A 115,343-nucleotide genomic window follows, 5' to 3' on the forward strand; every position below is an offset into this window, starting at 1 on the left:
CGTCCGACGGAGGGGAGGTCGACGAGCGACTCAGGCCAGTATTCCGTTTCGCCGATCGCAACGATCTGATCGGTCAATTCCAGCAGTTCGAGCATCTCTGCCGCCGCGGGGGAGACGACCGCCAGACGCCGTGTATCGCTGACCGCACCGGACCGGCGATCAGGCTGACATCCGGTCGCGGCGAGAAGCGCCAGGAAGGCCAGCAGGCACAAGACGATCCGCTTCAGGATGGCGGCCTCTTCTTGCCGGGATTCTCGCGGATCGATCGGGTCGAAGGGCTGGGACCCAGCAGCACACCGACCCACCTCAGGTCTGACGTGTTCTCCAGCATGATCTTGACGATCATCGTTAGCGGCACAGACAACAACATCCCGACGGGACCCCAGACCCAACCCCAGAAAACCAGGGAGATAAACACGACCAGCGTCGAGAGGCCGAGTCGACGGCCCATGAAGTACGGCTCGACGAAATTACCGAACGTGACGTTGACGCCGACGAACACCAATGCCACCGCAAGCGCGTAGCCCGGCCCGAGCTGCACGACGGCGAGCAGCGTGGGAGGAAGACCGGCGATGATCGATCCCAGGTTGGGGATGTAATTCAAGAGAAATGCCAGGGTGCCCCACAGCAGTGGGTAGTCGAGGCCGATGATGCTCATGCCTGCCGCGATGGTGATTCCGGTCGCAAGACTGACGAGGGTCTTGATCGCCAGATACTTCTTGATCTCATCGCGGATCTTCTCGAACCGTTCGGAGCCTTCCCGCTTTCCGAGCGCCGCTTCCAGCTTCGCCGGAAATCCACCGGCCTCGAAGAGGATGAAGATGATCGTCAGGAACCCCAGGAACAGCCTTGAGAGAACGGCCGCCGCTCCTCGAAGCGTGCCGGCTGCGATGTCCAGAATCGCGCCGGGATTGATGATGTCGGAGGTGACGGAGTCGGAGACATTGATGCCTCGATCTGCAAGCTCTTCAAGCAGGTCGTCCGACATCGCTTCCAGACGTTCCTTGTAAACCGGCACCTCGTCACTGAACGTCTTGACGGAGCCTCCAATCATGAAGGCCACCCCGAACAGGATTCCCAACGCCACCAGAATCGTCAGGGTGACGGCGATCAAGTTGGGAACGCGTCGCGCCTGCAGGGCATGTAAGAGTGGGAGACAGATCAACGCAAGAAACGTTGACGACAACAGTGGGAGGATCAACGGCCCTGCGGCTCTCAGACCGGCGATGACGATGATCGCGCTGGCGACCATCAGCAGAAAGTCCGCCCCGGTCTTGCCTCGTCTTTCGGAACCCATCCGGCCTCCAGTCCGACGACACTATATCAGGGCTGCGGGGCTCAGTGATGTCGGCGGCGGGCCAGTTCAATGGCGCGGACAAGTCCTCGGGCTTTGCTGTGCGTCTCCTCATACTCGGTCACGGGATCGGAATCTGCGACGATGCCGGCGCCGGCCTGAAGATACCCCTTGCCACGATGCGCGAAGATCGTTCGAATGCCGATGCAGAGATCCATATCGCCGAGGTAACTGAAGTAACCAATCGCGCCGGCGTACGGGCCGCGGCGAACGGTTTCAAGTTCGTCAATGATCTGCATGGCGCGAATCTTCGGAGCCCCGGAGACCGTTCCCGCGGGAAACGTGCTACGGAAGAGATCGAAGGCATCGCGATCGTCGCGAATTCGGCCGGATACGTTAGACACGATATGCATCACCTTGGCATAGCGTTCGACATCGAAGAACTCATCGATGTTGATGCTGCCGGGGATACAAACCCGTCCAAGGTCGTTTCTGGCCAGATCCACCAGCATGACATGTTCGGCGCGTTCCTTCGGATCTGCCAGCAGTTCTTCTGCCAGCGCCTCGTCCTGCGCCGCGTCCCGTCCTCGGGGCCGTGTGCCGGCGAGGGGTCGGGTTACGACTCGTCGACCTGTCAGTCGGGCCAACATCTCCGGGGAGGAGCCCGCAATCTCCAGATCGTCGAAGTGGAGGTAGTACATGTATGGCGAGGGGTTGGTGGTTCTGAGGGCGGCGTACAGGTCGATGGGCGGAACGGGCAGGTCGAACTCGAACCGTTGTGAGAGCACCACCTGAAAGATCTCACCCGAGCGGATGTACTGTTTGGCCCGATCCACGCCGGCGCAGAACTCCTCGCGGCTGATGTTGGCCGTCAACGGGACGTCATCGGAGGCGTCCGCGACATCGTTCGACGCCGCAGGCGCCGGGGTGGGGCAACTGTCGATTGCCGCCGCGAGCTCCGCTGCGCGCTCGACGTGCCCCCCATCGTCATAGAGGAGGACATGCACGACTTCATCGAGATGATCGATCACGATGATCTCGTTCGGGAAGATGAACTGAGATTCCGGTAGTTCAAGCGGATCCGGATTGCGGTCCGGGATCTTCGCGAGGAACCGGATCATGTCGTAACCCAGGTAGCCAACGGCACCACCCGGAAAAGTCGAGATCGGGAGTGCCGTCGAACCAACCTGCACCAAGCGTCGAAGAAGCGTCAGTGGATCGTGGCGCAGGTGATGGGTGATCCCGTCAAACTCGATGTCGCAGACATCGCCCTTGCTGCGAAACAACACACGAGGCTTCCCTCCCAGAAAGGAGTAACGATCGCGACCGCCTCGCTCCTCGAGAGATTCGTACAGGAAGCCAAATCGCTCTTCACCGTAAACCCGGCGATACAACGTCAGAGGGCACGGCGAGCCCCGGAAGCGCCGGTAATGCGGTCGCGGGACCGGGAAGAGCGAAGAACTCACACAACCGTCCGGACCGAGCGTCCGACGGCCGGCGCCAGGCGCTGGATCTCGTCAACCAACTGTTCGAACATGTCGGGTGTCAACGCTTGCGGGCCATCCGAAAGGGCCTCCTCGGGGTGTGGATGGACCTCGACGATGATCCCGTCTGCTCCGGCGGCCACGGCGGTGCGGGCCAGAGGAATCACAAGATCCCGTTTCCCGCCGGCATGGGATGGATCGACGATCACGGGTAGATGGGATCGTTGCTTCAGCTCCGGAACCACGGCGATGTCCAGCGTGAATCGCGAGAAGTCACTGAACGCCCTAACGCCACGCTCGCAGAGGATCACATTATGGTTGCCCTCTGACATGATGTACTCCGCACACATCAGAAATTCTTGCATCGTTCCGGACATCCAGCGTTTGAGTAGAACCGGTTTCCGTGAACGACCGGCTCGCTTCAGCAGCGAGTAGTTTTGCATGTTTCGCGAGCCGATTTGAAACATGTCGACCTTGGACTCGACCAGATCGAAGGTCTCGGTGTCGACGACCTCGGAGACAATCGGGAGTCCCGTCGCAGCCTTGGCTTCGAGAAGAATATCGAGTCCGCGCTCTCCAAGCCCCTGAAACGAGTAGGGTGACGTCCGTGGTTTGAACGCGCCACCACGCAGAATATGGGCACCGGAACCCTTAACGCAACGCGCGGTTTCCATCGTCTGTTCCGGGGTCTCGACGGAACACGGACCGGCAATGATGACAAACTCTTTCCCGCCGAATTGGACGCCATCGACATCGACGATCGAATTGTCCGGTTTCATTTCCCGGCCGGCAAGTTTGTAGGGGCTTGTGACACGGATCAACTCTGCGACACCTGGTAGCGCCGAGATTCGCTGGGCTTCGACAGGACCCTTATTGCCCGTGATGCCGATCGCCGTGCGAAGTTTTCCCGGAATCGGGTGAGGAGTTAGCCCGAGCTCCTTGACGAACGAACAGACTCGCTCGACCTGCTCAGTGCTGGAGTCCGATTTCATTACGATTAACATGTCATTCCCCCGGTTGCGTGCTTGAGTGTTGTTACGACGGCCCCGACATCTTCGTTGTTCCTGATCGCTTCGACAATTCGGCTACCGACGACGATTCCGTCTGCGTGACCGTAAAGTGCAGTAACGTGATCGGCCGTGGAAATGCCAAAACCCGCTGCCACCGGTAGAGGGGTCTCCGACCGGAGTCGATCGAGTGCGGGGGCCAACATAGGGCTAAGTGTGCGACGAGTCCCGGTCGTTCCGGCCACGCTCACATAGTAGACGAAACCTCGGGCGTCACGGAGGATGCGTTTGCGTCGATCCGCGCGAGTGGTCGGAGCGACGAGCGGTACGAGCGATAGGCCTGCTCTGTCCGTCGCGCTCCTCCACGCATCGCACTCCTCGAGCGGAAGATCGGGAACGATCAAACCCGCAAACCCTATCCCGCTGAGTCGGTCGAGAAGAGGCGCGCGGCCGACTGCCAGCAGAGGGTTCAGGTAGGACATCAGGACGACCGGGATCTCCGGGAAATGTCGTTCCACGGTATCGAGGACCTTGCGGAGCGTTACGCCCGATCGCAATGCCTCGTGGGCGGCGTGCTGGATGGCGGGTCCATCCGCGACGGGATCGCTGAACGGAATACCCAGTTCGATCATGTCGGCACCCGCATCCACGATGGCCCGCAGGTGTTCCATGCTGCGTGTCAGATTCGGATACCCGGCCATGACGTAAGGCATCAGAGCCATTCGCTCCTGGGTGCGAGCCGTTTTGAAAATCGTCTCGATCACGACCGCTCCTTCTCGACGATCCCGAGATCCTTGTCTCCTCGTCCCGACAGATTGACGAGCACGGCATCCTCGGGACGATGCTTCGCGGCCAGCGACATGGCGTACGAAACGGCATGGGCACTCTCGAGCGCGGGTATGATTCCCTCGGTCTCCGACAGCAGTTTAAAGGCGGCAAGCGCGTCATCGTCTCCGCAACTGTCGTAGGTGACTCGGTCGGAGTCATGGAGCCAGGCATGCTCCGGTCCCACCCCCGGATAGTCGAGTCCCGCAGATATCGAATGCGTTTCCAGAACCTGTCCTTCGGGGGACTGCAGCAGATAACTGTTTGCGCCGTGCAAGACGCCCGGGGAGCCTCCGGATATTGATGCCGAGCCTTCCGCCTCGACTCCGAAGAGTCTCACCGAGTCATCATCGAGAAACCCGTGAAACATCCCGATGGCGTTGGAGCCTCCGCCGACGCAGGCGACCACGGCGACAGGAAGCGATGAAGTGGCTTCAAGAATCTGTTGACGACTCTCGCGGCCAATGACGGCCTGGAACTCACGCACCATCGTCGGATAAGGGTGAGGACCCACCACCGAACCAATCACATAGTGTGTTGTTTCGATGTGTGTCACCCAGTCCCGGATGGCCTCGTTGATCGCGTCCTTCAACGTTCGACTGCCGTGCTGAACCGCGATTACCTCAGCACCCAGGAGTTGCATTCGTTGGACGTTGGGTCTCTGTCGATCTACATCTTCCGCGCCCATGTAAACGTGGCATTCCAGGCCAAATAGTGCGCAAGCTGTTGCCGTCGCGACCCCATGCTGCCCAGCACCGGTTTCGGCAATAATCCGTTGTTTCCCCATCCGCGTCGCAAGCAACACCTGTCCGAGTGCGTTGTTAATCTTGTGAGCGCCGGTGTGATTGAGGTCTTCGCGCTTCAACCAGATCGTCGCGCCGCCAGCTCTCGCCGACAGTCTTCGTGCCGGAAAGAGCGGTGTCGGTCGCCCAACGTAGTTGCGGGCCAACGCATCAAGTTCATCTACGAACGTCGATTCTCCACGAGATCGATTGAACGCCGTGTCCAGTTCGTGGAGTGCCTCCATCAGGGTCTCGGGGACGTACCGCCCTCCGAACGACCCAAAGTAGCCGGCACGATCAGCCATAGAGTTCTCCATCGGCCCGTCGTACGCGATCAACGAACGCGGACATCTTTGTGAGATCTTTCAGGCCGGCACTCGACTCGACCCCACCCGACACATCGACGCCGAAGGGCTGTGCCGCTCTGATTGCGTCACCGACATTCAATGGCGTAAGACCGCCGGCGATGAACGTTGGCGATGGCATATCTCTTGCGATGCTCCAGTCAAACGAAACTCCATCGCCGGCCCCGGGGTCGATCAGGTGCGCGCGGGCTCGACTCCGCCCGATCGACGCGCGGAGAAGTTCCGCGTCGCCGGAGTCTGGGACGGCATGACGCTGTATCCATGGGTAGGGCACGGCGCATCCCTCTTCGACAGGCGTCTCGTCGTGAAACTGGATCATCGAAACCGCACTCTCTTTCGCCAGCTCGAGTGCCCGGTCGGTTCCAATTCCTCGGACCACGGCGACGGTTGTAACGAACGGAGGAAGCGACTCCACGATTCGCCGCACCGCGGTCGGGGAGACCTGACGCGGCGACTCCGCAAAAACGAATCCCAACGCGTCGACGCCCAACGCGACCGCATCATGCGCGTCCGATTGCCGGGTCAAGCCGCAGATCTTGATTCGAGTTCTCATCGCGCACCCGTGAGGAGGTCGCGGAGGCCCGTGCCGGGGTCGTCGCTGCACATCAGGGCCTCTCCACAGAGAGCCGCGTCGAAGCCGGCATCGCAAACCCGTCTCAAGTCATCCTCGTTTCGGATTCCACTCTCTGCCACGCTGACGACGTCCGAGGGAATGCTGGGCCTGACGGACAACGCTGTGTTCAGATCGACCTCGAACGTTGCGAGGTCACGGCTGTTCACTCCAACAATCCTCGCGCCGGCGTGCAGGGCCGTGTGCACCTCATCGACGTCGTGCACCTCGACGAGGGTTTCCAGGCCCGACTCCGTAGCCTGCTGAAGAAGATCGCGAAGAAGGGTGATGTCCAGCATCCTGACGATCAGCAGGACCGCGTCGGCGCCCATCGATACGGTCTCTTCGATCTGGGCAGGGTCTAGGATAAAGTCCTTGCGTAGGACCGGCGTCTTAATTGCCGCCCGAGCTGCAGCGAGATCGTCGGGTCGTGCACCAAAAAATGAAGCGTCGGTCAGAACCGAAACGGCGGCGGCCCCTGCCCCTTGATACGAACGGGCAACGGTGGCGGGATCGAGCTCGGGACGTAGCGTGCCTCGTGACGGAGATGCCCGTTTGATCTCGGCAATCATCGAGAGTCCCGCTCCCTGGAGTGCGTTGCGCAGAGAGCGTCGTGCCCCCGCGGGAACCCGCTGTGTGGCAACGGTCCTACGCCGCAGCGAGTCGATCTCCGCCTGCTTGTGGCGACGGATCCGATCGAGAAAACTCTCCGTCATGAGGGATCCCGCCGCAGCGAGTCGAGAGCGGCCATCGCCTTGCCGTCGTCGATCGAACGGCGAGCAAGTTCGATACCCTCGCCAATTGTGGCCGCTCGCCCGCCAACGTAGATTGCTGCGGCAGAGTTGATCAGAACGATATCTCGCTCGGGACCGGTGATGCCTCGAAGCACATCGAGGGCCACGGTCGCGTTCACGTCCGGGGAGCCGCCTCGCAGGACCTCGGCGTCTGCCAGATCAAAACCAAATTCCTGGGGCTGTAGATCGAAAGTGCGAATCCGACCGCTGCGCAACTCGCTCACACGGGTCGGCCCGGCAAGCGTAATTTCGTCCATTCCATCGCACCCGTGGACGACCAGACAATGGGTGGAGCCGAGCTCCTTCAACACGCCGGCCAGACGCTTGGTGAGGTTGGGGTCAAACACCCCCATCAGTTGTCGGCTCGCACCCGCAGGGTTGGTCAGGGGGCCGACGATATTGAATATGCTTCGAATCCCGATCTCACGTCGGGCGTTCGCGGCGTGACGAGCCGCCTGATGGTAGAGCGGCGCAAAAAGGAACGTCAGTCCCGAAGAACGTAGCTGGAGCGCGGCTGTCTCGGGACTTGTCCGTGTGGGGATTCCCAGTTGGTCCAGTAGGTCCGAGCTGCCACACGAACTCGACACAGATCGATTTCCGTGTTTCGCGATACGACACCCGGCACCGGCTGCGACGAAGGCCGTCACCGTGGAAATGTTGAAGGTGCCCTTGCCATCCCCGCCGGTCCCGCACGTATCGACGAGATCATCCCCGTCGACAGCAACACCATCCGCGTGACGACGCATCACGTCCGCGAATCCCGCGATCTCCTCGACCGTTTCGCCCTTCATCCGCAACGCGACCAGAAGTGCCGCAATTCGCGCATCGCCTACCTCACCCGTCATGATGGCGGAGGCGACCTGTCGTGCTTCGTCACGGGTCAGGTCTTGCCCTGCGACAACGGCGCGGATCGTATCGGTCAAGTCTCGTGTCTCAGTCTGATTCATCATTGTCTCTAGTTACTTTCGTGGACACACACGTAAACGAAAAACCCCGGCTTTCGCCGGGGTCTGATTGCGACTCGCAAGATCCTGTTGGGAGATATCAGGAAGCAGGCAGCGACAGATCACCGGCATCGCGAGAAACCCGCCACCACCAGTCAACGTGCTGCCACATTGGTAAGTACATATCTTAGTAACATTAAGTCCGTCGAGCCGGACTGTCAAGAGACGGTTACGCCGATGCGCGAAGCGCCTCCATGACGCCTCGCGTGCTCCGGGCCACGTCGTTGTCGTCGTGTAGGCTTCCGCCGACCAGATAGATCGTGTCGGGGCCGTTTGCGTCTATCCGATCCTGAACGCCATTGATTCGTAGACCTCCCCCCGGCACGGGCATGCTGGGCTTCACATCTTGCTTCTCCTCGCGAAGAGAATCTCGGAGGCGTGAGCAGTCCTCTTCGGTGAGGGGGAAGCGCCCTCCGGCTTCGGGATAGATGACGCCGTCCGCGCCACAGCGGCGCACGATGTCTCCGAGCAACACTTCCGGCGCGATTCCGTGATCCGCAGAGAAGTACGCACCCGACAAAGCAGGGTGCGCGAGAATCGCGACGCGACCCGTGCGGGCGACATCGATGAGTGTGTCGATCCCGCAGAGAAGTGGGGAGACCATCACCGCTCGGCATCCATGGTCCACCGCGAATTCAAGTCGACGAAGCGTCTCGGCGGGGGATGCCGTGATATTCGGTACGTAGCGGGTCCGAAATCCGGAAACGGCATTTTGGCAGCGGCGAACCCGCTCTCGAAACGGAGCGCTAGACTGGTCGGTCAGGCCATGGTCATCCTTGACCAAATCCGCATCTCCCTCCGCCATCTTGCGGCAGAGGTCGGCCAACTCCTGAGCCTTGAGGCCAACGGGCTTCAGTGCCGTGCAGAGGAGCGGACGTCGTCGTCGAACCTGACAGAGATCACGCCAACCTGAAACGCCGTAGGCCGGTCCCGGGAACATCTTCGCGAAGATAGAACTGGGCTCAACACGCTGGATACGAATGCCTCGTTTCAACGAGATATTCCCGAACAACAGATTGAGCAGCTGCGTGGGCTCGCCGGCGATGAGTGCCTCGTCGAACGCCAGGTCCAGTTCGAATCCGTCACCGACAGGCTCGAGTCGTCGACGACAGGGAACGACGTTGGCCTCGATCGCCGCCGAAAACGCGCCTTCGGGCAGTTCCACGGTCTGCTCTAGGGCGATCTCGCGAGAGACCCGCGCCGCATCGTCGGCCGATGCGGCGATCAGGCGATAGGTGACGATGAATTCTCTCTCGGCCATTGCGTGCTCCGGCGGTACGGACCCGGCTTGCGGTCCAACGATGTTATGGCACAATTCCGGTCGTTCGAGGGGCCACGATCGATCCGAAAAGAGGATACGTTGCAGTTCGAGGGGACCGAGAAGAAATTCGAGCTCACCATCGGTGAGGGAGGTCCCGGACTGCGTTCACTTGGCCGGCCGTTCTGGGGTCGCCTCGTAGAGCTTGCGGACGCGACGATTCTGTCCAGTATCTCCTCCGGCTCCTGTGACGCCTATCTCCTCTCCGAGTCGAGCCTGTTCGTCTGGGACCGAAAGATCCTCATGATCACGTGCGGAACCACACGACTTCCACGTGCGGCGGTAGCCCTTCTGGAAGAACTGGATCTGGCGGCCGTCACAGGGTTCTTCTACGAACGCAAGAACGAGATGTTCCCGCACATGCAACCCACGAGTTTTCTCGATGATGCCGAGACCTTTGCCCGCAAGCTTCCGGGTCGGGCCTACCAATTCGGCCACAAGGACCTGCACCATCTGAACCTGTTCTCTCTTGAGCGAGATGGGGGAGCGGCCGCGGACGACGGAACGATCGAGATGCTGATGTATGGCCTGGACGAAGAAGTACGAGAGCGCTTCTCCCGGGGTCGTCAGGGCGCGGAGTGGTTGCACGCGGATAGTTCACTTGCGGGCCACGTCACCGACGCGATCGTCGACGAGCATCAGTTCGAGCCCAGCGGTTATTCGTTGAATGCGCTGGCAGGTGACCGCTATTCGACGCTCCACGTCTCTCCAAATACCGTCGGCTCGTACGCGAGTTTTGAGACCAATCTCGTCCATCCGAAGGAAATGGGGCCGCTCGTCGAAGACGTCGCGAAGCTATTTCGACCGCGGGCGTTCGATCTTGTGGTGTTCGATGTGGAGTCAACGGGCGTTCCGATCATGCCGGGCTATCAGATCCTGGCGCATCAAGCCTGTCGACTGAGGTCGGGGTACGAAGTCCACTTCATGAGCTTTCATCGTCCGGCGCCGGGAATTCACCCGCCCGACGAACTGCCCTTGGTGCAGGGGGAGAAGGTCCGATGACCGATACCGCGAAGAACCAACTGGAACTGTGGGCCGAGGAACATCACCAGGACATCCTGCAGCTGAGGTATCGGATCCGTCGGACGCTCTTTTCGGAGGAGAGCGAGTTCCAGAGGATCGATATCGTCGAGACGGCGGGATACGGTCGCATGCTCTTCAACGACAGCATCGCGATGATCAGCGAACGAGACGAATTCATCTATCACGAGATGATCGCCCATCCGGCGATGTTCGTGCATCCGGGTGTGCGGCGGGCATTGGTGATCGGTGGGGGAGACGGTGGAACGGTCCGCGAGCTACTTCGCCATCCCACCGTCGAGCATGTCCGTCTTGTCGAGATCGACCCGATGGTACTCCGCGGCTGTCGGGAGCACATTCCTCAGACTGCGGCGGCGCTCGACGACCCCAGAGTCGAGGTGACGGTCGGTGATGGGGTGGCGTTCGTTGCGGAAACGGAAGAGCGGTACGACCTGGTGATTGTCGATTCGACGGATCCTATCGGGCCGGCGACACCCCTGTTCGGCAAGACGTTCTATGCGAACGTCGCGAATGTCCTGAATGACGACGGCATCGTCGTGTCTCAGGCGGAGTCGTGTTTCTACGAACTGGATCGTCAGCGATCAATGATGGAGATACTGTCGACGACGTTCGGCCGGGCCAGGATCTACAATTACGTGAACCTGACCTACCCGGGAGGGCTGTGGTCGTTCACGTTTGCGTCTCGTGCCGCGCTCTGCCCACTGGGCGATCTGAGTCCATCTCGGATCGCCGACTCGGGGCTCGAGTTCCGCTACTACTCACCCGAGATCCACCGGGCCGCATTCGTGTTGCCTCAGTTCCAGAACGACGCACTGCAACGGTGGATCGGGCCCGACTGAGTTCCGGTTACTCTTCTGCAGTCTTGTTGTAGAAGCCCTCGAACCAGACGTACCAAGTCTTCCCGACGTCCTTCGATTGCTCAAAGAACTGTCGCACGCGTCCATCGCTTAGCTCTCGCCAACTTCCACGGATGAGTTCGGACTTCCCGTCCGGCGTAACGTGGGCTCCCTGAAGCGCCATCGTCCCTTCATGGTACGAGCCCACCAGACGGATATTTCCGCCTCGGCTATCGACCCAGATCTGATTCCATTTCGAGGTCTTGGGGTCGAAGTAGTTAACGCTGGTCCCCGAACCTCCGGAAGCGCTGGTCCAGGTCTCGATCAGGGCGCAGCCGTTCTCGGTCAGCTGAATCGTGTTGCGGCCCTGGGGGGAGCCATCGACCCCAAGGACGTTCCAGTTCCCAAGCCAGAAGTCCCATTGCCGATAGCGATCGTCATAGAGACACGGCATCGCCTGGGCCTTCTGTCGCTCCGCGATATCGAGAAACTGCCGCGAGGTTCTGAACCCGTCGAACGCAGGATCTTCCAGACCCTCGACCTGCAAGAAGCCGGCCTTCACCGCAGCGTCGAGTGCCTCCAGCGCCTCGGCGGTCCGCTTTCGATGTGCGGCGGCAACCGCAAGATGGAACCGCGAGTACGCCGGTCGAAACGACTGCTCGACTGCGTGGGCCAGGGCCTCCTGGGCTTTCTTGTACTTGCCGGTCTGAAGCAACGCGCGTCCGAGGAAGAACCAGGCCTCCCCATCGCCGCCATCCTGCCCCGTTGCGATCTGCCCCCGTTCGATCACCTCGTCAAAACGCTCGGCCTGAAATAGATCCTGGAGGGATTCGCCGGCGGCCAACGCTGCCGACGAAGCCAGCAGCAAGCCCGCCAGGATAAGAGGTCCGAGGAAACGGAAGGGTTGGGCACGTACGGAATGCATGACGTCTTCTCCTGGCCGCGATCCACGATGGGTGATCGGCACGATGCTAGAATCGTACACGATGCGCGTTCTTCACGTCGTCCCATACTATATTCCGGCCTGGCGATACGGAGGGCCCATTCGCTCGGTCCACGGACTGAGCCGCGAACTGGTCCGTGGGGGCGCGCAGGTCGACGTGGTCACGACCAGCGTCGATGGAGCCGCAGATTCGGACGTCCCCCATGACCGGCCGGTCGATATCGACGGCGTCCGGGTCTTCTATTTCCGCAGTCGTAACCTACGCCGGCTGTACTACTCGAGAGAGCTGTCACGTCATCTCGACGAGACGATGGCGGGCTACGACATCGTTCATCTCCACGGTGTCTTTCTCTGGCCGGGATGGCGAGCGGCTCGAATTGCCCGAAGAAATCGCGTGCCGTTCGTCACGTCACCACGTGGCATGCTGGTGCGAGACTTGATCCGGATGCGTAGTCGGTGGGTCAAGACGGCATGGATTCACGGTATCGAACGCAAGACGCTTGCCGACGCCGGGGCGGTGATCGCCTCGACGCGGCACGAGCGCGACGAGATCCAGAAACTGGGGCTTCGGATGCGTCAAATCCTGATCCACCCCAACGGCATCGAAGTCGGGGCCGATCCGGGCCCGCGGGCCATCGACCCCGCCGAGCGTCGGGTCCTTTATCTGGGTCGGCTCAGTCGCGAGAAGGGTCTGGACCGGCTCCTGCCCGCTCTGGCGTTGCTTCCCGATGTGACTCTCGATCTCGCCGGTAACGACGAGACCGGATACCGCGACGAGCTGGAATCGCAGATCGCCCGTCTGGGTCTTGGCGGCCGCGTCCGCTTTCTGGGTCACCTCAACGAAGAGCAAAAATGGAAAGCGCTGAGGGCGGCACCGCTGCTGGTGCTGCCGTCCTATTCTGAAAACTTCGGCGTCGTCGTTCTCGAGGCCATGTCGATGCGGACACCCGTTGTCCTGACCTCGGGGGTTGGCGTCGCGGATGCCGTTGCCCGATATGGCGGTGGCGTCGTGGTGTCCGGTGAGGCGGAAGCGCTTGCAGCCGGTATTCGTGAGCTACTGGAGGATCCCGTCAAACGCGAAGCGATGGAAGTTCGCGCGCGCCAGGTTATCGAGGAGCACTTTACGTGGGACGGTATCGCGAAGGCGATGCGTGAAACCTATGATCAGGTTATCCGATCTAATGACGCGAGTACTCGCCTGAGCTGATACCAGAGCGCGATCGGTCGGACAAGATGAAATGCCGCCAGCGACATCCATAGAAGGTGGATGCTGCGCAGGCTCCACGCCGAATAGGCCAACGGCACGAATAGCGCCGCGCTGCCGAGCATGGCATTCCGGAGGCGTCGAACCTCCGTCATGCCGAGGAAGATCCCGTCGTACATATAGGCCAGGGAACCTGCCAGGAGCGTCGGCACCAGCCAGGGTAGAAACCGCATGGACTGGTCGATGACATCCCGATGCGAGGTCAGCAACCCGAGGAGGGCGTTGGGAGCAATCGCCACTAGCAAGAGCAACAGCATCGAGAAACCGAGGCCGACACGCAGAGACATCCGCACGACATGCCGCAGCCCTGCCATGTCGCGTTTTCCGAGCGTGTAACCCGCGAGACTCTCCGACGCGAACGCCGCACCGTCCACCGCGTAGGCCGACAGTGTGAGGATTCGCAGGATCAACGTGTTGGCGGCCAGGGCCACGGTTCCGAGGATCGACGAGAGGTTTGTAAATGCCGCGAAAACCGAGACCAGGCACAGCGTTCGTACGACAATATCGAAATTGATGCGCAGTAGCTCGACCCAGCGCCCCCACCGAAACGCATCGGTCTCGGGTTGTCCAGGCCTTCCCGATCGCAAGATCAAGACGATCGCGACCGCCAACATCGCGTATTGACTGACCATCGTCGCCAGCCCGGCGCCGCGTGCCGCAAGCCCCAGTCGGACAATGAACAGCCAGTTGAATCCGATGTTCGTGACGTTGGCGACGACCGTCATCAACAGGACGCTTCGGGCGCGCTCCCGACCCAGAAGCCAGCCGATACAGGCAAAGTTGAGAAGCGCTGCGGGTGCGGCCCAGATCCGGGCCGAAAAGTAATCGCGAGCGGCGTTCATGACGTCCGGCGTGCCATGCAGGAGGCCGAGACCCGCGTCTCGAATGGGAATCTGGAAAATGAGGAGTAGGAGGCCGATCCCCAGTGCCGTCAGCGCCGCGCGATAGAGAGTGCCGTAGACCTCGCTCTCGGCACCGCGTCCGACGGCCTGCGCGGTGAGACCCGTGGTTCCCATCCGGAGGAACCCGAATGTCCAGTAGACGTAATCGAACAGAATCGAGGCCAGGGCGACACCGGCCAGATAGCGAATGCTCGGCAGATGTCCGAGCATCGCGGTGTCCACCAGCCCCGCCAGCGGAACAGTGATATTGGCCAGGATATTCGTCCAGGTCAGTCGGACGAATCGGCGGCGAAGATCCGCGGGACTAGCCAAGTAACTCGCAGACGGCATCGGCGAACTGTCGTGTGCCGCCGCGGCCACCGATATCCGGTGTCAGGACGGAGGGATCGCCCTTGGTCAGCACCTGGTTGTACGCGTCTTTGATTCGCGTCGCCTTATCTCGTTGGCCTATGTGGTTCAGCATCATCACACCACTCATCACGAGTGCCAGCGGGTTCGCCAAGTTCTGCCCCGCGATGTCGGGCGCGCTGCCGTGGACCGCCTCGAAGATGGCACAGTCATCGCCGATGTTGGCGCCTGGAACCACGCCGAGCCCACCGACGAGACCCGCGCAGAGATCGCTGACCACATCGCCGTTGTAGTTCTCGAGCAGCAAGACATCAAAGCGTGACGGGTCCCGGACAATCTGCATGCAGCCGTTATCGATGATCAATTCTTCATACTCGATCTCGGGGGCGACCGCCTCGTGGACCTCATTTGCAACCTGCATGAACAGTCCATCGGACAGTTTCATGATGTTGGCCTTGTGGAACAGGGTCACCTTCTTGCGAGAGCGTTCCTTCGCGTAGTTGAACGCGAATCGCGCGATCCGCTCACAACCCTTTCGGGTTGTTATCTTGAGGCTCTCGACAACGCCCTCGATGACCTGATGCTCGAGTCCGGAGTACAGACCCTCGGTATTCTCACGAACCACGACGATCTCCACGTCATCGAATCGGGTCTTCACTCCCGGCATCGATCGGACCGGCCGGAGGGCGGCGTAGAGATCGAACGTCTTGCGGAGCGTGACGTTCAGGCTCGAGAAGCCCTTGCCGATCGGCGTGGTCAGGGGTCCCTTCAGGGCGAGCCGATGCTCTCCGATGGCATCCAGTGTCTCCCGCGGAAGAACCTCGCCATACGTCTCGAAAGCTGCGGATCCCGCCGGCAGTTCCAACCAGTTGAGGTCCGCACCGGCCCGTTCCAGGATGCGCTTGGTCGCATCCATCACCTCGGGGCCGATTCCGTCGCCGGGAATCAAACATGCGGTCCTTGCCATCTTCGCCCTCGTGAGGTTTTGTCGTGGAACCGACTTACCTTAGCGAACCACCCATCGAACCGCCAACCAGTGGTAGGATTCCGACGCCGTGCCGGGCGACATGCGCCCCGGCTTCGATCTGACGGGGCGTCGCGACGGTTCGCATCGCTCCGGGGGGTGACTGCAGATGACTTGGCTCGAACGAGTATCCGGGACGATCTCCGGGATGGTAAACGGTGTCCTGGGACCGATCGCGGAGTTCCTCGAGGAGTACGTCTGGGAGTGGCCGTCGTTGTTTCCGCTGCTCATCGCTCTGCTGCTGGGGGCGGGTCTCTACGTCACGCTTCGGCTCGCCTTCATCCAGGTTCGCGGGTTCCGGCATGCGCTCGATATCACTCGTGGCGCCTACGACAACCCCGATGACACCGGCGACCTCAACCACTTCCGGGCCCTGACGACCGCGTTGTCGGCGACGGTCGGCATCGGGAACATCGCCGGAGTGGCAATCGCCATTCGGCTGGGAGGTCCCGGCGCGCTGCTTTGGATGTGGGTCACCGCGTTCTTCGGAATGGCCCTCAAGTATGCCGAGTGCACGCTGGCGCTCAAGCATCGAAAGGTTCATGCGGATGGTTCGATCTCCGGCGGACCGATGTATTACATCGAAAAGGGGATGGGAAAGAACTGGAAGTGGATGGCCATGTTCTTCGCAGCCTGCGCGGCAATCAGTTCGTTCGGCGGCGGCTGCATGAATCAGTCCAACACCCTCGCGACTCAGATCGAGTCCGATTTTGGGCTTCCTACCATCTGGTCCGCGATCATCTTCTCGGCACTGTTGGGTGCGGTCATTATCGGTGGAATCAAGAGGATTGGCCGAGTTACGGCGATTCTGGCGCCTGGGATGGCAAGTCTCTACGTTGCCGGCGCGCTGGTGATTCTGGCGATGAACGCCGCTGCGATTCCGGACGGTCTGACCCGAATCGTCCGCGAGGCGTTCGCTCCCGAGCCTCTGGCCGGTGGAGCGGTTGGTTCCTTCATGTTGACGTTGATGTGGGGCATTCGTCGCGGGCTGTTTAGCAATGAGGCCGGGCAGGGAAGCGCGCCGATCGCCCACGCGACCGCAAAAACCGATGAACCGGTCCGGGAGGGGCTGGTGGCATCCCTCGGACCATTCATCGACACGTTGGTCATCTGTACGATGACCGGTCTCGTCATCGTGATGACCGGCGTCTACAAGGATCGGGTCGAACAGACGCTGCCGCTCTCGTCGGTCGAGGCGATACTCATCGAGGATGCCGGCGACAACCGAATCCTGAACCTGCGCGAGGAGCGTGAGACGGCTGGTGGAGGCACGTTACGAGTGGTCGACGGGGAGCTCGGTGACGGCTCGCTGGTCGTGCTGGACTCGATCGTAGAGGTGCCACGCTTCACGGCAGCTTCAAACCAACCATGGAGCGGAACCCTGCTTGTCGCGGCGGACGGGTCGGTCAGTGTCGCGGGCGCAGACGCAGAGCCGACTCTGGTCGGCGAGGCGCTCCTGACCGGTGCCGCGTTAACGGCGCACGGGTTCAAGACGGGGCTGCCCGGGGGCTGGGGTAACTACCTTGTCACCATCGCGGTGATCCTGTTCGCCGTGTCCACCGGGATCAGTTGGTCTTACTACGGCGACCGAGCCGTCGAGTACCTCTTCGGCAGCGGGGCGATACGTATCTATCGTTGGATTTTCATATTCATGTTTTTCCTCGGCTCGATCCTGCCACTCAAGGCCGTCTGGACGTTCGGCGACGTGGCGCTGGGGTTGATGTCGTTCCCCAACCTGATCGCGCTGATCTTCCTCTCCGGGAGCGTTGTCACCATGACACGCGTCTACTTCAGTAAAGAGCAAAAGCGATACAAGTAGGCTCGTTGGCGGGTCAACAATCGGGAGGCGTCGATGCAAGGTTGCAATCGGGGATCTGTGTTTCTGGTGGTTGTTCTGGTCTCCGTGCTGGGCGGCATGGCGATGGCTTCAGAGGATCACCCGTTCGGCATAAGCGACATGCTTGCGATGGACCGCCTGGGTGGCCCTCAGGTATCCCCCGACGGATCGACGGTCGTGTTCACTCGACGCACGACGGACCTCGAGGCGGACCGCGGTCGGACCGATCTGTGGCGGGTTGGTACGGATGGTAGCGGTCTGGCGCGCTGGACCGCCGACCCGGCCAGCGACTACCAGGCCCGCTGGTCTGCCGGTGGAGACCTCTATTTCCTGTCGTCCCGTGGTGGTTCGTCACAGGTGTGGAAGATGCCAGCTGTGGGCGGTGAAGCGCAGGCGGTTACGGACCTGCCGCTCGATGTCGGCAGTTTTGCGATCGTTCCGGGTGCAACCCGGCTCATCGTCTCCATGGATGTTTTCGTCGATTGCGACACGCTGGCCTGCACGGTCAACCGTCTCGCCGCTCGCGAATCGAATCCTGCCAGCGGGCAATCCTATGACCAGCTGTTTGTACGGCACTGGGACGGGTGGAAGGACGGGCGCCGGTCGCACTTGTTCTCCGTTCGACTGGACGATGACGGGGCATCGGTGCCGGCGGATCTCATGCGTGGCATGGACGCGGACACCCCGACCCGTCCCTTCGGGGGGCCGGAGGATTACACGGTCTCACCCGACGGCAAGGCGGTGGTCTTCTCGGCGCGGGACGTCGGCGTGGAAGAATCCTGGTCCACCGATTTCGATCTTTACCAGGTGGCCATCGACGGCTCACATGAGCCGACAAACCTCACGGAGAGTAATCCCGCCTGGGATGCGGCTCCGGTATTCTCGCCCGATGGCAGTTCGTTGGCCTATCTCGCCATGGCGCGGCCCGGATTCGAAGCGGACCGTTTCCGTGTGATCCTGAGGGATTCGAAGACCGGAAACACTCGGGTCCTCGCCGAGGACTGGGATCGTTCCCCGGGGTCGATGGCGTGGAGTCGCGACGGTAAACGACTGCTGATCTCCGCGGCGAACGTCGGGCAGCGTTCGCTGTTTGCGCTGAACCCCGCGGGGGGAGACCCCGTCATCCTCATCGAACAGGGCTCCGTACACGGGTTCGGGGATGCGGGAGACAGCGGTATCGTCTATTCGATGAGCCATCTGAGCGGCCCCGCCGAGATCTACCGGCGGGACAGCGAAGGTAAGTCCAGTCGCCTGACAACGATCAACGATGCCCGTCTCGCGCTCGCCCGCATGGGTTCGGCCGAGCAGTTCGCGTTCCGTGGCTGGAACGACGAGAAGGTCTACGCCTATGCGTTGACTCCCGCAGACTTCGATCCCGCCAAGAAGTATCCCATCGCGTTCCTGGTTCACGGCGGCCCACAGGGATCCTTCGGTAACTCCTTCCACTACCGCTGGAATCCGCAGGCGTACGCGGGCGCCGGATACGCGGTGGTCATGGTCGATTTCCACGGATCCACTGGGTATGGGCAGGCGTTCACCGATTCGATCACGGGTGATTGGGGCGGCAAGCCGCTCGTAGATCTTCAAAAGGGTCTGGCGGCGGCGCTGACCCGCTTCCCCTGGATGGACGGCGATAATGTCTGCGCGTTGGGAGCCTCCTACGGCGGATACATGATGAACTGGATCGCCGGGAAGTGGTCCGATCGGTTCAAATGCCTCGTCAATCATGACGGCGTCTTCGACACGCGAGCGATGTACTACGAGACGGAAGAGTTGTGGTTCCCGGAGTGGGAGAACGGTGGAACCCCGTGGGAAGTGCCGCAGAACTTCGAGGAGTTCAACCCGGCCAGGTTCGTCGATAACTGGCGAACACCGATGCTGGTCATTCACGGCGCGCTTGATTATCGCGTGCCGGAGTCGCAGGGGTTGGGGGCGTTCACGGCACTCCAGCGCCGAGGCGTACCCAGCAAGTTGTTGTTCTATCCTGACGAGAATCACTGGGTCCTCCGACCGAGCAATTCCGAGCAATGGCACGAGACCGTTCTTGATTGGTTGCAGCGATGGACACGAAACGCCGAGACGCCATGAGACCCGTCGATCGTGGCCGCTGGCGCCACGGTCTGTTCGCGGTCTATCTGATCGTCTGTCTCGGTGCCGTCACGTGGCCGGGCTACCCGTGGTATGGCGCTCGCATCCGGCCGCTGGTCCTCGGTCTCCCGTGGTCGTTGGCGTGGCTGGTCGGCTGGATCGTCCTCACATTCTTCGTCGTCGCGACCTACGAGTGGACACGTCCGCGCCTCGACGGCGACGGGGATCGATAGATGAGCGATACATGGGGTGTCGCGACGGTGTGCGTGGTCTACCTGGCGTTGTCACTCGGAGTCGGCCTCTGGCCTGCCCGTCGCTCCAGTCCGACCGCCGCGGGTTTCGTCGCGGGGGACCGAACCCTCGGCCTCGTCTTGCTGTACTTCATCACCGGAGCCACGATCTTCAGCTCGTTCGCGTTCCTCGGTGCGCCGGGCTGGGCCTACTCCAGGGGGGCCGCCGCGTTCTACATCCTTGCCTATGGCGCCCTGGGGATGATTCCTTTCTATTTCTGCGGCCCCGGTGCGGCACGCGTCGGTCGAGCTTTCGGTTACGTGACCCAGGCGGAGATGGTTGCCGATCGGTTCAAGAAGCCATCCATCGCGTTTGTGATGGCGGTGGTCAGTGTCGTCGCATTCGTCCCCTATCTGGCGCTGCAGATCCAGGGCGCCGGCAAGGTGCTCGAGGTTGTCACCGACGGCTTTCTTCCACAGCGAGTCGGAGGCGCGCTGGTCTACTCAGTTGTTCTGATCTACGTGCTGCGAAGTGGGGTTCTTGGCGTCGGTTGGACCAACACGTTTCAGGGGATCCTGATGATCGGTCTGGCGTGGGGCCTCGGTCTCTATCTGCCCTATAAGCTGTACGGTGGCGTCGGCCCGATGTTCGAGCAGATCGCGGCTCAGCGCCCCGAGCTGCTCGTGCCACCGGGACTGACCTCAAGCGGGGAACCATGGAACTGGGGCGGGTTTACCACGGCCGTTCTTGTTTCGATTCTTGGATTCTCGTTCTGGCCCCATGCGTTCATGAAGGCGTTCACTGCACGTGACGAGAAGACCATTCGACGAACGGTTGTTCTTTATCCGACGTTTCAGATCTTTCTCGTGCCGGTCTTCCTGATGGGATTCTGTGGAGTCCTCTTCGCAACGGCTCCCGCAGAGCCGGACCAGATACTGCCCCATCTGTTGACCAACCTCGACCTCCCGGCCATCGTCGTTGGGTTGTTCTGTGCAGGAGCCCTGGCAGCCTCGATGTCGTCAGGCGATGCGATGGCACACGCCGCCGGCTCGATCGCGGTCCGCGACGGACTGGTGACCGGGCTCGGTGTTCGGTTGGACGAGGAACAACAGAGAAGTTGGATACGAGTCGCGATCGTTCTGACGTTGGTCGCGGCGTATGTTCTGGCGTTTCTCTATCGCGGAAGTCTCGTGGCCCTGCTGCTGTTCGCCTACGGTCCGATCGTCCAGTTCGCACCGATCGTTCTTGCGACACTGTTCTGGCGCAAAGCGTCGGCGAACGGTGTTCTGTGGGGCTTGATCGCAGGAACCGTGACGACCACGTTTTTTGCGATCTACGGTGACCTCCGACCGTTCAACCTGCACGCCGGAATCCTGGGCTTGGGTCCCAATATCTTGCTGCTCATCGGGCTCTCCCTCGTCTCCGGTCGAGCCCCCGATCCTCACGAAGCGCGGTTTGTCGCCCATGCCCGCGGCGGATGGCGACCCAATTCCTAGCGCATCGCAGCAACATTTCTGTGTCCGTTGAAATTGCCGCGTGTCGGGCTACGATGCTCCCGACCGGGAAACCGGTTGTGTCGGGACCTCCGCCAAGGATGGCGATCACGCGTCGAACGCCAGACATGTCCTGGAGGTTTCGCTCCTCCCCACTGAACGCCCGGTGGTTGAAGCCGCCGGGCCTTTTTTTTGACGTGTCACGTTCATGACCATCCGGGCACGATAGAATTCCGCCGAATGGGAGACTCACGATCCACGGTGCTTGCGGCGACATCAACCTGTCACGGTTGGATCCACGTCTGCGAGTTGAGCGTTCCGGCCGTGCTTCTGGCGATCCAGGCCGACTTCGGTGTCGGGGACCTGGAGATGGGTCGCGTCGTTGCGCTGTACACGATGCTGTTTGGGGTCGGTTCGTTGCCGGCGGGACTTCTGGTCGATCGCTTCGGCTCGCGGTTCATGCTTCTGGCCTGCATGTTCGGCGCGGGTCTCTCGCTGGCAGCGATGGCACTCAGTCACGACCTGATAACGTTCACCGCATCTGCGGCGGTCATGGGTGCCGCCCTCAGTATTTACCATCCGGCGGGGACCACCTGGATCTCTCACGCACTCCCTCAGAGCGGACGCATCTTCGCCTGGCATGGCATGGCCGGCAATACGGGGGTCGCACTGGCATCTTTGATCGTCGGTGGGCTGGGTTGGAAGTTCGGCTGGAGAACGGCCTTCGGTGTGCTCGCCATCGTCTCCATCCTGATCGGTTTCTGGCTGACGACTATCGGAACGACCGGCCGGACGCACTCGCGAATCGGCTCTCTCCGCGCGCCACGCTATGCCGCGATCATCGCGTTGCTGGTCGGAATCGGTTTTACCGGCATGGTCTATCGCGGAATGACGACGTTTCTGCCGAAGCTGTTCGCGCAGCGGATGACCGACGTGGCAGATCGCGGCGTTCTCGTTGGCGGAATCTGGACAACCGTGGCTCTGTGCGTGGGTCTTCTGGGGATGTACGTCGCAGGTCGACTCTCGGATCACGGTATCCACCCGGCGATGGTGTTCCTCATCGGGGCGCTGATGCAGATACCGTTCTTGATCATGATTCCTCATGTGCACGGCATGACGACAGTCCCGCTCGTGATGGCAGTCTCTTTCTTTCACTTCTTTACCCAGCCCGTGGGAAATCAGCTCGTGGCACGATTGACACCCCCCGAGTTACGCGGAGTAGGCTTCGGCCTCTATTTCATGTTGAGCTTCGGGCTCGGCGCCAGTGGCGCGTACGTGGGGGGCTGGGTCAGCGATCGCTACGGACTCGCCGCGACGTTTACGGCGCTGGCGATTCTGGCGGTCCCCGCAGTCCTGTCGATGTTGTTGATCCGACGTTGGGCACCCGGTAGCAAAGTGTCCGCTTCCGTGTAGGTTAGCGCTCGGCTTCGTTCCACCGCGTCTTGCGTATCGACTCTCCGAAGAACAGCGCGTTCAGAAACAACCGGTTGGCGCCGAACCAATAGCCCCGGAAAGTTACGTTGTCCGCAAACAGGATCGTACGGCCGCGTCCACGATGTTCGACGCGGATTGCGATGGACTCGGCAAACCGTTCCTGATTCTTCTCGGACGCATAGCCGCTGAGTAGGGGATTAGCCGAGTAGAACGCCACGTTCTCGTATGGGTTGTCGCTGGCCGCAAAGGGTTGACGGGCACCGGATTTGAAAACGGCGACCCGTGAGTCGTCGTAACCGAAGCCCAGCGGGTGGGTCGTGTCGACATCGATCTCGAAGATCGAGCCGCCAATCTGTTCGATCGCCCGTCGTCGATCGTAATCGGAGTACGACACCCGAGCGGGTCTGGGTACGTCGGACGTCTTGTCTTCGGCTTCTTCCGTTTCAATCGCTTCGTCGGCCTTGAAGAGTTGCTTCGAGATCCAGCCTGCGGCGTTGTTTCCGGCGATCACCGTCCCGCCATCGGAGACAAACCGTCGCAACGCCGCGTGAGGCTCGTCCCCCCAACCTTCAGGCGAGCCGTCCGCGATGATCACGTGGCTGTACTCCCGCAAGCCTGCGTCGCTAAGGTCGCGACCGTCGATCATCGGCAGTTCGATCCCGAATCGAAAGTCCAGAAGGTGCCAGATCTCTCCGGCGTCGTTGGCGGAGACTCCACGCCCGGTGACCAGGAGGGGTCTTGGCAGTCGCACCGGGAAGAGTGTCGGGCTGCCGAGATCGACACCGGCCGGCGTGAGACCGCTGCGTACGCCGAAAACATCCAGCCCGTCCTCCGTGGCGATGGTTGACAGCAATTCCTGGAGGTCGTCGGTCGAGATGCTCTGTTCCCCCCGACGCACGAGCAGACTTCCGCGATCGAAAGCTCGGACCCCATCGGGCGTATCGACCGTCATCGTTCGGCTGGCGACGACGACGGCTACGTCGGCTTCCAGAAGGCGCACGAGCGCACGGGGCGCGTAGTAGCCGTTCCAGGGGACCACCCAGGCGACGTCGTCCGAACCGGTGTGGAGGGTCCCGTTTGGAAGGGTGCTTCTCTCGATGACATCACCCAGGAGTGTCTCGGGGCGCGACTTTCGGTCGAGCTCGACGAACTGGGCACCCATCGCCATCTGTAGAGTCCATGCAGATACGTCGTAAAACGTAGAGTCTGCGAAGTCCTTGCGGACCTCGAACAGGGCCCGCGCCAGCAGATACTGAGGTTGATCGACGGGGACGACCCAGGCCTCGCCGACGCGAAAACGAACACCATCGATGGTCGTCTCACGGGCGAGTTCATGAGAGCGAATGTCGTGAGTCTGCAGGAGTTCCAGCATGTGGTGTCGGCGGGCAGGGTCGCCGGGAAAAGCCAGCAGCCAACCACGTACGTTGTCGGCCTTAGCCAGCGACGCCACATCGCGGTGGAACTTGTAGCGGTAGTCGATGAGCTCCTTACGCAGTTCGAGGCCGGCATCCAGCATCGAGAGAGACGTACGGAACTGATTGCGGATCGCGTCTGCGAAGTGGACGACTCCGCTAGCCTTGCGCATTGCGTGGCCGCGGACACTCGATTGCTCGAACAGGACACCGACGCTGCCGTTGATATCCGGATACGTCGAGCCCTTCCCGTAGTAGAAGTCGTCGAACGTCTCCTCGGTGTAGTAGGGAGTCCCATCGGCATCCAGCGTCGCCGCATGAAACTCGGCGATGGACCGTGTCAGCTCCTGGTTTCGTTCAGGGGTCAACGGATGGGTGCGAGTCGGAACTCCAGGCTGGAAGAAGTAGGTCGAGCCGGAACCCATCTCGTGGTAATCGCCCGAAAGATGGGGTTGCCATCGGCGATAGGTGGCCACCCGCGCACGGGACTCGGGGTGTTGCACCAGCAACCAGTCGCGATTCAGGTCAAACCAGTAGTGGTTGGTTCGACCGCCGGGCCACGCTTGACGATGCTCCCGAGTGTTGGGGTCCGTCACGGGACGTGTCCCACGATGGCTGTTGGCCCAGCTCGCGAATCGCCCCATTCCGTCTGGGTTCAGACTTGGATCGATCAGAATGATCGCGTTCTCGAGTAGCCGGTCGATGGCCTCTCCACGGGCGGCAGCCAGGTGGTACGCCGTAAGCGGTGCGGCGTTGGATCCACTGGCTTCGTCCCCGTGGATGCTGTATCCGAGCCAGATCACGACCGGTAGAGAATCCTCGGCGGGAAGCTCGCCACGAGAGACCGCCAGATGCGCCTCCCGGATCTGCTCCAGGCGCGCATGGTTCCGGGGTGACGTGATGGTCAGGAGAGCCAGCGGGCGGCCTTCGTGGGTCTTGCCTTGAACCTCCATAGAGATTCGATCGGAGTGAGCCGCCAGCGTCCTCAGATAGGCCAGCAGCGCGTCGTGACGCACATGCCAGTCGCCCACCTCGTGGCCGAGGGTTGCCGCCGGTTGTGGAACGTCTTCGGCGTAACGAACTTCCTCAGGCAGGTAATGGGTCAGCGGCGCGGCCGTCACCGAAAGTGGCAGCAGCAGACAGGCCCACGCCAGAAACCCGGCCCGGCTCACGGATGAGACCGAACGCAACTACAGCCGATGCTCTCCGCGTGGACGTCCTCGCCGTGGACCTTGAAGAACAGGGGAGGGCGAGAATCCGGGTGATTCCCGATCTGGTTCATCGTGGCGGCGTCGAAGAGTCGGCCATTGATCATCGTGAAGACCACGGAGTCGGTATGACGGATCTCCTCGAGTGGATTCTTTGCCAGGATTGCCAGGTCCGCCAGCTTGCCTACCTCGATGGAGCCGATGTCCTTATCGAGGCCGACGTATGCGGCACCGTTCAATGTGCCGGCGCGCAACGTCTCGAGAGGCGTCATCCCACCCTGGGCGAACATCCAGAGTTCCCAGTGGGCGGCGAGTCCTTCCCGTTGCCCATGAGCACCGAGTTGGACCGACACACCCACGTCGGTCAACGCCTTGCAGCCCTTGGCGATCGAGATGTGGTTGTACTCCTCTTCGGGTGCGATGAAGGGTCTCCGCGCGACGGAGTCGACGAAGGGGCGCGGGACGAACTCCATGAGACGCTCGTTGGCGTAGACGTCCGTATGGGCATACCAGTAGTTCTCGCCCCAGATGCCGCCATACCCCACCCCGAGCGTCGGGGTGTAGCCCGTTCGACTCTGAGACCAGAGCTGAAGGACATCGTCGTAGATGTTGGCCACGGGCAGGGCATGCTCGACCCCGGTGTGACCGTCGACCACCATCGTCATGTTGTGCTGGAATAGCGACCCGCCCTCCGGTACGACCATCATTTCAAGGTCTCGCGCGGCGGAAATAACCTGCTGACGCTGTTCGCGGCGTGGCTGGTTGTAACTTTTGACGCTGAACGCACCGGCGGCCTTCATGCGTCGAAGATGCCCGGCGGCGTCCTCTTCGCTGTCGACGATCGCCTTGAACGAGCCGCTCGCACCATAGAGGATCATGCCCGTGGAGTAGAGCCGCGGACCGACGATCGAACCCGCCTTAGCCAACTCGCTGGCAGCGAAGAACGTGCTGGTGTCGTTGGAGGGATCGTGGGCGGTGGTGACGCCGAAGGCCAGCGCCGCATCGTTGAACCAGTTTCGTTGGGGTGTGATCTCCGAGGTTCCCTGACTTCCGTGCCAGTGAACATCGACCAGTCCGGGGATGATCGTGTGGCCGCCGACATCGATCACTTTCGCGCCCGACGGTACGTCGATTTCGTCTGTGGGGCCGACCGTCTGAATGCGATTACCTTCGACCACGATCGTTCCGCGCTCGAGAACCTCGTCGCCGCGCATCGTAATGATGCGGGCGCCGACGAGTGCGACTACCCCTGTCGGTACGTCCGTCTCGAATCTGAATCCGATGGCGACGCCCTCGGCCTGCGGTTCGGGGAGTTCTTCGGGGGCCCCGTCGTAAAAGGCGAAGGCGTCCTTCAGATCTCTCGAGAACAGCTCAGGACCCATGGACCAGTGGAGCGTCTTCGAGTCCCCGGACCAGTGAAGGTAATCGCCGGAATCTCGGCTGACCTGCCGAACGGGGATGGACGTGCTACCGGGACCGAGACTCATCGGTTTTCCGGTCGCGACGAACGGTGCGATGTAGGTCTTGAATCGTTCGCTGAATGCCAGCCACTGCCCGTCAGGCGAAAGCGAGAACTCCACCGCGGCCTCACTGTTGACGTGCTCGTGTTCGTCCGTCCCGTCGAGGTCGATGCTGCGGAGAGCTCGACGATCTTCCGCCTCGGAGGTCGTGAAAAACAATCGGCTGCCGTCGGCCGCGAACTGTGGGGATCGGCCGTTGCGGGTTACGCGAACCGGTTTACCCCCGTTCAGTCCGATGCTGTAGATCCCGGTCTCCTGGCTGTAGAGACCGCTCCGAATGAACCCTCCACCGATCTTCCGATAGACCACCGTCTTACCGTCCGGCGAAAAGACCGGCTCGATGTAGTGTCCAGGGCCGACGTCGAGCGTCTTGACGGACGTGCCATCCGACGCGGCAATCTGAATCGTGCTGAGCTCTTCGTCATGCCACGTCGTGTAGACAACCCAGCGACCGTCGCGACTGAAGGACGGATAGAACTCGAAGTGGTCGTCCTGGAGTGTCAGCCGAGTCGGTTCTCCGTCGGGAAGGTCGCGAACCCATAATTTGCCGAGGGCCTGAAAGAGGACGCGATCCCCAGCGGGGGAGACCTGAACCCAACGCAACATCTTGACATCGAATTGATCCGGCGCGACCGCGACGGGGAAACGAAGAGCCTCCACCATCTCCCGCTTGTCTTTCACTCGGAACGGGATCGGTGTGATTTCACGGGAATCGATCTCGATCCGGTGGAGTGTTCCTGTCGCCCAGTAGACCAGCGAGTCGCTGTCCGGCGTCCAGGCCATATTGGGGTAGACGCCGTGGACGGCCCAGGTCTCTTGCATGTCCCGTTCCAGGTCGCACGTCAGCTTGGTGTTGCGACCGCTGTCGGTGTCGTGAAGAAAGAGACAGGTGTCGAAGCGCACCCGACGGACAAACGCCACCCACTTGCCGTCGGGCGAGGGAGTCGGACGGGCGGCGCCACCGGCACCGCTGATGACGGTCTCGATACGGCCCTCTTCTCGATCGATCCGTTGGATCGTATAGATCTGTGTGTTGGAGTCCTTGTTGTACTGAAACACGCTGCCACTGGTCGTGTCCTGACTGAAGTAGATGTAGCGACCATCCGGCGAGAACGCGGGCTCGCCCAGGTCCTTCTGCTCGTTCGGTTTCTCGTTGAGCTGGATCCCCGCCCCACCACTACGGTGGAAGAGCCAGATCTCTCCCGAACCGAGGGAGCGCCGAGACGTGAAGTGCTTGCGTGCGGCAAGGAACTCTCCGTCAGGGCTCCAGACCGGGTTATTCAACAGTCGGTAGGACTCCTCCGAGACGGCCTGTGGATCCGATCCGTCCCGATCCATGATCCAGATGTTATCGCCACCACCGCGATCCGACGTGAACGCAATCGAACTCCCGTCGGGGCTGTAACGTGGATGCATATCCCAGGCGAACCCGTCGGTCAGCGAAACCGCGTCGCCGCCGGCAATCGGTATCTCGTAGAGATCGCCGAGTAGATCGAACATGACGTGTTCGCCGTCGGGGCTGACATCGAGGTTCATCCAGGTTCCGGTGTCGGTATCCAGCTTGGCCTCGTAGACCGGCCCACCGGGCGCCTGAACGTCCCAGGGTTCCTCGGCCTCGGTGGTCTCTTCGGGCTTGTCCTTCTTCTTCTTGGCCAACACCGATCCTGGAGCCAGCACGGCCCACAGCAGGATCGTCGTCAGCCCAAGAACCGACCACCGAGTCAGACGTATCGAATCACGCATCACGAAACTCTCCAGATCATTTCAGTCTTACGAGACCGTTCAGGGATAGACATAGGACGACTGCAACCCGAGCGGGAACCCCAGGGCCCAGTACGCAAGCAGGAACAAGGTCCAGGTCACAAGGAGTACGACGGAGTACGGCAACATCAGCGATGTCACGGTGCCGATCCCGGTCTTCTTCACATACCGTTGACAGAAGACGACGACGAGCGGGAAATAGGGCATCAGTGGCGTGATGATGTTGGTCGTGGAATCGCCGACGCGGTAGGCCGCCTGGGTCAACTCGGGGGACAGGTTGAGCTGCATCAGCATCGGGACGAAGATCGGGCTGAGCAGCGCCCATTTGGCCGACGCGGAGCCAACCAGAAGGTTGACCAACGCACTCAGGAAGATCATCCCGACGATCGTCGCCGCGGCCGGCATCCCCATGGACTGGATCAGGTTGGCTCCCTTCAACGCGATAAGGACACCCACATTCGACTGACCGAATGCGGCGATGAACTGGGCGGCGAAGAACGCCATCACGAGGTAATAGCCCATCGTGCTCATCGTCGTGCTCATGCCCTTGACGATGTCTCGATGGTTCTTTACCGATCCGGAGACGTAGCCATGGACGACGCCGGGGATCAGGAAGAACAGGAAGATCAGGGGAACGATCGATCCCATGATCGGCGCCGTGAAGGCGGTCAGCGAGCCCTCGGGGCTTCTGAAGACCGAGGTCGGACTCCACATGGCCCAGATCAGCAAACCGGCGGCGAGGGCGATCGAGAACAACCCCGCGAACATTCCGCGTCGCTCTTTGTCGGTCAGCTCATCCATCTTCGGCATCTGATCGGGGTCGCCGTCGACTTCCGTGTCCTTCAGACGCGGCTCGATGATGCGGTCGGTGATGTACCAGCCGACGAAGATGACGAGAAGACTCGAGGCGCCGGTAAAGAAGATGTTGCAGAGCGGGTTGACCAATCGCTCGGGGGCGATGATCTGTGCTCCGACCTGGGTGATCCCCTGGAGCAGGGGATCGATCCCTGACGGGATGAAGTTGGCGGAGAATCCACCGGAGACCCCGGCGAAGGCCGCCGCGATGCCCGCCAGTGGATGGCGCCCCGCGGCATAGAAGATGACACCTCCAATCGGTATCACCAGCACATACCCCGCGTCGGCCGCCGTGTGGCTGACGATGGCGACAAGGATCAACATCGGCGTCAGAAGCATCTTGGGGGTGAAGCCCAACATGTACTTCAGAACCGCGTTGATGAATCCGGTGCTCTCTGCGACACCGACACCGAGAAGTGCGACGAGGACCACGCCTAACGGATGAAACCCGGTGAAAGTCTTCACCATGCCGGTGAGGAAACCCACCATCGACGTTCCGCTTAGCTGATTGGTGACCCGAATCGGATCTCCAGTCGCGGGATGGACCTCGTTAAACTGAATGGGCGCCAGGATTGCCGAGGCGATCCAGGTCAGCACCAGCAAGATCACGAAGAGAATGGCGGGATCCGGCAACTTGTTGCCGGCGACCTCGACGCCGTTCAGAAAGCGGGCGACGAAGCCCTTGTTGTTCGATCCCATCGTTCCTCCTCGAAACTTCGGTCGTCTACGACGACTTGCGGGTCAACAGACTTACGGTCCAGACAAGTAGAGCGCTGATCAGCACTGCGGCAGCCTTGATATCCAGCAGATCCTGGAGGCTGGCCATATTCTTCCATGCGACGGTCGAGATCATGCCACCGATCATGCCCACCAGGGCTCCCTGGCGTGTGGTGCCCTTCCACCAGAGTGCGAATACCAGCGGTGGACCAAAGGACGCCCCCAGGCCGGTCCACGCATAGGAGACGGTCGAGTCGATCAGACTCGATTGGGTGCGCATCGCGTGATAGGCAAGCCCAAGAGCTACGGCCCCGACCGCGATGGTTGCCAGTCGCGAGTAGAAGACGAGCCGACCGGGTCGTTTCCCGCCGCCCAGCAGTTTCACGTAGATATCCTCGATCAGGGTCGAGGACGCGACGAGCAGCTGGCTATCGGCTGATGACATCATGGCGGCGGTCGCGCCTGCGATCATGACGCCTGCGATCCACCCCGGCATCAGGGCGACGGCCAGCAACGGCATGACCTGCTCTGGATCGGCCAGGTTCGGGCCGAGCACGACGACGCCGACGAGTCCGATGAGCGGGGCACCCCAGTACGAGACCAGCGTCCAACACATCGCGATTAGACCGCCCTTGGGTAGCTCCGAGGTCTTGCGAATCGCCATGTAACGCATGAGGAGATGGGGTTGTCCCAGGTATCCAAGACCCCATGCCATCCCACCGACCACGACGCCAAGAAAGAACCCTGAGCCCACCTGTCCACCACTCATGGAGAGATAGTCCGGACCCCGCACGGCGAGTTTTTCGATCAGCGCACTCGGTCCACCGACGGCGATGATTCCGGCGATCGGTAACACGACGGCGACCGCCGTCATCAGGAGACCCTGGATCAGATCGGTCCAGGCAACCGCCAGGAACCCACCGAGCAACGTGTAACCGACGACCACGAGGGCACCGATCAGGAGTCCGTATCCGGGTTCGATCCCGAAGGTCGCGTTGAGAATCTTGCTGCCGCCGGCAAGCTGCGCAGAGACATAGGCCGTGTAGAAAAGCAGGATCGCCACCATCGAGACGATACGGAGAATCCGACTCCGGTCGTTGAAGCGGGCCTCGAGATAGTCGGGAAGCGTCAGGGCACCCATGCGGGCGGTCTCTCTTCGAAGCGGCACGGCGATGAACGTCCAGCTGGCGAGGATGCCGCCGGCGATGCCGATCACGGACCAGTACTCCGTCAGCCCCAGACCGTAGGCCGCACCGGGGAGACCGAGAAGGAACCATGCCGACTCTCCGGATGCCCGTTCCGAGATGGCCGAGACCCAGGGGCCAAGCCGACGCCCCCCCAGGACATAGTCGTCGAGGGATCGCATGTGACGGGCGCAGAGGAGGCCGATCGTCAACATCACCACGAGGTAGACGATCAGGCCGGCCAGGATGGAGCCGTCGCCGCTCAATCGTCATCTCGCTCGGTTCGACGACAGTTGAACCGATAGGCGAGGACGGCAAGGCCCGCCAGAACGAGCCAGGATCCGAGAATAATGAAGAGTGAGGCGCTGAGCATGAAGGCCGGATTATAGGCGACCGGCCGCCAGGATTCGCCTCAGGTTCGTCTACACGCTGAAAACACCGTTTTCGGGCCGTAGGGTCTCGCCCTCATGTCGGTGGAGGTACTCCGCGATCGAGGTGCGATCCACCGGCCCGCCGAAGCGCTCAAACTCGACACCCATACCGGGAATTCGAACCTCGCTGCTGTCATTCGACGTGTCGGTCGGGACCGACCGAACGACACGGCCGATGACATGGACCTTGCGATCGCTTCCCGGCAGCGGGAACGCAAACGCGCAACGCATGCCGATCTCGATCGGCATCGACGTCTGTACGAAGATACCGCTGGGCGAGAGGTCGCGTGTATAGCCCACCAGCTGGGACTCGGCGCCATCGAAGTAGACCGGCACCTCGAGGGGCACACGCGGGCGACGAAGGTAACACCAGACGCGATTGCGTCCCATGCTGCGTGCCTCGTCCAGCGCCTCCCGTGCTCGGGTCATTAACATCGAATCGGACTCGGCATCTGCCGGGAACGAAGCCGCCCCGAGTGAGACCGTGATCTTGGCCTGTTCGTTTTCGATGAATCGGTAGCCCGCTACGGTCGTCCGGATTCCCGACGCGGCACGACGAGCCTCACCCCGTCCGGCACCCGGAAGGAGGACGACGAAATCGTCGTCACCCAGTCGGCAGACATGATCTTCGTTTCCGATCGCAACTCGGAGGATTCCCGTCATCCGACGGAGGACGTCGTCGCCGGCAGCCCTCCCGTGCCTGTCGTTGAACTCCCGCAGGTGATCGATGTCGAGATGGATCAGCGCGAACGGTTTTCCGGTGCGCGCCGCGATGTCGAAATGAGTCGCGAGCTGTCGCTTGAAGCGGTCGGTGTCGGGTAGGAGGGTTAACGGGTCTCGACCGTCACCGGCCTGGCCCGAGGATTCGGCCGTCGTCGACAGCACGCGAAGGGTGCGGATGATCGTTCGTCGGCCGGGCCCACTCAGGGGTTCGGCGACGATCTCGATTTCCATGCGCCCGCCATCACGGCAATTGAAGACCAGGCTTCGCTGCTCGCGACTGCCGCCGGTGCGGAGATCGCCGTCAAAGAGCGACACGCTGGTCAGGCCGGGGCCTCGTGCGCCACCGGGATCGAGACGGATCTCCTTGCTCTGTCCCACGACATCCATGGCCGGCCAGCCGGTCAGATTCTCCATCATCTGGTCGAATCCCAGGATGGTGCCCTTGTCGTCGATGATGAACGAGCCTCCCATGGAGTCCCGTCGTCGAGTCGCTTCGCTCATTTTTTCTCCCTCTCTCGCCATCGAACTTAGGTTCCGGCCATGAGAGGGGCAAGCCGGCTGACGGAATCGTCATCCGGTGTCGGATTTTCGGACTTTTGGCCAATATTAGAGCGGGATCAGCTCGTGCTGGGCGATCCGGCGACGGGTCTCGCCCATCGGGTCGCCGCGCAATTCACGAAGCGCGTAGCGGACGAACTCCGCCGTCACACGCTTGCGCCAGTGCAGCACGAAGTCGGTGTTGTCCATCGGCTTGGACTGGGTGGCCACCCGGGACGCCGCGGCGTCGATTGACTCATCGGTGAGCGCGTTGCCGATCAGGCAGGCCGCACCGTCTTCCGAGATTCTCGGTGCCGACGCGACGGCGCCGAGGACGATGCGGGCGTCCTCGATGGTTCCGTCGCCCGCCTGCTTGACCGCAGCCGCCACCGAGAGGACCGGGAAGTCGAAGGAACCACGACGACGAAGCTTCCAGTAGGTGCTGGCCCAACCCGACGATTCCGGAAGCGACACCGAGACGAGGATCTCGTCCGGTCGGCGAGAGAGGTACTGGATGCCGTCATCTTTATAGAGGTCGAGCAGTGCCAATTCTCGCGAACCCTCCTTCGACACCAGTCGAACCCTGGCGTCGAGCGAGGCCAGGGCTGGGGCCGTATCGGTCGACGACACCGCCAAGCAGCGCTTGCTGGCCGGTGCGACCCAGCAGGTCTCGCCGTCCTTCTTCATGCAAAACGAAATCGCCTTCCGCCACTCGTAGTTCTGGTCGTAGTAGTTGCAGCGTGTGTCGAGGCAGAGGTTGCCACCGAGGGTCCCCATGTTTCGTAGATGGGGGGTCGCGACCTGCACCGCCGCCTGCCAGAGTCCGGCGTAGCGCTCGCGGAGGTCATCGTTGCGAACGACATCCGTCAAGGTGAGTCCCGCGCCCAGGGTCGCACCGGCCGTCTCGACGTCGTGTTGCCGCAGTTCGTCGATTCCGCGAAGCGCCACGAGCGTACCGGGTGTCTGTTGGCGTCGCTTCATGTTCGGCAGAAGGTCCGTGCCGCCTGCGATGAGCATGGCGGCGGGCCCCTCGCCGGCAAGGATCTCCGCCGCCTCGGCGATCGTAGAGGGCGCGTGATAATCGAATCTCGGCAGACGCATCATCGACGGGCTTCCTCCGTCAACTTCGCCGCACGCTTGCGATCCGGATCGTTGATGGCCTTGCCGTCGCCGCCTTCCCACGGGGGTGGGACTTGCAACGCCTCGGGCCACTCGATTTCCGGGAACGTCTTGGGGCCGACCCGGGGTTCCTTCCCTTGTCGTTTCAACTCAAGGGCTTTCGCAATCTTGTCCGGTGTGATTGGGACCTCGTCGATCCGTACGCCGACCGCATCGAAGACGGCGTTGGCGACGGCCGGCATGATCGGGAGGAGAGGACCCTGCCCCACTTCCTTCGCGCCCATCGGTCCGTTGGGATCCGGTTCTTCCACGAGGATCGTGTGCAGCCTCGGCATGTCGTGACTGGTCGGGCTCTTGTATTCAAGTAGCGAGGGGATCTTGTGTACAAGCGCCCCCGATAATTTCTTTGGCAGCCGTCGAAAGATCTGCTCCTCCATGAGTGCCTCACCGAGACCCATGTAGACGCTCCCCTCGACTTGCCCGCGGGCGAGGACGGGGTTGAGCGCACGCCCGATGTCGTGAGCGCACCACACGTCGTCCACATTCAGCCAACCCGTCGCGGGGTCGACGGTCACGCCGACGATCGCGGCGCTGTAGGAGTAGGCCGCCGACGGGCCCACGCCACCGCCCTTGTAGCGGGCCGGCGAGCGGGGAGGCGTGTAGGAACCAACGCTCCCGAGTGTGCCGAACCGTTCCTCGGCGGCAATGATCGCATCGCGAAAGGACATCCCGCGGTCAGGGTCTTCCGTGTCGAACACCCGTCGATCGGCGAACACGAGACGCTCCGCCGGTACGTCGAGCTTGTCCGCGGCCGCCGTTCGCAACGATTCTCTCGCGCGTTCCGCCGCCTGGATCGCTGCATTCCCCATCATCAACGTGACTCGGCTGGAGTAGGACCCGAGGTCGACCGGGGTCAAGTCCGTGTCGCCGGTCACACAGCAAATGTCATCCGGGTGCGTCCCGAGGACTTCGGCCACGAGACCTACCAGGACGTCGTCCGAGCCCTGGCCAATCTCAGTGCAGCCACAGAACACCGTCACGCCACCACCGCGGTCGAGCTTTATCTGGACTCCGGAGTGCGGCATCTTGTTCCAGTAGATCGGGAGCCCCGCGCCGGAGAGATACGAGCCGCATGCCAACCCGACGCCCTTGCCTTCCGGAAGCTTGCCGTGCTTGTTGGACCAGTCGGACGCCGCCGTCACCCGGCGAATGCACTCACCGAGCGCGATGGTGCTGATCTTCATGTGGTTCGCGGTCACCGATTGCGCCGGCGCGATCATCTGCAGTCGCATCTCGGCAGGGTCCAGCTTGAGCGAGGCAGCGATCTTGTCCAGTTGAACTTCCTGGCCGAAGCGAGGTTGCGGCGTTCCATGTCCACGCTTGGGTCCGCAGGCGGGCTTGTTGGTGAAGACGCGACAGCCGTCGAACCGGTATCGCGGTAGCTCGTACGTCACCGTCGCGAGCGCGCCGGTGTAGAACGTGCTGGCCACACCGTACGATCCGTATGCCCCGCCGTCGAGAAGCGTCTGGAGGTGCATGCCGGTCAGCTTGCCCTCGCTGGTCACGCCCGTTCGAAACTTCATCAGGACCGGGTGCCGGCCACGATGACAGTAAAAAACTTCTTCGCGGTTGAGTGCGATCTTGACCGGCCGCCCCAGATCCAGGGCCGCCTTGCAGACCACGATCTCATGGCCGAAGATGTCGCTCTTTCCGCCGAACCCACCCCCGTTGGGACACGCGATCACACGGATTCTCGCCGGGGGAAGTTCCAGGACTCTCGCCAGGGCGCGATGGACGTAGTGCGGCGTCTGGGTGCTGGACCAGAGGGTCAGTTTTCCATCTCGGTCGACGGCTGCAAGCGAGGCGTGTTGCTCGATCGGGAGGTGGGTATTGCCCTCGAAGTAGAACGTGTCCTCGAAGACGTGATCCGACGCGTCGAGCGCCTCTTCGACGTCGCCGAACTCCAGCGCGACACGTTTATGAATGTTCCCTTCCTCGCCATACTCGTGATGCGGGGTGCCGGCGTCCGCAGGGCCGACTCCGGACTGTCGATGGTCTCGAGGGGTTCAAACTCCACATCGATGTGCTCGATCGCTTCCATGGCGACGAGCTCGTCGTCTGCAATCACCGCAGCGACGGGATCTCCGACGAATCGGACCTTCTCACCGCAGAGCGCCTCCTCGTCCTGACTGACTGGCAAGATCCCGAATTCGATGGGTAGATCCTTACCGGTGAGAACATGATGGACGCCCGGATAGTCCAGGGCAGCGCTTACATCGAGTCGCTTGATGAGAGCGTGCGCCACCGGCGAGCGGAGCAGCTTGCAGTGCAGCATCCGAGGAAGCACCAGGTCGTCGGCGAACAGCGTCTGACCCGTAACCTTGGCGCGACCATCAACACGGCGCCGAGGCTTGCCGACCACCGAAAGCGAATCGCGGTCGCTCATCGACTTGCCTCCGACCGGGCGGTCATCTTCAGAATGGCGGCTTCCACCGATTCGAAGATCTGCTCATATCCGGTGCAGCGGCAGAGGTTGCCCGATAGGGCCTCGCGTATCTGCTCTCTGTTCGGCTGCGGGTGCCGTTCCAGCAATGCCTTGGCGGTGAGCAGGATTCCCGGGGTGCAGTAGCCACACTGCGACCCACCGAGGTCGGCGAACGCCGCCTGCAACGGATGAAGTTCGTTTCCGTCGGCCAGGCCTTCGATCGTGGTGATCTCCCGGCCGGAACACTCCAGTGCCAACATCAGACACGACAGAAGCGGCTCGCCGTCCACCAGAACGGCACAGGCTCCACACTCGCCGAGCTCGCAGCCATGTTTGGTTCCGGTCAGACCAAGATCCTCACGCAGAACTTCGAGCAGCGTCTTGTAGCCGTCGAACAGAACGTCGTGCGTTTCGCCGTTGACCGTCAGAGTCTGACGAACCTTGCGAGGTCGATGCATCGGTAGAGATCGATCACTCATCGGAGGTCTGGTCCTTGTCGTCGGTGTTGCCACCGCCGTCGCGAGGACGTCGCCGACGTCGCCGTCTGCGCGGGGGGCGTCGCTCCGATTCCTGGGGCTCCTGGCGCTCCTCAGACTCTCGAGGTTCCTGGCGCTCCTCAGGCTCGTGATGGCCGAACTGATCGCCACCGTAGCGGTCACTGTCCGGTTCGGTCGAGGCCCCATCGGAAGGTGCCGAAGGGAGTGCGGCAAAGAAGTCCAATGGCACCTGCTTTACGGTCGCCTCCGGTTCCGGCTTGCTACGCGATTCACCGCCACGCTTTCCACGTCGTCCACGTCGCCGTGGGGCGGGGGAGTCGGTCTCCTTGCGAGTCGGCGGCGCCGAGCGCCGTCCCTCCGGAACCGACTGGCGACCCCAGAATTCGACGGCGCGGGTCAGGTCTCCCCCCAGGTGCCGGGCCATCGATTCAAGCAGCCCGAGTGCCGCCGGGAAGCAACTGCGTCTCACGATCGCCTGTTTAGTTCGAGGCCGCAATCGCCGCGGCTGGGCCATTCGCACGAGGCTCAGGAGGAGCAGTCGACAGATCTCCTGGTCCCGGCGTGCGAGTCGTAACCGGCGACCCAGGGGATCCAGCCAACTATTGGCAAGATCGCGGGCGTCTACTCGACGACCCTCGTCGACCGTACCGTCGCCACCCCAACCGAAGGGACGGACGAGGAGCGGAAGGAGAAGAACCGTGAGGCTCTCGCCGCCGTCGATTCGCGGAGCCGGTCGTTGATCGATCTCTCTCAGCAGATGACGCAGGGTCTTCCAGGCCGCCTCGTCGTCGCGATAGGCAGACGCCAACTCGGGGAGGATGACATCGAGGACGCGGGTCCCGCGCAGGAACACGAACGAGCGCTCCGCCGCCCCTTCGCGGCAGAACCGATAGATCTCTTCCAGGACCCGCGGCGGCGCGGACTTGTCGATCTCTGTGCCATACGACTTGATGGCAGTAAGCGTCTCCGTCTCGATCTCGAGGTTGAGACGGGCGGCGAACTTGATCGCGCGAAGAATCCGGATCGGGTCCTCGCGGAGTCGGACCGCAGGATCGCCGATCGTCCGCACCACACGCCTGCGAAGATCCTCGAGACCATCGGTGTGGTCGATGACCGTCTGCTTGTCGATGTCGTAGAACAGGCCGTTGATGGTGAAGTCTCGACGGATCGCGTCCTCGGCCGGTGTACCGAAGACGTTGTCGTCGCGAATCAGCAGATCGGCGTCCTTACCGGGCTCGGACGGTGCCTCCTCGAGACTCCGAAACGTCGCGACCTCGATGACCTTGCGGTCTTGAAAGTAGATATGGGCCAGCCGGAACCGTCGGCCGATGATCCGCGAGTTGCGAAACAGGCGTTTGATCTGACCCGGCGTGGCGGACGTCCCGATATCGAAGTCCTTGGGATGTCCGCCGAGAAGGAGATCCCGGACACAGCCGCCGACGAGGTACGCCTCGTGACCGTGCCGAACCAGCCGTCGGACGATCTTCACGGCATCCGAATCGAGGTCGCGATCAGGGATCGGCTGTCGAACTCGTATGGGGTTATCGGCCGTCGCGCGACGATGGCCGGACCGCGAGGCGGACGGTTGTTGTCGCCGACCCCGGATCAGGGAGAGGATCTTCTTGAGCATCTACATCCTATCGAGGGCGGCCATGGAAGCAATATACCAACTTTCCCAAAAAAATGGACCCGCCGGTGCAGGATCTTGCGACCCCCAGGGGAGCGGGTTATCCTCCGTTTCCTGATGAATTCCTCGCAGCTCATTGCTTATCTCAACGCGATCCAGGTCGGTGACCTGGATGTCATCCGCACCCGGATCCTGGAGGCGAAGCAGGCCTGTGTCGATCTGTCGCAGCCGGATCTGGCAGAGAAGCTCGCGGAGGCTCTTGCGGCCCTGGATGGCCTCGACACCAAGACCTATCGCCGTCGGATCGAAACGGTGATCTCGCGACTGGGTCATATCCGCTGATTTCCCATGAGTGAGATCCTACCCATCATCTGGCAGCTCTCCATGGGCGTGAGTCTGGCGGCCTGCGCCGGCTTGCGGGCCTTTCTCCCGCTGTTCGTCACCGGGCTCGCGGCGCGTCTCGACTGGATTCCACTCCTGGATCGATTCGAGTGGTTGGGGTCCGACGCTACTCTGGTGGTCTTCGGGGTGGCGGTTCTTCTCGAGGTCGTCGGCGACAAATTTCCCGTCATCGATAATTTCCTCGACTCGGTGGCGTTGTTCGTGAAGCCCATCGCGGGGACGATCCTGGCCGTTGCTGTCGTCACCGAGTTGGACCCGCTGCTGTCGGTGGTGCTGGGGATCGTCCTCGGTGGCGGCGTCGCAGGGGTGGTTCACGTCGGGAAATCCAAGGCACGCCTCGCTTCGACCGTCTTTACCGCTGGACTCGGGAACCCCGTCTTGTCGGTTGCAGAGGACGGTGTCGCTCTGGCCGGTGTCTCCGTGGCGCTCTGGTTTCCCGTGCTGGCGATCGTCCTGATCACGTTGATTGGGCTCGTCATCACCCGTTGGACCCTGAGGCGGGGTTCATCCGGCCCGGATCACGATGCGGGCTGACGGCGGAAGCAGTCGTTGGTGGCAGGGGTGTATCGGTTGTGCCGTGGTGGTCCTCATTGGCGGTGTCATCGGCCTGGTTTCATTGTTCATGCTCAGTCGTGCGACCACGCGGCAACTGACCGAGCCGGAGCACGGTCTCGAGCGGGCTCTCGAGACGCTGGGCCTCGTCGAGCCGCCGGAGGGCTTCAACTACGGCTTCGCCGTTCAGGTGCCGTGGGCCTCGCGTGTCACGATGCTCTCGAGCGAGCCTATCGGCTCCACCCACTGGGACAGTGACGGCAGGCCCGGACAGTATCTGCTTGTGACGGAAGTCCGGTCGTCCAAGCTGTGGGAGAGTTGGCTCTCCGATCCCGATGAGTTGTTCGTCGCCGTCGACGAGCAGTTCCGCGACTTCCTCGAATTCGACATCGGTCCGGGGCAGCTCCTGCGTCAGTCGGGGCCGTCACCGAAGGAGCTACCGGAGCGGATCTACAGGATAAGCGAAGGTGGAGTCCATCCGACATCGACCGGATGGGGGAGCGTCGCCATCGTTGCGCTGCGATGCACACCGGTCGACCGACCGATAATCCTCGTCTGGGCCCGTGCCATGGTCGATGCACCCGACCCGGTCGTGGTAGACGAACTTCTGGTCGGCCCACCGGCGCCGATCGTCGGCTCGGAAGCGGCGGAACTCATCGATCGCGAACTGGACCGCGAGACGGTGTCGAGGCTGCTGGCATCCTTGCGGCTCTGTCCCTGAAGCCGATCAATCCTGGGCGTAAGAGATTTCCATGCGCCGAATCCGTCGCCCGGCGATCAGGAGGATCACTGCCGTAAGCAGGAGCAGTCCAGGAACGGTCATCCAGATCGGTGGGGGGTCGACGAGGATGGCGAACGGGCCTTCGGTCATCACGACCGGATAGAGACCTTGGAGGTAGAAGACGATACTGATCTTCTTGAGCGCGGCGGGCAGGAATACGTTGATGCCCTCCCAGAAAAAGATCACGAGCGCCGGGATGATGGGATTCCTGAGGAACATGCCGGCCACGACGAAGACGGCTCCGTACCCCAATGTGGCGAGCATGATGATGCCTATATACGCAAACAGATGATCGAGATGGAGCGGCGAGTTGCCCATGAACATGTACAGGGCGACGTAGCAGTAGATCGCGCTGATGGAAAACAACACGACCGCCGAAAGCCAGCCGGCGATGAACTTGCCGGCCATCAAGACTTCCCGTCGAATCGGGCACAAGAAATAGTAATGCAGGCTGCAATCGAGGATCTCTCCCCGAAAGAGATTCATGAACAGCCAGACGCAACCGAAGAAGACGACGAAATGGAGGTGGAACTGAAACAGTCCGGCGAACCACTCGGAGAAACTGTCGACGCCGTCGAAGTCGCCGCCCGTCGCAGCGGCCACCGCGATCGCTAGCGTAACGATGGCAACCGGCAGCAGGGACAACGCGTAGATCGGAATCGCCCGAGCGCTGAGGAGATTCTTCTTCAACTCGAAGCTGAGCATTCCGTTAATCTGTCTTAGCCAGAGGCCGTTCATCCTTGCCCCTTATCCTGACCGATCAGGTACTGGTAGACCGCCTGAACGTCATCGTCTGCGGGCGCGACGCGCTCGACTTTAATCTCATGGTCGAGGACGAGATGATTGAGCCGACTGAAGAAGTTGTCGGCGTCCTTCGTCTTGAGGAGCAATCCCTGCTGATCGGGGTCGATCTTGACCTCGACAACACTGTCCATCTCGAAGACCTTCGAGGCGAGCAGGCTGGGTTTGTCGCAACGGATCAGGATCTGCAGCGGGTGCTTGTCCATCTCTCCGCGAACGTCTTGAATGCCACCCTCCGCTACGACGTAGCCCTCGTTCAGCAGAATGACCTGATTCGAGATCAGATCGACCTCGTGGAGGATGTGGCTCGAGATGATGACGTTCTTGCCGGCCTCGGCCAGCTCCTGAAACAGCGAGATCATCTCGGCGCGCGCCATGGGGTCGAGGCCGTTGAGCGGCTCATCCAGGATCAGGACCGATGGATCGTGGGCGATGGACTGCGCCAGCTTGACGCGCTGACGCATGCCCTTGCTGTACCCGGCGACGCGGCGGTCCGCGGCGTCCATCAGATTCACGCGAGTGATCGCGGCTTCGGCCCGTCGTTGGGATTCTGCCGCATCGTATCCGTGCACTCTGAGATAGCTGCGAATGAACTGGAGTCCACGCATGCCCTTGGGGAATGAGTCGTACTGAGTGCAGTAGCCGAGTTCTCTGAACAGCCGCTCGGGGTCGTCGGTGTCGATGCCTCGTACTGTGATCTTTCCCTGGCTCGGCTGCAGCAGTCCACTCACGAGATTCATCAAGGTCGTCTTGCCGGAACCGTTGGGGCCGACCAGACTGGTAATTCCCGGTGGAATATCCAGCTCGACGCGATTGACGCCAAGCACCTCGCCATAGAACTTCGATACATCCTCGAAGCGGATGGTCAGATCACTCATCCCACCACCTCGTAGGGGCGCAATTTGCGGGACAGGACTGCCAACGCGAGGCCGACGGCGGCAAGCAAGGCGAACCCAGCCAACCCTACCGGGAAACCGCGAGGGGTCGCGAGACCCATGATCCCGTCGCTCAGCGTCAACATCATGTTCATCATGTTGATCACGTTGCCAAGCTTCGTGTCTAGCAACTGGTTGATGATCGGTGCGGCCCCCATCGGGATGATCAGTACGGCGAGGATCGCCATTCGTGCGACGGGCTTCCACTTCACGTAGGCCGAGATCGCCAGACTAATCAGCGAGAGGAACAGGACCCAGAGCCCCTGGCCGACAAGAATGGCCAGCCCGATCCGCCAATTGACCTTGAACCAATCCATCCCTGCCAGGTAGCTCTGAAAGACGAACAACCACATCGAGGGCACCCAACCCACCGCTGCGAGCAGGGGCACGAGGACGGCCAGCTTACCGAGGATGTACTCCCAGCGGCTGAACGGACGGGCCATGTAGAGCGCCAGTCCGTTGTTCCTCAGATCCGCCGACACGAGCGGGGGGCCGACGATGAACACCATGATGAATGCCAACATCATCGACGGATAGATGGTCCAGCCTCGGAAGAACCCCGTGCCGTAGTTGAAGAACTCCTGGGCCATTCCGCCGGAAGTCTCCTGAAACAACTTCAGGACCGCGGCGTTGTGGGGCAGGTAGATCAGGATCGAGACGAGAAGCGTGCCGATCACGGGGAGCGCGAAGAAGATCAACACCAGCTTCGACTTGAAGACCTCTTCGATGGCGAAGCGGGGAATGACCAGGAAACGCGACCGCTCGTCGGTCAGCTCGCCGTCGTAGCCCGTGTAGTTGCGCTCATAGACCGCCACTAGACGCCCCCATTGCCTTCAGGAAAATGTCTTGTAGGGAGTTTCTCTTGAAGTCCAGTCGTCGGATCTGAATCTCTCGTTGGGCGGCGATCTCATAGAGATCTCGGATCTCGACACCGGTCGGAAGGACCGTCTTGATCCGATTGCGCGAAAGGACTGCAATCTCGCAACCCATCTCTTCGAGAGCAGCGCCGAACGACTCGTCATTGCCGGATGTCTCGATCTCGATGAACTTGCGATTGGCTCGACGCTCTTCTTCAAGATCGCACGTCGAGGCGATGCGTCCGTCCTTGAGGATCATGACCTCGTCACAGACCTCCTCGACATCACGCAGGAGGTGCGACGAGAGGATCACGCGCACGTCCCCATCCTTCTTGATCTCCTTGATCAGTCGGAGCATGCGCTCTCGATGGGGCGGATCGAGTCCGTTGGTCGGCTCGTCGAGGATGATCAGGCTGGGGCTGGCAACGATCGCCTGCGCCAGTTTCGCCATCTGCTTCATGCCCAGCGAATAGGACTCGAGCTTGCGGTAGCGGGCCTCGCCCAGCCCGACGTAGTAGAGCGCCTCGTGGGCCCGTTCCAGCGCCGCCCGTGGTCCGAGACCGCTCAACTCCGCCATCAATCGAACGAGCCGCACCGCGGTCATGCCCGCGACAAACGCGTCCCGCTCGGGCATGTAGCCGATGCGGGACTTCAGGCGACGATTCTCGGTCCGGATATCCAAGCCGAGCACACGAGCCGTCCCGTTGGTCGGCGGGTGAAAGCCCATGATGGTATGGATCAGGGTCGTCTTGCCGGCCCCGTTAGGGCCAAGCAATCCGATCGCACGACCGGCCAGCTTCCCGTGCAGGTCACGGAGAATCTCGTGTCGACCGAAGCGAACTCCGAGTCCGTCAAACTCAATTATGTTTTGCGTCAAGTCCGGTTCTGCTGATCCACGCTTTCGTCACTCGATGGGTCCAGGGCGGGCTGAGCGTGTTGATCGCCCGCCCTGGCCGCATGATCGAGTAATTCTTGCACATTCATGAGGTGTTCCAGGCTGAGAAGCGACATTAGTCCGGAACTGAACATGCCGCCCTCAGTGGTATGAACGAATCGGATCCGAGAAGGTTCCCCATAAGCGACCGTCAGGCTAGGTTTCATCACACCGCTGAACGCCGCGACGATATCCTGCTGAGGACCGTTGAACTCGTCGGCCATCCCCTGGAGCTGCCGGGCGACCGGTCCGACGACCGAACCCAGGTCCTGGAAGAGCACGGCCGAAAAATGGGCCTCGCTGTCCTCCGGAAGCAACGAGACAAATCGCTGGGAACTGGACAGCGTCACACCGGACCTCCGTGTCTGGAGTGCACGATTGACCAGGCCGCGAGAGGCCGCCACAACCATGTAGCCGTCATGGTAGGTGTAGTGGGCCGATAGGCCGGTATCCAGGGACTTGAACTCGTAAGCGTTTCCGTGACGGACGATACGGAAACCGTCCATGTCATTCTCGGCAGCGATACTGTTCAACTGGCCCACACCCCACTCAAGGGTCATCTGGAGGGTCATCGGGTCATAGACTTCCATGACCAGTTTCCAGGAGGGAACCGGAAGGAGAGGACCGTCGATGGCGAACGCGAACTCGCCACCGATCGAGGCCGCCACATCGTCGACGATACTGGATCGGCCGGTGCCTTCAAACTCGTCCAGCCATTCTCCGACCGGCGAGCCCTTGCCGGCGAGCTTCTCGAGCAGTTGCTCGACGGCCGAACTGGAGTCTTCCATGGCAAACGCGGCTACGAGTGTCGCGCTAGGGGAGATGAAGTCCAGAGTACCCATCGGGGCCGGATCGGCCAGCCACGAGGCCAGACCACGATCGGGTTCGCCGTAGGTCAGGACCATGCTGGTCTCTGCGTTGTCACCCTTCTTCTGGCGCTGGGCGATGACGTGCTGCATGTCGTGGATGCCGAGGGTCTTGGCCATCGAATCGCTATTGTCGATTACATCGTTAGCGTCGACGAGGGTCGCCACGTCGACACCGATCACCCATTCAACACCCTCACGATAGAGCTCATCGAGGCGCGTGTGGAACGGCTGACCGACAAATGTCGAAGGTGCCGTACCCCGCAAGTTGCGAGTGAACGCGTCGATCTGTGCACGCTCGGGAGTGAACGCCACCAGGTCGCCACGAACCGCGACAAACATGTCGGCCTCGGTCGGTGCCATGCTGCCATCTTCAACGACGGCGATAATCGGACTGTCACCGCCCACCTCGTCACTGATCCCCTGGATGCGGTCTTGCACGAAGCGACCGAATCCGGCCGGTCGATGAACGGTGGACAGAATCACCGGCTCGACGACACCACCCGATGCGTCCATCTGGACGGTGAGTGCAATCTCGTCACCGAGTTCGTCACCCCAGGCCTGAAGCTCATCCATCATCCGCTCGAGGTCCTCTTCGAAGTCGCCCTCGGCGACGGCTTCATCCCACCATTCCGAGAGAAGGGTGTTTTCCTGGACCTTCTCCTGCAGCAGTTGGTAGCTGTCGGCCAGGGTCTCGGCGAGATTCGGAATGCCGACGTAGATCACCGTATCCGCGGGGGCACGATCGAGCAGCGTCGTGGAGTAGCGGGTCGACGGTCCCTGGATCTCTTGCTCGATCTCCTGGGTGATGCGGGTCAACTCCGCGAGGACCTGTATGTGACGCTCTCGGTTCTGACTCCAGCTGATCTCGTCGGCGACCGGAACGGCATCAAGTCGCTCATTCGTGGTGGTCTGGTTACCGGCAAGGAGGATGTCGGTCTGACCGGAGTGCCCGACGTGGACCTCACCCTCGATGACCGAAACGCGGGACCCCTTCATGCCGTGGTTGACGGCGAAGGTGGTTCCGGTGACCGCGACGTTGGCCTCGTCGGTGTTGACGTAAAGCCGGCCGTTCTCTTGCTTGGCCGCCTCGACGATGATGCTTCCTCGTTCAAGATCGATGATCCGGTCACGCTCGTTGAGCGCCCATAGCTTGCGTTGGTTCTTGACGGCGAGTTCCGCGCGCTCGTCCATCTCAACCAGCGAACCGTCTTCGAGTCGGAGCATTGCGCGAGAGCCCTTGCCGGTTCGCAGGGCGGTGCCGCCGGATGTCTGGATGGTGTCTCCGGCCTTGAGCGCCGTCGTGCCGTCCTCGGTGACCTGCAAGACCTCACCGTCGAGGTTCTCGATCGTGATCATCCCGCCGGTCTGAATCGAGAAGACCGAGCTGTTGTAGCCGACTCCCACCAGGGCGACGAAGATCGTCGCGGCGACGGCAATCCGCCAGCCCCACGCGGCGAGGCGACTGTTGCCGGGCTGCTTGACCGGTGCCGTCGAGCCTCCGTGACGCGATCGTGACTCGTTGAGCGCTTTCCTGCAGGGGAGGCACTCGCCGACATGATCTTCCAGGAGCAGGGCCTTCGCTTCCGACAGGCTGTTCCGAAGGTACGCAGGAATCACGGCCTGAAAGTCAGCGCAGTCGCGGATACGCGCACCGAGTTCCTCTTGTTCCGTGCCGGCGATCGATTCGGCGTGGGCCTTCTCGACCTCGCGCCACACATCGTCGGTGATGCGCTGCTCGTCCTTCGCCGAGAGGTTGTCCTCGCGGACCGAGTCGATTGCGTTATCGAGAATCTTTTCGAGGTCGTTGCTGTTCATTGCTCTGCTCCTACATACGAACCGATGGCATCGCGCAACTTCTGACGTGTGCGATGCAGGATCACGTTCACCGTGCTTCGGGAAGTTCCCATCATTTTTGCTATTTCGTGGTTGCCATATCCCTCGAAGTAACGAAGGACGAATATTTCCGCAGACTTGGGGCTCATCGTTGCCAGCGCCAGCCGGATCTGTTCGCGGATCTCGCTGGATCCTTGAAGCCGATCCGGGGACTCGTCTTCCCGACCTGCCAGAGTCGGCTCGATATCCTCGAGGGGAGCCGATCGGGCTGCGGTGCGGGAGCGCACGATGTCCAACGAGGCGTTGATCGCGGCTCGATGAAGGTAGTTGCCGGGACTGTCCGACAACGGGGACCCGCCTTCCCGACGAACGAGCCGAAGAAAGACGGTCTGCAGGACATCCTGGGCGTCGTCCATGCTTCCCGTGACCCGATAAGCGGCGCGCACGACTCTCTGGCTGTGGTCGCGGTAGACCTGCTCCAGTTCGCCGCCGGCGGCCGATCCGGTTTTCTGTGCCTGAGCTGCACTCACTATGGGGTCCCTCCTGAGGTGAGCCTCAATTTAATAACGCCTGGGGCTGCAGATGATTAACGCCCCTCTGTGTCGTTGGAGAAAATAGTTGACGAAATATAGCATAAGTCTATTAAATTCAACGAGTTATGGGATTGATGCGCCACGCACGATTCCCCCGTCCGGACGGTATGCCATCATGCCACGGTCGACCCGGTCGGTGAAGGGTGGGGGTACGGGGCGTGGCAAAGAAGGGCCGGAAGAGGTGGAGCGTCGCGGCCCTCCAGATGACCTCGACCCCCGATGTCGCCCGCAATCTTCATGACAGTCGAAACGCCATCCGACGGGCGGCTCGCCGTGGCGCAGATCTGATCGCGCTTCCCGAGAATTTCGCCTACCTCCGAAAGGAGGGGCTGCCGGTTCCCATCCGCGAGGGCCTGGACGGCCCGATCGTCACCGAACTGCGAGAGTTGGCCGCCGGCCTGAACTGCTATCTACTCCTCGGTTCCTTCCCGGAGCGACGTAAGGGGCGGCGCCGGATCTCCAACACCTCCATTCTGATCGACCCGGCGGGGGCGATCGCCGCCACCTATCGAAAGCTCCATCTGTTCGACATCGCGATTCGAGGCGGTGTGACGCTCAAGGAATCGAAGACCGTCGAGCCCGGAGCCGAGGTGGTCGTGGCCGACACACCTCTGGGGAAGCTCGGGATGTCGATCTGCTACGACCTGCGGTTCCCGGAGTTGTATCGTCGACAGATGCAATTGGGCGCTCAGGTGCTGTTTGTTCCGGCGGCGTTCACGGCCTACACCGGGCCCGCGCACTGGTTGCCACTTCTTCGTGCCAGGGCCATCGAGAATCAGTGCTGGGTCGTGGCTCCGGCGCAGACCGGAAGCCATCATGCGGACCGTAGGTCCCACGGCGAGACGGTCGTGATCGATCCGTGGGGGGCCGTGGTCGCGAGGCGGGTCAGCGCACCGGGGGCCGTGACGGCCACGATCGACCTGACGGCCATCGATCGGGTGCGTCGTGGGCTACCCTGCGCGGACCATGTGCGTCATGATCTTTTCGATTTGTAGATCTGTTCATTCAGGGAGCGAGAACCAACGATGTACTGTCCCCAGTGTAGAGACGAATTCCGGGAAGGATTCACACGATGCGCAACGTGTGATGTCGACCTGATCGCCGACCTGGAGTCGGCTCCGCCCCCGGAACGGGTGCCGGAGAAGAAGGACGCCGCCCGTCATGCAGCGGTCGCGCCGCAGATGTTGGAGTACTGCGGTTTCCTCGATCTTAATGAGGCGCGCACGTCGCGGGACCAGTTACGGGCGGAGAGTATTCGCGCCGATATCCTCGTGCGGGAAGCTCCCGACGCAGCGTTGGATGCGCCGACCGACGAAGAGTACTGGCTACGCATCGAATCCCAGCTCTTTCGTCGCGCCAGCGAGATTCTTCGCCCCGACGCCCCGGTGGACGGCGGAGAGGGGACCGTCGCGTGTCGCGATTGTGGACTGACGGTCAGTCGCGGGGAGAGTTTCTGCCCCGCGTGCGGGACGCGACTGTGACCGAATGCGTCCTCCTCGACGCCGGTGGCGTCCTGCTGGACCTGGACTACGCCTACCTGCGACGCCTGATCGACGCACGGGGTGTCGAGGTGAGCGAGGGTGATCTCTCTCGCTTCGAGGCCATGGCCCGCAAGGAGGTGAATGACCACGTCGCCACCGGGGGGAGTACCGCCGAGCGTTGGCGGGACTACTTCCAGTCGATCATTTTTGCGGCGGGTCTGCGTGAGGTCGATGTGCAGGAAGCGATGATTGACTCGCTGTGGGAGGCCCACCGACGGTTTGGCCTCTGGACGGTTGCGATTCCGGGAGCGATCGACGCGGTCCGGCGTCTTCACGAGGCCGGCATACCGGTCGGCGTCGTCAGCAACGCGGAGGGTCGGGTCGAGCAAGATCTCAACGACGCGGGGTTCGACGGTCTCCTGAAGACCGTCGTCGATTCCCACGTGGTGGGTGTGGCCAAGCCGGACCCGGAGATTTTCCGGATCGCGTTGCAGCAGATGGGTGCGAACGCGGACTCGACCGTGTTTGTAGGCGACGTCCCCGCGGTCGACGTCGCAGGCGCCCGGGCCGCGGGGCTCCGGGCGTTCCTGCTTGATCGTCACGATCTCTACCCGGGAAGCGATGCTCCCCGACTTGGTGCCATCGAGCAGCTTCCCGATCGGGTGCTCGAGGATCGGTCCTAGAAGACCGCCGCGTAACCTCCGATGATCGTTGCGTCCGGCGCGCCGTCAGTCAGCCCAAGACTCACCGCGCCACGGATCGAACCGCGATTGGTCACACGCCAGTTGACGCCGCCGAGGACGCGAGAATCGGAATCCGCCCCTTCGAAACGCTCTCCGTTGTAATCAAACTCGCCGATCACCGAGAGTGTGTCGGAGACAGGAAACAGGAGCCCGATGCCGGCCTGCAGCGCGATCTCGCCATCGATATCCGGCGAGCCGAAGATGCGACCGTCGCCGTTGATCTGAAGGCCGACGTGTCCGCTGACGATCCCGCGGTCCAATCGCCAGCGACCGGCACCAAACGCGCTGGCGGCAAACGCGTCGAATCCGAGTCCGGCGGTGTCGTCGCCGGTGGGAACCACGAGCGTTCCGCCGACGGCGAATTCGCCGTTACCTCGATTGGAGCCGAGGTGGTACTTGAACCACAGGTCGAGGTCCGTGGCGCCGGAGCCGTCGGGTGTCCCAATCCCGGCGATGTCGGTGTCGCCGAAGCCGACCCGTCCACCCACCTCGATATCCTCGTACGGTTGGAAGGCGGCGACGAGGCGCACGATGGTCGCGTCAAAGCCGTCGCCATCGACCAACTCCAGTTGGCCTTCCCACCATTGGGAATCGACGACGGCCGCGTCCTCGATGAACGAGAGGAACATCCGATCGTTGCCCGAGGTCGGCTTCGGCTTAGGGTCTTCCTGGGCCAGCGCGAGCGCCGGCACGAGGATCAGGAGGATGGCGATCGATAGACGTCGGGCAAGGGACATGGTCAGCATTCTCAGGATCTCCTCTCCGGGCCTCGTGGCCCGGTTTCATTGGATTCTGGAAGGGTTTCGGGTCTGGGTCTCCAGCCGTTGGACGGGCTACCATTGTAGCTCCGTGCGGAGAACCGGCAAGGTGCAACTTTTCCCCGTGTGGACCGTTCCTTGGGTGAAGGAATGACTGAAGAAACTTACGAGAGCGCCGCACGCATGCACAAGGACCGAGTCTACCAGTATGCCCGCATGATGCTTCGTAGCGAGGCCGAAGCCCAGGACGTGGCTCAGGAGGCGCTGATCCGTCTCTGGGGTCATCGGGAGACCGTGGATTTTTCCCGCGTCAGGGCGTGGCTATTACGAACGGCGAAGAATCTCTGCATCGATCTGATTCGGAAACGTCAGGTCCGTGCCGAGGTTGACGACGGTGACGCCGTCGTCAACGAACAGCGGGCGATGGGCCACGGAGCATGGCAGCAGGTCCACGCCGGTGAGCTCGGTCAGATGATGAGCGATGCACTGTCGAGCCTCAAACCTCAGGATCGCGCGGTCGTGGTCTTGCGGGAGATCCAGGGCATGCCCTACGACGAGATTGCAGAAACCCTCGAGATTCCGATCGGAACGCTCAAGGCCCGACTCCATCGGGCCCGTGAGCGGCTGCGGACACGACTTGTCCGCACGGGAGTAACGTTATGAAGAGAACTCGACAAGAGGACGGGGGGATGTGCGAGCAGGTTCGCGCCTGGACCCACAGACTCCTCGACGCCGACCCGAGGGATCCGCTCTCCGCGAGCGATCTCGCAGCACGGGATCGTCATTTCGCAGGTTGTAAGCCGTGCCGCCTGGAAGCCGAAGAGATGCAGCAGGTGCAGTACCAGTTGCAGTCGCTGTCGATGGACGCGTTACCCGACAGCATCCTGGATTCGGTTCTTGAGCAGACGGTTCGTCGTCGATCGCACAATCCGTTCTTCGGATTCATGGTCGATTGGCGTCTGGCGGCCGCCGCGGTCGTCACGGTGGCGCTCATCGGCTTCACGGGGCTCTATCGGACGGAGCCTGCCGGGCCACCGGCGGCGCCGATCGACCGCGCCCAGGTCGACACCATCCCCCAGGAAGATCTCGAGCGGGCCGCCCAGGAAGCTCGAGTGGCTCTGGCCGTCACCTCTCGCGCCTTGCGACGGGGCGGGGCGGCGGCCCATCGGGCCCGGGAAGTGATCCGTGACGAGGTTTCGACGGCGTTGCGTGAAATTCCGATCCAGTGGCCGACAGCGTCGGAGCCGGGTCGGCAAGGAGGCGGAGATGTTTAAGCGCTTATTCATCGGCAGTTGCACGTTGCTGATGGCGTTCGCCTGTATGGCGGCCGACCCCCCTCCTGGACAGATCGATCCGGAACAATTTCTGCGGCTGGCCGACGACGAGGATGTGCGCATCGAAGTCTCGCTCCGCGGTGCACTCCTGAAAGCGATCACCAAGATCGATCCCGAGCTTCACGCCCTGGCCGGCGGACTCGAGTCGATCAACGTGGTGGTCCTGTCGCTCAAGGAGGCCGAGCTGGATCGCACCCGTCGGCAGGTTCGCCAGATCGACGAGGACCTCCAGAGTCGCGGGTGGCAGCGCCTGGCGCGGGTTCGAGAGGAAGATGCGGAGATCAAGGTCCTGGTGCTCAATAACGAAGAGCAGATCCAGGGGCTTGTGGTCATGGTCATCGAGATGTCCGAGGGTCAGCTGATCTTCGCCAATGTGGCCGGGGAGATCGATCTCGAATCGCTCAGCCAGATCGGCGAGCAACTCGACATTCCAGGACTGGAGTCGATCGATGTGGACTAACAGAGGCTCGAGGCTGACGCGCCACTCTCTGTTCTTGCTGTCACTGGTGGTCGGGATCGTTTCCACCGGTTGCATTCGTATGACCGGTCCCGAGTCCCTCCGACGCGACGTTCGCCGAAGCTCCGGCGTGGAGCTCGAGAAAGAGGCTGGGATCACCGTGACGCGATCCGGGGTCTGGCTGGCCCGGATGGGGCTGAGTTTCGCAAACGAGCCCGACATCCCCAGGCTCAGGGGACTCCGCCGAGTCGAGGTCGGCGTCTACAACTTAAGTGGCTATCGCGATGGCCGCTCCGCGGCCGACAGCGGAGCATTCGATGAGGTTTTCGAGGATTGGAACGCGCTCGTACGGATGAACGATGGCGACGAGCAGGTTCGCGTCCTGACTCGCGAAGACGACGGAAAGATTCGTCAGTTGCTGGTCGTCGTCGCGGCGGAAGACGAGTGGGTGCTTGTCCGGCTCCGGGGTCGTCTTGATCGTCTCATCGAGGAGGCGATCCGCTTCGGTTTCGATAGTGCCGAACGTCCGGATCTATACCAGCGTTCGCGGGAGGAGCGGGGACTCGAGGAGCCTAGTCAAAGTCCAGCGGATTGATTCGGCGTTCGTCCTTGTCTTTCTTGGCCTTCTCTTTCGCTTCCGCAAATTTCTTGTCCAGCAGGTCGTCCCTATTTTTCTGTTGCTGGAACGCTCGGTCGAACGCTTCCTGACGGCGTCCGGCCCCCGCACGAACGTTCTGCACGGCCTCGTCGAAGGTCTGGTCCGTTTTCTTCTTCGGACGCTCTTCGGAGACGATCGCCTCGGTGGCGACATCGACCCGAAGTCGGGTCTCGCAGCACGGGCAGTGAACTGTGACGATCTCTTTCATGGTTCGGTCCTCTTCGTCCCATTCTGGTCATCCGTCGTGGGGGCGTCAATCTCAGGCCGACGTAGCCGGACGATCGTTGCGCCCCACCCCCCCCGTTCCGAAGGCGCGTCTCGATAATCTTCCACCTCAGGGTGGGCCTCAAGCACATCGCGAACCCGTTGGCGCTGAAAGCCAATGCCCCTGCCGTGGATGACACGCACCTCGCTGAAGCCCGCCTCGACGGCGGCCTCGAGGTAGGACGCGACTACGTCGGGGATGTCCCGTGGGCGAAAGGGGTGGAGGTCGATGAAGTCCTCCACGGGCATCACGTGCTCGTGATCACTCATCGCGAGGGTCTACAAGTCGAATCGGTCGTTCATCGAGCGGTAAGGGGATCGAGCAACCGTCGGCCACGAGAACATCAGCGCCGGCCATCGGAATCGCCCGGACGACTATCTCGTCACCCTCGACGGTCCAGGTGAACGATCCGCAGCCATGCCTGAGGTGATTGCGTCCGATCAGGAGGGAGCGTGAGTCCTCCTGCTGGACAACCCGTATCTCGTCGGGCCCGATCATCGATGCTTCGATGATGACGCCGTTCACCTGCGGCGCGGCGACGTCCATCATCTCGGCGACGCCGACGTCCGCATCCCGTGAATCGACCGAACGCTTCTTGGCGAGATCCTTCTGTTGTCTCTTCGCTTCGGGAGCCCGCTGCTCGAGTCGCATCATGCCCTCCGCGTCTCCCTCCGCGTCTTCCTCCGCGAGTTTCTCCTTGGCCGATTCCGTCGCGACGGTGGTGGACGGCTGAGGCGACTCGGGCGGCTGAACAAGTTGCGGGCCGAACAGCACGAGCACGAGGCCTGCGGCAACCGCCAGGCCGACATACGGCCACGGGCTCGATCTTCGACTTGTGGGGGACTCGAATTCCTCTCGCGCGCGGGCGTAGAATGCGTCGCCCAGAGGTTCCGCCGTAGGATCCGCTCGCAGCGCGTCGCGTAACGTTCGATGGCGAGAGACCTCGGACGCCAACGACTCGTTGTTCGCCATCTCTCGTTCGAAGGACACGCGGTCGTCGGCCGACATCCGCTCGTCCAGATAGTCGTGAACCCGGGACATCTTATCGTCGTGTGAGCTCATGCCGACGACTCCAGTAGGTGACGCATCTCGGCCCGCGCTCGGGCGATCCGCGATCGCACGGTTCCCACCGGGACGTCGGTGACCGAGGCGATCTCTTCGTAGGAGAGGTCCTCGACCTCACGGAGGAGCAACGTCCAACGCCGGGTAGGTTCGAGGTGTCTCAGGGCTCGTTGCACCGCGACCGCCTCTTCCCGGCGTTCAAGATGTTGCTGTGGGTCGGGAAGATCCGCGGCCGGCTCGATAAGATCGGTCTCATCTTCGGCCGCCGAGCCACCGAGGCCACGAAACCAATCGACCATGCGGGATCGGCTGCGCGACCTGAGCCGATTCTTCCACAGGTTGCCCATCGCGCGGGTCAGGTAGGTCGCAAGGCTGGAGCGACCTTCGAACCGTTTCAGTGCCGGGAGCCCCTTCAGCAGCGTCTCTTGCACGAGGTCCTCCGCATCGGCGCGTTGGCTGCACAGACGAAGCGCCAGTCGAAACAGTCGTGGTCCCTGTTCGCGCGCCACCTGCTCGAAAGCGTCCCCGTCCCCTCGACGGATCCGTTCCAGAAGATCGGCGAGTTCGGCATCGGGTCCCACCTCCTGGTGGTCATGGACACCGCTAACGACTCTGGGTTCCCGGGAATCTTTCATCGGTCAGAATTCAGGGACTCTTGGGTGTTCCGATCTGTTCATCCGTGTCGATCTTGATGAACTGGTAATTCGCGTAGATCCGTGACGAGGCCCGTGTGGGAACCACCTTTCCGGTCGCGACGGCGCGAAACGTGTTGTAGCGCAGGCGGGTGGGAAAGCGGAGTTCCTTGTCTTGATAACGAAAGTCGATGTCGGCGCGGTAGCCCAGCGGCTTCGGTGCGGTGCGTAACCCCAGCACGTTGAACGAACTCTGATAGCGCCTGAACATCGCCTCCAGGCGAGGCGTCTGCCCCGAAGGCTCGGCGATGACATGCAGCGGGGTGTTCGTGACGACGTCGACGAGCACTTTCCCTTCCCACTGTCGGATATCGCGACCGTCGGTGTAGGGCAGGCCACCCTTGAACTGGATCTCGTAGACCCAGTCGAATCCGTCGAAGCGCTCTTCCAGCATGCGGAAAGAAAAGTAGGACTTATTGAAGCGGCTGAAGAGGTAGACCCACGCGTAGGCCGGCGGGAATGGGTCGGCGTCGCTGATCTCCCCATCCTTCAAGTTCTTCCCGTCCTTGCGATACTCGCGTCGACTCTCTCGTAGGGATTCGCCGTCGGAGCCCTGCAGGAGAAGATAGCTGTACTCCCGCTTGGTTTCGTTGCTGACCCCGCCATCGCCGTCGTAACTTGCCTGCAGCGACGTCTCTTGACAGAAGAACTTCTCTGCGTGGGCCGCATACCGCTCGGCGCTGAGATAGAGCGGCTCGAGAAACTCCTCACTCAGTCCCCACTCCTTGCCGTTGTCCTCGACGATCGGCTTCAGACCACCGCTGGCTTTCGGCGGCTTCTGACGGGGGAGCGGCGGCGGGATCGGGTCGACCAGATTGGGGACTCCGTGGGTCGGGACGATCGGGACCAGGAGGAGAGCGACGGCGAGCAGGCCGACCGATAGAGTGGCGGTCCCGGAACGGTGTGTCATTCGAATCCTCCCGGCCGATCTTCAGGGCCGTTGTGAACCCTTGACAGCCGCCGATGCCAATCCTAACCCGTCCGCCTGCGAACTGCCCGTTATCCTGGGATCGACCTAGACTGCGACCGGAAGAAACCGATGCCGACAAAGAGCAAGAAAGACTATTACGCGGTTCTTGGCGTGGCACGCGGTGCCAACGACAAGGAGATCAAGAGCGCCTACCGCAAGCTGGCGCGGAAATTCCATCCCGATGCCAATGCCGGGGATCCGGCCGCCGAGGAGCGCTTCAAGGAGATCTCCGAGGCGTTCGCCGTCCTGTCCGATCAAGAAAAGCGGCAGCAGTACGACCAGGGCGGGCACGACGCGTTCGGGGCGGGATTCGACCCCTTTGCCGGTTTCGATGTGCGAACCAGCGGCATGGGCGACCTCTCGGACCTGTTCGAGATGTTCATGGGCGGTGGGGCCGGCCGACGTGGCCGACGGGGCGCCGTGGGGCGAAGGGGTCGGGACCTGACCCACGCCATCCGACTTCCGTTCAAAGAGGCCATCCAGGGATCGACCGTCGATATCCAGGTGCCGCGGGTCGGTGTCTGTGGCACCTGTGGTGGCCGAGGGTCTCAAGGAGCGAGCGGTTGCGCGAGTTGCCACGGCTCGGGGACTCGTCGGGAAAGTCAGCGAGTGAAGATTCGCATTCCTGCGGGAATCGAAGACGGTGGGAAGCTTCGACTTCGCGGAAAGGGCGATGCCGGGAGCGGCGGGGCGCCGTCGGGCGACCTGTTCCTGGAGGTTCGCATCGATCCCCACCCGTCTCTCAATCGAGACGGAAGAAACCTGCAGACCGACGTGACGATCGGGATCGGGACGGCGACCCTCGGCGGTCGTGTTCGTGTGCCGACGCTCTCGGGATCGACCGAAATTCAGGTTCCCGCCGGTGTTCGGAGCGGGCAGAAGCTCAGGATCCGAGGTGAAGGGGTCCCCGCAGGAGACGACCGAGTCGCAGGGGACCTACTGGCCCGGATCGTGATTCAGGCACCGACCGACCTGGACGAGGAATCACGGAAGCTGATCGAGGAATTTCGCCAGCGAAATCCCGACAGTTAGCCGCTGCGTCGAGCAGGGTATGCTGGGTCGATGCTTCGTTGGTTCCATCCCGCCGTGGTCCATTTCTCCATCGCGTTTCTTGCCGCCGGTGGGGCAGTCGGCTGTCTTGGCTATCTGAGCCGACGACCGCGTTGGATCCGGGTGGGTCATCAGCTTCTGGCCGTCGGGTCGCTCTGCCTGCTCCCGACGCTGGTGACCGGCTATCTCGCTGCCAATTCGGTGACGACCGGGGCGGTCGCGACGGAACTCCTTGCGGATCACGAGGTTGCCGGCTGGATCCTGACCGGGTGTGCCGCGATAACCCTGCTCTGGCTCGGGAGCTACCGAGGAGAAATCCCCGCGGGGCAAAGGAATCCGTTTGCGATCTGGTTGGCGATACTGGTCTCGGCCGTCCTTTACGCCGCCCTCCTGGGCGGGAAGCTGGTCTATATCTACCAGGTGGGAACCGGGGCGTAGGGGCCTCTCGCGGTCCGATTGTCCGCAGGGACCGCTGTTCCGACCTGCCAACTCCCGAATATCCCGTATATTCCCGAAATCCGATCGGGGGGTCAGGGTAGACGGGACCGGTTTTCGATCGTATGACAAGGCTAAATATCCTTACTAGGTGAGAGCTTGCGGGAGCGCGTGCTCCTGCGGAGGTGAAGGCGAAGTGCGGTCACGATGGTTGAGTCTTCGCAAGCTTCTTGGGTTGGTGGGCGTTCTGGTGGTGCTCTGGGCACCGGTGTCCGCCGATGTCGTGATCACCGAGCTGATGTACAACCCTGCGTCGGGCGATAACCTCGACGAGTTCATCGAGATCTACAACACCGGTGGCGGTGCCGTTGATCTGACGGGTTGGTGTTTTGACGGCGTCGTGTTCTGCTTTTTGCCGGCCACGATGATTGCGGACGGGCAGCGGCTCGTTATCGCCGCCGACGCAGCCCAGTACACTGCGACCTACGGCGGAACGGCGGATGGTGTCTTTACGCTCGAGGTCAGTAGTGACGGCGAGCGCATCGCGGTCCTTGACGACATGTTGGTCGTTGTCGATGAAGTTCAATTCGAAGATGTCGCCCCCTGGCCCATCACTCCCGACGGTCTCGGCCCTTCGCTCGAGGTCATCGACCCGACCCTCGATAATTCGACGCCGCGAAACTGGCGTGCATCGCTGGCCAACGACGGCACTCCCGGGGTCGTCAATTCTGTCAACGCGGTCGGATATCCGGCGTGGGTGCAGAACGTTCAATTCCCGGCGCCGGCGATCCCGCTCTCGACGATTACCGTGACGGCTGAGCTTCTGGACGCGGCATCGGCAAGTCTCTACTACAAGATCGACTTCGGTACCGAGGTTCAGATTCCGATGCTGGACGACGGTGCCAACGGGGATGGTGCCAGCATGGACGGAGTCTGGGGCGCCATCATCCCGTCGCAGATCGCCGGAACGCTGGTGCGGTTTCGCGTCGAGGTGACCGGTACGAACGCCGATATCCGTTATCCGCGGGACGACGACACCGTGACGTACGACGGCACGGTCGCCGTCGATACCGGTTTGACCTCCGCATTACCGATCCTTCACTGGTTTATCGATCCTGTCGACTACGCGGACGCCCTCGCTCACAAGCTCACGGACGAAACCGAGCCGGCCGTTCTTTACTACGATGGCACGCTCTACGACGGCATCGAGACACGGGTCCGAGGGCAGTCCTCTCGGGGATGGCCGAAGCCGCCATGGAAGATGCTGTTCCCCCAGGGACACAAGTTCCAGGCGCCGGATCTGATCCTGAGTCCGGTCGACACGTTCAGTATTCAGAGCAACTACGCGGACAAGACGCAGATCCGCGAGGTGCTGGCGTGGGAGAGTTTCCGCGATTCCGGCGCGCCATTCCTGCAGACATTTCCAGTCCGAGTCGAGCAGAACGGGCAGTTCTTCGGCTTGTATACCTATCTCGAGGCGCCCGACGCCGAATGGGTGCGGCGCTCCAATCTCTCTAGCACGGCCTCTCGGTACAAGGCCTTCGACGACATGCGGGAGCGTGGTCCCGAGTTTCAGCTTGTGCCCTACTACGAGAAGAAGACTCGCCTGACTGAGAATTACCAGGATCTCCACGACCTGATCTTTCAGATCAACAATCTCTCCGGCGCGGCCCTCGAATCCTTCCTCCTGGACAACGTCGATCTACCGACGATGGTCAACTACATCGCGGTCAGCAATCTGATCCATAACAACGACCACCTGAAGAAGAACTACTTCCTCTATCGGGAGACCGAGGGCAGCGCCAAGTGGGGTGTCCATGCATGGGACCTCGACCTGACCTTCGGGCGGAACTTCTTCGGCTCGTCGCTGAACGACACCATCTGGGCCGACCATGACTCGATCCCCGGTGAGGATGTGGTCGTCTCGCCGAGTCATCCGCTGCTCGGGACGATCGATCGGCGAACCGTCCTCGGGAATCTGAATCGATTCCTCGACCGCATCCTCCGTAGTGGAGAGGACGTCGAGTCGATGTACTTCCGACGTCTTCGAAGCATCATGGACCTGCTCTTGGTCGAGGGTCGATACGAGACCCGAATCGATGAGCTGTACGCTCAGACATCCGTCGAGGCCGCCCTGGATATCGTGAAATGGGGGCAGTACGGTGTGGCGCAGACTCAACTCCAGGCGATCGATATCCTCAAACAGGACTTCATCGAAAAGCGACGCACCCATCTGTACGTGACCCACAGCGTCTGTAATATCCCCGATGCCCAGTCCCCGATCGCCGACGTCATCATCAGCGAAATCATGTACCAACCGGCCGGTGGACTGCCCAATGCGGATCAGGAGTTCATCGAGTTCTACAATCCGTCGGTGATCGATGCCGTGGATATGAGTGATTGGCGACTCGACGGTGTCGCTCTGACGTTTCCGCCGGGTACGGTCATCCCTCCCAACGGCTACATGATGGTCACCAAGAACGAAACGCTGTTTCGTCAGACGTACGGCGGCGGCCATTACGTCGCTACGGCCTACTCGGGATCGTTGAACGATCTTGGCGAAACGTTGACTCTGAGAAATGAGTTCGGTGCGGTGGTCGCATCGGTCAAGTTCGAAGCGGTTGCGCCCTGGCCAACTGACGCCGCGGGCATCGGAGTTTCGCTGGAGTTGATCGACGTGACCCTCGGCGAGTCCCATGTGGGCAACTGGGCCGCCAGCAGTTCCATGGGTGGGACGCCCGGTCTTGCCAACACCGCTTCCGGGTCCGTTGCCGCCGTACCGGCCTTGACGATCAACGAGGTGTTGCCCGTTAACGCAACGGTCAACATGGATGAGCAATCGGAGTCCGATCCATGGATCGAGATCTACAACGCGGGACCTGCGATGATCGATCTCCAGGGATACCATCTGACCGACGACTACCTCACCCCGACGAAATGGACTTTCCCCGCTTCCAGCGACGTCTGTTCCGAATGCTGGCTGCTGGTCTGGGTGGACGGCGAAACCGGTGACGGACCCCTTCACACGAGTTTCGCGCTCAATTCCGGCGGCGGGTCGATTGCTCTGACCGACGCGACCGGCGCCCTCATCGATTACGTGAATTACGGCAGCTTGCCAGCCGATGTCAGCTTTGGCCGTTTCCCGGAGGAGGACACGGCTTTGCGGATCCTCTCCATGGCGACGCCGGCGGCCGCCAATCTCGCAACGCCCAGCGCGCTGATTCTCAATGAGTACAACGCAGTCTTGCCAACGAACAAACTCGACAACCTGGCGTCGGACACCTACTGGGGCCGGATCGACGGAAATGGCGGTGACTGGTTCGAATTGGTCGTGACCAGTGATCACCTCGACATCACCAACTGGGAGCTGGCTCTCACGAATGATACGGGTGGGGTCGGCGAGACTACGCAGTCGTTGTTCTTTTCCAGCAACACGCTCCTGACGGACCTACGCGCCGGAACGATCATCACGATTTCCGAAGACCTGGCAGACGATGCCTCCTACGATCCCGCAGGGGACGACTGGTGGATCAATCTCAACGCAGGTGGGTCGGGGACGGGCACCTACATCACGGCGCAGGACTTCGAGGTTTCGAACCAGAATTGGCAACTGACCATCCGCGACGACATGGCGGTCGACCAATTCGGCCCGGTGGGCGAAGGGATCTTGCCCCTCGCCGGAATCGGCAACGACGAGGTCTTCAAGCTTGAGGACGATCCGTCGCCGTTCATCACTCCCTCGTCAGACTACAACGACGGAACGTCCAGTACGTTCGGCTCCGAAAACATCTTCTCGGCGGGATCCCGCACGCAGGACTTCAGCGCCCTGCGCGAAATCGGCCTCGAGGGTACCTGCACGGTTCCGGATGGGGATGGCGATGGCATCTGCGACCAGGATGACAACTGCCCCTCGAACCAAAACGCCATGCAGGAAGACGCCGACGGCGACGGGATCGGTGACGTTTGCGACGCGTGTTCCAATGACGCCAATAACGACATCGACGGCGACGGTTTCTGCGCCGACGTCGATAACTGCCCGATCAACGCCAATGCCGGTCAGGAAGACGGCGAAACCGACCTGATCGGAGACGATTGCGATAACTGCATCGCCACCTCCAATTTCGATCAGGCGGACGAAGACGGCGACGGAATCGGCGATGCCTGTGACGCGTGCCTGATGGATCCGGTCAACGATCCGGACGGCGATCTCATCTGTTTCGCCGTCGACAACTGTCCCGCGATCTCGAACAACGGTCAGTCCGACATGGACTCTGATGGGTTGGGAGATGTCTGTGACAGCTGCCCGGACGACGAGAACAACGATCAGGACCTCGATGGGGTCTGTGGCGATATCGACAATTGCCCCGCCAGCCCCAACGGCAGCCAAACCGACGGGGACTCCGATGGGGACGGAGATCTGTGCGACAACTGCGTCGCCGTATCCAACGCCAACCAGACCGACACCGACGACGATGGTGAGGGAGACGCGTGTGACACCGATGACGACAACGATGGTCTCCTGGATGGTCCCGACAACTGTGACCTGATCGCGAACCCCGGCCAGGAAGATGCCGATACCGATGGTCAGGGTGACGCCTGCTCGTCGGACGACGACGGCGATACGGTCACCGACGACATGGACAACTGTCCTCTGGATGACAATCTGGGGCAGGCCGATCTCGACGGCGACATGGTCGGGGACGCCTGTGACTGTGCCTCGAGCGATCCCAGCCTTGCTTCGACTCCGGGACAGATTGGCGCGAGTCTGCGGATGACCTCCGGTGGCGCCCTATCGTGGTTACGCGGGCCCGAAGGTTTTACCTCCAACCTCTATCGGGGGACCTTCACGGCAGGCGCTGCGTGGGCCTACGACGAGACCTGTCTCACCGATAATCTCGCCGAGCTTACCGGAAACGATGCGGCAGTCCCGGCGGTCGGCCAGGGCTACTACTACCTGGTCGGAGGTCGGAATAGTTGCGGAGACGGTCCGATCGGGCTGGGCGTTGCAGGCGTCGGCATCACGCCGGCAGCAGCGTGTATGGCCGGCAGCGGTGATTTCGATGTTGACGGCGTGAATGACGACGGCGACAACTGCTCCACGATGTCGAACGTGGGCCAGACCGACGGCGATTTTGACTTCGTCGGAGACGTCTGCGACAACTGCCCGGCGACGGCAAATCGACTCCAGCTGGACGCCGACGCGGACCTGACAGGCGACGAGTGCGACCCGGACAACGACAACGACGGGCTTCCCAACGAGAGCGATAACTGCCCGCTGGATTCGAATATCGGGCAGAGCGACGCCGACTTGGATGGGATCGGGGACGTCTGCGATCCATGCACGGATATCGATGGCGACGGTCTTGGGGACCCTCAGTTTTCGAACGTTGGCTGCAATCCGGATCCGTTCCCGGACGATATAGAGAACGACGTCGATGCAGATGGTGTCGGTGCGACGGCCGACAACTGTCCGCTGGATCATAACGCCGACCAGTTGGATGACGACGGTGATGGTCTTGGCAATGTCTGCGACGATTGTCCACTCGATCCCGAAAACGATATCGATGGCGATGGGTTGTGTGCGGGTGGCTGCGATTCGGTGCAAACGCAGGTTCTCCCATTCACCCAACCTCTGGACACGATCGTCGTCGGCGAGGGATCGTCGATGCGATACCTCGCCAATCTCGTCGATCCCGGCGTCGCAAACACGTGGACGGCCAGCGCCTTTAACGACAGTGCGTGGACCGTCGGTACCTATGGCATCGGTTACGAGGCCAATACCGGCGCCGAGAATCTGATCCAGACCACAGCGCCGGTGGGATCCCTGTCCGTCTACACCCGGGCCACGTTCAATATCGCGGATGTCGGCATGGTGGACGATCTATGGATCGCGGCGGATTACGACGACGCCTGGGTCGCGTGGATCAACGGGGTCGAGGTCTATCGTTCTGCGGAAATGCCGGTGGGTGAGCCGACCTGGAACGCCGATCCAAGCTCCAAGGAATCCAGCAACGGCATGACGCCGGACTACGGGCTGATCTTCGATATCTCGTCAATCGGGTTACCCGAATTGCAGAATGGTGACAATGTCCTGGCGGTTGCCGTATACAACCGAATTCCTGCCACGCCGCCGTCGACGGATCTGGTTCTGGTTCCCCGCCTCGCAATTAATCGGGTGCCGGCGATGCGCTATAGCGACAACGTCAGCGATCCGGGCCTTGGTCTCACATGGACGACGGAGGTCTTCGACGACTCGTCGTGGGGCAACGGTGCCTATGGCGTCGGCTTCGACACGCTGGGACCGCCGAACACCCTACCCCTGCTGGCCTCCGTCGTTCCGGATGGAACGATCTCCGCGTACACCCGCGTCGGGTTCGAGGTCAGCGATTCGACCGTCTTGACGGGGATCTTCCTGGCCGCCGACTACGATGACGGGTATGCCGTGTGGATCAACGATGAAGAGGTCTATCGATCGCCCGAGATGCCCGTGGGCACGCTGGACTGGGACACTGTGCCCCAGTCCCACGAGTCGAGCAATGCGGCGCCGCCGGACTTCTCGTCACAGATCGACATCACGTTGGCCGCGCTCCCGTTCATCCGTACCGGCCAGAATCTCTTCGCGGCCGCTGTCTGGAATACGAGTGGGACGTCGAGTGATCTTGTGCTGTATCCTCAACTCAGTGCCGATCTGCTGATCGCCGACAACTGTCCTTACATCGCAAACCCGGGGCAGGAGGACATGGAACTCGATCGTGTCGGCGACGTTTGCGATAACTGTGTCAGTCAGTTCAACCCGACCCAGCAGGACACCGACGGCGACGGACTAGGGGACGTCTGCGACCCGTGATCGATCAGTCTCGCGAGAACATCGAACGGAACGCGTGACCGGCGATCTGCGGGTTTTCGCGAAGGCGTCGAACGGAGTAGGCGTACCACTGTTCCCCGTAGGGCACGTAGACGCGTAGGCGATGGCCGTCCGCAAGGATGTTGTTCCGTAGGCGCTCGCGGACTCCCAGCAACATCTGAAACTCGTAGCGATCGCGGGAGACATCAAACTCGCGGATCAGTTCGAGAGCGCGCTCGACCAGCCATTCGTCGTGGGTTGCGATCGCCACCTTGGCACCACGTTCGAACATCCGTCGCGTGCACGCGACAAAATTCTCGCGGATCTCGTCGAACCCCGTGTGGGCGATCTCTTCGGGTTCCAGGTAAATCCCTTTGCAGATCCTGAAACTGGCAGGTTGCGTCGTCAGGACGTCAATGTCGGAGAGCGTTCGACGAAGTCTCGCCTGCAACACGACACCGATATGCGCGGGCATGGTGCGCCGCAGGCGCTCGTAAGTCCGGAGAGTCTCGTCGGTGCACGGCGCATCTTCCATATCGATACGCACGGAATTATCGAGCTCGGCGGCGAGCTGGGTCACTTCCAGTATTCGCTGATAGCAAGCCTCCGGGTCCAGTAAGAGACCGAGGGCTGTCAGCTTGATGGAGACGTTGGTCTCCGAAAGACCTTCCTGCTGGATTCGGCGGAGGAGTTTCAGGTACGCGTCCGCGTTGCGATCTGCCTCGGCGGGTGCTGTCGTGAACTCACCCAGGATGTCCAGAGTGACCATCGCCCCTGCATCGCGAAGTGGCCGTACGCGTCGCAGCGCCTGTTCGGCCGTCTCACCGGCGATATAAGGTTCCGAAAAGTGACGGACGATCGGGCGGGGAACTACAGGCAGCGACCAACCGATAAGACGATCAAGCAGGCTCATCAATCCGGGCCAGAACTTCGCCGTCTTCCGGGAAACGTCCGAGTTCTTTTTTTGAAAATATCAATTGGTCGTCGACTCGGATCTCGAACACGCCACCACCGGACGCGATCAACTCGGCTTCGACCCCCAACGCACGTTTTAGCTCATCTGCCAGACCGGCAGCTCGTGGTTTGTAATTTCAAGAAGCGCAGTATTCGATCGTGATCTTCATCGGGCACCTACTCGCGGTTAGCGTCTACAATTGTCGGGGTCGGCAACGTTGGTAATCCTACCAATTGCGCATCTGTCGGGCCAACCGAATTCCACCTTTCGGGGAAGGTAGAAGAGCCAGTGACCAACAGGACGAGCATTCGGTTCCTCGGGGCGACCGGGACCGTGACCGGTTCGAAGTTCCTGATCGAGCACGAGGGATTTCGGGTGCTCGTGGATTGTGGGTTGTTTCAGGGCTTGAAGAACCTTCGGATGCAGAATCGCGCGACACCCCCCGTAAATCCATCGAAATTGAATCTCATCGTACTGACTCACGCGCATATCGATCACACGGGCTACCTGCCTCTGATGGTAAAGCGGGGATACGAAGGCGACGTCCTCGCGACCCATCCGACCGTAGACCTCTGTGGGATCCTTCTACCCGACTCCGGATACCTCCAGGAGGAGGATGCCCGCTGGGCCAACCGCCGCGGTTACTCCAAGCATCAACCGGCGGAGCCGCTCTACACGCAGCTGGAAGCCCGCGCCTCGCTGAAAAATCTGCGTCCGGTTCCGTTCGACGAGACCCTACAGATTCACGACTCGATGAGCGTACGGTTCAGGCCGGCCGGTCATATTCTCGGTGCCGCAATCGTAGAGTTTCGACTGCATCGAAACGGTCGTGAGGATATCCGCTGTGTTTTCTCGGGGGATCTTGGGCGTTGTAGCCAGCCGATCATTCCTCCCCCAAGTCCGCTGCCCGATTGCGATCACCTCGTCATGGAGTGCACGTATGGCAATCGTGACCATCCTGACGACGACCCGAAGGACCTCCTCGAGGATGTGATCCGGCGGACCGCCGAGCGCGGGGGGATGGTCGTCATTCCGGCATTCGCTGTAGGGCGCACGCAGGCGCTCCTTTTTATTTTGCGAGAACTGCAGAATGAGGGGCGCCTACCGCGGGATATTCCGATCCATATTGATTCCCCCATGGCGATCCAGGCCACGAAGATCTTTACTCGTCATCGCGACGCTTACGATCTCGAGTCGCGAGGGCTCCTGTCCACAGGTGAGGATCCTCTGGGTCTCTCGAACGTCGTCATCAACGAGACCGTCGAACAGTCCAAATCATTGAACGATCTCCGCTATCCTGCGATCCTGATATCGGCGTCCGGCATGGCGACGGGGGGGAGGGTGCTGCACCATCTCGGCTACCGACTTCCGGACCATCGGAACACGGTGTTGTTCGGTGGCTACCAGGCCGTTGGAACTCGGGGTCGACTACTGCAGGAGGGTCGGAAGACGGTGCGAATCCATGGCCGCGAGGTCAGGGTGCGTGCCGATGTCTTGACCCTCGACGGGCTGTCGGCCCACGCCGATCGAAAAGGGTTGATGACCTGGCTGGAGTCGGGGTCGCGCATTCCGGAACAGATCCATCTGGTCCACGGAGAGTCGGAGGCCCGCACGGCATTCGCTGACCAGATCTCGGGGAAGCATGGTCATCGCCCGAATTGTCCGGAGTTCGGCGAACGGGCCGAACTCTCGTGAGGGAATGCGCATGAGTCAATTCGTCTTCGAGTTCCTGCGGACATCTGCAGGCCAGGCGCCGGAGGCCTCTGCCGACCATCGGCGGTGGTGTCTTGACCTACATGGAGACGGCCGACTGGGGTTGGCGGGCGCCTACACCGACGGCTCGGGCTTTCTCGTGATCCTCCAGGGCTTGGATCGTCTCGAGGGAGAGCGTCTCGTGAGAGACCATCCCTGGGTGGTCGCGGGTTCCGGCAGCTGGTCATTGCGGGAGTGGAGTCCCGATCCGAGCCCCGATCAGTCCTGAGACACCGCAACCGGTGGATCGACCCAGCGACCATGATCCTTGATCAGCTGAACCAGTCGCTCCTCTGCGCCCTTCGTCGGAATATCCCGCGCAACCATCTCCTTACCGACGAATAGCGCGATCTTGTCCTCTCCCCAGCCGACGTAGCCGAAGTCGGCGTCGGCCATCTCCCCCGGGCCGTTCACGATGCAACCCATCACCGCAATTTTCAGGCCCTTGAGATGGGATGTCCGTTCCTTGATTCGAGCCGTTGTCTCTTCCAGGTCGAAGAGCGTGCGACCGCAGGACGGACAGGAGATGAACTCCGTACGGGTAATTCGAACGCGCGCTGCTTGCAGAACCCCGAACGCGACGCGTCGTGACTCCGTCGCGTCCGAACGGCGAACCTGAATTGAATCGCCGGTTCCGTCACAGAGGAGACCGCCGAGCTGAGTGGCCGTTTTCAGCAGACTCGCCGTGTCCAGACGATCGTCGCGGTCGATCAGGACCAACGGAATGGGAGCCCCAGCGTGGGTCAGCGCCGCGGAAAGTAATCGGTAGCCATGCAGGGTCGAGATTCGTGGATCCGGTACCAGGCCGAACTGCACGTGTCGAAGCGGCGCCGCGTTCAATCCATCGATGCAAGCGAGCGCGGTCTGTACGACCTGTCTCAACGGGTCCGCCGTGTCCTGCGTCGCGCGAAGTTCCACGAGCAAGAGGCGATCGGCACCCGCCGCCGAGTCAAGAAGCTCTCGGATGGTATCGACCGAGTTGACGTCGCACTCGACCTGGAGACGATCCGTTGCCGCCCACCAGCGGTCGGTCGTGTCCAGGGCCGCATCGGTCTTGACTCGCGCGGAGAGTGCGACGCGTGGGGCGACGTTGTGGAGTGCCTGGCGAAGCTCGAGAAGTCTCTGGTCATCTCCCGATTCGAAGGCGTCGATCACGATGACGTCGGCGCGAGTCTCTTCCGGCACGCGGACCCCGATCTGCGAGTCGAGTTCCGAGCGGATAGCCTTGGGCTCTGAGAGCACCTGGACGAGAGGCGTCTCGACCGCGACGGTCTCGCCGCCGCCGATACGAAGCGCGCCGCAAGTCACCGGCTCGGCGACCCGGCGATCGTAGCGATGGGGGTCCCTGAGCTCCGGCCATGGGTCCGTGGGTTGCTTGAGTTCGCCAAGATGGCGCGCGCTGTTTGCCACCAGTTCACGCGCGACAGGGATTTCCGCGACCGGATCCTCGGTGAGCGAGACACGAACCGTGTCTCCGAGGCCCTCGGCCAACAACGCTCCGATGCCGATCGCCGACTTGATCCTTCCGTCTTCGCCGTCGCCGGCCTCGGTGACGCCGAGATGGAACGGATAGTCCATTTGCTCCGCGGACATCCGCGACGCGAGGAGCCGATACACGTGTTGTACGACGACGGGGTTTGACGATTTCATCGAAAGCACGAGATCGCGATAGTCATGTTTCTCGCAGATGCGAACAAACTCGAGGGCGGACTCCACCATGCCCCCGGGCGTATCCCCGTAGCGGTTCATGATGCGATCGGAGAGCGACCCGTGGTTGGTTCCGATCCGCATGCTGACACCCAGCGTTTTTGCTCGCTTGATCAGCGGTGTAACCACGCGTTCGATTCGTTTCAACTCGCCGTCGTATTCCACATCCGTGTACTCACGTGATGCAAACTTCTTCTTGTCTGCGTAGTTACCCGGATTGATGCGGATCTTCTCGACGTGTTCAACGGCCTTCATGGCAGCGGCGGGGGTGAAGTGGATGTCCGCGACGAGTGGCACGCGGATCTGTCGACGTTTCATTTCCGCACGGATGTTCGGAAGGTTGTCGGCGTCGCCGGTTGTCGGAACCGTAACACGCACGATTTCGCAGCCGGCATCGACCAGACGCTCTATCTGATCGACGGTCGCCGTCGTATCGCGGGTCGACGGGGTGGTCATCGACTGGACACGAATGGGCTCGTGGCCGCCGATCGCGAGGTCGCCGATGGCCACCCGGCGGGTCTTTCGGCGATACGGTCGGATGCCGTTGTAGGTCCATGGGCGCACGGGTTCGGTCCTCGCGAGGCCCGGATCGGGCCCCGAACGATCATTTTATCAGTTCCGCAACGAGAAAAGCCGGGTCTTGCCGCAAAACGCCATGGTGCCCGGGGAGCATCGTGCGTACCCCTATGACCAGGGGCGTCGATCGAGGCTCTCCAGAGAGCCAAGGGGGCGCAATGCAACGAGTGACTCGGTGGTGGGCAGTCGCAATGGTCGCCGTTGCCGGCGCTGGGATCTGCCTGACCGTGATCACGGCGTTCTTTCTCAGGATCATCCGCAATGAACTGCCGTGGAACAACGGGGATGGCGCGCGACAGTTGTACCAACTTGTGGGCGAGTCCTACGGCAAGGGGTTCACTGCCGGCTTCTTCCTCTGTTTCTCGCTGACAATCGTCGCGATCGCGATCAGCGCGTGGGTCGAGCAGATTCGCTCCGCACGTCCTTCCAACTCATCGCGAGGCATGGATCTGGCGTAACGCGTTACCTGCAATCTTGGCGATCCGCCGGGAGGCGTCGACGCGCTTGAACAGTTCCTGATTGCATTCCAGTTCGAGACAATCCAGCCCGAACGTCGCCGCGTGGCGTTCGGCCGAGTACATCATTCCCTCGCGCCCCGAATAGGGTTCGTTGTATCGCACCCGCAAGCCGGCCTGTCGGAAGTGACGCACCATCCGTTGTGCCGCAGCGGGTGAGCGGTGATAGAGGATGCCGATATCGAATGCCCGTCGTCGCCGGCCGAGTCGAGATGTAAACGAATGCACGGAAAACACGAGCGGTCGTCCATCCCGCAGTAACGCATCGGACAGAACTCGATCGATTGCATCGTGGTAGGGGCGATAGACCGTGTCGATGCGATGACGACGTTCCGTGATCGAGGGCGGATCGTTCCAGGGAAGTTGTACGCCGCCGACTTCCGCTCGGAACATCGAGGCGTCGCCGATCGCACGATTGAGATCGATCCAGAGCCGCGAGAGCCGCGAGCCGACCGCCGGGGCTCGCAGGACGGCGTGGAGTTCTTTGCAAACGTCCCAGGCCCCGCGATCCCATCCCCAGTGTTCTCCGAGTCGACGACGCTGCGACTCGGAGCAGCGGATCTTCCGGGGCATGAGAGGTGTGGCGTGTTCGCAGGTCAAGACCGTGTGCGGCACGGCATCGCCACGCAGGAGCCTGTACGCTGAAGCCAAGACCGTCCCTCGGTGTTAGTCTCATGCAAGCCCACGGAGGGTACCAGTTGGTATCGCCGGCGGCCGATCATGGCGACGGGAGAGCCTTTGAACTGGCGAGTGCCCCTGCTCATCGGGTTAGTCTTCGTGGCCGGCGTCTGGATGGGTCGCGAGGTCGTTCGCGCCGTTCGCCCTGCGCCAGGGCCCCCGACACTTCGCGTCGGCGACGTCGCTGATGGCGACGATGCCGACAATGCCGGTCTTCCGCTTCCCGACGGACTCTCCGACGAGGAGCTTCGTGACATCGACATCTTTCGCGCAGCATCGCGGTCGGTTGTGAACGTTTCCGGTGTGGAGCTGCGACGCTCGTTCCGTCTCGATCTCTTCGAGATCCCTCGCGAATCGGGGACCGGGTTCTACTGGGATGATCGAGGTCATATCGTCACGAACTACCACGTAATCGATGGCTCCAATCGTCTGTGGGTCACGTTGCCGGATCGAACACGCTGGCCCGCCGCGGTCGTCGGTGCGGCGCCGGAAAAAGATATCGCCGTGCTGAAGCTGGAGGCCGGTGCGCCCCACCAGCCGGGAATCGAGAGGGGAGATTCCGGCGTGTTGCGAGTCGGACGGAAGGTACTCGCACTGGGCAATCCATTCGGCCTCGATCAGACCCTCACGATGGGAGTGGTCAGCGCACTGGATCGAGAGATCGACTCGCCCACCGGCCGCAAGATACGAGGGGTCATTCAGACCGACGCGGCGATCAACCCGGGTAACTCGGGTGGGCCGCTCCTGGACTCCGACGGCCGATTGATCGGTGTCAACACCACGATCGTCAGCCCCAGCGGTGGTTCCTCCGGGATCGGTTTTGCCATCCCGATCGACGCGATCGAGCGACTGGTGCCCCAGTTGATCCTCCACGGTCGGCTTGTCGAACCGGGGATCGAAGGGGTCGAGTGGCTGTCGAGTCGACGAAGCGGACGACTGGGGGTCGAGGGCGTCGTGGTGTACGCGGTGGAGCCCGGGAGCGGCGCGTCGCGCCTGGGGATCGTGGGACTGCAGCTGGACGAGCGTCGGCGATTGAGACTGGGAGACGTCGTGGTCGCCGTCGACGGCGAGTCAACGCCCGATCTGGACGCGTTGCGAGATCGCTTTGATCTTGTCGGTGTGGACGGCAACGTCGAGCTGACGGTCCAGCGTGCCGGGAATCGTCGCTCGGTGACCGTGCGGCTCTCGCCGGTGGGCTGATATGCTCGACGGATCGTGGAGCCCCGGGGGAGAAGGAGATTGCGAATGCGACTGGCCCATACGATGCTGCGAGTTAAAGATCTCGATGCGTCACTGGAGTTCTATTCGGGCTTCATCGGACTTCGTGAGACGAGACGGAAGCCGATCGGAGACGAGGCGACGCTGGTGTTCCTGGTCGACGAGGCGGGGGACTACGCGTTGGAGCTGACCTTCAACCACGGCCCGCAGACGTACGAGTTGGGCGATCAATTCGGTCATCTTGCGTTCTTTGCCGACGACCTCGATGCCGTCATCGGCGAGGTGGAGTCTCGGGGCTGGTGGTTCCGGCGCTCACGGGCCGAATTGTCGTCCCGCTACATCTTCGTCAAGGATCCCGACGGCTACGATGTGGAGATCCTCCAGCAGCCCAAGGCCGAATCGTGACCGCCGAACCGAGTCGGGCGCTGGAGACCTTCGCCAATCCGTCCTTAGGGCGGGACTATACGATCACCTTCGATTGCCCGGAATTCACCTGCGTCTGCCCCAAAACAGGTCAGCCGGACTTCGCGGCTTTCACGATCCGCTACGTGCCGGATAATCTCTGTATCGAACTGAAATCCCTGAAGTTGTACCTGTGGTCGTACCGAAATGAGGGTCACTTCCACGAGGCGGTGACGAATCAGATCCTGGACGACCTCGTCGCGGCCTGCCGGCCTCGCCAGATGACGATTGACGGCAATTTCAACGTTCGGGGCGGAATCGGCACGACGGTGAAGGTGGATTACCGGGCTCCCTGACCCGCCCGGTTGCCGAACGACGAGCGGATTGTTATATTTCGCCCGGCACGGCGTCGTCTGCCATGAGTCCCATCCGCGCCCTCGGGGCGACGAAGGAAACCGCACATCGATCAGAACGTCCGAATCAACGAGCAGATCCGCCTAACCCCCGTCCGACTCATCAACGCCGATGGTGAACAGTTGGGGATCGTCCCGCTGGACGAAGCCCGTCGAACCGCCCAGGACCAGGGTCTCGACCTGGTGGAGGTCGCCGCAGACGCGCGCCCCATCGTCGTTCGAATCATGGACTGGGGCAAACACCGCTTCGAAGAGAATAAGAAGGCCAGGGAGGCGCGCAAGAAAGAGGCGCGTATCTCGGTCAAGCAGGTCAAACTGCGACCGAATATCAACGAGCACGATCTTCAGACCAAGCTCGGGCACGCCCGTCGATTCCTGGCGGATGGTGACAAGGTCAAGGTCACGATCATGTTTCGCGGCCGAGATCTTCGTCGACCGGAGAACGGGCGCAAGCTTCTCGATCGGGTTGTTGCGATCCTCGAGGACTGTGCCGTCATCGAGACCGCGCCGGGCGGAATCGTCAATCGTGACATGGTCATGGTGATGGGTCCGAGGAAGGTCTGATCCGCAGCCTGCTTTACGTTCCGGCCTCCCGCACCGAGAAGCTCGACAAGATGGCGAGCCTCGCCGCCGACGCGTTCGTCATCGATCTCGAAGACGGCGTCTCCGCTTCCGAAAAGCCCGCCGCTCGCCAACGACTCCTCGACGGCTGGCCGTTCGGTCTCCCACCAGAGAAGGCCTGGCTGCGGGTCAACGGCGACGACGACGGGTTGGCCGCCGATCTGGAGTTGATCGCCCGCCTTCGGCCGTCGTGGGTCGTCCTGCCGAAGGTCGAGCAGGTCGAGCGGGTCGCGCACGTCTGTCGTCACGTGGCGGATTGGGAAACCCGGGTCGGCCTGATGATCGAGACCGCGACCGGCGTGACGCGGGTCCGGGAACTGGCCGCGGTCGCACCTCAGGTCTCCGCCCTGATCGTCGGATCCGCCGATCTCGCCCGTTCGATGGGCGCGCGTCCGGATGAAGAACGCCAGTGGGAACACGTCCTCCTGTCGGAGATCGTTCTCGCGGCGCGGACTCACGACCTGCTGGCGATCGACAGCGTCTACTTCCACTTCCGGGACGAGACGGGACTTGAAAGACACGCTACCCTGGCCCGACGTCTGGGATACGACGCCAAGAGTTGTATCCATCCAGATCAGCTCGCGACCATCCACCGTGTCTTCTCGCCGACACCGGACGAGAGGCGGTGGGCTGAGCGGGTCGCCGAGGAGTGGGTCCGCCAGGACGGGGATCGAGCCGGTGTCGTCGTCGTGGACGGCGAGATGATCGAAGCACTTCATCTGGAACTCGCGCGGGAAATCCTGTCGCGAGCCGAGACGGGAGACGGCTCGGAATGAGCGAGAAGAGAACATTTTCAATCGAGGGCCATCTGCTCGAAGCCGGGCTCCTGACGAAACTGAAGGAGCAGGTCACCCGGGCCGGCGGGGTGTACGAGTTTATCGACTTCGAGGTGGGGAAGACTCCGGACCAGATGTCCCGAGGTCGTTTGACCGTAAAGATCCCTGAAATCGATGATCTGAACGAACTGACCGATCGGCTGGTCGGTCTAGGTGCGGTCTGGCAGGTCACGTCTGACGTGGAACTGGAAGAGGCACCCAGCGACGGGGTCGTGCCCGACACGTTCTATTCGACGTCAAATCATGTTACCGAGGTCAGAATCGACGGCGGATGGACCACCGTCGCGGATCAGCGGATGGACGCCATGATCGTGCTGGATGGGGCGGTCGCTCGATGCGTGAAGCTTCGGGATATCCGTAAGGGGGACCGAGTCGTCGTGGAGAACCACGGGATACGTGTCCATCCACCGGCTTCGGAGCGCGAGCAGTCCGACTTCGGGTTCATGAACAGCGACATCTCGTCCGAGAGACGGGTCGAGCACATCATCGATGAGTTGGTTGCCGATATACGTAGTCTGAAGGCAGAGGGCAAGAACGTCGTTCTGGTGAGTGGCCCGGTGGTCGTCCACACGGGCGGTGTCGGGGCGTTGGAGCGTCTGATCGCGGCGGGCGCTTTTGACGCCATCCTCGCCGGCAATGCCCTGGCCGTTCACGATATCGAACGCGCTCTGTACGGCACCTCACTCGGAATCAATACGGACAACGGTGAGCCCGTCGTCGAGGGGCATCGCAACCACATGCGCGCGATCAACGCAATAAGTCGCTCCGGATCGATCCCGGCGGCCGTCAAGGATGGAACGCTGACCCGCGGCATCATGCACCAAGCGGTTCAGTGCGGGGTTCCGTTCGTGTTGGCCGGAAGCCTACGAGACGACGGGCCGCTCCCGGACACCGTGACCGATATGAACGAGGCGCAGGGCGCCTACGGCAAGCTCCTGAAGGGCGCCGGTGCCGTTGTTATCCTGTCGACGATGCTTCACGGGATTGCGACGGGCAACATGATCCCGTCGTCGGTCCAGACGGTTTGTGTCGATATCAATCCATCCGTCGTGACGAAGTTGGCGGACCGGGGTTCGTTGCAGACGGCCGGTATCGTGACCGACGTCGGGCTATTCGTTACGATGCTCGCCGACAAGTATGAGCGAGCCGTCGCAGAGGGGAAATAGTCGTGAGTCAGAAAATTGACGTTCTTGGGATCGGCAACGCTATCGTGGATGTCCTGGTGGAGAAGCCCGACGCGTTTCTCGAGAGCCATGGCTTGCCCAAGGGCGGGATGACGCTGATCGATGCCGATCGCGCGATCGAGATCTATCAGGAGTTGGAGGACCCACGGCAATGCTCCGGTGGGTCGGCCGCCAACACGCTGGTCGGTGTGGCCTCACTCGGAGGGGCCGCCACGTACGTGGGAAAGGTTCGCAACGATTCTCTCGGGGCGCTGTTCCGAAGCGATATCCGCGAGGCGGGTGTGATCTTCGAGACCGCCGCGGCGGAAAGTGGGCCGCCGACCGCCCGCTGCGTCATCGTCGTCACCCCGGATGCCCAGCGTACGATGCAGACGTTTCTCGGGATCAGTGCAGAGCTGTCGGTGACCGATCTCGACCCGGAGGCGATCGCCGCCGCGAAGATCACCTACCTCGAGGGCTATCTCTGGGATCCGCCGGCCGCCAAGGAGGCGTTTCTCGAGGCGGCCCGGATCGCCCACGAAGCAGGCCGGACCGTCGCCCTCACGCTTTCGGATCCGTTCTGCGTCGAGCGGCATCGTGACGAGTTTCATCGGCTGATCGAGGGGCCGATCGATCTGTTGTTCGCCAACGAGGACGAGCTGCTCGCCCTCTACCGGACATCCGATCTCGATGAGGCGATTCGAGGCCTGACCCAGCATGACGTGGTGGGGGCGGTGACTCGTGGTCCCAAAGGATCGATCCTTCTTGCCGGAGGAGACGTTCACCCCGTGGATGCGGCCCCCGTCGGGAAGGTCGTGGACACCACGGGAGCCGGGGATCTTTACGCGGCCGGGGTGCTCTTCGGCCACGCCCAGGGCCTGGACTGGCCACAATCCGGTCGGCTGGGAAGCATGGCCGCCGGAGAGATCATCAGTCATTTTGGGGCTCGGCCGCTGGAATCCCTGGCCGAGCGAGCCCGATCGATCCTGTAGCGGAGGTGTGATGGTCTCTTTTAAAGTTGGAACGACGACGGCTCTCCTGGCCCTGGCCCTGACGATCGTCGGAGCCCCGGTCGTGGCCCAGCAGTCGCTTTACCAGGAGACCGTCGAGTCGTATCGACAGGCCCGCGAGAAGCGACTCCAGACCGACTATGGCTGGCTCTCGGTCATCGATCTCTACTGGCTCCCTGCGGGCAAGACCGTGGTCGGCGCAGGGGATAAGGCCGATCTGAAACTACCCGCGGAGGTCGCACCGGCAGTCGTGGGCGCGATCGAACTGGCTCTGGGGAAGGTGACTCTGGACGTCGCGTCCGGTGTCGAGCTGACTCGCCGTGATGCGCCGATCAGCGGAATCGAAGAGTGGGTTCCGGGTGCGGAGGGACAGATCCGAATCGGTCGGATCCAGCTGACCCTACTCCAGAGGGGAGATCGGTTCGGCGTGCGGGTCAAGGATCCGGCTCGTGTCACCCAGAGCGGTTTCGCCGGGCTCGAGGCTTATCCGGTCGATCTCCGCTGGAAGATTCCGGCCAGACTGACCCGCTATGCCGAGCCGAAGAGCGTCGTGATCGATACGGTCATCGAGACTCCCGCCGAGATGCTCTCGCTCGGCACCGTGGATTTCATCGCCGACGGGCAGGCGGTCCATCTCGAGGCGCTGGTCAACAGCGCGTCGGATTCGGAGATCTTCATCATCTTCAAGGACTCGACCAACGGGACGACCACTTATGGGGCCGGCCGTTATCTCTACGCTCGGATCCATCCGGGGGATCGTGTCGATCTGGATTTCAACCGTGCCTACAACCCACCCTGCGCTTTTACCAGCTTCGCCACCTGCCCACTGCCGCCGCAGCAAAACCGATTGACGGTTCCGGTCCCCGCCGGAGAACAATACGGCGCCCCACGGTAGTCTCGTCGAGGCCCGAGTTGCTGTATTGCAATTATTCGGCCGAGTTCGGTGTCCCGCCGACGCCAAGGTGACAGCCCCCTCTGGCCTTGTAAACTGTTTGAAATAAGCAACTTAAGGGCTCAGCCATCAAATTACGGCATCGAAATATTCGCGGAAATTAGTCCTTGCCTGCCTCAGGTAGTTTGGGTACTTTTCCGATACCTCGAAAGAAGTCCCATTAATGGGGCTAGATAAAGGATCTGAAACCATTCCCATAAGGGGGGAGCATGAGACAGAAGTTTGTGTTTGCGATGGTCGTCTCGATGTGCCTTGCCCTTGCCTTCGGGCCAGCCCTGTCGGCAGAGCGAAGCATTGATGATCGAGCCGACCGAGTGACCCGCGGCGAGCGTGGCACAACCAACGACGTGGACTCCACCGATGTTCTCGGTGAGTTTGCTCACATCTCCGAGCAGGGCCGTGTGGCCGGTTCGGCGACGGCCACGCGGGCGAAGGCGGAGAACCTTCTGTCTGCAGCGGCGAAACTAGAAGGCCAGGACGCCGTCACCAACCTCCAGCGAATCCTTGCGCTTGGCGACGTTGGCGACAAGATTCTCGGCCAGACCTACACGATGCTCGCTGACGTGTATGCCGACACTCCGAGCAAGGGCGTTCAGCTCCTCGGTCGTGCACTGCAGTACACCTCGGATCCGGGCCGCCGCGCTCGGCTCGAGCAGCGAATCGCCGATCTCGGTGGCGACGTCTTCGCCATCGCGTTCGACAACAACACCGACGCCGTTGCGACGCGCGATGCCGCCGGCCCGAGTTGCGACATGGCCGCTCCGGCACTCGCCAGCGAGACGATGAATGTCGCCGCCGGCGATCACAACTGGCGCGTGTATAACATCTCGGGTACTTTCCCGGTTGGTGAGCAGCTTCGCGTCGAGACCGTCTCGGACACGCCGGGCGGCTTCAGCGACGACACCGACCTGACCGTCTGGGCCGGTTGCGACGGCGCTGCTGGCGCTGGCCAGATCGCCTACAACGACGACAGCCCGTTGGCCAATGCTCCGTTCATGTCCTTGATCGACCTTCCGTGTCTCGCGGGCGGCTCCAGCCTCTACATCGAGGTCGGTGGCTTCCTCGACATCTTCGCGGTCGACGGATTTGATCTCGTGATTTCCGGCGCGAGCTGTGTTGTTCCGCAATTGGATGACTACGAGGATGACTCCGCTCGTGCCGATGGCGCTTCCATCGGGCATCCGAACGCGATCCCGCACACCGCCAACGGTTGGGGCCGTGCCAAGAAGGAGATCCAGGACCGTTCGATCTTCCCGTCTGGCGACATCGACCACGCGCAGGTCGCGCTGACCAAGAACTCTCTGGTCCGCATGGGTACCGCCTCTGAGTACCCGACGTTCTTTAACGGATTCAGCGGTTCCGGTGCGACCGACAACCCGGACACGATCATGAATCTGCTCTACCAGACCGAGCTCGGCTATGGCGGTCGTTGCAACACCCCGGTCGCTGGCTTCGGCTACAACTGCACGGTGGACGCAGACTGCGCCGACGTGATCAACGATCCCGACGCTGACGGATTAGGAAACCCGGAAATGCCGCTGGCCGGCTTCCCGGATTGTATTCCGATCTTCCTGTTCAACAGCCCGTTCGGTGAAGAGAACGTGCTGGCGACCAACGACGATCGGGGTGGCGGTGACTTTGGTTCCGAGCTGCTGCTCTGCATGCCGCGTACGGCAGCCAACTCCGATGACTCCTCCGTCAATGGCGACTGGGTCGTCCAGACCTTCGGTTGGAGCCCCAGCGGTGCACCTGGCGCCGGTGCCGGAGAGTTCAACTATCAGCTGCAGGTCAAGAATGAAGTCGATTGTAACTTCGAGAAAGAGCCCAACGACCTTCTCGCAGATGCCACCCCGATGTCCCTCGGCGACACCGTGCACGGTATCTTCGACTACGCGAGTAGTCGTCCTTTCCAGGACGATGACTACTTCGCGTTTGACATCGACGACGAAGTCCTCGCGATCTTCCAGACGGATGGTTACGACTCGAACGCCGTTGACACCGCGCTCCAGCTGTTCATCGGTCCCGACGACAACGGAGACTTCTTCTTCCTCGGCGTCGAGAACGACGACTTTGGCACCGGCTTCCTGTCGCGCATCGAAGTCATCCTGCCGGCCTCGGCTGATGACCTCCTTGGCAACACGTCGGCTGATGCCAACTACATCATGAACGTGACGTCGTTCTTCCTGAACCCGAACTTCCCGTACACGCTCATCACGGAAGCTGCCTCTGTGCCGCTTGCCGAAGCTGAGCCGAACGATGACTGCAGCACTGCCAACGCGATCGCCGTGGGCGACAGCTTTGCTTCTGCCATCAACCCGGGTTGCGATTTTGACTCCTACAAGCTCAGCCTGGGTGATAGCACCTTCGTTAGCCTCGCTACCAGCGGTGGCGGCGATACGGCAATCGAGCTGGTCGACTGCGCCGACGACACCGTCCTCGCATGCGACGACGATGAAGGCCCTGGCCTCCTCTCGTTGGTCGAAGGTTGTCTCCCGGCTGGCGAGTACTGCATCCGCGTCCGCGCGTTTAGTGGTGCCGCCGTGTTCAGCTATGGTCTCGACGTAGCGGGCAGCACCGGTTGCGCGCCGACGAACCCGCCGGACATGTCCGGAGACGGCGCGTTCACGTGCCTCGACTTCGATACCTGCCCGTAATTGGGTAGAGGATCCGCCTCGGCGGGTCTTAGTTAGTGTTTGAAAACTGGGGGGGGAATTTTTCCCCTCCCAGTTTTTTTTTGCGGCCACCTAATGATGTCAGACGTAACTTCCAGACCTGGGGCACCCAACACAATGGACACACAGAGACAACGCGGCTGGATCAGGATTCTCGCTCTAGCTGCTTTCTTCGTTGTTTGTATTACGCCGATGTGGGCGGCGACGATCTACGTCGACGCCCAGAGCACGGCCGCGTTCCCGGATGGGACGTTGGGTTTTCCCTATCGAACGATCCAGCAGGGCATTATTGCGGCATCAGTGGGCGACCTCGTCAGCGTGGCCGCCGGTACCTATAACGAGACCATCCTGATGTCGGATGGGGTCAGTGTCAGTGGCGAGTCCGCCACCAATACGATCATCGACGGCACCGGTCTGCAGAACTCGGTCGTCACATTTAATGGAACTCGACAGAACCCTCGACTGACCGATTTCACGATCCGGGGCGGCAGCGGCGATCGGATCGGTGAACTGGGGAACGTGGGTATATTTGCCGGTGGTGGCATCCTGATCAGCAACTCCTCGCCGTCGATCATCGACTGCATCATCGAGGACAACCTTCTCAATGTCGACATCGGCTTCGGTGGTGGCATCTACATCCTGAACGAGAGTCCCGAGACACCTCTTATTCGCAACAGCACGATTCGGAACAACGTCGCCAAGTCCATCGAGGCACCTCTTGACGGCCGGGGTGGCGGGATCTACATCGTCTCCAAGTTTTCCAGCGTCTTGATTCTCGAGAACCTGATCGAGGGCAATATCTCCTACGCTGGCGGCGGGATCTTCTCGCAGAACAATGCAGCCGCGTCGGCGACGATCTCAAGAAACGAAATTCGGAGTAATCAGGCCAATCAGGGCGCTGCGATATTCTCTCGCGATTTTTCCACTTCGACGACGACGATGGCCAACAACCTGATCGTCAACAATCGCGGCTTTCCCGGCGTCAAGGACTGTGATGACGCGGTAGGACTTTCGAGCCCGGGGCTCGAGGAGATCTGTAACGACGGCATTGACAACGATTGCAACCCGAATACCTTCGATATCGTCGATGGCGACGGGGACGGGTTCATGTGCGATCTCGACTGCGACGACACCGATGCCGCTATCTATCCCGGCGCCCCGGAGAATTGCGAAGATCAGATCGACAACGACTGTGACGGTAACGTCGACAACTTCGATCCCGGAAACTTCTTCCCGGTCACCGAGGGCACGGTTACCAAGTATCGGGACAATGTTACCAATCCCATCCTCCTACTGACATGGGTCGAGACCGCGTTTGACGACAGTGGCTGGGACGACGGGACGTTCGGTGTTGGATTCGATACCGACATGGATGCCGCCAATCTCATATCGACGTCGGTCACTGACACGTCGGCTTCGGTCTACACACGAACCCGATTTCAGGTGGAGACTGCGGCGGCTGTGACTGCCGCCCACCTCGCGGCCGACTACGACGATGGCTACGTCGTCTGGTTGAACGGTGTCGAGATCTTCCGTTCGCCGGAGATGCCCGCTGGGGATCCTGTGTGGAATGCCGACCCGGCTCCTCACGAATCCAGTAACGGAACCGAACCGGACTTCGGAACGTTCAACGACGTCAGCACTGCCGCTCTCCCGGAACTAGTCGATGGAGAGAACGTCCTTGCGATCGGGGTGTATACGGAATTGCCCGGCACGTCGCCGGACCTTGTCCTGGTTCCGGAATTTCGATTGGTGATTGGTAGCGAAGATGCCGATTGTCTGTGTGCGGACGTGGACGAGGATGACTACGCCTGCGCGGACTGCAATGACGCCGACCCCCTGATCAATCCTGGTCGTGTGGAGATCTGCGGGGACACCATCGACAACGATTGCGACGTCGCCAGCCCGGATATTGTCGATGGGGATCTCGATGGGTTCACATGCGTCAACGATTGTGATGATACGAACCTGACTACCAACCCCGGTGCCCCCGAAATCCCGTGTGACGGTCTGGACAACGATTGCAATAGTTCGACGTCGGATATCCAGGACGCCGACAACGATTTCTTCGATTGCAGCGAGGATTGCAACGATAATTCGCCGGCGATCAACCCGTCGGTCGTCGAGTTCTGCTTTGACGGTCTTGACAACAATTGCGACGGATTCATCGATTCCCAGGACCTGGAATGCAATTGCGACAGTCCGGTCGATCTGGACGCCGACACCTATCGTTGCCAAGACTGCAACGATCAAGTCGCCTCGATCAACCCCGGTGCCAACGAGGTGTGTAACGACGGAATCGATAACGACTGCTCCGCGCTCACTGTGGACATATTTGACCAGGACGGTGACGGTGATCTTTGCGACGTCGACTGTGAGGACACGAATCCTGCGGTGAACCTCGCGGCGTTCGAGATCTGCAATGACGGCATCGACAACAACTGTAACTCCGACACGGACCTCGCCGATGCGCAGTGTTCCGGATGCCCGGATAGTGACGGCGACGGCTATGCCGGTGGCACCTGTGCCGTTGACTGTAATGACGGCGTCACGAGTATCAATCCGGGCATGGAAGAAGTCTGCAATGACGGGATCGACAACGATTGCGACCCCGGTACGCCAGATCTGCTCGATGCGGACGGCGATGGCGCCGACTGTATCGCGGATTGTGATGACAATGACCCGACGAACGTTCCGGGAACGAACGAGAATTGCACGGACCTCAAGGACAACGATTGCGACGGTCTGATCGACTTCAATAACCCGGACTTTCGTATCGTCCAGATCAACTCATCGATGCGCTATCTCGCGAACAACTCAGACCCTGGGATAGCGCTGGCCTGGGTGGGCGAGTTCTTTGATGACAACCCGTGGTCCAATGGATCCTACGGCGTCGGTTATCAGGTCGGGCCGCCCGGGACGGGAGCCGACGATCTGATCTCGACGTTCGTACCCGAGGGAACCAGTTCGGTGTATGCGCGGTCCAAGTTCAATATTCCTGACATCGCGGCCGTTAATTCGGTGTCGATCGGCGCCGACTATGACGATGGTTACGTCATGTGGATCAACGGTGTCGAAGTCTATCGGTCGCCGGGGATCCCCGCTGGACCGCCGCTGTGGGATACCGATCCGTTGCCACACGAGTCCAGCAACGCTCAGCTGCCGGACTACGGTGTCTTGATCGATGTGACCGGAACCGCACTTGCGGCGATGCATTCCGGTATCAACGTCATCGCGGTGGGTGTGTACAACGCCGTCCCGACCGGCGGCGGACAGTTCTCGACAGACCTTGTCGTGGTGCCACTGGTGACCCTGGACTTTGGCGACGATGACCCGGACTGTCTCTGCGAGGACCTCGACGGAGATGGCTGGGCCGGCGGCGCGTGCGCTGTGGATTGTAACGACCTGGACCCGCTGATCAATCCCGGAGTTCAGGAGATCGGCTGTGATGGAATCGATAACGATTGCGATGCCGGCACCGACGACCTTTTGGATGCCGACATGGATGGATTCAATTGCGCCGGGGACTGCGCAGACAACGACCCCACCATCTTCCCGGGGGCTGTCGAGGTGCCCTGTGATTTCCAGGATAATGACTGCAGTGGCCTCACTCCCGATGTCGAAGATAACGACGGCGATACGTTTAACTGTTTCTTCGACTGTAATGACGACGACTTCAATGTCAATCCCAACCAGACCGAAATCGGTTGCGACGGGATCGACAATGATTGCAGCACCCTGACCGCAGATATCCGCGATGACGATCGCGACGGGTTCCTGTGCAGCGTGGATTGTGACGACGACAACCCATTGATCAATCCCACGGCGCCGGAGAAATGCGACGACACGATCGATAACGACTGCGATGGTGATACCGACGGCTCCGATGACGAATGCTTTGACTGCGTCGACACGGATGACACGGATGGCGACGGGTATGTCTGCCTCGATTGCAACGATGACGTCGCGGCGATCAACCCGGCCGCGCAAGAAGTGTGCGACGATGCGATCGACAACGATTGCAATCCGTTGACACTGGACATCGACGACCTGGACGGTGATGGTGTCGATTGCCTGACGGATTGCGATGATTTTGATGCGTTCGTCTATCCGGGATTCCCAGAAATCTGCGACGACTCCATCGATAACGACTGCGATGCGATGACGGCCGATATCTTCGACTTCGATATGGACGGCGTCAACTGCGATTTGGATTGCGATGACGGCAACGCCGCCATTGCGCCGGGACTAACGGAGTTGTGCGGGGACGCGATAGATAACGATTGCGATCCGGTGACGCTGGACGTATTCGATTTCGACGTAGACACGTTCATTTGTACGATCGACTGCGATGACGATGCCGCTGCCGTGAATCCGGATGCGGTCGAGGTTTGCAACGATGGTATCGACAATGACTGCGATCCCCTGACCCTCGATCTGGCGGACGATGACGGGGACGGATTCGATTGTTCCGTCGATTGTGAAGAAGATAACGACGCGGTCAATCCTTCCGTCGCGGAGAAATGTGACGACGGTATCGACAACGATTGCGACGGGGATACGGATAACGCCGACTCCGATTGCAGTTGCGCCGATTCCGATGGCGACGGGTACGATGGCGGTGCGTGCGGGATCGATTGCAACGACAGTGTCGCCTCGATCAATCCCGGAGCGCCGGAGATCTGCAACGACGCGATCGATAACGATTGCAATCCGGCTACCGTCGATTTCGGCGATGTCGACGGCGATGGGTTCTTCTGCGACGTCGACTGTGACGATGCAGACCCCGACGTCAATACGAATCAGCAAGAGGTCTGCGACGACGGCAAGGATAACGATTGCAACCCGGGTACGGTCGATCTGTTCGACGTCGATATGGACGGCTTTACCTGTGATGTCGATTGTAACGACGGGGACATGACGATCAACACGGGCGCCGTCGAGATCGGTTGCGACGGGGTGGACAATGACTGTGACCCGATGACGCCCGACATTGCCGACAGCGACGGTGATTCGTATTTTTGCGCAGACGCAGCGTTGTTCGGTGCGGGCATCGCGGCGTCCACGTTTGAATCAGGGACCACGTTCGTGATCAACAATACGATCATCGGCAACGTTCTGGATGTCGGTGTCGGGGGCGGCGTGTTTCTTGACGACCTGTTGGCGTCAGATCCGGGCGTCTTCGCCAACAACATCGTGATCGAGAATTCGGCGCTGTTGGGCGGGGGTCTTGACCATAGCGCGTTCTTCGGAGAACTCAACAACAACAACATCTTCAACAACGTTGGGGGTGACTTCTACAACGGCTCGGGAAGTACGGCCTCGATGAGTGGCAACTCCAGTGTCGATCCGCAGATGCAGAATCCGGCGTCCGGAAACTACCGCCTGCGTCAAGAGTCGCCGTTGGTCGACGCTGCCGATCAGGCCGTCTCGCCGATCAATGACCTCGATCGATTCACCCGCCCGTACGACGGAGACGGCGATATGCTGGCCATCGCCGACGTCGGAGCGTTCGAGTATCCAAGTGGCGAAGTGTTCAATCTGAGGTTCACGGATTCTCAGACGCTGGTCTGGGATCTCTATCCGGCCGGAGCGCACTACAACATCTACCGCAGCGGAATCAACAAACTCCGGAACTCCGGCCAGTACACTCAGAGACCGGTACTGGTCTACGCAGACCAATTCTGTGACGTCGAGGACACTGCCTTGCCGTTCAGCGCGACTTACGTCCCGGCGCAGGGAGTGCCGGTCTTCTACCTGGTGACCCTGACATCGCCGGCATTTGAGGGTAGTCTAGGTCAGGACTGGGTCGGGCAATTACGTCCCAACTTCCAGCCTTGCCCCTGAGGCATGTTTAGCTGACGTGAGGTCTCGATGAGTGTGAGCGGATGCATTCGACGGCGGGTCGTTTTCGGGGTCCTTGGACTCCTGTTCTCCGCACTGGTTTTCGGCACCGGTTTTGAGCCGCCTTCGCCCGCAGACATCGAGGGGCTCGCACCCGAGTTGCGGGAGCGAATCGAGACCCTCGCCGCAAGCATTCGGAGTCAACCGGACGACGTCGATGCGCTCTCGGGCCTGGCGCAGACCTGTGAGGCCGCCGGCCTGATGGATTGGGCAGAGCAAGCCTATCGAGAGTCATTGCGACTCGATCCGGAGGCTGCTCGACTTCACCACTTCCTCGCCCGACTTCTTGAGCGTGGCGGGAAACTGGACGAGGCCGGAGAGGCCTACAGCGCGGTCCGTCGACTGGCACCGGACTACGCGCCCGCCTACGTCCTCCACGCCGATCTCCTTGTCCAACAGGGCCGTTTCGATGAGGGCGAAGTTCTTTATCGTGAGGCGCGGAAACGTGACTCCGAGGATGGCATCGCTCGGCATGGCATCGCTCGGTTGGCGCTTCGCCGAAAGGACTCGGCCACCGTCATCGCTCTCCTCGAGCCACTCCTGGGAACTAATCGGGCCGACCGTGGCCTCGTCCAGACGCTCGCGCGGGCGTACCAGATGGACGGGCGAGCGGAGGAGGCGCGTCAGGCGATGGCCAACATCGCTGCGATCCCCGTCCGAAGGGTGATCGATCCGTGGAACGATTCACGCCCACAGTTTCTGGCAGGCTTCGGCGTCGACCTTCTCAAGTCGGAACGGCTGGCCAACGAAGGCCATTTCGGTGAGGCAATCGCAATCCTCGAGGATCTGCACCGGAGTCACCCCGATAACCTGACCGTCATCAACAACCTCGCCGTCGTCTGTCGTCGGGACGGTCGCACCGAACGATCCCTCGAGTTGATGCTGCAGGGCGTCGAGCGGTTCCCCGACTATTTTCCGTTACACATGAATCTGGCGACGTACTACGAGTCCCGACAAGAGAACGGTCCGGCTGCCCGGCACCTTCGTCGTGTCATCGAGCTCCATCCGGAGCTCGCGATCGCGCATGAACGGCTCGGTGCCATCTTGATGCGCGCCCAGAACTTCCAGGCGGCGTACGACAGCTATGATCGGGCGGCGACCCTCGGAGATCGATCTCATGCAAGCCTGTTCGCCGGCCAGTTGGCCTTGCGGTTGGGGGATACCGTCGAAGCGATCAAGCATCTCGAGGAGTCGACCCGCCGAGACCGTGAGGAGATCCTCGGTTGGCTCTCATTGAGTCAGGCTCTGACGAAAGCCGGCCGGTTCGACGACGCCGAGACGGCGCTGGCAAGTGCAAGATCGTTGGATGCCAGCCATCCTCTTGTCGGACAGTTCGGTCGCGACATCGAGTACTGGCGTTCGAGCGATGCGACGCCTTGACGAGATTGCAACCGGTCTCCTCTGGGTGGACCCTCCTCGTCTGTCTTGTCTTCGTTCTGGGATGTGGGGGCGACGCGACGGACGATTCGCCGAGCCCCTCCTCGGATCCCAGGATCTGGTTTCACGAGACGGCGTCGGAGTCCGGACTCGGGTTTCGACACGCAAGCGGCTTTGACGGCCGGCCACTCTTTCCCGAGATCATGAGTGGGGGAGTCGCACTCGTCGACGTAGACAACGATGGCGATCTCGACCTCTACGTCATTCAGGGCGGCGACCTTCGAGCGGGTCCGAGCCCTGACGTCGCGAATGTCCTCTATGAGAACGACGGCTCGGGGCGCTTCACTTCCCGTCCGTCGGCTGGCGTCGAGGACCCCGGGTACGGCATGGGGGTCGCGGCAGGCGACTATGACAACGACGGCGATGTCGATCTGTATGTCACCAACCTCAGGCGCAATCGACTCTTTCGAAACGACGGGAACTGGAGTTTCATCGACGTCACCGACGAGTCCGGCGTAGGCGGAGAGAGCTGGAGCACGAGTGCCAGCTTCGTGGACTACGATCGGGACGGTCATCTCGACCTCTACGTGGCCAACTACATTCGTTGGTCACAACGCAGCGAGGAGGAGTGCTACAACCCGGCAGGGCAGATCGACTACTGTCACCCGACCCATTACCGAACACCGGCCGCCGACCAGCTCTATCGCAATCGCGGCGACGGCACGTTTCTGGATGTTAGCCAGGCGGTGGGTCTCGGCGTCGTCTACGGGAGTGGCATGGGCGTGCTCCCTGACGACTTCGATGGAGACGGTCTGACGGATATATTGGTCGCCAACGATTCGATGGCGAACCAACTCTGGATCGGACAGGCGGACGGGACGTTCCTGGATGAGGCCCTCATCCGTGGTTGCGCGCTCGACGAACATGGGACCGCCCGGGCGGGCATGGGAATCGCGGTGACCGATCTTGACGAGGACCTGGACCCGGACTTTCTGGTGGTCAACATGGAGGCCCAACCGGACTCGTTGTTTCGCAACGAGGGGTTGTTCCTCATGGACGCGACGGGTGAGGCCGGATTGTCGGCCGATAGCCGTCGCTTCACTCGATTCGGCGTCGGCTTTGAAGACTTCGACAACGACGGCCTTCCCGACCTGTTCCAGTCCACCGGCAAGGTCATCTCATCGACGATCCGTGATGGGGACCCCTACGCGGAACCCAACGCACTCTGGCGCGGATTGCCCGGCGGGCGGTTCGAGCTGGTCGATCCGATCGGAGGCACCCCCGAACCCGTCGTGGCGACCGGCAGGGCGGCCGCGTTCGGGGATGTAGACGGCGACGGCGGAGTCGACGTCGTCGTCGTTAATCGTGACGGCCCGATCCATCTGTTCAAGAACGTCCGGGGTTCTCGAGGTAACTGGGTATCGTTCGAAGTTCGTGACGCGGGTCGATACGCCCTGGGTGCCACGATTACCCTGTCCCTGGGCGATCGTCGGATCTATCGCACCGTAAGACGCGACGGCAGCTACTGTTCCTCCAACGACCCGCGGGTCCATCTGGGACTGGGAAGTCACGATCACGTCGAGGACGTGACGATCCGCTGGCTGGACGGTCAGGCGGAATCGTTCGACGTCGGCGGCGTCAATCGGGTCGTCCGTCTCGATCGTGGGAACGGAACTCCAAATCGATAGCGACACTCCAGTATGATGGGCCCCTGGAGGGAGCCGTCGTGCAGGAAACCATCGATCTACTGAGGCCTTGGCTGGAACGTCCCTGGGTGCAGGCGTCGCTGACCCTTCTGGGGGCGGTGCTTCTGGCCTGGCTCATCGATCTATTCATCTGCGGCGTGATCCAGCGGATCACTCGCAAGACCCGTACGGATCTTGACGATCGCATCGTCGGCCTGCTTCATCGTCCGATTTTCATCTCGGTGATCTTCTGGGGCATCTGGATCGCCAGCAGTCTTCTTCACGACTACGCTCAGCTGGACGTCATTGTCCGGAGGGGGCTGCAGACCGCCGTCGTGGTGATCTGGATCTCTGCGGCGCTGAAGATCGTCGGCCATGTCTTCTCTCCCAGCGCAGCCGACAGCACACGGTCCCGCTGGCTCGAGCCACGCACGATCCCGTTGTTCCACAACGTCGCGAGACTCTTCCTGATGGCGGGGGCGATCTTGTTCCTGTTGAAGATCTGGCAGCTCAACCTCGGTCCGTGGCTTGCGTCCGCGGGCATCGCCGGGATCGCCATCGGTTTTGCCGCCAAGGACACCCTGGGTAACCTGTTCGGCGGCCTGTCCGTCATCGTGGATGCGCCGTACAAGATCGGCGATTTTATCAATCTCGACGGAGGCGAGCGGGGAATGGTGACCTCGATCGGCTTGCGAAGTACGCGCATCCTGACCCGAGACGATATCGAGGTGACGATCCCGAACGCCACGATCGCCAATTCGAAGATCGTCAACGAGACCGGAGGACGTTGGCCCAAGCTCCGCATCCGCACGAACGTCGGCGTCGCGTACGGTAGCGATATCGATCGTGTTCGGAGCCTTCTCGAAGAGACGGCCCGTACCGTCCCACTCGTTCTGAAGGATCCGGAACCCGGCGTACGCTTCGAGCAGATGGGGGACTCGGCCCTGATCTTCCGCGTGCAGTGCTGGATCGCGGAACCCGTTCAACGCGGACGGACCATCGACGAGTTAAACACCGCGATCTACAAGGCCCTGGGAACCGCCGGGATCGAAATCCCGTTCCCGCAGCGAGTCGTCCACCTGAACAAGGTTGGAAACGAGTCGGGCTAGACGGTTACCGGCATCGCCGTACGAATCTCCTCGACGGCCTGGATCTCCTCGAGCGCGGCGGTCGGTATCGGCGAGTCCACCTGCAGGATTGCGACCGCGCCCCTTCGGTCGCCACCCCGTCCAAGTTGGATGCCACCGATGTTCACGTCGTTGCGGCCGAGGATCATCGCGATCTGTCCGAATACACCCGGGCGATCCTGATTCCGAACGTAGAGCAGATGGCCTTCCGGATTGGCCTCGATCGGGACACCGTCGATCTCGACGAGCCGTGGAGCCGCGTCGGGTGAGGTCAGCGTTCCTGCCAGCGCAATGGAGCCCCGATCGGTATGGAGCGTGAGCCGGAGCAGTCCGGCACGGGTCGTCGGTTCGCTGCTGCGACTCTCCTCGATCGTGATCCCGCGTTCGGCGGCCAGCGGCAGTGCATTGACCAACGAGACCGGCGTAGTGAGGATCGGTGTCAGAAGACCCCGCACCGCCGACACCACGAGGGGCTTGAGAGTCAGCTCGGCGAGTTCCCCGAACGTCTGCAATTCGATGCGCTGGATACCGCCGTCGGCGACCTGGGCCAGGAAGCGAGCGGATCGTTCCGCCAGCTCCATCGCCGGCGCGGTCTTCTTGGATGTCTCACGATCCATCGACGGGAGGTTCACCGCATCGAGGATGACGCCCTCGACGAGGTAGTCGCGCACCTTCTCGGCAATCTCGACTCCGACTCGGACCTGCGCCTCGCGAGTTGATGCACCCAGGTGCGGGGTCGCGACCACGCGCGGGTGTTCCACCAATCGGAAGTCCGTCGGCGGTTCCGTCTCGTAGACGTCAACGGCGGCGCCCCCGATATGTCCGGAGTCCAATGCGTCGAGGAGTGCGGATTCGTCTATCAGACCGCCACGAGCACAGTTGATCAGAAGCGCACCCTTCTTCATCGTTGCGATCGACTTCGCGTTGATCAGGTGATGGGTATCTTTGTTCTTCGGAACGTGTAGCGATACGACGTCGGCACGGGCCAACACATCTTCCAGGGAGAGGACCTCGATGCCGAGGGTCTCCCCGTGTTCGGCAGAGACGTACGGGTCGTAACCGATGACCTCCATTCGGAGCCCCTTCGCGATACGAGCCACCTCTCGACCGATCCGACCCAGGCCGACGAGGCCCAGGGTCTTTCCGGCGACCTCCTGGCCCATGTACTTCTTTCGCTCCCACTTCCCGGCACGCAGATCGGCGTTCGACGGCACGACGTTGCGGGCCATCGCCAACAGGTGAGCGACCGTCAGCTCGGCAGCGGCCACCGAGTTCCCGCCGGGGGTATTCATCACGACGATGCCTGCGCGTGTCGCGGCCTCGAGGTCGATGTTGTCGACACCGCTACCGGCACGGCCGATCACCTTCAGCCGATCCGCCGCCTCGATGGCGGTGGCGTCGGGTCGGGTGGCAGAGCGCACGATCAGGCCGTCCTGGCCTTTCAACGCCTCCCTGAACTCCTCCGGACTCATCCCGGTACGAACGGTGACCTCGAAGCCAGGGGACTGCTCCAGGGCTTCGACGCCCAGAGGAGAGATCGCGTCGGCCACGAGAACACGAAATACGGGTCGGTCAGGCTGGTTCGCCATCGCTCAAATCCTCATTGCTGGTTCGTTTTCGTCGACTGAAAGTCGTGGGAATAGCCAGTGTAGCAGCCGTTTCCCGACGTTGCCGACGCCTGTCTGGCTATTCCGTCCGGGTATTCCGGGGTTGCCGAGGGATTCCGGATCGAGGCCGAAATTACCTCTGCCGGATTACTAAAATAACTATTCCTATAAGAAATTATCTATCTACATTTACTACATGAAACATAGCGAAGACACTTCCTTCGGATACACGCAAATACGGGGTAGGGCAATGAATGACCATCGAATGAGACTCGGACGGTACGGCCTCCTGGCCCTTTTGCTGGCATTGGCGCCCCTGTTGGGCGTTGGAACCGTGGCTGGAGACGACGGTAAAGGCCTGGAAGTGGGCACTTGTGACGTCGAATCCAATGAGGTTGTGGTCCAGGTCATCAACGAATCGTCCGTGACCCGGATGGCCTCGGTTGAGGTCGTGGCCCTGGTTCAGGGCAAATACGTCGAGAGCCGGGTTGTGGCTCTGAAAGTGTCTCCGTACTCGGATTCGGATGCGATGGTCAGCTTTTCCGGTGTGGTGGATACGGTGATCCTCGCAGGAGCGATCGAGGACATGAATCCCTGGTAGGGGCTCAACCGATCAGAGCGGAATTCGTCTCATATTGAGACATTGATTGTATATTTCGTCGGATGGCTTCATCCCACGAACCACCCAAGAAGGCAGGACGGCGCCTGATCGCCCAAGGCGCCAGTGGTCGTGTCTGGTTTCTACCTCCGAATGTGTCGCAGCCTCACCCACGAGCGATCAAGGAACTGATAGACGAATCTCCCGAGGAGGTTGAACGACTTCGGGCCGAATTCGCCACCCTCGCTGGCCTTCGCCATCCAGGACTGATCCAAGTTCACCGATTCCACCCCGCCCGCGGCAATCAGCCTTCTAGCTACGAAATGGAATTCGTCGAAGGGGAGAACTTTGTCGACGCGTTCCGGGAACGGCCGCATGAGGAATTCGACGGGCTCGCAGCAGAGTGCTTGAGGGCCCTGTCATTCCTTCATGACTTCGGTTTCATCCATCGCGATATCAAGCCTGCCAACTTGATGATTCGGAAGAACCCGGTTGTGGGGCACCGAGTGGTCTATCTCGATTTCGGACTGGCGCTCGAACGCACCGACCCGTCTGATCAGGTCGGGGCCGGAACGGTTCCGTATATGGCTCCCGAGCTGTTCGAAGGCAAAGCCCCTTCAAGGGAAAGCGACATTTACTCATTGGGCGTGGTGTTCTATCAGGCCCTTCACGGACGGTTGCCGTTTGCCTGGATAGATGGAAACCTGACACGCTATTTGGAAGAATCACGAGCTGGACTTCAGGGTTGTCCCTCAGACTCGAGCCCACTTGCGGCGCGGATGCACGGGCTGATTGAGTCCATGCTGCATCCCGACGTGACGCGACGGCAATCGCGTTGTGACCAGTTGATCGCGCGTCTCGGGGAAGCGACCAACCGCTTGATTCCCAACGAGACACCAGCCACACGTCGTGCGCGGATCGAATCGGGGTCACCGATCGCTGTCGACTCAGCGATCGAGTGTCTTGGCGAGTTAATAAATGCTGAGACAGGGCCAAACGTAGTTCTGCTGGCAGGCGACGTGGCTAGCGGAAAGAGCCGACTTCTCGACTGGGCGCGGGCGGAAGCGGTTAGTCGCGGGCTGCATGTTGTAGACATCCGTGACGAAGACGACTTGATCCTCGGCGACAGCTCCGATCATCGCCTGGCGATTATCGACACCTTGGAGACAGCTCCGAAGGCCGTACAGGACTGGTTCTGCGAGCGCGCTCGCCTCGGTGGAGATGACTCACTTGCCATTGCGGCAGCAGTTCGGGAGCAAGAGGCGATACACCCTGGATTGCAAACGATCCTCCGTGATGACCGGGGTTCCTCGAGAATTCGCTGTCATCGACTTGGTCCGTTCGATCGAGGCGGGTGTGTTGCCCTCGCACGTCGAGCCGAACCTGACGTGTTGGTCAGTGAGGAACGAGCGGCGTGGCTGTTGGAGCAGTCAGGGGGGCAGCCAGCAATCCTTGGGCTGCTGGTCAGTGAACAACGTTGGGAGAATCATCAGCCCGGTGAGGCGCTTCCCGAACTCACTGCGACCTTCGTAGCGCGGATCGATGAGTTGGCAATCGACGCGCGAGCGGCAGTCGAACGGCTCGCCGTTGTACCAGGTTCCGTTCGACTCGGAGAGTGGGCTGCGCTAACCGGCATGGAGGACGTGTTACTACGGCAAGTCACCAACGAACTGACCAGGTCGGGTCTCGTGAGTCTGGACGGAGACCGCGTGCGGGTTGCGTCGAGATGGGTGCAGACCGCGATACTCTCGGCTATCGACCCAGCGCAAATCCGACCGATGCATCGGGAAACCGCAGAGTGGATCGAGCAGTCCGGGCGAGGGGATCTAGGTGGCCTGAGTCTGGCAACTGTCTGGAGAAAAGCAGGCCGGCCCGATCGTGCGCGGGAGATAGCGATCGCAGTCGCGGACAACGCGCGTCACAGCAATGATCGTCGTCTGGCAGTCCAGGCTACCGAGGAGCTTCTGAGAAACACAGACCCAAGATCCGTGGAGTGGGGTGCGGCACGACTGGAACTCGGAGCCGTTCGGTTCGCAGACGAAGACTATCTTCCTGCTCTTCGGAGCTATACAGCGGGCCTGAGGGGTTGTGACGACATCCGAGAGAGATTGAGCATCGAACTGCGCCGTGCTGAGATTCTAGCGCGGCTGCAGAAGAGCGATCACGCCGCCAGACTTGCAGAGAAAGCGATCCGTGTCGGCACGGCTTTCGATTGGGAACTTGAGACGGCTCACGGCCAGATCGTAAGTGGGATGGCGATGGTCAGCGGAGGAGACCTGAGGCCGGCAGAACCGCTTCTCGAGAGCGCCTACGCCGCTTGTTCACGGGTTGGCGACGATGAAGGGGCAACCATATCGGCCCATTTGCTGGCGACCTGTCTCAAGATCAACGGTCCACTCTCTGACGCTATCCGCTGGTGCGAGGTTGGGCTCGAACTTGCCGAGAATTGTTCAGATCATCGTCAGGTCGTCAATTCGTTGATCACACTCGCGGATTTCAACAATCACGCGACGGGTAAGTTGAAACGGAGAGCCTATCTGGCGAAGGCGAGGGATCTCGCTGAAGGGCAGCGACTCATGTCGAGATTCGCCTGGGTCCTTGACCGCGAGTGCGTTGACATGACCCTTGACGAAGACTACGAGAACGCTCTTCTGTCTGTTCAAGAGCTGTTGCGAATTCAGGCGAGACTTGGAATGGTCCTCGATCAAGCCGAGGGGCGCGCGCTCGAGATTCTTAACTTGCTGGGTCGACACACGGAGGTTATCCCTCGTTCGGAACGCGAACTCAAGGAGGCACAGCGGACGGGAGACCGCCTTGGAGAATCCGCCCAGCTAGACCATTGGTTGAACGCCGCCGTCCCATTAGAGCGATCGGTGACGGAGCGCATTCGTCGAGCCGCCCGCCCAACCGAGTACGATGCAGACTTCAGCCCTCGCAACCAACGTCATCTAGAGTCGTCTCAACTTAAACTCTCGATCTATACGTCCTGTCCCGACTTAGACGACGTATATGAACGTTTCTGCAACGGCGTTGACGAGGGCGCCAAACTTGGTTTCGTCCGTACCGAATTCGCAAGGATTTGCCTTCTACGATGCGAGTACTTCAAGCACAAACAATCCCTCAACGAAGCCCTCGAGCAAGCAGACACCGCCCTACAGGAAGCCAACAACGAAGAGCTGCACGGCATCGCCGCCAGCGCCCAGGTCCTGCGCTGCGAGATTCTCACCGAGCTCGACCGCGATGCCGAAGCGGAAGAAGCCCGCGTGGCCGGCAAGAAATCGTTACAGATCGTCGCCGACCGCATCAAGGATGACGACCTGCGCGCCGATTTTCTTGGACAGCCTGCCTACCGCGTTTTGCACGAAGAGCGGACCCAGGAAGCCGGCGAAGAGCGACTGCTCGCCGTCTACGAGATGATCCGCCAACTCAACTCCGAGCAAGAGCCGGAGTGGATGCTGGAGTCGACGCTGGATATGGCGCTCTCGGTCGTCAATGCCGATCGCGGCATGATTCTGCTGCGGGACGAGGCGACGGGGGAGTACAGAGTTCGTCTGGCGAGGAATCTCGAGAAGGAGACGATCGAGGATGCCGCTCGTTTCTCTCGCAACGTCGTGTTGCAGACGGCGACGGGTAAGGCGGTGCTGGCCATGGATACCGGTAGTGACGAGCGGCTGCGCGATCTGCGCAGTGTCAGTCTCTACGGGATCCGTTCGGTTCTCTGTGTGCCGCTGCGGACGCGAGGAACGATCATCGGCGCGGTCTATCTCGACAGTCAGGTGGCTGGGGTCGTGTTTGTGCCCGAGGATCTTCAGTTCCTCGAGGCGTTTGCGGATCATGCGGCTCTCGCGCTGCAGAATGCCCATAGCCGTCGACGGTTGGAGCGGGAAAACCAGCGTTTGCGGAGTGCGATCGGGGAGCGGGATGGGTTCTGCGATCTCGTCGGACGATCGGCCCCGATGCAACGAACCTACAGTTGGATCGAGCGGGTGGCGGAGACGTCGTTGCCGGTGTTGGTGCAGGGGGAGAGTGGGACCGGCAAGGAACTGGTGGCTCACGCGATCCACCAGACGAGTCTGCGGAGTCGACGGGCGTTCGTGTCCGAGAACTGCGCCTCGATCGCAGAGTCGCTCCTGGAAAGCGAGCTGTTCGGCCATGTGAAGGGTGCGTTCACCGGAGCGGATCGAGATCGTGACGGGTTGTTCGCGCAAGCGGACGGTGGGACGTTATTCCTCGACGAGATCGGTGACATGCCGTTGTCGATGCAGGCGCGTCTCCTCCGTGTCCTGCAGGAGGGCGAGGTCCGGCCGGTCGGCGGCAACCAGACGTTGTCTGTCGATGTTCGTGTGATCGCGGCGACCCATCGAAACTTGACGACGGAGGTTGCCGAAGGACGTTTCCGCGAAGACCTCCTCTACAGGTTGCTGGTGCTACCCATCGACCTCGCACCGCTGCGCGATCGGCTGGGGGATGTCCCGTTGCTGGTGGATCATTTCCTGACGCGGGCGGCCCGGGAACGTCAGGAGAATCCGCTGCGAATCGAGACCGCGGCGATGGACTACCTCGAGCGTTGTCAGTGGCCAGGCAATGTTCGGGAACTCCAGAGTGTGATCCAACGACTGGTTCTGGTCGCGTCGCCGGGACCGATCACGCAGCAGCACGTCGCGCAAGATCCGTTCCTCGCCGGGCACGAAAAGGACGACGCGAAGCGCGTTTCCGGGCCGCAGGAATCGCCGGGTCCGCTCTCGCTTCACGACAACGAACGGCAGCAGATCGACGCGGCCCTGGCCGCTTGTGACGGAAACAAGACCCTGGCGGCCCGTCGCCTGGGGATCTCACGCGCCACAATCTTCAGAAAAATCAAGAAATTCGGGCTTGAGGGCTGATCGATCGTCCCCCTTGGTTCCTGGGACCGGTCGCGTTATAATTTTGGCCGTCTAGCATCGGAGTTGAGAATGGTCTGCTGTCGAATGGCCCGGATAGCTCTCGTCTGCGTCGTGGTCGCGTCGTGTCTGTCGGCCTACGTGAGCACGTCGGCTGCCAGCGAAGGTCTGCGATTCCAAAGCGTGCAGATCGTCGGCAGCCACCTTGTGACGGTCGTCGCCAACGACTCCGGTCAGGGCGCCGTGGCTCATGTCAGCGGCAGTATGAGAGTGTCTGGATTGATCGTTCCGTTCTCGCAATGGACGTACGTGGCGGCTCATCAGACAGCGACCGTCGATTTTCAGTTTGCCGGTTCCGATCTGACGCTGCTGGTGGTTGCTATCGACGGCTACGCGGTCGGTACCCCGGGCCCCGGCGATGGGGGCGGTGACGCTTGCGTCACTTCAGCCGGATGTGAAAGCATCCTCGCTCAGTCCGATCCGGCTCTGCCTGGCACCGAAGGACCGGACCCAATTCACTGAATCTCCGGCTTTCGCCTACTTTCTATAATTCTATAATTTAAATCTTGCTTGACGACTCTCTACCGTCGAAGTATTCAACTGCACGTAGGGGAAGGGAGAGTTGTGATGCGCACGCATTGGGTTCGATGCGGTGCCCTGATCGTTCTGTTGCTGGCATGCGTGCTGGGTCCCGGTTCGTCGGCAACCCAGGCGATGGTCTCTTCGGCGGATGACGGTCTCCAGGTATCGGTCACCCACAGTATGGGAGGGTCCGTTGTCGTCATGGTGTCCAACACCACTGACTTCAGACGTGATGCCGTCCTGTTTATCGAGATCCACACGATCTCCGGCTCCAAGTCGCGTCGCTACGTCCCGATCTCGGTCCCCGCACGTTCGACGATCCAGGTTCACTGGGACCTGGGGATGCCCTACTCCGAGGTCATTGTCGGTATCGTCGAAGGACCGGACCCGATCCCGCGCTAGCCTCTCTGTTGCTTCAGCCGGTTCAGGGCTGACCCCGCGCGAAACCACTCGATCTGCTCAGGGTTCAATGTGTGCGCGACCTCGACCTCATCCTGGCTGTCGTCCGCATGATGGAGCGTCAACGTGAGGTTTTTCCCCGGTGCCAGCGCTTCGAGTCCCGTCACGCTGATTCGATCAGACTCCTGAACCCGATCGTAATCCGCGACATTCACGAACGTCAGCGGTAGCACTCCCTGCTTCTTCAGATTGGTCTCGTGAATGCGGGCGAACGATCGAACGATGACCGCGGCCGCACCGAGTAATCGGGGGGACATGGCCGCATGTTCTCGACTGGATCCCTCACCGTAGTTCTCGTCGCCCACGACGATCCAGCGAGTCCCGTTGCTCTTGTAGTTCCGGGCCACCGCCGACACCTTGTCGACGTTCCCGTCGTTCTGGTTTCGGGTCGTCCCCGGGTCGCCGGTGAAGGCGTTGATCGCCCCGCTCAACATGTTGTCCGAGATGTTGTCCAGATGCCCCCGAAAGCGGAGCCACGGCCCGGCGGGAGAGATGTGATCGGTCGTACATTTTCCGCGGGCCTTGAAGAGCAGCGGGAGCCGAGCGAAGTCCTTACCGTCCCACGGGGCGAACGGCGCCAGCAATTGGAGACGCTGGCTGTCGGGGGCGATGTCGATCGAGGCGTCCCGGCCGTCAGTCGGCGGCGCGACGTAGCCATCGTCGTCGGCCACGAAGCCCGATTCCGGTAGGTCCGGCGCCTGAGCCGGTGGACTGAATTGCCAGGATCCACCGTCGCCGTCGGGGAGCGAATCGTCCTGTGGATCGAAGGACAACTTCCCGGAGATGGCGTAGGCGGCGACGATCTCCGGACTTCCGATGAACGCCAGCGTATCCGGACTCCCGTCGTTTCGTCGCGGGAAGTTGCGGTTGAACGACGTCACGATCGAGTTCTGGACACCCGGCTTGATCTCGTCACGCTGCCACTGCCCGATACACGGTCCACAGGCGTTGGCGAGCACCGTGGCGCCGAAATCCTGGAGGGTCTCCATCTGACCGTCCCGCTCGATGGTGGCGCGGATCTGTTCCGAGCCGGGAGAAACCATGAAGGGGACGCGGGCCTTCTTCAGGCCGTGGGCCTTCGCCTGTTCGACGACATCCACAACCCGCCCAATATCTTCGTACGAAGAGTTCGTGCAGGACCCGATCAGGGCGACGGAGACATCGTCAGGATAGCCATGCTCCTGGACCTGATTCGCCATGTCGGACACCGGTCGGGAGAGATCCGGCGTGTGCGGTCCGACCAGGTGAGGCTCGAGTGTCGAGAGATCGATCTCGACAACGCGATCATAGAATTTTTCCGGGGCGGCGAGTACCTCGTCGTCGGCGCGGAGGAAGCCGATGTTCTCATCGGCCAACTCGGCTAACGCTTCACGGTTCGTTCCCTTCAAGTAACGACGCATGTTGTCGTCGTAGGGGAAGATCGACGTGGTGGCTCCGATCTCTGCCCCCATGTTGGTGATGGTTCCCTTGCCGGTACAAGAGATCGAGTCGGCGCCGGGACCGAAGTACTCGACCACGGCATTGGTGCCGCCCTTGACGGTCAGGATTCCTGCCAGTTTGAGGATCACGTCCTTCGGTGCCGACCAGCCGTCGAGCGTGCCCGTTAGACGAACACCGATCAATGTGGGGTACTTGACCTCCCACGGCAGCCCGGCCATCACGTCGACGGCATCGGCCCCGCCGACTCCAGAGGCAAACATCCCGAGGCCACCGGCATTCGGGGTGTGGGAGTCGGTTCCCAGCATCATGCCGCCGGGAAACGCGTAGTTCTCGAGGACGACCTGGTGGATGATCCCTGCCCCGGCCTTCCAGAAACCAAGTCCGAAGCGCGCCGATGCGCTCTGGAGGAACGTGTAGACCTCGTTGTTCTCGTTGATTGCCACCGCCATGTCCTGGTTGGCACCCTGGTAGGCGCGGATCAGGTGGTCGCAATGGACGGTACTGGGGACCGCAGCCTCCGGGATGTCGGCCTGGGCAAACTGCAGGAGGGCCATCTGGGCGGTGGCATCCTGCATGGCCACCCGATCCGGACGGAGATGGAGATAACTCTTACCCGGTCGAAGATCCGCGTCGTCGACGTTATCAAGATGGCCGAGCATCACCTTTTCCGTCAGCGTGAGGGGCCGCCCGAGACGAGCTCGTACCTTCGACACGGCGTCCGTGATTCGGCGGTAGGTGTCACGAACAAATTCCGGTGTGCTGTTGATACTCGCCATCTATCGCTCCGCTGGGGAATGGGTTCTCTCGATGCCAACGCGTGCGCGTCAATGTATCCGATGAACCGCATTGCCCGCAAAAAAAGAGGCGTTCGTGGGGCGAGCCCGCGAACGCCTTTGAATCCGAGGAATACCGGGGGGAATTGGATGATTCCTCGGACAACTCTTGAGAACGATGTCAGATAGGTGCCCCGTCATCGACGATGATGCCGACCTGGATGATCCGATCCACGGACGACGGGACCATGGCCTGGACGAAGATCTTCTGCCCAGCCACGCCCCGATAGGGCACCTCGATGTGGGAGCGCTTGCCGTCGACCTCGAATTCGACGACCAGGCGGCCCGAGACGACCCCTGAACCGAGGTGACTCACCGACGCAATGAGCAAGCCGTCCTCCAGAACGAGGTCGGTGAGTCTCGGCTTGGCGGCCAGCGTGTCGGTCATGGCCCCGCCGAGGAGCAGGAGGCCGCCGATGCAGGCGGCGGCGCGGAGGCGACGTGGGGCGTCGATTCTCATGATCTCCCTCCCGAGCGGCAGGTTTCATGAGTCAGACGCCGCTCTAGCGAGAAAATATATGCCTACAGGAGATTATGGCAATGCTGAAACTAGAATTACGCATATGTAACTACTAAAGATCGAATTGCTTGATCTTTCGGTAGATCGTCGCCCGGGAGACTCCCAGCAGTCGGGCCGCCCGGACCCGGTTCCCGGATGCCGCCGACAGGGCGCGCTGCAATTCCAGCCGCTCCCCACGGGCCAGCGAGAAGCCGCCGTCGGCGTCCACGGCGTGGCTCTCCTGCTCCACGACCCGTGCGAAACCGGGGTCGGCCTTGAGGTGTTCGAGTCGGATGGGAGAGGTTCCGGCCAGCAATGCCAGCCGTTGGAGTGTGTTTTCCAATTGCCGGACGTTTCCGGGCCACCGGTGGGTGATCAGGAGGCGACGGACCATCTCGTCGATGACAGGGCGAGGTTGACCACGTTCGCCCGCGATGCGATCGAGGAGATGGTCGATCAGCAACGCCACGTCACCCGGGCGATCTCTCAGCGGGGGGATCAGGATCTGAAGCACGTTGAGCCGGTAGAACAGATCCTCGCGAAAGCGTTCCGCGCGAACTTCATCTGCCAGATCTCGATGGGTTGCGGCGATAACCCGCACGTCTACCGTGCCACTCCGGTCGGCACCGACCCGACGGACATCACCATCCTGCAAGACACGTAAGAGACGGGCCTGCATGGCCGGCGACATATCACCGACCTCATCCAGAAACAGCGTGCCACCATCGGCCTGCTCGAATAGACCGGGACGGTCCTTATCCGCGCCGGTAAACGCACCCTTCACGTGACCAAACAGCTCGCTCTCCAACAGCGATTCCGGGATCGCCGCGCAGTTCTCCGTGAGAAAGATCTGTTTGCGCCGATGACCCTGAGCATGGAGTGCGCGCGCGACCAGTTCCTTGCCTGTCCCGCTCTCACCATGCACCAGTACCGCGAGATCGCTCGCCGCGGCCTTCTCGATAAGTTCGTACACGCGTTGCATCGGCTCGCTATCGCCGATGAGCTGCCCGGGTGTCGAGCGCTGTCCGGCGATGGAACGAAGGTGTCGATTCTCGTCGACAAGAGCCGCACGCTCTCTTGCGTTCTCGAGGGCCAGGGCGGCGTGGTCGGCGAAGGCCTCGATGAATCGGACGTCCCCGTGCTCGAAGAGTGCGCCGCCGCGACGACGATCGAGGTAGACCGTGCCGATCAGCGACCCGCGCGATCGAAGCGGTACGCACATCAGTGAGCGGATCCCGTAAAGGCTGACGCTCTTCAGTTGAGCAATCTGAACATCGTCGTCGGTATCGAGTGCCAGGACCGACTCGCCCAGCCCGGCCCGATCGACGAGCGAGCGGCTCAGTTGGCGGGCATCCTCGACCGTCTCGTCTTCGACGTTCTGCGACGCATGGATGTGAAACTCACCGTCGGACTCACGAAGCAGGATGAAACCGCGTTCGGCATGGACGCCACGAACGGCCATCTCGAGGATTGAGTCCAGCAGCGAGACCGGATCGGTCTCCGAGTTGAGCGCTCGAATCATCTTGTAGAGCGCCTGCAATCGTCGGGCATCCGCGCCGGTCTCCGCCGAATTCGCAGTCAGACCCGCAAACTGGGAGCGGCGGACAAAGCTCCGACGATGAGCGTCGTCCTCAATTCGATCGGTCATGGTATCGAGTACCTCCACTCCAATCTGTCGTTGATGATCGGCATCAGCCTCGTTGCCGTCCGTCCGCAGCGCCGCGGCAAGCACGGCGTGTGCCTCGACCAGACGACCAGAAATCTGCTCGTCGCTCAACAATTTCACCGCGCGCGATCCATGTTCGATGGCACCGGCGGCGTCTCCTTGATCGAGTGCACGCCTCGCAATCGATAGCTCGACCCGTGCGACGAGCTCCGGATCCGCAGGGCGAGCGCCGGCAGAGACACGCTGCTCGAACTCCCGCAGCGAACGTTTGAATTCACGACGTGAGCCGACTTGACCGGACCATTCAATCTCCGCCACGGCGATTGCGAGAAGCGGCTCGTGCCGTCTGCGTGATTCAAAACCGTTTCGACAACGTTCGAGGAGTCCACGAATCTCCTGGTCCTCAGCCTCCTGCCCCTCCGTCAGGGCCTGGGCCAGCAGCAGCCGTGCGAAGTCCAACACATCGGGCTCGATCCGACGTCCGGAGCTGGCGAGTCCCGCTCGAAGTCTCTTGGCGGCACGGGCCGGTTGTCCACACGCCGTCAGGGCCTCCGCGAGACGACAGTCCGCGAGGAGGGCCCGATTCGGATCTCCCAGGTGCCGTGCATGGTCATGACTCTGCGCCGCCAATGAGATCGCCCGATCGAGGCGCCCCTCCGCCAACGCGACTCCCGAAAGTTTCGAGAGGCTCGTCTCGACGAGATCGACCGAACGACACGCTTCGGCTCGCTGGCGCACGTTGATCAAAACCTCTGTCGCCCGGGTGAGGTCGCCCTTTCTTTGGTGGGAGACCGCCAATCCCACGAGGCTCTTGAGAGAGTCTTCGTCGTGGCCGAGGGAGTCGAATATCTTGATCGAGGCTTCGAAGTCTTTCTCGGCGGCCTCGTCGCGGAGACGTGATCGACACGCCGCAAGGACCTGCAAGGTCCTCGCGCGCGAAAGATCATCTGACGCTCTGGCGAAGAGCTCGAGCGCCTCGCGCAGCAGGGGAATCGCCTCCGCCTCGCGGCCGAGTCGCCCCAGAACCATTCCGCGGACCAGTCGCGCCGATCCAAGCATCGATCCTTGACTCTCCGCGTGGGGTGACGTCTCGACCAGCCGTGCCAACCGCTCCGCGTGACGAAACCGCCCGGCATAGACAAGCGCCCGTGCCTGACCCAGACGGGCCTCTAGCGCCGATTCGGGTGTCGGTGCCAGGAGCGTCGCTGCGCCCCACGCGCGGGCTGCCGCCAACTGTCGCCCACAAGCCGCGAGCGCCGCCGCCTGGCGCGTCCGTAACGCATAGCGCTTGATTCGATCCCGACCCGTTCGCTCGAGGGCGAAGCGAAGGAACCGCACGGCCTCGTCGGGGTCACCGGTATTCAAGGCATGTTCGGCCGCCTGGCTCGCCGTGGCACAGGCGCCTGCGATGTCGTCGGTGCTATCGAGATGCGGCTCCGCTCGATCGTCGTCGGCTTGTTGCCAGGATTGGTCGATCAGGAGGGTCGCGACGGACGCGGGTCGTCCTGCCGATACTCGTTGGATCCATCGAACCCGTGCACTGGACGTCTCCTCACTTCCGGTGCAGCGTTCAACGAGTCGTCGTACCTGTTCGTCATCCAACGGGGTGAGGCGGATCGCGTCGATCGTCGTAACCGTCGCGGCATCGTTTAGCAACCGCTTCAGGAGCGGACGCTCCACGACCGAAGGGTCGACCGCCGCTACGATCCTCACGGGTGAACCCTCGTCCTCTCGGCAAACGCGGTCGAGAAGTCGGATGCAATCTTCCTCAGCCGTCTCGGCGTCATCCAGGAGGCAGAGTAACGGAAACTCCCGGGCACGCGATCGCAGTCGTTCGACTCGTTCGGTGAGATCCCCCGTACTCCACTGCGGGTCCCATTCGGCGGGCCCTTCGCCGACGATCCACTCCCGACGAATCGCCTCGGTCTTCAAGCACTGCAAGAGGCGAGTCTTACCGAACCCCTCGGGCCCGCGAATCCAGACCAGGCGAGGGCCGTCGCTCCTCTCGAGTTGCCGGACGAGTCTGTCGAACTCATCGTCCCGAGCAGCGACCGGATCCGAAAAGAGCCGAGCAAGCCGCAAACTTCGACGCCCGGAGCGCAACGTCTCACCGATGGCCTCGCACAACCCGGCGAGGGCCTCGCTTGCGTCGCCGGGACGCGACGACGGATGGGTCTCCAGCAAGGACTCGAGCCAACGACCGATCGACGGCTGAAGCGGTCGGTCGATCGGCGGGGGATCCCGAATGCCTTTACGGATACGATCGATGGTCGACGGGAGGCCGTCCTGTGCGACGAGGTATGGCGGCTGCCCGTACACCGCGTCGTGGAGGACAGCGCCCAGCGAGTACAGGTCGCTGGCCCGATCTGCCGGGGAGCCATCGAAGATCTCGGGGGCGATGAACGGTAGAACCCCGACGGGCCCTTCCACGGGGGACGGTGCATCACGTCCCTCGGCCAGGCCGAGGTCGAACAACGCAACCCGTGAATCGAGGCGCGGGAATCGCCGAACGATCAGGTTGGCCGGATTCAGATCCCGATGAAACAGCCCACTCTCGTGCAGGAACGCAAGCGTCGAGAGCGCTTCGGATGCCAACCGACCGAAGTTCTCGATGCCATCGTCATCCAGGGACTGCCGTAGGGAAAGGCCGTCGATGTACTCCATCGTGAAACCGGGACCCCGTTCACCCTCGGCCTCGACGAAGTCGAACAACTCCACGATGCCGGGATGACGCAGACGACGCTGGAGTACGTATTCACGCCGAAGATCGCGATAGGAGTCGCCGTCCGGGAGCGCCTCCTTGAATGCCAGTCTCGAACCGGGGCGATGGCGATCTTCGACAAGCCAGACTCGGGCCGAACCGCCGACACCGAGCGGTCCGAGGCGGCGGTAGCGCGTGCGTACCGACCCTGACTCGATCATCTTGTTACTATACCCCACATGGAAGCCAGCTTTACCGTTCCCAGTCGAGACCCGGCGCGAGGTCAGCGTTGGGTCGCTTTAATAGAGGTTCTGGCAGTCTGTTTCGTCGCTGTGCTGGCTCCCGTCTTCGTCGTACTTCCTTGGCTATTCCTTGACGGTACATTGAATTTCCCGATGGAACCGAGCGACGTCGAGGGGTTGATCGTTGGGAAGTTCCGCGAAGTGATGACCGTTCAGGTCTTGGTCTTCAGTCTTATTGCAGGGGCCATGATCGTCTGGCGTGTCGATCGCACCCGGACGCGTCCGTTCGTCCTCGGGCCCATCGTCGGATGGGGATTGCTCGGTGGTTTGCTCGCGGTGGGTGCCAATCTCGTCTTTGGCCTCGTGCTGGGTGCCCTGGGTGTCGAGATAAAAGAGCAAGAGGCGCTTGCGAAGTTGCTCGGCGATCGGGCGCTTCTGATCAGCGCCGCCCCGTGGATCGTCCTGTTCGTCCCGTTCGCGGAGGAATTGCTGTTTCGCGGGTACGTCTTCCGCTATCTGGATCAGCAGATCAATCGAACGGCAGCGCTCTTCGTGTCGTGCGGGGTCTTCGCGTTGATCCACGGCAACCTTACCGGCATCCCGTCTTATGTTGCGGTCGCTCTGGTATTCGCGTGGGTCTATATCAAGACGGATAGTCTGCTGGCACCCATCCTGGCCCACGCCGTGCAGAACGGCATCATCGTTCTCGCCGCATTCGTTACAGGCGGAACACCTCCCCCGTGATCGGGACGAGGCGCCGTTAGCGGATCGGAGTCTGAGATTGCGAACGACGCCAGAACCGTTGCTTGGGCGGTTCGGAGCCGCGTCGAAACCACTCCTGTCGGGCGGAAGACCGCGAGGGGTCCACCCGTAAACCGGTTCGGCGATCGATCGAGGCCGCGACCACGCCGCGGGGCTGCGAGATCGGTTCGGTCGCCTCCAGTCGAGTTGCGTGTTCCACGAATGCCTTCCAGATGGGTGCCGCCGTCCGCGATGCCGTGCTCCCGAGGGGGCCGCTGTCATCGCGCCCGACCCAGACGACGACGACGAGGTGTCCGCTACTGCCGGCAAGCCAAGCATCTCGCAACCCGGAGCTGCTGCCGGTCTTGGCGGCCACGTCGATGTTCTCGATCTGCGCGCTGCGGGCCGTGCCTTCGCGCACCGCATTCAGCAGAAGATCACGAACGATCCAGGCGGAAGCCTTCGAACTGACCGCGTGCGAGCGCGTCGGATTAACGCCGAGCGGGCTCCCGTCCGGTTGTTCGATCCGTTGCCAGCCTCGGGGGACGACCCGTCTTCCCGGTGTCGAGAAAACCGAGTACGCAGAGACCAGTTCAAGAGGAGAGACCTCCACCGCTCCGAGAACAAAAGACGGTGGGGTGGGATCGGGGAGACTCAGGCCGACACGGGCGAACATGTGAGCGTTTTTCTCCCAGCCGCAGTGACGTGCGATCCGCACCCAGGGCACGTTGAGTGACTGGACGAGTGCGGATCGTAGGGTCACCGGTCCATGGTCGCGGCGATCGAAATTCTCCGGCGTCCATGCGTCGTCGTCGATCTTCAGCGTGACGGACCCATCCAGCACGGTGGTTGCCGCCGTCAACGGCCGGCGCCCGCCGCAGGACTCCAACGCATGGAGCGCGACGAACGGCTTGACCGTTGACCCCGGTTGCCGACGCGCCTGACGCACGCGATCGAAACGGTTGTCCGATCGATCCGGGGAACCACCGACGTAAGCCAACACCGCGCCATCGCGTGCATCCATCGCGACGAGCGCCGCCGACAGGGGGGCGTCCCGTAGGGCGGGCCGCCGGCGGCGTAGGTCCCGTAGCCCGGCACCGACGACGTGTTCGGCATGCTGTTGTAGCAAGGGGTCGAGGCGTGTTTCGACGACGATGCCCCGGTCACGGTCCACACGCTCTCGCGCACGATCGGGGATCGATTCAGCGAGCCACGACAGGAATGCCGGGGCCCTCGTCGTCGTTAGCTTTCCTGGCGAAGGAACCAACGGAGCGGCCCGCGCGATCGCCAGGTCGTCGGTTGGCATCCAGCCAAGCTCTTCCAGCCGATCCAGGACGCGATCCCGTCGCGAGCGAGTGGCTTCCGGATGCCGCAGGGGGGAGAGGCGATTGGGAGCCTGAACCATCCCGGCGAGGGTCGCGGACTGGGCCAGATCCAGATCCTCGACCTCGCGATCGAAGAAAGCCCGGGCTGCCGTCCCGACACCGTAGATGCCCACACCATCGATATGACCGTAGTAGACACGGTTGAGATAGGCCTCCAGGACCTGACGCTTTCCGTAACGGGATTCGATCCACACGGCACGCGCGGCTTCCGAGAGTTTGCGTCCGATCGTACGACGAGGACGCATGTCCCGATTCTTGATCAGCTGTTGCGTAAGCGTGCTGCCACCCTGACTGACACTTCCGTCACGCAGATTGGCGAGGGTGGCCCGAGCGAGTGCGCGCGGGTCGATCCCGGGGTGTCCCAGGAAGCGTGCGTCTTCGATGGCGAGAAGCGCCTTCCACGTGTGCGTTTGCAGATCTTCGATGTCGGCACGAATCCTGACGGCCCGTCGCTGGGTGATGGACTCCGCCAGAAGTTCGGGTTCGATCCAGATGCGATCCGATTCGCGCAGCGGTCGCATGTCGCCGTCGACGTCGGCGCCACCGATCACGCGACCGTCGGCGAGGGTCAACCCCAGGAGCGATGCGGCGTAATCTCGACCCGCCAGCCGGTGGGCCCTGCGATAGATCCAGAACCGATCCTCCCCGAAGAAGAACTCTCCCGGTCGCTGGGGTCGGTCGGAGATACGGAGATAGCCGAGCCGTTCGAGACGCTGGACCAGGCCGATCGATTCGAGCGATTGGCCAACTTGAATAAACGTGGCCGCCGAAAAGACACGAAGATCGTTGCGGCCGAGGTCCTGTTCAAGAGGATTCGGCCCCTCGTCGGCCAGCAAAACGGACGCGAGGAAAAGGTTCAATAAACCGACCGTGATCGCGAAAACACGCATCGGGGGAGTCTATCGAGGCAGCCTGTGGATCGCAAAGCGGTCCACTTGAGAGTAAACTTCCGCTTCCAGTCATGGGGGCCTTCATGCAATCAAAACGAAATCTTGTCCGACTCGCTGTCGTGACCATCACGCTCGTGTCGGGTCTTATCGCCACGCCGGCTCTCGCACGAGAGGCCATCGCCTTCGTCGGGGCTCATCTAATCCCAATTGACGGTCCCCCGATCGAAGATGGCGTCCTGGTCATCTCCGAGGGAAGCATCACCGCCGTCGGAACACGAGACCGCGTCCGCATTCCGAAGGACGCACAGATTATTGACGCCGCCGGCCAGACCATCATGCCGGGACTCGTCGATACACACTCCCACGTCGGCGGCGGTTGGGCGGCCGATAGGTCGGCGCCGATCCAACCCGACGTATCGGTCTACGACTCCATCAACGTACGCGATTCCGGTTTCCGTCGGGCGCTGGCCGGTGGAGTGACGACCGCAAACGTGATGCCCGGTTCGGGGCACTTGATGAGTGGGCAGACCGTCTACGTCAAACATCGAGCGGGCAACACGATCGACGAATGGGTCTGGCGTGACGACGGCGGGCGACCCCTCGGTGGCATGAAGATGGCCAACGGCACCAACTCCCGCCGAGACCCACCGTTCCCCGGTACACGCGGCAAATCGGCGGCGCTGGTTCGCGAGCAATTCGTCGCGGCCCTGGACTATCGCCGAAAACTCGAGGCGGCGGGCGACGATGCCGAGAAGGTGCCCGACCGCGATCTGGCCATGGAAGCTCTGCTGGAGGTCCTCGATGGCACGCGGATGGTGCATCACCACACCCATCGACACGACGACATCATGACGATCCTGCGTCTGCGTGAAGAGTTCGGTTTTCGGGTCGTCCTACACCACGTCAGCGACGCCTGGAAGGTCGCCGACGAGATCGCGGCGGCGGGGGTCCCGAGTTCATTGATCCTGGTCGATAGCCCCGGCGGGAAGCTGGAGGCCATGCACATCGGCTATGAGAGCGGTGGCGTTCTAGAGAAGGCCGGAGCGGCCGTGGCGTTTCATACGGACGACTGGATTACGGACTCGCGACTCTTCCTGCGGATGGCAGCGCTTGCGGTCCGCGGTGGTATGTCCCGCGAAGGGGCGTTGGAGGCGTTGACCCTGGCACCGGCGCAAATGATGGATCTGGGAGATCGGATCGGAAGCCTGACGGTCGGGAAGGACGCGGACTTCGTCATCCTCGACGGCGATCCGTTTAGCGTCTACACCAAGGTGCTCGAGACGTGGGTCGACGGCGATCTACGGTTCGATCGCAGTGACGAGAAAGACCGGCTCTGGGCGGTCGGCGGCTACGGGGCCGGTCAACCGCGTGCTGTCGGCGGCTGTTGTCAGCGGATGGAGGAGGAGTGATGTTGCATCGCGTCATCGTCGTCATTGCGACGCTCGTCTGCTCGGCAATGGTCATGGCAGGGGACGTCGCGGTCCGCGCGGGTCGGCTTCATACAGCGAACGGGCCGGTCATCGAGGATGGCGTCGTCGTTGTCCGTGACGGGAAGATCGTCGCCGTGGGGCCTTCGGCTACGACCCCCGTTCCCGCCGGTGTCGAGGTGATCGAGGCCGCGGTCGTCACTCCCGGGCTGATCGATGCCCACACCGTGGTCGGTCTTGCCGGCTACCTCAATCAGGATACCGACCAGGATCAACTGGAGACCTCCGAACCGGTCCAACCCGAGTTGCGAGCGATCGACGCGTACAACTCGCGAGAGACTCTCGTTGACTGGGTCCGAAGTTTCGGCGTAACGACACTCCACACGGGGCACGGGCCGGGAAGTCTCGTCTCGGGTCAGACGATGATCGTCAAGACCGCGGGGGCGACCGTCAACGAAGCCGTCGTCAAACCCGCAGCGATGATCGCCGCCACACTGGGAGAGCAAGCCACTCGCGACGGAGGCAAACCTCCGGGAACGCGAAGCAAGGCCGCCGCGATGTTGCGCGCAGAATTGCAGCGGGCTCGTCACTATCTCGACAAGATAGAGTCGGCCGAAGAGGGCGAGACACCGGACGTTGACTTACGGCTTGCGGCGCTCGGTCGCGTCCTTACCGGTGAGCTCCCGCTCCTCGTCACGGTCCAACGTCATCAAGACATCCTCACGGCCATGCGGATCGCCGAGGAGTTCAATCTTCGCCTCGTTCTTGACGGTGCGGGCGAATCGTATCTTCTGATCGATGAGATTCGTGAGAGTGGGATACCGGTCATCGTCCATGCCACGATGAAGCGTGCCGCGGGGGAGGCCGAGAATCTCAGCATGGAAACAGCCGGGGTCCTCGATAGGGAAGGGATTCCCATCGCGCTTCAGAGCGGCTACGAGAGCTATGTGCCGAAGACCCGTGTCGTTTTGTTCGAGGCCGCGGTCGCCGCAAGTCACGGACTCGGAGTGGAACGGGCACTCCACGCGATCACCCTCGGGGCGGCGAAGCTGCTGGGAATCGACGATCGTGTCGGCTCCCTCGAGATCGGCAAGGACGGCGATCTGGCGCTCTACGACGGCGACCCGTTCGAGTACACGTCGCATTGCATCGGGACGATCATCAACGGCGAACGGGTCAGTCGCGAAGCTCGGTGATCGAGGCCGGCGCCGATATGGGCCTCGGCAGGGGGGGCCGTCAGCGCCCCACCAATGACGGCCCTTTTACTGGACTCGGGCCTGATAGGAGACCGATCCGGTGTCTCCGGGAGCCAGCGGGGCCGCCACGGTCCAGCGGACATGGGTAACCGGTGCGTTATCCACGGCATCGAACGTCGTTCCGCCGTCGTGGCTGAATTCGATCAGCGTTCCCGTTCCCATCGCGGTCCCGGTTTCGAATTGGCACTCCGGCGGAACCGAGTCGACGATCGCGACGTTGTAGGCGGTTGTCGTTCCGTTGCTCACGAAATCCAGGGTGTAGGTCAGAGCATCGCCGGGGGCGGCCGTCGCCAGGTTCACCGATTTTACCAACGTGACCTGCGGGGTCGCGACGAGCAACGTGATGTCGACGTTATCCGTGGTGCCGGGGGTGAGATTCGAGGTGGCGGTGAGAGTCGTGGTGCTGGTGTCGCCATCTCCGAGGCCTCCAGGTACGGTCACGCGTACCAGGAGATTGATCGTTGACGACGCAGCCAGAGGGCCGCTGTCGACCACGCCATCGCCGTCCGTATCCGTCAGCGCCGGCTCTCCCACATCGAGAACCTGGTCCCCGTCGAGATCGTTGAAGTAGTCGATCAACGACGGTGAGAAGTCGCCGACATCCGCATCGGTCAATTCGAACGTATCGGTTCCCGAGCCCGTATTGGTCAACACGTGTGCGACCACTACCTGTCCACCCGAGGTAACGGTCGTCGAGCGATCGGGGGTGAACATCACGCCCGGCGTAAAGGTCGAGCCGATCGTTCCCCCTGGCCCACCGAGGTTGTCATCGATCTGCGTCGGGATGTTGGCGCCGTTCGACGTCGAAACGTGAAAATAGAACGGCATCGGTGCCGGAACACCGAGCGTGCTCCATGAGACTCGGGACTCCATCTCCATGCCGGAACTGGTTCCGCCGTAAAGCGTTTCGATCGAGCTCACGAGGGTGATTGATCCCGGCATCGTGTAGCCGTCCGCCATTCCTCCACCACCGACCAGCGGATCGCCCGCACCGGCGACTGCCACGTAGTTGTGGATCTCGCTGACGGTCTTACGGTTCTTGCCCCACCACGAGACATGGAACACCTTCTCGCCGGATTGCATCAATTGATCGCCGTTAAGATCGAGGTAGAACCAGAACTCCTGGCGGTTCTTCGAGCTTCCGACCCTACGCACGTACATGTAGAAGTAGCTGGAGTCGTAGGTCCATGCGAACGCCGACAGGTCCCGTCCCGTGCTCTGTATCGGGGCGTCGAGGTCGGGATTGGTGCCTGCCGGCCCGTCGAGGCTCACCTGGGAGGGGTTTGCCAGGACGGACGACCAGTCCGACATGTTTCCATCGATCGTGATGGAGGTCAGTACCGGTGCTGCGTGAATGCCCGGGACGAGGATCCCCGCCAGCAGCAGAACACCACCGATGACAAGCCTCCGCCATGACGAACCCTTGATGGCGTTCACCGACCTTGCCTCTCCGTCTGTCACCCCTACGGGCCCGGGTCTGACCCCGTAGCCCACGGATGAATCTAGGTCGCTGGCGGAAACACGCAATCTGCTCCTATTTCCCTTTATATTTACGATTTTTTACAGCAAGCGATCGCATGTAGCCCGGGTGGCGGCGTAACCTGCATTGCGGACTCGGAGAGTCCTACGAATAAAGAGGGAATCAGATGACACGAAGGACAACTTCGCTCGTTGTGTTCTGTTTACTGGTGACGGTCGGCGTGCCGCTGATGGCCGGTGAATGGCTAACCTGGCGGGGGCCGAACTACAACGGCGTTTCGGCCGAAAACGGACTGGTTTCCACCTGGGATCCCGGTGGCGAGAACCTGGCCTGGAAGGCCGATTTTATCGGTCGTTCGACGCCGGTGGTCCTTGATGGCACCGCCTACGTCATTGGACGGGTGGGGGACGGCACGACGCTACAGGAGGTCGTGGCGGCGTACGACGCCTTCACGGGCGATCTGCGCTGGGAGCGCCGACACAACGTCTACCACACGACCGTGCCGGACAATCGAGTCGGCTGGGCCAGCCTGGTCGCCGATGACGAGACCGGAAACATCTATGCCCACGGCGTCGCAGGTCAGCTGATCGCGTTCGATCGTAACGGCAACACCCTCTGGGAACATTTCCTCGCCGAGGAATACGGCCGCTACTCCGGGTATGGCGGTCGCACGCAGACCGCCGTCGTCGATGGCGACCTGCTGATCATCAACTTCATCAGCAAGAGCTGGGGCGAACTAGCCGCGCTTCGCCATCGGTATTACGCGTTCGACAAGCGGACCGGAGAGCCGGTCTGGATCTCGACTCCGGGCAACATGCCATTCGATTTCAACACCCAGTCCGTCCCGGTCGTGGCCGAAATCGACGGCGAGCGACTCATCGTCGCCGGCAACTCGGATGGGTGGGTCTACGGGATGCGTGTTGCGACCGGCGAGAAGGTCTGGGGCTTCCAGCTGAGCCGTCGGGGAATCAACGCCTCGGTCGCCATCCATGACGGTGTCGTTTTCATCTCCCACAGCGAGGAGAATATCGACGGTCCTACCATGGGTCGCCTGGTCGCGTTCAAGGCCGGCGGCGAGGGTGACATCACGAAGAACGAACTCTGGCGCATCGATGAGCTTAGTGCCGGGTTCAGCACGCCCGCGGTTCACGACGGCCGCGTCTACGTCATCGATAACTCCGCCAACATGCACGCTGTTGACATCAAGACCGGCGCGCCCCTCTGGGAGCACAGCATCGGCACGGTCGGAAAAGGATCGGCGGTTCTCGCCGACGGGAAGATGTACGTGACCGAGGTCAACGGGCACTTCCACATCCTCAAGCCGGGTAAGGACGGTGTCGAGACGCTGGACACCGAGAAGCTATCCGTACCGGACGGACGGTATGCGGAGATCTATGGTTCCCCGGCGATCGCCTACGGTCGTGTCTACTTCACAACTGAGTGGGGACTCTACTGTCTCGGGAAGACGGATGCGCCACGGCCGAAGACGTTCTCTCGCCAGCGAACGGGCGCCGGTCGGGCGGCCAAGGGAGCCGAGGTCGCGGCGATTCAGATCGTTCCGGCCGTGCTGCTGACGGAGCCCGGCCAGAAGACCGAACTCAACCTCCGAGCCGTGGATAAGGACGGCAACCTCATCGATCAACCCGGAACGGTCGAGTGGGCTCTCGAAGGGCTCGAGGGCAAATTGAAGAACGGACGCTTCAGTCCTTCCTCCGGCGCCCCCTCTCAAGTCGGCAAGATCACGGCGACGGTGGCCGGCAAGACGGCCGCGACCCGGGTTCGTGTACTTCCTCCGCTGCCGTGGAACATGGGCTTTGAGGATGGCGAAATAGGTTCGACACCGGCGAGCTGGATCAACGCGAAGGGGACCTACGTCATTGCCGATCTCGAGGGCGAGAAGGTCCTGCACAAGATGCCGCGGAAGCGCGGTTTGAATCGAACGACGATCTTCTTCGGTTCTCAGCAACTCAGGGACTACACGATAGAGGCGGAGATTCTCGGGAAGCCCAATCGACGCCGCAAGCCCGACATCGGGCTCGTTAATGGCGGGTACAGCCTGGATCTGCAGGGCGCCCACCAGAAACTCCAGATCCGTTCCTGGGCCGCCGAGCTTCGCATGGCCAAGGAGATTGATTTCCCGTGGGAGCTCGATGCCTGGTACTCGATGAAGCTGAGCGTTGAGATCGAGGGTGGGACGGCATTCGTTCGAGGCAAGGTCTGGAAACGTGGCGAGGCCGAGCCGGCGGAATGGACCATCACCGCCGAGGATGCGTTGCCGATTCTTTCGGGTAGCCCGGGGCTGGTGGGCTATTCGCCTGCCGATATGTACTACGACAACATCAAGGTAACGGTGAACAAGTGATGACGAAGCAACTGATTGGAACCGCACTGCTCTGTATGTTTCTTGCGGGAGTGGCGTACGCCGAGGACGAAGCCCCGGTGATGTACGCCAACACTCCGGACCGCAACATGGTCTCCGATGAGGAGAACCTGCCGGCGAAGTGGGACGCGAAGACGGGCATGAACATCAAGTGGACTGCGGATCTCGGATCCCAGACCTACGCAGGGCCGGTGGTCTATGACGGTCGCGTCTTCGTGGGCACCAACAATCAACGGGTCTACAACCCCGCGATCAAGGGCGACCGCGGCAACGTCATGGCGTTCGACGCGGAGACCGGCGAGTTCATCTGGCAGTCGGCCCACGCCAAGCTGCCGTCCGGTCGGGTCAACGACTGGCCGCTGCAGGGCGTCTGCTCGACGCCGGCGGTCGAGGGCGATCGTATCTATT

General features: G+C 61.7%; 90 protein-coding genes and 1 pseudogene (2 of these 91 cut by a window edge). 46 read left to right on the top strand and 45 right to left on the bottom strand.

The features are described from left to right. The 10 genes from OES25_00265 to OES25_00310 form a co-directional block, all read right to left on the bottom strand. A protein-coding gene (locus OES25_00265; GenBank protein MDH3626071.1) for a helical backbone metal receptor crosses the window boundary here: on the bottom strand, window positions 1-305 show its start. The gene continues 628 nt to the left of window position 1, outside the view; only the first 305 of its 933 coding nucleotides appear in the window; it begins with the start codon at window positions 303-305; its stop codon lies off the left edge, out of view. Then, a complete protein-coding gene (locus OES25_00270; protein MDH3626072.1) occupies window positions 224-1,297 on the bottom strand; it encodes an AI-2E family transporter in 1,074 nt (357 codons plus the stop codon). The genes OES25_00265 and OES25_00270 overlap by 82 nt, the downstream gene beginning before the upstream one ends. 41 nt (window positions 1,298-1,338) lie before the next feature. Next, complete coding sequence (locus OES25_00275) at window positions 1,339-2,760, bottom strand: anthranilate synthase component I family protein (GenBank protein ID MDH3626073.1); 1,422 nt, start codon at window positions 2,758-2,760, stop codon at window positions 1,339-1,341. Further along, complete coding sequence (gene aroF, locus OES25_00280) at window positions 2,757-3,782, bottom strand: 3-deoxy-7-phosphoheptulonate synthase (GenBank protein MDH3626074.1); 1,026 nt, start codon at window positions 3,780-3,782, stop codon at window positions 2,757-2,759. Before aroF ends, OES25_00275 begins: the two co-directional genes overlap by 4 nt. Continuing rightward, window positions 3,776-4,549 carry a tryptophan synthase subunit alpha gene (trpA, locus tag OES25_00285; protein ID MDH3626075.1) on the bottom strand — a complete coding sequence of 258 codons (774 nt, stop codon included), beginning with the start codon at window positions 4,547-4,549 and terminating at the stop codon, window positions 3,776-3,778. The genes aroF and trpA overlap by 7 nt, the downstream gene beginning before the upstream one ends. Beyond that, window positions 4,546-5,697 carry a tryptophan synthase subunit beta gene (gene trpB, locus OES25_00290; GenBank protein ID MDH3626076.1) on the bottom strand — a complete coding sequence of 384 codons (1,152 nt, stop codon included), beginning with the start codon at window positions 5,695-5,697 and terminating at the stop codon, window positions 4,546-4,548. Before trpB ends, trpA begins: the two co-directional genes overlap by 4 nt. Further along, entirely contained in the window at window positions 5,690-6,310 is a 621-nt protein-coding gene (locus OES25_00295; protein ID MDH3626077.1) for a phosphoribosylanthranilate isomerase, read from the bottom strand. The genes trpB and OES25_00295 overlap by 8 nt, the downstream gene beginning before the upstream one ends. After that, complete coding sequence (gene trpC / locus OES25_00300) at window positions 6,307-7,083, bottom strand: indole-3-glycerol phosphate synthase TrpC (GenBank protein ID MDH3626078.1); 777 nt, start codon at window positions 7,081-7,083, stop codon at window positions 6,307-6,309. The genes OES25_00295 and trpC overlap by 4 nt, the downstream gene beginning before the upstream one ends. Next, window positions 7,080-8,108: an anthranilate phosphoribosyltransferase gene (gene trpD, locus OES25_00305; GenBank protein MDH3626079.1), complete on the bottom strand. Its 1,029-nt coding sequence runs from the start codon at window positions 8,106-8,108 to the stop codon at window positions 7,080-7,082. Before trpD ends, trpC begins: the two co-directional genes overlap by 4 nt. A 226-nt stretch (window positions 8,109-8,334) precedes the next feature. Continuing rightward, on the bottom strand, window positions 8,335-9,426 hold the full coding sequence (locus tag OES25_00310) for a RuBisCO large subunit C-terminal-like domain-containing protein (protein ID MDH3626080.1): 1,092 nt from the start codon (window positions 9,424-9,426) through the stop codon (window positions 8,335-8,337). Between the two features lie 45 nt (window positions 9,427-9,471). Between OES25_00310 and OES25_00315 the strand changes: the two genes are divergently transcribed. After that, window positions 9,472-10,485: an S-adenosylmethionine decarboxylase proenzyme gene (locus OES25_00315; GenBank protein ID MDH3626081.1), complete on the top strand. Its 1,014-nt coding sequence runs from the start codon at window positions 9,472-9,474 to the stop codon at window positions 10,483-10,485. Further along, window positions 10,482-11,363: a polyamine aminopropyltransferase gene (gene speE, locus OES25_00320; GenBank protein ID MDH3626082.1), complete on the top strand. Its 882-nt coding sequence runs from the start codon at window positions 10,482-10,484 to the stop codon at window positions 11,361-11,363. Before OES25_00315 ends, speE begins: the two co-directional genes overlap by 4 nt. 7 nt (window positions 11,364-11,370) lie before the next feature. Here the strand turns inward: speE and OES25_00325 are convergent, their stop codons facing one another. Beyond that, window positions 11,371-12,285: a tetratricopeptide repeat protein gene (locus tag OES25_00325; GenBank protein MDH3626083.1), complete on the bottom strand. Its 915-nt coding sequence runs from the start codon at window positions 12,283-12,285 to the stop codon at window positions 11,371-11,373. A gap of 61 nt (window positions 12,286-12,346) precedes the next feature. On the opposite strand from OES25_00325, the gene OES25_00330 reads away from it, so the two are divergent. Next, the gene (locus OES25_00330; protein ID MDH3626084.1) at window positions 12,347-13,510 is read left to right on the top strand and encodes a glycosyltransferase; all 1,164 of its coding nucleotides are present in this window, start codon (window positions 12,347-12,349) and stop codon (window positions 13,508-13,510) included. Here OES25_00330 and OES25_00335 read toward each other — a convergent pair. Together OES25_00335 and OES25_00340 are read right to left on the bottom strand one after the other, a co-directional pair. Further along, complete coding sequence (locus OES25_00335) at window positions 13,468-14,781, bottom strand: MATE family efflux transporter (GenBank protein ID MDH3626085.1); 1,314 nt, start codon at window positions 14,779-14,781, stop codon at window positions 13,468-13,470. The two genes, OES25_00330 and OES25_00335, sit on opposite strands and share 43 nt — an antisense overlap. Beyond that, the gene (locus OES25_00340; GenBank protein ID MDH3626086.1) at window positions 14,774-15,784 is read right to left on the bottom strand and encodes an isocitrate/isopropylmalate family dehydrogenase; all 1,011 of its coding nucleotides are present in this window, start codon (window positions 15,782-15,784) and stop codon (window positions 14,774-14,776) included. Before OES25_00340 ends, OES25_00335 begins: the two co-directional genes overlap by 8 nt. Window positions 15,785-15,950: 166 nt before the next feature. Here OES25_00340 and OES25_00345 point away from each other — a divergent pair, with 166 nt between their 5' ends. The 5 genes from OES25_00345 to OES25_00365 all read left to right on the top strand — a co-directional run bounded on the left by OES25_00345 (window position 15,951) and on the right by OES25_00365 (window position 22,903). Further along, window positions 15,951-17,660, top strand: coding sequence for an alanine:cation symporter family protein (locus OES25_00345; protein MDH3626087.1), 1,710 nt, complete (start codon window positions 15,951-15,953; stop codon window positions 17,658-17,660). A gap of 33 nt (window positions 17,661-17,693) precedes the next feature. After that, a complete protein-coding gene (locus OES25_00350; GenBank protein MDH3626088.1) occupies window positions 17,694-19,766 on the top strand; it encodes a S9 family peptidase in 2,073 nt (690 codons plus the stop codon). Next, window positions 19,763-19,999, top strand: a complete 237-nt coding sequence (locus OES25_00355; protein ID MDH3626089.1) for a hypothetical protein — start codon at window positions 19,763-19,765, stop codon at window positions 19,997-19,999. Before OES25_00350 ends, OES25_00355 begins: the two co-directional genes overlap by 4 nt. Then, window positions 20,000-21,493: a sodium:solute symporter family protein gene (locus tag OES25_00360; protein MDH3626090.1), complete on the top strand. Its 1,494-nt coding sequence runs from the start codon at window positions 20,000-20,002 to the stop codon at window positions 21,491-21,493. 237 nt (window positions 21,494-21,730) lie between these two features. After that, the gene (locus OES25_00365) at window positions 21,731-22,903 is read left to right on the top strand and encodes an MFS transporter (GenBank protein ID MDH3626091.1); all 1,173 of its coding nucleotides are present in this window, start codon (window positions 21,731-21,733) and stop codon (window positions 22,901-22,903) included. Between the two features lies 1 nt (window position 22,904). Here the strand turns inward: OES25_00365 and OES25_00370 are convergent, their stop codons facing one another. The 10 genes and pseudogenes from OES25_00370 to pcnB form a co-directional block, all read right to left on the bottom strand. Then, entirely contained in the window at window positions 22,905-25,526 is a 2,622-nt protein-coding gene (locus tag OES25_00370; GenBank protein ID MDH3626092.1) for a M14 family metallopeptidase, read from the bottom strand. Next, complete coding sequence (locus OES25_00375; GenBank protein MDH3626093.1) at window positions 25,505-28,807, bottom strand: amidohydrolase family protein; 3,303 nt, start codon at window positions 28,805-28,807, stop codon at window positions 25,505-25,507. The genes OES25_00370 and OES25_00375 overlap by 22 nt, the downstream gene beginning before the upstream one ends. Before the next feature lie 39 nt (window positions 28,808-28,846). Further along, window positions 28,847-30,379, bottom strand: coding sequence for an AbgT family transporter (locus OES25_00380; GenBank protein ID MDH3626094.1), 1,533 nt, complete (start codon window positions 30,377-30,379; stop codon window positions 28,847-28,849). A 25-nt stretch (window positions 30,380-30,404) separates the two neighbouring features. Further along, window positions 30,405-31,847, bottom strand: a complete 1,443-nt coding sequence (locus OES25_00385) for a sodium/proline symporter (GenBank protein MDH3626095.1) — start codon at window positions 31,845-31,847, stop codon at window positions 30,405-30,407. Between the two features lie 156 nt (window positions 31,848-32,003). After that, on the bottom strand, window positions 32,004-33,236 hold the full coding sequence (locus OES25_00390; protein ID MDH3626096.1) for a diguanylate cyclase: 1,233 nt from the start codon (window positions 33,234-33,236) through the stop codon (window positions 32,004-32,006). 105 nt (window positions 33,237-33,341) lie between these two features. Beyond that, the gene (locus OES25_00395) at window positions 33,342-34,376 is read right to left on the bottom strand and encodes an FAD binding domain-containing protein (protein MDH3626097.1); all 1,035 of its coding nucleotides are present in this window, start codon (window positions 34,374-34,376) and stop codon (window positions 33,342-33,344) included. After that, complete coding sequence (locus OES25_00400; GenBank protein ID MDH3626098.1) at window positions 34,373-36,358, bottom strand: molybdopterin-dependent oxidoreductase; 1,986 nt, start codon at window positions 36,356-36,358, stop codon at window positions 34,373-34,375. The genes OES25_00395 and OES25_00400 overlap by 4 nt, the downstream gene beginning before the upstream one ends. A gap of 152 nt (window positions 36,359-36,510) precedes the next feature. Further along, a pseudogene (locus OES25_00405) lies at window positions 36,511-36,726 on the bottom strand (hypothetical protein). A gap of 107 nt (window positions 36,727-36,833) precedes the next feature. After that, complete coding sequence (locus OES25_00410) at window positions 36,834-37,355, bottom strand: (2Fe-2S)-binding protein (protein ID MDH3626099.1); 522 nt, start codon at window positions 37,353-37,355, stop codon at window positions 36,834-36,836. Beyond that, a complete protein-coding gene (gene pcnB, locus OES25_00415; GenBank protein MDH3626100.1) occupies window positions 37,348-39,003 on the bottom strand; it encodes a polynucleotide adenylyltransferase PcnB in 1,656 nt (551 codons plus the stop codon). Before pcnB ends, OES25_00410 begins: the two co-directional genes overlap by 8 nt. Before the next feature lie 114 nt (window positions 39,004-39,117). On the opposite strand from pcnB, the gene OES25_00420 reads away from it, so the two are divergent. The 3 genes from OES25_00420 to OES25_00430 are packed head-to-tail and all read left to right on the top strand — an operon-like array spanning window position 39,118 to window position 40,675. Next, window positions 39,118-39,342 carry a hypothetical protein gene (locus OES25_00420; GenBank protein MDH3626101.1) on the top strand — a complete coding sequence of 75 codons (225 nt, stop codon included), beginning with the start codon at window positions 39,118-39,120 and terminating at the stop codon, window positions 39,340-39,342. 6 nt (window positions 39,343-39,348) lie between these two features. Next, window positions 39,349-39,936: a DUF4126 domain-containing protein gene (locus OES25_00425; GenBank protein MDH3626102.1), complete on the top strand. Its 588-nt coding sequence runs from the start codon at window positions 39,349-39,351 to the stop codon at window positions 39,934-39,936. Next, on the top strand, window positions 39,926-40,675 hold the full coding sequence (locus OES25_00430) for a hypothetical protein (protein ID MDH3626103.1): 750 nt from the start codon (window positions 39,926-39,928) through the stop codon (window positions 40,673-40,675). Before OES25_00425 ends, OES25_00430 begins: the two co-directional genes overlap by 11 nt. A 6-nt stretch (window positions 40,676-40,681) precedes the next feature. Here the strand turns inward: OES25_00430 and OES25_00435 are convergent, their stop codons facing one another. From OES25_00435 to OES25_00460, 6 genes are read right to left on the bottom strand one after another with little or no spacing between them, the layout of a single operon-like run. Further along, window positions 40,682-41,473: a hypothetical protein gene (locus OES25_00435; GenBank protein MDH3626104.1), complete on the bottom strand. Its 792-nt coding sequence runs from the start codon at window positions 41,471-41,473 to the stop codon at window positions 40,682-40,684. Continuing rightward, on the bottom strand, window positions 41,470-42,414 hold the full coding sequence (locus OES25_00440) for an ABC transporter ATP-binding protein (protein ID MDH3626105.1): 945 nt from the start codon (window positions 42,412-42,414) through the stop codon (window positions 41,470-41,472). The genes OES25_00435 and OES25_00440 overlap by 4 nt, the downstream gene beginning before the upstream one ends. After that, a complete protein-coding gene (locus tag OES25_00445; GenBank protein ID MDH3626106.1) occupies window positions 42,411-43,286 on the bottom strand; it encodes a hypothetical protein in 876 nt (291 codons plus the stop codon). The genes OES25_00440 and OES25_00445 overlap by 4 nt, the downstream gene beginning before the upstream one ends. Then, entirely contained in the window at window positions 43,273-44,205 is a 933-nt protein-coding gene (locus OES25_00450) for an ABC transporter ATP-binding protein (protein ID MDH3626107.1), read from the bottom strand. The genes OES25_00445 and OES25_00450 overlap by 14 nt, the downstream gene beginning before the upstream one ends. Beyond that, window positions 44,202-46,946: a FecR domain-containing protein gene (locus tag OES25_00455; protein ID MDH3626108.1), complete on the bottom strand. Its 2,745-nt coding sequence runs from the start codon at window positions 46,944-46,946 to the stop codon at window positions 44,202-44,204. The genes OES25_00450 and OES25_00455 overlap by 4 nt, the downstream gene beginning before the upstream one ends. After that, entirely contained in the window at window positions 46,943-47,494 is a 552-nt protein-coding gene (locus OES25_00460) for a sigma-70 family RNA polymerase sigma factor (GenBank protein MDH3626109.1), read from the bottom strand. Before OES25_00460 ends, OES25_00455 begins: the two co-directional genes overlap by 4 nt. 221 nt (window positions 47,495-47,715) lie before the next feature. Between OES25_00460 and OES25_00465 the strand changes: the two genes are divergently transcribed. From OES25_00465 to OES25_00475, 3 genes are read left to right on the top strand one after another with little or no spacing between them, the layout of a single operon-like run. Continuing rightward, a complete protein-coding gene (locus OES25_00465) occupies window positions 47,716-48,552 on the top strand; it encodes a carbon-nitrogen hydrolase family protein (protein MDH3626110.1) in 837 nt (278 codons plus the stop codon). A gap of 30 nt (window positions 48,553-48,582) precedes the next feature. Then, window positions 48,583-49,038: a hypothetical protein gene (locus OES25_00470; GenBank protein ID MDH3626111.1), complete on the top strand. Its 456-nt coding sequence runs from the start codon at window positions 48,583-48,585 to the stop codon at window positions 49,036-49,038. Next, window positions 49,020-49,721, top strand: coding sequence for an HAD-IA family hydrolase (locus OES25_00475; protein MDH3626112.1), 702 nt, complete (start codon window positions 49,020-49,022; stop codon window positions 49,719-49,721). The genes OES25_00470 and OES25_00475 overlap by 19 nt, the downstream gene beginning before the upstream one ends. On the opposite strand, the gene OES25_00480 is transcribed toward OES25_00475, so the two are convergent. Beyond that, on the bottom strand, window positions 49,718-50,527 hold the full coding sequence (locus tag OES25_00480; protein ID MDH3626113.1) for a hypothetical protein: 810 nt from the start codon (window positions 50,525-50,527) through the stop codon (window positions 49,718-49,720). The two genes, OES25_00475 and OES25_00480, sit on opposite strands and share 4 nt — an antisense overlap. A 162-nt stretch (window positions 50,528-50,689) precedes the next feature. Here OES25_00480 and OES25_00485 point away from each other — a divergent pair, with 162 nt between their 5' ends. The 4 genes from OES25_00485 to OES25_00500 are packed head-to-tail and all read left to right on the top strand — an operon-like array spanning window position 50,690 to window position 52,925. Continuing rightward, complete coding sequence (locus tag OES25_00485) at window positions 50,690-51,202, top strand: RNA polymerase sigma factor (protein ID MDH3626114.1); 513 nt, start codon at window positions 50,690-50,692, stop codon at window positions 51,200-51,202. Next, a complete protein-coding gene (locus tag OES25_00490) occupies window positions 51,199-51,813 on the top strand; it encodes a hypothetical protein (protein ID MDH3626115.1) in 615 nt (204 codons plus the stop codon). The genes OES25_00485 and OES25_00490 overlap by 4 nt, the downstream gene beginning before the upstream one ends. Continuing rightward, a complete protein-coding gene (locus tag OES25_00495) occupies window positions 51,806-52,333 on the top strand; it encodes a DUF4252 domain-containing protein (protein ID MDH3626116.1) in 528 nt (175 codons plus the stop codon). The genes OES25_00490 and OES25_00495 overlap by 8 nt, the downstream gene beginning before the upstream one ends. Beyond that, window positions 52,323-52,925 carry a DUF4252 domain-containing protein gene (locus tag OES25_00500; GenBank protein MDH3626117.1) on the top strand — a complete coding sequence of 201 codons (603 nt, stop codon included), beginning with the start codon at window positions 52,323-52,325 and terminating at the stop codon, window positions 52,923-52,925. The genes OES25_00495 and OES25_00500 overlap by 11 nt, the downstream gene beginning before the upstream one ends. Here the strand turns inward: OES25_00500 and OES25_00505 are convergent. From OES25_00505 to OES25_00525, 5 genes are read right to left on the bottom strand one after another with little or no spacing between them, the layout of a single operon-like run. Further along, on the bottom strand, window positions 52,903-53,196 hold the full coding sequence (locus OES25_00505) for a hypothetical protein (protein MDH3626118.1): 294 nt from the start codon (window positions 53,194-53,196) through the stop codon (window positions 52,903-52,905). The two genes, OES25_00500 and OES25_00505, sit on opposite strands and share 23 nt — an antisense overlap. After that, window positions 53,193-53,522 (bottom strand): Smr/MutS family protein, encoded by a 330-nt coding sequence (locus OES25_00510; GenBank protein ID MDH3626119.1) that lies wholly within the window; start codon window positions 53,520-53,522, stop codon window positions 53,193-53,195. The genes OES25_00505 and OES25_00510 overlap by 4 nt, the downstream gene beginning before the upstream one ends. Further along, the gene (locus OES25_00515; GenBank protein ID MDH3626120.1) at window positions 53,515-54,315 is read right to left on the bottom strand and encodes a hypothetical protein; all 801 of its coding nucleotides are present in this window, start codon (window positions 54,313-54,315) and stop codon (window positions 53,515-53,517) included. Before OES25_00515 ends, OES25_00510 begins: the two co-directional genes overlap by 8 nt. After that, window positions 54,312-54,950 carry a sigma-70 family RNA polymerase sigma factor gene (locus OES25_00520; GenBank protein ID MDH3626121.1) on the bottom strand — a complete coding sequence of 213 codons (639 nt, stop codon included), beginning with the start codon at window positions 54,948-54,950 and terminating at the stop codon, window positions 54,312-54,314. The genes OES25_00515 and OES25_00520 overlap by 4 nt, the downstream gene beginning before the upstream one ends. A gap of 10 nt (window positions 54,951-54,960) precedes the next feature. Beyond that, window positions 54,961-55,917 (bottom strand): hypothetical protein, encoded by a 957-nt coding sequence (locus tag OES25_00525; protein MDH3626122.1) that lies wholly within the window; start codon window positions 55,915-55,917, stop codon window positions 54,961-54,963. 129 nt (window positions 55,918-56,046) lie between these two features. On the opposite strand from OES25_00525, the gene OES25_00530 reads away from it, so the two are divergent. The 3 genes from OES25_00530 (at window position 56,047) to OES25_00540 (ending at window position 64,309) form a co-directional block, all read left to right on the top strand. Next, window positions 56,047-57,009, top strand: coding sequence for a DnaJ domain-containing protein (locus OES25_00530; GenBank protein MDH3626123.1), 963 nt, complete (start codon window positions 56,047-56,049; stop codon window positions 57,007-57,009). 30 nt (window positions 57,010-57,039) lie between these two features. Next, a complete protein-coding gene (locus tag OES25_00535) occupies window positions 57,040-57,465 on the top strand; it encodes a DUF2231 domain-containing protein (GenBank protein ID MDH3626124.1) in 426 nt (141 codons plus the stop codon). A gap of 193 nt (window positions 57,466-57,658) precedes the next feature. Then, window positions 57,659-64,309, top strand: coding sequence for a lamin tail domain-containing protein (locus OES25_00540; protein ID MDH3626125.1), 6,651 nt, complete (start codon window positions 57,659-57,661; stop codon window positions 64,307-64,309). 4 nt (window positions 64,310-64,313) lie between these two features. On the opposite strand, the gene OES25_00545 is transcribed toward OES25_00540, so the two are convergent. Together OES25_00545 and OES25_00550 are read right to left on the bottom strand one after the other, a co-directional pair. After that, window positions 64,314-65,219 carry a proline dehydrogenase family protein gene (locus OES25_00545; protein MDH3626126.1) on the bottom strand — a complete coding sequence of 302 codons (906 nt, stop codon included), beginning with the start codon at window positions 65,217-65,219 and terminating at the stop codon, window positions 64,314-64,316. Beyond that, window positions 65,206-65,430 carry a SelT/SelW/SelH family (seleno)protein gene (locus tag OES25_00550; GenBank protein MDH3626127.1) on the bottom strand — a complete coding sequence of 75 codons (225 nt, stop codon included), beginning with the start codon at window positions 65,428-65,430 and terminating at the stop codon, window positions 65,206-65,208. The genes OES25_00545 and OES25_00550 overlap by 14 nt, the downstream gene beginning before the upstream one ends. A gap of 119 nt (window positions 65,431-65,549) precedes the next feature. Here OES25_00550 and OES25_00555 point away from each other — a divergent pair, with 119 nt between their 5' ends. Both OES25_00555 and OES25_00560 read left to right on the top strand, forming a co-directional pair. Next, window positions 65,550-66,956 carry an MBL fold metallo-hydrolase gene (locus OES25_00555; protein ID MDH3626128.1) on the top strand — a complete coding sequence of 469 codons (1,407 nt, stop codon included), beginning with the start codon at window positions 65,550-65,552 and terminating at the stop codon, window positions 66,954-66,956. A 10-nt stretch (window positions 66,957-66,966) separates the two neighbouring features. Continuing rightward, on the top strand, window positions 66,967-67,242 hold the full coding sequence (locus OES25_00560) for a hypothetical protein (GenBank protein MDH3626129.1): 276 nt from the start codon (window positions 66,967-66,969) through the stop codon (window positions 67,240-67,242). On the opposite strand, the gene ispG is transcribed toward OES25_00560, so the two are convergent. After that, on the bottom strand, window positions 67,233-69,284 hold the full coding sequence (gene ispG / locus OES25_00565; GenBank protein ID MDH3626130.1) for a (E)-4-hydroxy-3-methylbut-2-enyl-diphosphate synthase: 2,052 nt from the start codon (window positions 69,282-69,284) through the stop codon (window positions 67,233-67,235). The two genes, OES25_00560 and ispG, sit on opposite strands and share 10 nt — an antisense overlap. A gap of 170 nt (window positions 69,285-69,454) precedes the next feature. Between ispG and OES25_00570 the strand changes: the two genes are divergently transcribed. Then, on the top strand, window positions 69,455-69,754 hold the full coding sequence (locus OES25_00570; protein MDH3626131.1) for a hypothetical protein: 300 nt from the start codon (window positions 69,455-69,457) through the stop codon (window positions 69,752-69,754). Here OES25_00570 and OES25_00575 read toward each other — a convergent pair. After that, window positions 69,728-70,462 carry an N-formylglutamate amidohydrolase gene (locus tag OES25_00575; protein MDH3626132.1) on the bottom strand — a complete coding sequence of 245 codons (735 nt, stop codon included), beginning with the start codon at window positions 70,460-70,462 and terminating at the stop codon, window positions 69,728-69,730. The two genes, OES25_00570 and OES25_00575, sit on opposite strands and share 27 nt — an antisense overlap. Before the next feature lie 87 nt (window positions 70,463-70,549). Here OES25_00575 and OES25_00580 point away from each other — a divergent pair, with 87 nt between their 5' ends. The 13 genes from OES25_00580 to OES25_00640 all read left to right on the top strand — a co-directional run bounded on the left by OES25_00580 (window position 70,550) and on the right by OES25_00640 (window position 89,851). Then, window positions 70,550-71,689: a trypsin-like peptidase domain-containing protein gene (locus tag OES25_00580; protein MDH3626133.1), complete on the top strand. Its 1,140-nt coding sequence runs from the start codon at window positions 70,550-70,552 to the stop codon at window positions 71,687-71,689. Between the two features lie 45 nt (window positions 71,690-71,734). Then, entirely contained in the window at window positions 71,735-72,112 is a 378-nt protein-coding gene (locus tag OES25_00585; GenBank protein MDH3626134.1) for a VOC family protein, read from the top strand. Continuing rightward, window positions 72,109-72,465 (top strand): preQ(1) synthase, encoded by a 357-nt coding sequence (gene queF, locus OES25_00590; GenBank protein ID MDH3626135.1) that lies wholly within the window; start codon window positions 72,109-72,111, stop codon window positions 72,463-72,465. Before OES25_00585 ends, queF begins: the two co-directional genes overlap by 4 nt. A 123-nt stretch (window positions 72,466-72,588) precedes the next feature. Beyond that, window positions 72,589-73,086, top strand: a complete 498-nt coding sequence (gene infC, locus OES25_00595; protein MDH3626136.1) for a translation initiation factor IF-3 — start codon at window positions 72,589-72,591, stop codon at window positions 73,084-73,086. Between the two features lie 8 nt (window positions 73,087-73,094). After that, window positions 73,095-73,919, top strand: a complete 825-nt coding sequence (locus OES25_00600; protein MDH3626137.1) for a CoA ester lyase — start codon at window positions 73,095-73,097, stop codon at window positions 73,917-73,919. Further along, complete coding sequence (locus OES25_00605; protein ID MDH3626138.1) at window positions 73,916-75,145, top strand: TIGR00300 family protein; 1,230 nt, start codon at window positions 73,916-73,918, stop codon at window positions 75,143-75,145. Before OES25_00600 ends, OES25_00605 begins: the two co-directional genes overlap by 4 nt. A 2-nt stretch (window positions 75,146-75,147) precedes the next feature. After that, on the top strand, window positions 75,148-76,134 hold the full coding sequence (locus OES25_00610) for an adenosine kinase (protein MDH3626139.1): 987 nt from the start codon (window positions 75,148-75,150) through the stop codon (window positions 76,132-76,134). Between the two features lie 10 nt (window positions 76,135-76,144). Next, window positions 76,145-77,047: a DUF1684 domain-containing protein gene (locus OES25_00615; GenBank protein MDH3626140.1), complete on the top strand. Its 903-nt coding sequence runs from the start codon at window positions 76,145-76,147 to the stop codon at window positions 77,045-77,047. A 266-nt stretch (window positions 77,048-77,313) separates the two neighbouring features. Next, window positions 77,314-79,758 carry a hypothetical protein gene (locus tag OES25_00620; GenBank protein ID MDH3626141.1) on the top strand — a complete coding sequence of 815 codons (2,445 nt, stop codon included), beginning with the start codon at window positions 77,314-77,316 and terminating at the stop codon, window positions 79,756-79,758. A gap of 210 nt (window positions 79,759-79,968) precedes the next feature. Further along, a complete protein-coding gene (locus tag OES25_00625) occupies window positions 79,969-85,623 on the top strand; it encodes a MopE-related protein (protein ID MDH3626142.1) in 5,655 nt (1,884 codons plus the stop codon). Between the two features lie 27 nt (window positions 85,624-85,650). Next, window positions 85,651-87,060, top strand: a complete 1,410-nt coding sequence (locus OES25_00630; GenBank protein ID MDH3626143.1) for a tetratricopeptide repeat protein — start codon at window positions 85,651-85,653, stop codon at window positions 87,058-87,060. Then, on the top strand, window positions 87,057-88,745 hold the full coding sequence (locus tag OES25_00635; GenBank protein MDH3626144.1) for a CRTAC1 family protein: 1,689 nt from the start codon (window positions 87,057-87,059) through the stop codon (window positions 88,743-88,745). Before OES25_00630 ends, OES25_00635 begins: the two co-directional genes overlap by 4 nt. 38 nt (window positions 88,746-88,783) lie before the next feature. Further along, window positions 88,784-89,851, top strand: a complete 1,068-nt coding sequence (locus OES25_00640) for a mechanosensitive ion channel family protein (protein MDH3626145.1) — start codon at window positions 88,784-88,786, stop codon at window positions 89,849-89,851. On the opposite strand, the gene serA is transcribed toward OES25_00640, so the two are convergent. Continuing rightward, on the bottom strand, window positions 89,848-91,458 hold the full coding sequence (serA, locus tag OES25_00645) for a phosphoglycerate dehydrogenase (GenBank protein ID MDH3626146.1): 1,611 nt from the start codon (window positions 91,456-91,458) through the stop codon (window positions 89,848-89,850). The two genes, OES25_00640 and serA, sit on opposite strands and share 4 nt — an antisense overlap. Window positions 91,459-91,741: 283 nt before the next feature. On the opposite strand from serA, the gene OES25_00650 reads away from it, so the two are divergent. The 4 genes from OES25_00650 to OES25_00665 all read left to right on the top strand — a co-directional run bounded on the left by OES25_00650 (window position 91,742) and on the right by OES25_00665 (window position 97,938). Beyond that, window positions 91,742-92,077 (top strand): hypothetical protein, encoded by a 336-nt coding sequence (locus OES25_00650; protein MDH3626147.1) that lies wholly within the window; start codon window positions 91,742-91,744, stop codon window positions 92,075-92,077. A gap of 62 nt (window positions 92,078-92,139) precedes the next feature. Further along, on the top strand, window positions 92,140-96,957 hold the full coding sequence (locus OES25_00655) for a sigma 54-interacting transcriptional regulator (GenBank protein MDH3626148.1): 4,818 nt from the start codon (window positions 92,140-92,142) through the stop codon (window positions 96,955-96,957). Window positions 96,958-97,041: 84 nt separating this feature from the next. Next, window positions 97,042-97,476 (top strand): hypothetical protein, encoded by a 435-nt coding sequence (locus OES25_00660; protein ID MDH3626149.1) that lies wholly within the window; start codon window positions 97,042-97,044, stop codon window positions 97,474-97,476. A 105-nt stretch (window positions 97,477-97,581) separates the two neighbouring features. Further along, the gene (locus tag OES25_00665; protein ID MDH3626150.1) at window positions 97,582-97,938 is read left to right on the top strand and encodes a hypothetical protein; all 357 of its coding nucleotides are present in this window, start codon (window positions 97,582-97,584) and stop codon (window positions 97,936-97,938) included. Here OES25_00665 and OES25_00670 read toward each other — a convergent pair. The 3 genes from OES25_00670 to OES25_00680 form a co-directional block, all read right to left on the bottom strand. Then, the gene (locus OES25_00670; protein ID MDH3626151.1) at window positions 97,935-100,211 is read right to left on the bottom strand and encodes an aconitate hydratase; all 2,277 of its coding nucleotides are present in this window, start codon (window positions 100,209-100,211) and stop codon (window positions 97,935-97,937) included. The two genes, OES25_00665 and OES25_00670, sit on opposite strands and share 4 nt — an antisense overlap. A gap of 178 nt (window positions 100,212-100,389) precedes the next feature. Next, entirely contained in the window at window positions 100,390-100,728 is a 339-nt protein-coding gene (locus OES25_00675) for a hypothetical protein (GenBank protein ID MDH3626152.1), read from the bottom strand. Between the two features lie 112 nt (window positions 100,729-100,840). Next, on the bottom strand, window positions 100,841-105,355 hold the full coding sequence (locus tag OES25_00680) for a sigma 54-interacting transcriptional regulator (protein MDH3626153.1): 4,515 nt from the start codon (window positions 105,353-105,355) through the stop codon (window positions 100,841-100,843). Window positions 105,356-105,529: 174 nt separating this feature from the next. On the opposite strand from OES25_00680, the gene OES25_00685 reads away from it, so the two are divergent. Further along, entirely contained in the window at window positions 105,530-106,120 is a 591-nt protein-coding gene (locus tag OES25_00685; GenBank protein ID MDH3626154.1) for a CPBP family intramembrane metalloprotease, read from the top strand. A gap of 16 nt (window positions 106,121-106,136) precedes the next feature. Here the strand turns inward: OES25_00685 and OES25_00690 are convergent, their stop codons facing one another. Then, window positions 106,137-108,392, bottom strand: coding sequence for a transglycosylase domain-containing protein (locus OES25_00690; protein MDH3626155.1), 2,256 nt, complete (start codon window positions 108,390-108,392; stop codon window positions 106,137-106,139). An 83-nt stretch (window positions 108,393-108,475) separates the two neighbouring features. Here OES25_00690 and OES25_00695 point away from each other — a divergent pair, with 83 nt between their 5' ends. Both OES25_00695 and OES25_00700 read left to right on the top strand, forming a co-directional pair. After that, window positions 108,476-109,801, top strand: a complete 1,326-nt coding sequence (locus tag OES25_00695; GenBank protein MDH3626156.1) for an amidohydrolase family protein — start codon at window positions 108,476-108,478, stop codon at window positions 109,799-109,801. Continuing rightward, window positions 109,801-111,015: an amidohydrolase family protein gene (locus OES25_00700; protein MDH3626157.1), complete on the top strand. Its 1,215-nt coding sequence runs from the start codon at window positions 109,801-109,803 to the stop codon at window positions 111,013-111,015. Before OES25_00695 ends, OES25_00700 begins: the two co-directional genes overlap by 1 nt. 66 nt (window positions 111,016-111,081) lie before the next feature. Here OES25_00700 and OES25_00705 read toward each other — a convergent pair whose 3' ends face one another. Then, window positions 111,082-112,512, bottom strand: coding sequence for a hypothetical protein (locus tag OES25_00705; protein MDH3626158.1), 1,431 nt, complete (start codon window positions 112,510-112,512; stop codon window positions 111,082-111,084). Between the two features lie 209 nt (window positions 112,513-112,721). Here OES25_00705 and OES25_00710 point away from each other — a divergent pair, with 209 nt between their 5' ends. Both OES25_00710 and OES25_00715 read left to right on the top strand, forming a co-directional pair. Continuing rightward, window positions 112,722-114,917, top strand: coding sequence for a PQQ-binding-like beta-propeller repeat protein (locus OES25_00710; protein ID MDH3626159.1), 2,196 nt, complete (start codon window positions 112,722-112,724; stop codon window positions 114,915-114,917). Beyond that, window positions 114,917-115,343, top strand: partial view of a PQQ-binding-like beta-propeller repeat protein gene (locus OES25_00715; protein MDH3626160.1) — the beginning only. The gene runs 1,085 nt beyond the window's last position; only the first 427 of its 1,512 coding nucleotides appear in the window; its start codon is at window positions 114,917-114,919; its stop codon lies beyond the right edge, outside the window. Before OES25_00710 ends, OES25_00715 begins: the two co-directional genes overlap by 1 nt.

Source organism: Acidobacteriota bacterium, assembly GCA_029861955.1.
In the GTDB taxonomy this organism is placed as follows: domain Bacteria; phylum Acidobacteriota; class Polarisedimenticolia; order Polarisedimenticolales; family Polarisedimenticolaceae; genus JAOTYK01.

Bases quoted from the DNA above. Each gene is read 5' to 3' on its own strand.
- OES25_00530 (MDH3626123.1), top strand. From the start codon at position 56,047: ATGCCGACAAAGAGCAAGAAAGACTATTACGCGGTTCTTGGCGTGGCA.
- OES25_00650 (MDH3626147.1), top strand. From the start codon at position 91,742: ATGAGACTCGGACGGTACGGCCTCCTGGCCCTTTTGCTGGCATTGGCG.
- OES25_00505 (MDH3626118.1), bottom strand. From the start codon at position 53,196: ATGAAAGAGATCGTCACAGTTCACTGCCCGTGCTGCGAGACCCGACTT.
- OES25_00535 (MDH3626124.1), top strand. From the start codon at position 57,040: ATGCTTCGTTGGTTCCATCCCGCCGTGGTCCATTTCTCCATCGCGTTT.
- OES25_00545 (MDH3626126.1), bottom strand. From the start codon at position 65,219: ATGAGCCTGCTTGATCGTCTTATCGGTTGGTCGCTGCCTGTAGTTCCC.
- OES25_00340 (MDH3626086.1), bottom strand. From the start codon at position 15,784: ATGGCAAGGACCGCATGTTTGATTCCCGGCGACGGAATCGGCCCCGAG.
- OES25_00655 (MDH3626148.1), top strand. From the start codon at position 92,140: ATGGCTTCATCCCACGAACCACCCAAGAAGGCAGGACGGCGCCTGATC.
- trpB (MDH3626076.1), bottom strand. From the start codon at position 5,697: ATGGCTGATCGTGCCGGCTACTTTGGGTCGTTCGGAGGGCGGTACGTC.
- OES25_00515 (MDH3626120.1), bottom strand. From the start codon at position 54,315: ATGAGCTCACACGACGATAAGATGTCCCGGGTTCACGACTATCTGGAC.
- OES25_00365 (MDH3626091.1), top strand. From the start codon at position 21,731: ATGGGAGACTCACGATCCACGGTGCTTGCGGCGACATCAACCTGTCAC.
- OES25_00350 (MDH3626088.1), top strand. From the start codon at position 17,694: ATGCAAGGTTGCAATCGGGGATCTGTGTTTCTGGTGGTTGTTCTGGTC.
- OES25_00485 (MDH3626114.1), top strand. From the start codon at position 50,690: ATGACTGAAGAAACTTACGAGAGCGCCGCACGCATGCACAAGGACCGA.
- OES25_00660 (MDH3626149.1), top strand. From the start codon at position 97,042: ATGGCCCGGATAGCTCTCGTCTGCGTCGTGGTCGCGTCGTGTCTGTCG.
- OES25_00315 (MDH3626081.1), top strand. From the start codon at position 9,472: ATGGCACAATTCCGGTCGTTCGAGGGGCCACGATCGATCCGAAAAGAG.
- OES25_00380 (MDH3626094.1), bottom strand. From the start codon at position 30,379: ATGGGATCGAACAACAAGGGCTTCGTCGCCCGCTTTCTGAACGGCGTC.
- OES25_00685 (MDH3626154.1), top strand. From the start codon at position 105,530: ATGGAACCGAGCGACGTCGAGGGGTTGATCGTTGGGAAGTTCCGCGAA.
- OES25_00480 (MDH3626113.1), bottom strand. From the start codon at position 50,527: ATGCTGACCATGTCCCTTGCCCGACGTCTATCGATCGCCATCCTCCTG.
- OES25_00695 (MDH3626156.1), top strand. From the start codon at position 108,476: ATGCAATCAAAACGAAATCTTGTCCGACTCGCTGTCGTGACCATCACG.
- OES25_00680 (MDH3626153.1), bottom strand. From the start codon at position 105,355: ATGATCGAGTCAGGGTCGGTACGCACGCGCTACCGCCGCCTCGGACCG.
- OES25_00700 (MDH3626157.1), top strand. From the start codon at position 109,801: ATGTTGCATCGCGTCATCGTCGTCATTGCGACGCTCGTCTGCTCGGCA.
- OES25_00420 (MDH3626101.1), top strand. From the start codon at position 39,118: ATGAATTCCTCGCAGCTCATTGCTTATCTCAACGCGATCCAGGTCGGT.
- OES25_00270 (MDH3626072.1), bottom strand. From the start codon at position 1,297: ATGGGTTCCGAAAGACGAGGCAAGACCGGGGCGGACTTTCTGCTGATG.
- OES25_00440 (MDH3626105.1), bottom strand. From the start codon at position 42,414: ATGAGTGATCTGACCATCCGCTTCGAGGATGTATCGAAGTTCTATGGC.
- OES25_00510 (MDH3626119.1), bottom strand. From the start codon at position 53,522: ATGAGTGATCACGAGCACGTGATGCCCGTGGAGGACTTCATCGACCTC.
- OES25_00585 (MDH3626134.1), top strand. From the start codon at position 71,735: ATGCGACTGGCCCATACGATGCTGCGAGTTAAAGATCTCGATGCGTCA.
- OES25_00690 (MDH3626155.1), bottom strand. From the start codon at position 108,392: ATGCGTGTTTTCGCGATCACGGTCGGTTTATTGAACCTTTTCCTCGCG.
- OES25_00675 (MDH3626152.1), bottom strand. From the start codon at position 100,728: ATGAGAATCGACGCCCCACGTCGCCTCCGCGCCGCCGCCTGCATCGGC.
- OES25_00325 (MDH3626083.1), bottom strand. From the start codon at position 12,285: ATGCATTCCGTACGTGCCCAACCCTTCCGTTTCCTCGGACCTCTTATC.
- OES25_00670 (MDH3626151.1), bottom strand. From the start codon at position 100,211: ATGGCGAGTATCAACAGCACACCGGAATTTGTTCGTGACACCTACCGC.
- OES25_00455 (MDH3626108.1), bottom strand. From the start codon at position 46,946: ATGAACAGCAACGACCTCGAAAAGATTCTCGATAACGCAATCGACTCG.
- OES25_00360 (MDH3626090.1), top strand. From the start codon at position 20,000: ATGAGCGATACATGGGGTGTCGCGACGGTGTGCGTGGTCTACCTGGCG.
- OES25_00500 (MDH3626117.1), top strand. From the start codon at position 52,323: ATGTGGACTAACAGAGGCTCGAGGCTGACGCGCCACTCTCTGTTCTTG.
- OES25_00630 (MDH3626143.1), top strand. From the start codon at position 85,651: ATGAGTGTGAGCGGATGCATTCGACGGCGGGTCGTTTTCGGGGTCCTT.
- OES25_00605 (MDH3626138.1), top strand. From the start codon at position 73,916: ATGAGCGAGAAGAGAACATTTTCAATCGAGGGCCATCTGCTCGAAGCC.
- OES25_00490 (MDH3626115.1), top strand. From the start codon at position 51,199: ATGAAGAGAACTCGACAAGAGGACGGGGGGATGTGCGAGCAGGTTCGC.
- OES25_00430 (MDH3626103.1), top strand. From the start codon at position 39,926: ATGCGGGCTGACGGCGGAAGCAGTCGTTGGTGGCAGGGGTGTATCGGT.
- OES25_00570 (MDH3626131.1), top strand. From the start codon at position 69,455: ATGCAACGAGTGACTCGGTGGTGGGCAGTCGCAATGGTCGCCGTTGCC.
- OES25_00520 (MDH3626121.1), bottom strand. From the start codon at position 54,950: ATGAAAGATTCCCGGGAACCCAGAGTCGTTAGCGGTGTCCATGACCAC.
- OES25_00710 (MDH3626159.1), top strand. From the start codon at position 112,722: ATGACACGAAGGACAACTTCGCTCGTTGTGTTCTGTTTACTGGTGACG.
- OES25_00390 (MDH3626096.1), bottom strand. From the start codon at position 33,236: ATGAGCGAAGCGACTCGACGACGGGACTCCATGGGAGGCTCGTTCATC.
- OES25_00470 (MDH3626111.1), top strand. From the start codon at position 48,583: ATGTACTGTCCCCAGTGTAGAGACGAATTCCGGGAAGGATTCACACGA.
- OES25_00560 (MDH3626129.1), top strand. From the start codon at position 66,967: ATGAGTCAATTCGTCTTCGAGTTCCTGCGGACATCTGCAGGCCAGGCG.
- pcnB (MDH3626100.1), bottom strand. From the start codon at position 39,003: ATGCTCAAGAAGATCCTCTCCCTGATCCGGGGTCGGCGACAACAACCG.
- OES25_00330 (MDH3626084.1), top strand. From the start codon at position 12,347: ATGCGCGTTCTTCACGTCGTCCCATACTATATTCCGGCCTGGCGATAC.
- serA (MDH3626146.1), bottom strand. From the start codon at position 91,458: ATGGCGAACCAGCCTGACCGACCCGTATTTCGTGTTCTCGTGGCCGAC.
- OES25_00345 (MDH3626087.1), top strand. From the start codon at position 15,951: ATGACTTGGCTCGAACGAGTATCCGGGACGATCTCCGGGATGGTAAAC.
- trpC (MDH3626078.1), bottom strand. From the start codon at position 7,083: ATGACGGAGAGTTTTCTCGATCGGATCCGTCGCCACAAGCAGGCGGAG.
- OES25_00615 (MDH3626140.1), top strand. From the start codon at position 76,145: ATGGTCTCTTTTAAAGTTGGAACGACGACGGCTCTCCTGGCCCTGGCC.
- OES25_00375 (MDH3626093.1), bottom strand. From the start codon at position 28,807: ATGCGTGATTCGATACGTCTGACTCGGTGGTCGGTTCTTGGGCTGACG.
- OES25_00625 (MDH3626142.1), top strand. From the start codon at position 79,969: ATGTGGGCGGCGACGATCTACGTCGACGCCCAGAGCACGGCCGCGTTC.
- OES25_00435 (MDH3626104.1), bottom strand. From the start codon at position 41,473: ATGAACGGCCTCTGGCTAAGACAGATTAACGGAATGCTCAGCTTCGAG.
- OES25_00665 (MDH3626150.1), top strand. From the start codon at position 97,582: ATGCGCACGCATTGGGTTCGATGCGGTGCCCTGATCGTTCTGTTGCTG.
- aroF (MDH3626074.1), bottom strand. From the start codon at position 3,782: ATGTTAATCGTAATGAAATCGGACTCCAGCACTGAGCAGGTCGAGCGA.
- OES25_00620 (MDH3626141.1), top strand. From the start codon at position 77,314: ATGAGACAGAAGTTTGTGTTTGCGATGGTCGTCTCGATGTGCCTTGCC.
- OES25_00295 (MDH3626077.1), bottom strand. From the start codon at position 6,310: ATGAGAACTCGAATCAAGATCTGCGGCTTGACCCGGCAATCGGACGCG.
- OES25_00395 (MDH3626097.1), bottom strand. From the start codon at position 34,376: ATGATGCGTCTGCCGAGATTCGATTATCACGCGCCCTCTACGATCGCC.
- speE (MDH3626082.1), top strand. From the start codon at position 10,482: ATGACCGATACCGCGAAGAACCAACTGGAACTGTGGGCCGAGGAACAT.
- trpD (MDH3626079.1), bottom strand. From the start codon at position 8,108: ATGAATCAGACTGAGACACGAGACTTGACCGATACGATCCGCGCCGTT.
- OES25_00425 (MDH3626102.1), top strand. From the start codon at position 39,349: ATGAGTGAGATCCTACCCATCATCTGGCAGCTCTCCATGGGCGTGAGT.
- OES25_00525 (MDH3626122.1), bottom strand. From the start codon at position 55,917: ATGACACACCGTTCCGGGACCGCCACTCTATCGGTCGGCCTGCTCGCC.
- OES25_00355 (MDH3626089.1), top strand. From the start codon at position 19,763: ATGAGACCCGTCGATCGTGGCCGCTGGCGCCACGGTCTGTTCGCGGTC.
- OES25_00310 (MDH3626080.1), bottom strand. From the start codon at position 9,426: ATGGCCGAGAGAGAATTCATCGTCACCTATCGCCTGATCGCCGCATCG.
- OES25_00495 (MDH3626116.1), top strand. From the start codon at position 51,806: ATGTTTAAGCGCTTATTCATCGGCAGTTGCACGTTGCTGATGGCGTTC.
- OES25_00410 (MDH3626099.1), bottom strand. From the start codon at position 37,355: ATGAGTGATCGATCTCTACCGATGCATCGACCTCGCAAGGTTCGTCAG.